This is a genomic window from Streptomyces sp. NPDC032161 (assembly GCF_040636995.1).
In the GTDB taxonomy this organism is placed as follows: Bacteria; Actinomycetota; Actinomycetes; order Streptomycetales; family Streptomycetaceae; genus Streptomyces.
Genome location: NZ_JBEZVN010000024.1, coordinates 1 through 84,162, shown reverse-complemented (window position 1 = coordinate 84,162; position 84,162 = coordinate 1). Strand labels below are relative to the sequence as shown.

Annotated in this window: 68 protein-coding genes, 1 pseudogene and 1 riboswitch; of the genes and pseudogenes, 18 read left to right on the top strand and 51 right to left on the bottom strand. The window is 71.5% G+C overall.

Features of this window, described 5'->3' with window-relative positions:
• Positions 1 to 534: 534 nt before the first annotated feature.
• On the top strand, positions 535 to 1,623 hold the full coding sequence (locus AB0E67_RS27975) for a hypothetical protein (protein WP_362031687.1): 1,089 nt from the start codon (positions 535 to 537) through the stop codon (positions 1,621 to 1,623).
• A gap of 264 nt (positions 1,624 to 1,887) precedes the next feature.
• Here AB0E67_RS27975 and AB0E67_RS27970 read toward each other — a convergent pair whose 3' ends face one another.
• The 4 genes from AB0E67_RS27970 to AB0E67_RS27955 form a co-directional block, all read right to left on the bottom strand.
• A complete protein-coding gene (locus AB0E67_RS27970) occupies positions 1,888 to 3,216 on the bottom strand; it encodes a class I SAM-dependent RNA methyltransferase (RefSeq protein WP_362031685.1) in 1,329 nt (442 codons plus the stop codon).
• Positions 3,217 to 3,364: 148 nt separating this feature from the next.
• Positions 3,365 to 5,413, bottom strand: a complete 2,049-nt coding sequence (locus AB0E67_RS27965; protein WP_362031683.1) for an APC family permease — start codon at positions 5,411 to 5,413, stop codon at positions 3,365 to 3,367.
• Between the two features lie 237 nt (positions 5,414 to 5,650).
• The gene (locus tag AB0E67_RS27960) at positions 5,651 to 6,748 is read right to left on the bottom strand and encodes a 1-aminocyclopropane-1-carboxylate deaminase (protein ID WP_362031681.1); all 1,098 of its coding nucleotides are present in this window, start codon (positions 6,746 to 6,748) and stop codon (positions 5,651 to 5,653) included.
• A 290-nt stretch (positions 6,749 to 7,038) separates the two neighbouring features.
• Complete coding sequence (locus AB0E67_RS27955; RefSeq protein WP_362031695.1) at positions 7,039 to 7,707, bottom strand: GntR family transcriptional regulator; 669 nt, start codon at positions 7,705 to 7,707, stop codon at positions 7,039 to 7,041.
• Between the two features lie 512 nt (positions 7,708 to 8,219).
• Between AB0E67_RS27955 and AB0E67_RS27950 the strand changes: the two genes are divergently transcribed.
• On the top strand, positions 8,220 to 8,888 hold the full coding sequence (locus AB0E67_RS27950) for a TrkA family potassium uptake protein (protein ID WP_073789829.1): 669 nt from the start codon (positions 8,220 to 8,222) through the stop codon (positions 8,886 to 8,888).
• Positions 8,888 to 9,565 carry a TrkA family potassium uptake protein gene (locus tag AB0E67_RS27945; RefSeq protein WP_362031679.1) on the top strand — a complete coding sequence of 226 codons (678 nt, stop codon included), beginning with the start codon at positions 8,888 to 8,890 and terminating at the stop codon, positions 9,563 to 9,565. The genes AB0E67_RS27950 and AB0E67_RS27945 overlap by 1 nt, the downstream gene beginning before the upstream one ends.
• An 87-nt stretch (positions 9,566 to 9,652) precedes the next feature.
• Here AB0E67_RS27945 and AB0E67_RS27940 read toward each other — a convergent pair whose 3' ends face one another.
• The 4 genes from AB0E67_RS27940 to AB0E67_RS27925 form a co-directional block, all read right to left on the bottom strand.
• Entirely contained in the window at positions 9,653 to 10,432 is a 780-nt protein-coding gene (locus AB0E67_RS27940; RefSeq protein WP_362031677.1) for a DUF3159 domain-containing protein, read from the bottom strand.
• 3 nt (positions 10,433 to 10,435) lie between these two features.
• A complete protein-coding gene (locus AB0E67_RS27935; RefSeq protein WP_360110278.1) occupies positions 10,436 to 10,861 on the bottom strand; it encodes an OB-fold nucleic acid binding domain-containing protein in 426 nt (141 codons plus the stop codon).
• A 237-nt stretch (positions 10,862 to 11,098) separates the two neighbouring features.
• Positions 11,099 to 11,791 carry a response regulator gene (locus tag AB0E67_RS27930; protein WP_073789836.1) on the bottom strand — a complete coding sequence of 231 codons (693 nt, stop codon included), beginning with the start codon at positions 11,789 to 11,791 and terminating at the stop codon, positions 11,099 to 11,101.
• Positions 11,792 to 11,889: 98 nt separating this feature from the next.
• Positions 11,890 to 14,442 carry a sensor histidine kinase KdpD gene (locus AB0E67_RS27925; RefSeq protein ID WP_362031674.1) on the bottom strand — a complete coding sequence of 851 codons (2,553 nt, stop codon included), beginning with the start codon at positions 14,440 to 14,442 and terminating at the stop codon, positions 11,890 to 11,892.
• Between the two features lie 418 nt (positions 14,443 to 14,860).
• Here AB0E67_RS27925 and AB0E67_RS27920 point away from each other — a divergent pair, with 418 nt between their 5' ends.
• Together AB0E67_RS27920 and AB0E67_RS27915 are read left to right on the top strand one after the other, a co-directional pair.
• Positions 14,861 to 15,823 carry a M20/M25/M40 family metallo-hydrolase gene (locus tag AB0E67_RS27920; RefSeq protein ID WP_362031672.1) on the top strand — a complete coding sequence of 321 codons (963 nt, stop codon included), beginning with the start codon at positions 14,861 to 14,863 and terminating at the stop codon, positions 15,821 to 15,823.
• 153 nt (positions 15,824 to 15,976) lie between these two features.
• Entirely contained in the window at positions 15,977 to 17,410 is a 1,434-nt protein-coding gene (locus AB0E67_RS27915; RefSeq protein ID WP_362031670.1) for a M1 family metallopeptidase, read from the top strand.
• 91 nt (positions 17,411 to 17,501) lie between these two features.
• On the opposite strand, the gene AB0E67_RS27910 is transcribed toward AB0E67_RS27915, so the two are convergent.
• The 7 genes from AB0E67_RS27910 to AB0E67_RS27880 form a co-directional block, all read right to left on the bottom strand.
• Positions 17,502 to 18,170 carry a potassium-transporting ATPase subunit C gene (locus AB0E67_RS27910; protein WP_362031668.1) on the bottom strand — a complete coding sequence of 223 codons (669 nt, stop codon included), beginning with the start codon at positions 18,168 to 18,170 and terminating at the stop codon, positions 17,502 to 17,504.
• Positions 18,171 to 18,280: 110 nt separating this feature from the next.
• Positions 18,281 to 20,407 carry a potassium-transporting ATPase subunit KdpB gene (gene kdpB / locus AB0E67_RS27905; RefSeq protein ID WP_362031666.1) on the bottom strand — a complete coding sequence of 709 codons (2,127 nt, stop codon included), beginning with the start codon at positions 20,405 to 20,407 and terminating at the stop codon, positions 18,281 to 18,283.
• Entirely contained in the window at positions 20,404 to 22,068 is a 1,665-nt protein-coding gene (kdpA, locus tag AB0E67_RS27900; protein ID WP_362031664.1) for a potassium-transporting ATPase subunit KdpA, read from the bottom strand. The genes kdpB and kdpA overlap by 4 nt, the downstream gene beginning before the upstream one ends.
• Before the next feature lie 7 nt (positions 22,069 to 22,075).
• On the bottom strand, positions 22,076 to 22,165 hold the full coding sequence (kdpF, locus tag AB0E67_RS27895) for a K(+)-transporting ATPase subunit F (protein WP_037777601.1): 90 nt from the start codon (positions 22,163 to 22,165) through the stop codon (positions 22,076 to 22,078).
• Positions 22,166 to 22,596: 431 nt separating this feature from the next.
• Positions 22,597 to 23,370, bottom strand: coding sequence for a DUF3710 domain-containing protein (locus AB0E67_RS27890; protein ID WP_362031662.1), 774 nt, complete (start codon positions 23,368 to 23,370; stop codon positions 22,597 to 22,599).
• Position 23,371: 1 nt separating this feature from the next.
• Entirely contained in the window at positions 23,372 to 23,905 is a 534-nt protein-coding gene (gene dut, locus AB0E67_RS27885) for a dUTP diphosphatase (protein WP_362031660.1), read from the bottom strand.
• Positions 23,905 to 24,489: a PaaI family thioesterase gene (locus AB0E67_RS27880; RefSeq protein WP_362031658.1), complete on the bottom strand. Its 585-nt coding sequence runs from the start codon at positions 24,487 to 24,489 to the stop codon at positions 23,905 to 23,907. Before AB0E67_RS27880 ends, dut begins: the two co-directional genes overlap by 1 nt.
• A gap of 58 nt (positions 24,490 to 24,547) precedes the next feature.
• On the opposite strand from AB0E67_RS27880, the gene AB0E67_RS27875 reads away from it, so the two are divergent.
• Positions 24,548 to 25,003 carry a DUF3093 domain-containing protein gene (locus AB0E67_RS27875; RefSeq protein WP_351516338.1) on the top strand — a complete coding sequence of 152 codons (456 nt, stop codon included), beginning with the start codon at positions 24,548 to 24,550 and terminating at the stop codon, positions 25,001 to 25,003.
• 71 nt (positions 25,004 to 25,074) lie between these two features.
• On the opposite strand, the gene AB0E67_RS27870 is transcribed toward AB0E67_RS27875, so the two are convergent.
• The 4 genes from AB0E67_RS27870 to AB0E67_RS27855 form a co-directional block, all read right to left on the bottom strand.
• Positions 25,075 to 26,055, bottom strand: a complete 981-nt coding sequence (locus tag AB0E67_RS27870; RefSeq protein ID WP_362031656.1) for a hypothetical protein — start codon at positions 26,053 to 26,055, stop codon at positions 25,075 to 25,077.
• 12 nt (positions 26,056 to 26,067) lie between these two features.
• Entirely contained in the window at positions 26,068 to 26,364 is a 297-nt protein-coding gene (locus AB0E67_RS27865; protein WP_003965732.1) for a DUF4193 domain-containing protein, read from the bottom strand.
• 403 nt (positions 26,365 to 26,767) lie between these two features.
• Positions 26,768 to 27,997, bottom strand: a complete 1,230-nt coding sequence (locus tag AB0E67_RS27860) for an ATP-binding protein (RefSeq protein WP_351516334.1) — start codon at positions 27,995 to 27,997, stop codon at positions 26,768 to 26,770.
• A 6-nt stretch (positions 27,998 to 28,003) separates the two neighbouring features.
• Positions 28,004 to 28,657, bottom strand: coding sequence for a response regulator transcription factor (locus AB0E67_RS27855; protein ID WP_362031693.1), 654 nt, complete (start codon positions 28,655 to 28,657; stop codon positions 28,004 to 28,006).
• Positions 28,658 to 29,054: 397 nt separating this feature from the next.
• Here AB0E67_RS27855 and AB0E67_RS27850 point away from each other — a divergent pair, with 397 nt between their 5' ends.
• Complete coding sequence (locus tag AB0E67_RS27850; protein ID WP_199883344.1) at positions 29,055 to 29,228, top strand: hypothetical protein; 174 nt, start codon at positions 29,055 to 29,057, stop codon at positions 29,226 to 29,228.
• A 319-nt stretch (positions 29,229 to 29,547) separates the two neighbouring features.
• On the opposite strand, the gene AB0E67_RS27845 is transcribed toward AB0E67_RS27850, so the two are convergent.
• Complete coding sequence (locus tag AB0E67_RS27845; RefSeq protein ID WP_362031653.1) at positions 29,548 to 30,363, bottom strand: inositol monophosphatase family protein; 816 nt, start codon at positions 30,361 to 30,363, stop codon at positions 29,548 to 29,550.
• Positions 30,364 to 30,485: 122 nt separating this feature from the next.
• On the bottom strand, positions 30,486 to 31,613 hold the full coding sequence (locus AB0E67_RS27840) for a ferrochelatase (RefSeq protein WP_362031651.1): 1,128 nt from the start codon (positions 31,611 to 31,613) through the stop codon (positions 30,486 to 30,488).
• Between the two features lie 240 nt (positions 31,614 to 31,853).
• Between AB0E67_RS27840 and AB0E67_RS27835 the strand changes: the two genes are divergently transcribed.
• A complete protein-coding gene (locus tag AB0E67_RS27835; RefSeq protein WP_362031649.1) occupies positions 31,854 to 33,101 on the top strand; it encodes an MFS transporter in 1,248 nt (415 codons plus the stop codon).
• Positions 33,058 to 34,380: a D-arabinono-1,4-lactone oxidase gene (locus tag AB0E67_RS27830; RefSeq protein WP_362031647.1), complete on the top strand. Its 1,323-nt coding sequence runs from the start codon at positions 33,058 to 33,060 to the stop codon at positions 34,378 to 34,380. The genes AB0E67_RS27835 and AB0E67_RS27830 overlap by 44 nt, the downstream gene beginning before the upstream one ends.
• A gap of 78 nt (positions 34,381 to 34,458) precedes the next feature.
• On the opposite strand, the gene AB0E67_RS27825 is transcribed toward AB0E67_RS27830, so the two are convergent.
• Entirely contained in the window at positions 34,459 to 35,502 is a 1,044-nt protein-coding gene (locus AB0E67_RS27825) for a hypothetical protein (protein WP_362031645.1), read from the bottom strand.
• A 498-nt stretch (positions 35,503 to 36,000) separates the two neighbouring features.
• Here AB0E67_RS27825 and sepH point away from each other — a divergent pair, with 498 nt between their 5' ends.
• Positions 36,001 to 37,047 carry a septation protein SepH gene (sepH, locus tag AB0E67_RS27820; RefSeq protein WP_362031643.1) on the top strand — a complete coding sequence of 349 codons (1,047 nt, stop codon included), beginning with the start codon at positions 36,001 to 36,003 and terminating at the stop codon, positions 37,045 to 37,047.
• A 224-nt stretch (positions 37,048 to 37,271) separates the two neighbouring features.
• Here the strand turns inward: sepH and AB0E67_RS27815 are convergent, their stop codons facing one another.
• On the bottom strand, positions 37,272 to 38,099 hold the full coding sequence (locus AB0E67_RS27815; protein ID WP_362031641.1) for a sulfurtransferase: 828 nt from the start codon (positions 38,097 to 38,099) through the stop codon (positions 37,272 to 37,274).
• Between the two features lie 238 nt (positions 38,100 to 38,337).
• Here AB0E67_RS27815 and AB0E67_RS27810 point away from each other — a divergent pair, with 238 nt between their 5' ends.
• On the top strand, positions 38,338 to 39,117 hold the full coding sequence (locus tag AB0E67_RS27810; RefSeq protein WP_362031639.1) for a VOC family protein: 780 nt from the start codon (positions 38,338 to 38,340) through the stop codon (positions 39,115 to 39,117).
• Between the two features lie 24 nt (positions 39,118 to 39,141).
• Here the strand turns inward: AB0E67_RS27810 and AB0E67_RS27805 are convergent, their stop codons facing one another.
• From AB0E67_RS27805 to AB0E67_RS27785, 5 genes are all read right to left on the bottom strand, one after another.
• Positions 39,142 to 40,080, bottom strand: a complete 939-nt coding sequence (locus AB0E67_RS27805) for a PaaX family transcriptional regulator C-terminal domain-containing protein (protein WP_362031637.1) — start codon at positions 40,078 to 40,080, stop codon at positions 39,142 to 39,144.
• Between the two features lie 60 nt (positions 40,081 to 40,140).
• Entirely contained in the window at positions 40,141 to 40,791 is a 651-nt protein-coding gene (locus tag AB0E67_RS27800) for a thymidine kinase (protein ID WP_073789875.1), read from the bottom strand.
• Between the two features lie 236 nt (positions 40,792 to 41,027).
• Positions 41,028 to 42,215: a nucleotide pyrophosphatase/phosphodiesterase family protein gene (locus tag AB0E67_RS27795; RefSeq protein ID WP_362031635.1), complete on the bottom strand. Its 1,188-nt coding sequence runs from the start codon at positions 42,213 to 42,215 to the stop codon at positions 41,028 to 41,030.
• Positions 42,215 to 42,811, bottom strand: a complete 597-nt coding sequence (locus AB0E67_RS27790) for a DUF5998 family protein (RefSeq protein ID WP_362031633.1) — start codon at positions 42,809 to 42,811, stop codon at positions 42,215 to 42,217. Before AB0E67_RS27790 ends, AB0E67_RS27795 begins: the two co-directional genes overlap by 1 nt.
• Positions 42,812 to 43,005: 194 nt before the next feature.
• Entirely contained in the window at positions 43,006 to 45,993 is a 2,988-nt protein-coding gene (locus AB0E67_RS27785) for a GNAT family N-acetyltransferase (protein ID WP_362031631.1), read from the bottom strand.
• Between the two features lie 173 nt (positions 45,994 to 46,166).
• Here AB0E67_RS27785 and AB0E67_RS27780 point away from each other — a divergent pair, with 173 nt between their 5' ends.
• The gene (locus AB0E67_RS27780) at positions 46,167 to 46,448 is read left to right on the top strand and encodes an HPr family phosphocarrier protein (RefSeq protein WP_073789882.1); all 282 of its coding nucleotides are present in this window, start codon (positions 46,167 to 46,169) and stop codon (positions 46,446 to 46,448) included.
• Between the two features lie 273 nt (positions 46,449 to 46,721).
• On the opposite strand, the gene AB0E67_RS27775 is transcribed toward AB0E67_RS27780, so the two are convergent.
• The 3 genes from AB0E67_RS27775 to AB0E67_RS27765 all read right to left on the bottom strand — a co-directional run bounded on the left by AB0E67_RS27775 (position 46,722) and on the right by AB0E67_RS27765 (position 50,889).
• Complete coding sequence (locus AB0E67_RS27775) at positions 46,722 to 47,531, bottom strand: M23 family metallopeptidase (protein ID WP_362031629.1); 810 nt, start codon at positions 47,529 to 47,531, stop codon at positions 46,722 to 46,724.
• Between the two features lie 12 nt (positions 47,532 to 47,543).
• Positions 47,544 to 47,713: riboswitch (cyclic di-AMP (ydaO/yuaA leader) on the bottom strand.
• Positions 47,714 to 48,106: 393 nt separating this feature from the next.
• On the bottom strand, positions 48,107 to 49,489 hold the full coding sequence (locus tag AB0E67_RS27770; protein WP_362031691.1) for a pitrilysin family protein: 1,383 nt from the start codon (positions 49,487 to 49,489) through the stop codon (positions 48,107 to 48,109).
• Between the two features lie 26 nt (positions 49,490 to 49,515).
• Positions 49,516 to 50,889: a pitrilysin family protein gene (locus tag AB0E67_RS27765; protein WP_362031627.1), complete on the bottom strand. Its 1,374-nt coding sequence runs from the start codon at positions 50,887 to 50,889 to the stop codon at positions 49,516 to 49,518.
• 282 nt (positions 50,890 to 51,171) lie between these two features.
• On the opposite strand from AB0E67_RS27765, the gene AB0E67_RS27760 reads away from it, so the two are divergent.
• Positions 51,172 to 53,622: a DNA topoisomerase IV subunit A gene (locus AB0E67_RS27760; RefSeq protein ID WP_362031625.1), complete on the top strand. Its 2,451-nt coding sequence runs from the start codon at positions 51,172 to 51,174 to the stop codon at positions 53,620 to 53,622.
• A 54-nt stretch (positions 53,623 to 53,676) separates the two neighbouring features.
• On the opposite strand, the gene AB0E67_RS27755 is transcribed toward AB0E67_RS27760, so the two are convergent.
• Both AB0E67_RS27755 and AB0E67_RS27750 read right to left on the bottom strand, forming a co-directional pair.
• Positions 53,677 to 54,924, bottom strand: a complete 1,248-nt coding sequence (locus AB0E67_RS27755) for a GTP-binding protein (protein WP_362031623.1) — start codon at positions 54,922 to 54,924, stop codon at positions 53,677 to 53,679.
• 21 nt (positions 54,925 to 54,945) lie between these two features.
• The gene (locus AB0E67_RS27750; protein WP_362031621.1) at positions 54,946 to 56,106 is read right to left on the bottom strand and encodes a citrate synthase/methylcitrate synthase; all 1,161 of its coding nucleotides are present in this window, start codon (positions 56,104 to 56,106) and stop codon (positions 54,946 to 54,948) included.
• 108 nt (positions 56,107 to 56,214) lie between these two features.
• Between AB0E67_RS27750 and AB0E67_RS27745 the strand changes: the two genes are divergently transcribed.
• Complete coding sequence (locus AB0E67_RS27745; RefSeq protein ID WP_362031619.1) at positions 56,215 to 57,540, top strand: citrate synthase; 1,326 nt, start codon at positions 56,215 to 56,217, stop codon at positions 57,538 to 57,540.
• Positions 57,541 to 57,649: 109 nt separating this feature from the next.
• Here the strand turns inward: AB0E67_RS27745 and AB0E67_RS27740 are convergent, their stop codons facing one another.
• From AB0E67_RS27740 to AB0E67_RS27715, 6 genes and pseudogenes are all read right to left on the bottom strand, one after another.
• A complete protein-coding gene (locus tag AB0E67_RS27740; protein WP_362031617.1) occupies positions 57,650 to 59,242 on the bottom strand; it encodes a cation acetate symporter in 1,593 nt (530 codons plus the stop codon).
• Positions 59,239 to 59,682, bottom strand: a pseudogene (locus AB0E67_RS27735) (DUF485 domain-containing protein). Before AB0E67_RS27735 ends, AB0E67_RS27740 begins: the two are co-directional and overlap by 4 nt.
• A 131-nt stretch (positions 59,683 to 59,813) precedes the next feature.
• Positions 59,814 to 60,491 (bottom strand): response regulator transcription factor, encoded by a 678-nt coding sequence (locus AB0E67_RS27730; protein WP_362031615.1) that lies wholly within the window; start codon positions 60,489 to 60,491, stop codon positions 59,814 to 59,816.
• Entirely contained in the window at positions 60,488 to 61,660 is a 1,173-nt protein-coding gene (locus AB0E67_RS27725) for a histidine kinase (RefSeq protein WP_362031613.1), read from the bottom strand. Before AB0E67_RS27725 ends, AB0E67_RS27730 begins: the two co-directional genes overlap by 4 nt.
• Complete coding sequence (locus tag AB0E67_RS27720) at positions 61,657 to 62,172, bottom strand: DUF1453 domain-containing protein (protein WP_362031611.1); 516 nt, start codon at positions 62,170 to 62,172, stop codon at positions 61,657 to 61,659. The genes AB0E67_RS27725 and AB0E67_RS27720 overlap by 4 nt, the downstream gene beginning before the upstream one ends.
• Before the next feature lie 173 nt (positions 62,173 to 62,345).
• Positions 62,346 to 64,466 (bottom strand): DNA topoisomerase IV subunit B, encoded by a 2,121-nt coding sequence (locus tag AB0E67_RS27715; protein ID WP_362031609.1) that lies wholly within the window; start codon positions 64,464 to 64,466, stop codon positions 62,346 to 62,348.
• A gap of 439 nt (positions 64,467 to 64,905) precedes the next feature.
• Between AB0E67_RS27715 and AB0E67_RS27710 the strand changes: the two genes are divergently transcribed.
• Entirely contained in the window at positions 64,906 to 65,139 is a 234-nt protein-coding gene (locus tag AB0E67_RS27710) for a hypothetical protein (RefSeq protein ID WP_351516300.1), read from the top strand.
• Positions 65,140 to 65,238: 99 nt separating this feature from the next.
• On the opposite strand, the gene AB0E67_RS27705 is transcribed toward AB0E67_RS27710, so the two are convergent.
• From AB0E67_RS27705 to AB0E67_RS27680, 6 genes are all read right to left on the bottom strand, one after another.
• A complete protein-coding gene (locus tag AB0E67_RS27705; RefSeq protein ID WP_362031608.1) occupies positions 65,239 to 66,069 on the bottom strand; it encodes a serine protease in 831 nt (276 codons plus the stop codon).
• Between the two features lie 140 nt (positions 66,070 to 66,209).
• Positions 66,210 to 67,757 carry an RNA polymerase sigma factor gene (locus tag AB0E67_RS27700; RefSeq protein ID WP_362031606.1) on the bottom strand — a complete coding sequence of 516 codons (1,548 nt, stop codon included), beginning with the start codon at positions 67,755 to 67,757 and terminating at the stop codon, positions 66,210 to 66,212.
• Between the two features lie 323 nt (positions 67,758 to 68,080).
• Positions 68,081 to 68,968, bottom strand: coding sequence for a FadR/GntR family transcriptional regulator (locus tag AB0E67_RS27695; protein ID WP_362031604.1), 888 nt, complete (start codon positions 68,966 to 68,968; stop codon positions 68,081 to 68,083).
• Positions 68,969 to 69,126: 158 nt separating this feature from the next.
• Positions 69,127 to 70,887: an ABC transporter ATP-binding protein gene (locus tag AB0E67_RS27690; RefSeq protein ID WP_362031602.1), complete on the bottom strand. Its 1,761-nt coding sequence runs from the start codon at positions 70,885 to 70,887 to the stop codon at positions 69,127 to 69,129.
• A 111-nt stretch (positions 70,888 to 70,998) separates the two neighbouring features.
• The gene (locus AB0E67_RS27685) at positions 70,999 to 71,763 is read right to left on the bottom strand and encodes an NUDIX domain-containing protein (protein WP_073789912.1); all 765 of its coding nucleotides are present in this window, start codon (positions 71,761 to 71,763) and stop codon (positions 70,999 to 71,001) included.
• A 178-nt stretch (positions 71,764 to 71,941) separates the two neighbouring features.
• On the bottom strand, positions 71,942 to 73,249 hold the full coding sequence (locus AB0E67_RS27680; RefSeq protein ID WP_362031600.1) for a DUF4192 domain-containing protein: 1,308 nt from the start codon (positions 73,247 to 73,249) through the stop codon (positions 71,942 to 71,944).
• A gap of 108 nt (positions 73,250 to 73,357) precedes the next feature.
• Here AB0E67_RS27680 and AB0E67_RS27675 point away from each other — a divergent pair, with 108 nt between their 5' ends.
• Entirely contained in the window at positions 73,358 to 73,498 is a 141-nt protein-coding gene (locus AB0E67_RS27675) for a hypothetical protein (protein WP_362031598.1), read from the top strand.
• A gap of 867 nt (positions 73,499 to 74,365) precedes the next feature.
• A complete protein-coding gene (locus AB0E67_RS27670; RefSeq protein ID WP_362031596.1) occupies positions 74,366 to 74,743 on the top strand; it encodes an asparagine synthase-related protein in 378 nt (125 codons plus the stop codon).
• A 268-nt stretch (positions 74,744 to 75,011) separates the two neighbouring features.
• On the opposite strand, the gene AB0E67_RS27665 is transcribed toward AB0E67_RS27670, so the two are convergent.
• Entirely contained in the window at positions 75,012 to 77,171 is a 2,160-nt protein-coding gene (locus tag AB0E67_RS27665; RefSeq protein ID WP_362031594.1) for a RecQ family ATP-dependent DNA helicase, read from the bottom strand.
• Positions 77,172 to 77,576: 405 nt separating this feature from the next.
• On the opposite strand from AB0E67_RS27665, the gene AB0E67_RS27660 reads away from it, so the two are divergent.
• Positions 77,577 to 78,215, top strand: coding sequence for a hypothetical protein (locus AB0E67_RS27660; RefSeq protein WP_362031592.1), 639 nt, complete (start codon positions 77,577 to 77,579; stop codon positions 78,213 to 78,215).
• A 156-nt stretch (positions 78,216 to 78,371) separates the two neighbouring features.
• On the opposite strand, the gene AB0E67_RS27655 is transcribed toward AB0E67_RS27660, so the two are convergent.
• The 5 genes from AB0E67_RS27655 to AB0E67_RS27635 all read right to left on the bottom strand — a co-directional run bounded on the left by AB0E67_RS27655 (position 78,372) and on the right by AB0E67_RS27635 (position 83,865).
• Positions 78,372 to 78,992 (bottom strand): hypothetical protein, encoded by a 621-nt coding sequence (locus tag AB0E67_RS27655; protein ID WP_362031590.1) that lies wholly within the window; start codon positions 78,990 to 78,992, stop codon positions 78,372 to 78,374.
• A 60-nt stretch (positions 78,993 to 79,052) separates the two neighbouring features.
• Complete coding sequence (locus AB0E67_RS27650; RefSeq protein WP_351516288.1) at positions 79,053 to 79,763, bottom strand: ribonuclease HII; 711 nt, start codon at positions 79,761 to 79,763, stop codon at positions 79,053 to 79,055.
• A gap of 374 nt (positions 79,764 to 80,137) precedes the next feature.
• Positions 80,138 to 81,706, bottom strand: coding sequence for a DUF4173 domain-containing protein (locus AB0E67_RS27645; RefSeq protein ID WP_362031689.1), 1,569 nt, complete (start codon positions 81,704 to 81,706; stop codon positions 80,138 to 80,140).
• Between the two features lie 585 nt (positions 81,707 to 82,291).
• A complete protein-coding gene (locus tag AB0E67_RS27640) occupies positions 82,292 to 83,194 on the bottom strand; it encodes an ADP-ribosylglycohydrolase family protein (protein WP_362031588.1) in 903 nt (300 codons plus the stop codon).
• Positions 83,195 to 83,205: 11 nt separating this feature from the next.
• Positions 83,206 to 83,865 (bottom strand): histidine phosphatase family protein, encoded by a 660-nt coding sequence (locus tag AB0E67_RS27635; RefSeq protein ID WP_362031586.1) that lies wholly within the window; start codon positions 83,863 to 83,865, stop codon positions 83,206 to 83,208.
• Between the last annotated feature and the right edge of the window lie 297 nt (positions 83,866 to 84,162).

The window sequence follows — 84,162 nt, the reverse complement described above, 5'->3', positions numbered from 1 at the left end:
GATCTCGTGCTGCTTCAGCCAGTTCCGCAGCGTCTCGCGGGAACCGATGCCGAGCTTGTCGGTGACCGCCTGCAGAGCGGCCGTCTCGTTCGGGTAGTCGCCGCGCACCTCGGCAACCATGCGCACCGCACGACGGCGGAGCTCAAGCGGGTAACGGGAAGGTCGTGCCATGACTCGATCCTTTCATGAAATCGAGTCTCCATTCGAATCGGGGCGGTTCAGGTCAATGAGCGGCAACTCTCGGTGCTGCAGTGGGTGCAAGACGGGTGCCCTGCCGGCGTTTGGGAGACCAGCTCCTACAAGAGCACCTGTCAGGCACTGCAGAACCGGGGCCTGGTCACGGTTTCCCGGAAGGCCGGGCAGTGGAGCGTAACCCTGACGAGTGCTGGCCAGCACTACCTGGCGCACGGCGCGTACCCTCCCCGCGGGCCACGCCCGCCGAAGACCCAGGCCGCCGCTCCACGACCCCAGTCCACCCGAGCACAGGAATCTCCGGCCGCCGAGCGGAGGCCAAGCCCTCCATCACAGCCTCGGGTGACGTTCACGGAGCAGCTGCTGCAAGAGCTCGCGGAGGCCGGCTGCAGAATCGTCAAGAGCGGCAGCGGTCCGGACTTGGAGAAGTGGCCATCCCGCGTCGCCGCGGCACGCCGGTCCGGAAGGGTCCCGGAGACGAAGGAGCTGTACGGGGGTTGGTGCCAGGGAGGGTACGAGATCAAGCTCGTCGACATCTCCGCCTGGCGCCTCGCCGTCCTCGAACCCGTCCCCGTTCCCTCCCGGCTCACGCGGCCGCACACCGTGGTCCGGGCCATGCAGAACGAACAACAGCCACTGGGCCTCACGAAGCCCGTCCAAGGACGTGCCCTCCGGCTCGTCCAGGCGCTGATCACCGCTGCCGAGGCCGAAGGACATTCCAGCTCGGCAGGACAGACCGGCTTCGGGCCCCCGCCTCATCGCCGTCGTAGGGCATCTCCCCACTTCACCATCACCGCACAGGGCCAGACTGTGGGGTTCCTTGTCCTCCAGGAGCAAGACCGGACCGAGCACGTCGCCACCGAGAAGGAACTCACCGCGGCCAAGAAGGACTCCTGGGTCAGGATCCCCCGCTTCGACTACACCCCGTCCGAGCGTCTCCGCTTCGTCCTCAGCGGCGGCCAACCGCATCGGGCCAGCGAATGGTCCGATACCCCCGGCCACCCCCTGGAAGACCAGCTCGCCGAGATCGCCCAGGAGGTCACCCTCCGCGGCGAAGCCGCCGAACGCAGACGCCTAGACGAGATCGAAGTAGCACGCCAGAAGCGCATCCGCTGGGAAGCCGCCATGGAAGAAGCCCGAATCCGGTACGCCGAGGCGTACCGCGTCAGGCACTTCGAGGCACAGGAAGCGACATGGCGCCACGCCACCCGACTGACGGAGTACGTGAACGCTGTACGCACCCGGGTCGAGACCATGCCCCCAGGCCAGACCCGGACCGAAGCCGAAGCCTGGATCGACTGGGCAGCAGCCCGCGTGGAGCGCCTCGACCCACTGAACACACCGCCCCGGCTGCCCGACATTCCCGAGCCACGCCCCGACGACCTGAAGCCCTTCCTCGGGCACTGGAGCCCCTACGGCCCCACTTACTGACGCACGCTCCGCCACACGTCCGGCCCGCCGAAGTCGGCAGCAGCGCGCCTGCCACCGCAACCAGCGGCGGGCGCCGTAACCCGGCGGAATCTTCTTCAAGTTCCCGCAAAACCAGCCTACGGGAGCGCGCCTCCCAGCGAACGTGACCTGCACGATCGGCCATGTGGCGTACCGTCAGAACGAGCGTCACGAGCGTCATTTCAGCGTCAAGATATCGTCCGCAACGCCCACACCGCACATAATGCGCACGGGAGAAACCGCAGGTCAGGAGCCCTTCGCGGCCGGTTCGAGGATGGCGACACACTCTACGTGGTGCGTCATCGGAAACAGGTCGAACGCCCGCAGCGTCCGCACCCGGTATCCCCCCTCGCGGAAGTACGCCAGGTCGCGGGCCAGGGCCGCCGGGTCGCAGGCGACGTAGGCGATGCGGCGGGCGCCCAGGCCCGACAGGTGCTCGATCGTGGCCCTGCCCGCACCCGCGCGCGGCGGGTCGAGGACGATGAGGTCGGTCTCGGTGATGCCGGTGCGCGGGAGGATCTGGTCGACCTTGCCGTGCTCGATGCGGACGCGGTCCAGGTCCTTGAGGTTGTGACGGGCGTCCTCGACGGCGCGCTTGCCGGACTCGATGCCGAGGACCGCGCCCTTCTCGCCGACGCGCTGACCGATGGCGCCGGCGAACAGGCCGACGCCGCAGTAGAGGTCGAGGGCGGTGTCGCCCTTGCGGGGAAGGAGGCCCTGCATGACGGCGCGGACGAGGGTGTCGGCGGCCTGGGGGTGGACCTGCCAGAAGCCGCCGGAGCCGACGCGGTAGGTGCGGTCGTCGGCGCGTTCGCGGACGAAGGCGCGGCCGTGCACCCGGTGGACGCCGCCGTCGCGTTCGTCGACGCGCATCACCGAGACGGGCTTGTCGAGTGCGACGAGGGGCAGCCGGGCGCCGGGCCTCGGGGTGAGGATGACCTGACGGTCGTGGGAGCCGGTGGCGGCGATGGCCTCCACCGAGGCCATGCCGGGCCATTCCCGCTTCTCGATGCCGAGTTCGGTGACGCCGGGGGCGGCGATCAGGCAGCGCTCGACGGGCTCCACGTCGTGGGAGCGGTGCTTGCGCAGGCCGGCGCGTCCGTCCTCGTCGATGGCGTACTGGACCCGGGTGCGCCAGGCCGGCACCTGGCCCGCCGGAAGCTTGTCGCCCTCGGCCGGGATGACGGTGCCGTCCCAGCCCGCCTCCTCGGGGGTGAGGCCGGCCAGGCGCCGGAGCTGTTCGGCGATCACCTCGCCCTTGAGCCGGCGCTGCGCGCCGGGCTTGGCGTGCTGCCAGTCGCAGCCGCCGCACTTGCCGGGGCCCGCGTACGGGCAGGGCGCCTCGACACGGTCCTTGGACGGTTCGAGGATGCGTACGGCGTCGGCGCGCAGGAAACGGGAGTCGCTCGCGCCCTCGGTGACTCGGGCGACGACCTTCTCGCCGGGGAGCGTGTGGCGTACGAAGAGGACCCGGCCCTCTTCGGTGCGGGCGATGCAGTGGCCGCCGTGCGCGACGGGGCCGACCTCGACCTCGTACTCCTCCCCGACCAGCGACGACGTGGGTTCGTTCTGCATGACGGGGTGACTCCAGGTTTCGGGGCGGGACAGCCGGACGACGACCTGCGGCTCGGCCGGACGACGACCCACGAGTCTACGTCGGTGTCGTCCGGCCGTTCACCACGTACGGGCCGGGGAGCCGGCGGGGCCCCGGCCCGGGGTCCTGTCAGTCCTTGTTCGCGGGCTCCTTGGGCCTGCGTTCCACGGGCCCGCGGCGCACCGCGCCCGGCGCGTTCCACTCGGCGCGCTTCCTGGCCCGCAGCTTCGCCGCCTCGGAGGACTCCAGCTGGTACGGCACCGAGGTCACCATCACGCCCGGGGTGAACAGCAGCCGTCCCTTGAGACGCAGGGCGCTCTGGTTGTGGAGGAAGTGCTCGTACCAGTGGCCGACCACGTACTCGGGGATGTACACACTGACCACGTCGCGCGGGCTCTCCCGGCGCAGGTTCTTCACGTAGTCGATCACCGGGCGGGTCACCTCGCGGTACGGGGAGTCGAGGATCTTCAGCGGGATGTCGATGCCGCGTCGCTCCCAGTCCTCCCTGAGGGCCTTGGTCTCGGCGGGATCGACGCTGATGGAGAGCGCCTCCAGCTTGCCCGAGCGGATCAGCTTGGCGTAGGCGAGGGCGCGCAGGGTGGGCCGGTGCAGCTTGGAAACCAGGACGATCGAGTGGACCCGGGAGGGCCGCATCTTCTCGTCGGCCGGGGTCTCGTCGGCCGCGATCTCCTCGGCCACGCGGTCGTAGTGCCTGCGGATGGCGGTCATCGTCGCGTAGAAGATCACCATGCCGAGCAGGGCGACCCAGGCGCCGTGGGTGAACTTGGTGGCGAGCACGACGACGAGCACCGTGCCGGTCAGGAAGGCACCGAAGGTGTTGATCGCGCGGGAGCGCATCATGTGGCGGCGCTTGGCCCGGTCCTTCTCCGTCGCCAGGTGGCGGTTCCAGTGCCTGACCATGCCGATCTGGCTGAGGGTGAAGGAGACGAACACACCGACGATGTAGAGCTGGATCAGCCGGGTCGAGTCCGCGCCGTAGACCCAGGTCAGCAGGATCGCCGCGCCCGCGAGCAGCACGATGCCGTTGGAGAAGGCGAGCCGGTCGCCGCGGGTGTGGAGCTGGCGGGGCAGGTAGCGGTCCTGGGCGAGGATCGAGCCGAGCACCGGGAAGCCGTTGAACGCGGTGTTGGCGGCCAGGAAGAGCACGAGCGCGGTGGCCGCGGCCAGGACGACGAAGAAGAACGTGCCGTCGCCGAAGACGGCCGCCGCGACCTGCGAGATCACCGGGTCCTGGACGTAGTCGGCGCCGGCCGGGACTCCGTTGTGGATCAGGTCCCGGGCCGGATTCTCGGCCATCTTCACGTCGGTGGCCATGGCCAGGCCGATGATGCCGCAGAACATCGTGACGGCCAGCAGGCCCATCATCGCGAGCGTCGTCGCGGCGTTCCGGCTCTTCGGCTTGCGGAAGGCGGGCACGCCGTTGCTGATCGCCTCGACACCGGTGAGCGCGGCACAGCCGGAGGAGAAGGCCCGCAACAACAGGAAGACCAGCGCGAAACCGGCCAGTCCCTCGTGCTCGGCCCTGATCTCGAAATCGGAGGTCGGGGCGTGCATGGTGTCCCCGAGGGCCAGGCCCCGGAACGCACCCCAGATGATCATGATGAAGACGCCCGCCACGAAGAGGTACGTGGGGATGGCGAAGAGCTTGCCCGACTCCTTGACGCCGCGCAGGTTCATCAGTGTGAGCAGCACGATGGCCGTGATCGCGGCCGCCGTCTTGTGCTCGACGACGAACGGGATCGCGGACCCCAGGTTCTCCACCCCGGAGGCGATCGACACGGCGACGGTCAGCACGTAGTCGACGAGCAGTGCGCTGGCCACGGTGAGCCCCGCCTTGGGCCCGAGGTTGGTGGTGGCGACCTCGTAGTCGCCACCACCGCTCGGGTAGGCGTGCACGTTCTGCCGGTACGACGCCACGACCGTGAACATCAGGACGACGACGGCGAGCGCGATCCAGGGGCTGAAGTGATAGGCCGACACGCCCGCGATGGACAGCACCAGCAGGACTTCGCCGGGTGCGTACGCCACCGAGGACAGCGGGTCGGATGCGAAGACAGGCAGTGCGATGCGCTTGGGGAGGAGCGTTTCTCCCAGCTTGTCGCTGCGCAGCGCCCGTCCGATCAGAATCCGTTTGGGCAGGTCGGTCAGTTTGGACACGCAGAGGATCGTAAGCGTTCCATATGGAAGGTGCAGAACTGTGGGCGCCGTGGCCCGCCATTTCCCTGCGCTCAGCCGAAACCGCCACGAAATCCTTAACGAAATCCTTGCGCCCGCGCGTCGGAAACCGCGCCGGGGAACTACGCACAGAAACTGCGCACCGGCACTGCGCCGGGCCCCGAGGCGCTCCGTACGAGCGACCCGCAAGCCCCCGCGCAGGCGCCGGCGCACGTGTGCTCAGGCGTCCTGGAACAGAGCGCTGTAGCCATTGAGCGCGGGCTGACCTCCGAGATGTGCGTAAAGAACGGTGGAATCCCGCGGGATTTCGCCGCGTGACACGAGATCGATCGTTCCCGCCATCGATTTCCCCTCGTACACGGGGTCGGTGATCATTCCTTCGGTACGGGCGGCGAGCCGCATCGCGTCGAGCGTGGTGTCGTCGGGAATGCCGTACGTGCCCGCGTGGTAGCGCGCGTCCAGTTCGATGTCGTCCGCGGTGATCTCCCGGCGCACCCCGATGAGCCGTGCGGTGGCCGCGGCGATCCGGGCGATCTGCTCCCGGGTGCGCGTGGGGTCGGCGGAGGCGTCGATGCCGAGCACGCGTCGTGGCCGGCCGCCCGCCTCTTCGAGCGCGGCGAATCCCGCGACCATGCCGGCCTGGGTGGAACCGGTCACCGAGCAGACGACCACCGTGTCGAAGAAGACGCCGAGCGCGCGTTCCTGCTCGGCGACCTCGTACGCCCAGTTCGCGAAGCCGAGTCCGCCGAGCGGGTGGTCCGAGGCTCCGGCGGGGATGGCGTACGGCCTGCCGCCGTCCTCCTCGACCTCGCGCAGCGCCCACTCCCAGCTCTCCTTGACGCCGATGCCGAAACCGGCGCGCACCAGGCGCACGTCGGCCCCGGCCAGGCGGCTGATCAGGATGTTGCCGACCTTGTCGTAGACGGCGTCGGGCCAGTCGACCCAGCTCTCCTGGACGAGTACGCACTTGAGGCCGGTGCGGGCGGCGACCGCCGCGACCTGGCGAGTGTGGTTGGACTGGACGCCGCCGATGGAGACGAGGGTGTCGCAGCCCCGCGCGAGGGCGTCGGCCACGAGGTATTCGAGCTTGCGGGTCTTGTTGCCGCCGTAGGCGATGCCGGAGTTGCAGTCCTCCCGCTTGGCCCAGACGGCGGCGCCGCCGAGGTGGTCGGTGAGCCGGTCGAGGCGGTGTATGGGCGAGGGGCCGAAGAGGAGGGGGTGACGATCGTACGAGGAGAGCGAGGCGGGAGGGGCGGACGGGGACGGGTGAGCGACGGTCGGCAACGGGGACGAAGAGGACTGGGGTGCTGCGGGCATCACGGAGGCTCCCTCGGTCGGGGCGGGTCGGGGCTGTGCTCGGAGCGGGGTTGCGATCGGCTTGCCGAAGTGGTTGTCGGCTCGCCGGGGGCGAGGCAGGGGGCGACCGGCTGTCGGCGTCGGGGACGATGATCGGACGCCCTACTGCGGCGTACGGGCATTGGCTCGTACCGGTACTGGCACTGAGGCGTGCGGGTACTGACACGTACTGGCACCGGGGCGTACGGGTCTCGCGGGCGCCGGTGCTGCGTGCTGCGTGCTGCGTGCTGCGTGCTGCGTGCTGGGAACGCCTACGCCGAGTGCTCCTCGGCAGGGTCGTCGGCGAGTTCTTCGAGTGCCCGCCAGATCTCGGCCGTGATCCGGACCGCCGCGTCGGTGTCGCGCGCCGCGCACGCCTCGATCAGCCGGTCGTGCAGTTCCGCGGAACCGTGCGCCGCGCTCGCCGTGCCGAACCGCCTCCACTCCAACCGCCGGATCAGAGGCGTGTAGCGCTCGACGGTGGCGGCCACGGCACGGTTGTCGCAGGCGATGACGAGCACGTCGTGGAGCCGGTCGTCGGCGCGCAGCGCCTCCGCCACGTCGCCTCGGCGGGCCGCGTCCCGGAACGCGTCGTTCGCCTCGCGCATCGCGGCGAGGCCCGCGTCCGTGAGACGGGGCACGGCGGTCCGGGCGGCCAGTTCGTGCATGGCCCGTACGACGGCCGCCGCGTCCCGGACGTCGCGCGGGACCAGGCGGGTCACCCGCGTGTAGCTCTGCGGCTTGGACTCCACGAGCCCCTCGCCGGAGAGCCGGGACAGCGCCTCGCGGACCGGCGCCCGGGACAGCCCGAGACGTTCGGCGAGGTCCGCGTCCCGTACGGGGGTGCCGGGCGGGATCTCGCCATGCACGATCGCGTCACGGATCGCCTCGTACGCCGTTTCCCGCAACAACGTCCGTCGGACAGGACGCAGGGTCCGCAAGGTCTCCATGAACTGACATGTTAGATGTCTGTCCTGGTCGAGCTCAAGGGTCGCGAGAAGGCCGACCCCGAGGGACCCGCATCCGCGAGCGACGAGGGCCGCAGGAAGCCCGAGCAGCCGGTGCGTGCATGACGTCGTGGCGCCGCCACGGTGCGTGCGCCCGCTCCCCCGGGAACGCGCCCGCCCCGTCCGAACGCGCCCGCCTCGTGCGAATGCCCCTGCCCACGGGTGCACCGTCCTCACGGACGGGCTCCCGGCATGGCAGGGTGGCCGGAACCGACCGCTCCGTCGACACGGTGCGATGGCCGGAACCGGGCGCACTGCCCGGCCTCCGTCGCGGACGCGTCGAAAGCGCGGTCGGATGGGGCTTCGCGCTTCCCGCCGCATAAGCTCATCCTGGGCAACGGGACGGACCGTTGCCCCGTTGTTTTGCCCGGCAAACTGAGGAAGAAGTGTGAGCAGGGTGTTTTCGCAGGTCAGCCGGATGACCAGGACTGCGAGGTAGGCACAAGGTGCACATCGTCATCATGGGCTGCGGGCGAGTGGGAGCCGCTCTCGCGCAGACCCTGGAGCAGCAGGGGCACACGGTCGCCGTCGTCGATCGGGACCCCACGGCGTTCCGGCGTCTCGGGTCGGGCTTCGGTGGGCGGCGCGTCACCGGTGTGGGCTTCGATCAGGACACCCTCCGTGAGGCCGGGATCGAGGAAGCCGGCGCGTTCGCCGCGGTGAGCAGCGGTGACAACTCGAACATCATCGCGGCCCGGGTGGCCCGCGAGATGTTCGGCATCGAGAACGTCGCGGCGCGGATCTACGACCCTCGGCGCGCCGAGGTCTACCAGCGTCTGGGCATCCCCACGGTCGCCACCGTGCGCTGGACCGCGGACCAGATGCTGCGGCGGTTGCTGCCGTCGGGCGCCGAGCCGCTGTGGCGCGACCCGAGCGGTGGCGTACAGCTGGCGGAGGTGCACACCACCCCGTCCTGGATCGGCCACAAGATCAGCACCCTTCAGGAGGAGACGGGCGTCCGCGTGGCCTTCCTCACCCGTCTGGGCGAAGCCATACTGCCCAGCTCGCAGACGGTGCTGCAGGAGGGCGATCTCGTCCACGTGATGATGCGTACGGACGAGATCGCGAAGGTCGAGGCGGCCTTCGCCGAAGGGCCCGAGGAGGGCGGTCACTGATGCGTGTCGCGATTGCCGGTGCCGGCGCGGTGGGCCGTTCCATCGCCGGCGAACTGCTGGAGAACGGGCACGAGGTGCTGCTCATCGACAAGGCGCCGACGGCCATCTCGGTGGAGCGGGTGCCGATGGCGGAGTGGCTGCTGGCCGACGCCTGCGAGATCACCTCGCTCGACGAGGCGGCCCTCCAACGCTGCAACGTCGTGATCGCCGCGACCGGCGACGACAAGGTGAACCTCGTCGTCTCGCTGCTCGCGAAGACCGAGTACGGCGTGCCGAGGGTCGTCGCCCGGGTCAACAACCCCAAGAACGAATGGCTGTTCAACGAGGCGTGGGGGGTCGACGTGGCGGTCTCCACGCCCCGTCTGATGTCGGCCCTGGTCGAGGAGGCGGTGAGCGTCGGTGATCTGGTACGGCTGCTGCGCTTCAGCCACGGCGACGCCAACCTGGTCGAGCTGACGCTGCCTCCGGAGTCGGCACTGGCCGGCACCCAGGTCGGCGATGTGGCCTGGCCCGAGGACACCTCGCTGGTCACCATCATCCGCGGGCAGCGGGTGCTGACGCCGAGCACGGAGGAGACGCTGGAGGCCGGTGACGAGCTGCTGTTCGTGGCCGCGCAGGCCCGCGAGGAGCAGTTGGAGGATCTGCTGTCGGTGCGTCGGGGCGACTCGGAGGGCTGACGCGGCGCGCACACGGGCGGTACGCCGAGGGCCCGGAACCTGTTCCATGGTTCCGGGCCCTCGTGTCCGCCGATGCCGTCGACGCGTTCAGAAATCCTGGGAACGGGTCGCCGCCCCCGCCTCGGCCGCCGCACGGGCCTCCGCCTTGCGGGCCTTCTCGGCCTGTTCCTCCGCCTCCATCTCGGCGAAGACGTCGATGGGCGGCGGCGCCTTGGCGAGGAAGACCCAGGTCAGGTACACCGCGAGAAGGAACGGCGGGATCTTCAGGGCGACCAGGACCCAGCCGAGCTGGGTGGTGTCGGCCCACCAGTACAGCGGGAAGAGGATCGCGCACTTGGCGAGCAGGATCAGGCCCCAGGCGTAGCTGGCCTTGGCGTACGCCTTCTTGCGGCCGGGGTTCCTGGTGCGCCAGGAGAGGTTCTCCTTGAAGACCGGGCCGAGGATCAGACCGATCAGCGGCACCCCGGCGAGGGTGGTGACCAGGTAGGCGAGGGCCAGGCCGAGCGTGTAGAGCATGCCCGGCAGGTAGAAGTCCTTGGCATTGCCGGTCATCATCGCGAAGACGACACCGAAGGCGACGCCGAAGACACCGCTGAAGGCGTGCTTGACGGTGTCCTTGAGGACCAGCCGTACGGCCACGAGGACCAGCGACACCACCAGGGCCGCGATGGCCGAGACGTGCAGGTCCTTGTTGATCGTGAAGATCGTGACGAAGAGCAGCCCGGGAACGACTGTCTCCACCATCCCCCGGACCCCGCCGAACGCCTCGAAGAGCGCGGCCTCCGTGACCGCCTTCGCTTCGGCCTCCTGGGGGTCGGTGCGGGTGATGCGGTCCGTGTCGGACGTCGGCTTGTCGTGAGACGTCACCGGCTACTCCTTGCCGAGCGGTCGGAGTTCGTATTTGGGGTTGAACAGCACCCGGCGTCCGTGACTCATGGCGATCCGGCCCGAGGCGATGAGCTTGCGGCCCGGTTCTATGCCGACGATGGAGCGCCGGCCCAGCCAGACCACGTCCAGCGGCGCGGTGCCGTCGAACAGCTCCGCCTCCAGGGCGGGTACTCCGGCGCGCGGTCGCAGGGTGACGGTCCGCAACGTACCGGTCACTTTCACGATCTGCCGGTCGGTGCATTCGGAGATCCGCGTACAGCCCGAAGCCTGCGAGTCCTCCTGCAGCTCCTCGGACTCCAGGTCCTCCTGGGAGCTGGACAGTCGGTCGAGCATCCGCCGGAAGCGGCCGGAAGGCTTCTCCGCCTTACCGGACCTTCCGGGCTTCTCGAATCGAGGAACAGCACTCATACCCGAAGGGTACCGGTCCCCGGTCCGCCGAGTGGGTGTCCGGTCTCACTCGAACGGGTTCCCGAAATGGCCGCCGGGCCCCACCGTTGGCGACCCCACGCGCCGGCCGAATCGACCGCAGGCGCCTCCAGCCCCGGGCGCCCCCTGCGACACGCGTACCTACCCGACACGCGCGCCTGGCCGGGCGCACGTCCGCCGGGCACGCCTGCCCCGCACGCCCGCCCCCGCACACCCGTCTCAGCCGCGTTCGAAGCGGTAGCCCATCCCCGGTTCGGTGACGAAGTGCCGGGGGTGCGAGGGGTCGGCCTCCAGCTTGCGCCGCAGCTGTGCCATGTAGACCCGCAGGTAGTTGGTCTCGGTGCCGTACGAGGGCCCCCAGACCTCCTGGAGCAGCTGCTTCTGGCTGACCAGCCGGCCGCTGTTGCGGACCAGGACCTCCAGGAGGTGCCATTCCGTGGGGGTGAGCCGCACGTCGCGTCCCGCGCGCTGGACCTTCTTCGCCGCCAGATCGACGGTGAACTCCCCGGTCTCGACGATCACGACGTCGTCGGAGCCCTGCCCGCCGACCGGTTCGGCGCGGCGTACGGCGGCCCGCAGCCGGGCCAGCAGCTCGTCCATGCCGAACGGCTTGGTCACGTAGTCGTCGGCACCCGCGTCCAGCGCCTCGACCTTCTCGTCGGAGGTGTGACGGGCGGAGAGCACCAGGATCGGCACCCGGGTCCAGCCGCGGAGCCCCTTGATCACCTCGACGCCGTCCATGTCGGGCAGGCCGAGGTCGAGGACGACGACGTCGGGGTGGCGTGCGGCGGCGAGCTGGAGCGCGGTGGCGCCGTCGGGCGCGGCGTCCACCTCGTACTTGCGCGCCTTCAGGTTGATCACGAGGGCGCGTACGATCTGCGGCTCGTCGTCGACCACGAGCACCCGGGTCATGGGGGCCCTGCCTTTCTGCTGTAGGGCGACCGCCCGTGCGGCGGTCTGCGGTGCGGCGGCCTTCCGGGACCGCGGGAGGATCGGGGTGTCCCGCGCGGTCACGGGACGGCCCGCTCGGACAGGTCGCGGCCGATCGGGACGTGTCCGACGTGTCCCGGCGCGGCCTTCAGCGTGAGCACCATGGTGAGCCCTCCGCCGGGGGTGTCCTCGGCGCCCAGTGTGCCGCCCATGGACTCGACGAACCCGCGGGCGACGGCCAGCCCCAGTCCGACGCCCGCACCGCGCGGGGCGTCACCGTAGCGCTGGAACGGCTCGAAGATGCGGTCCTTGGCGTCGTCGGGGACGCCGGGTCCGCGATCGGCCACCCGCAGCTCGACGCGTTCGCCGAGCGCACTGGCGGCCACGGTGACGCGTTGCCCGTCCGGGCTGTACTTGACGGCGTTCTCGACGATGTTGGCGACGGCCCGTTCCAGCAGCCCGGGATCGACGTCGACCATCGGCAGGGTCTCCGGGATGTCCAGGTCCACACTGCCCTCGGGGACGCCGCCGAGCGCCATCGGGACCACCTCGTCGAGGTCGATCTCGCGGATCAGCGGGGTGACGGTGCCCGTCTGCAGCCGGGACATGTCGAGGAGGTTGCCGACGAGGTGGTCGAGCCGGTCGGCGCCGTTCTCGATGCCCTCCAGCAGTTCGGCCTCGTCCTCGTCGGACCAGGCGACGTCGTCGGAGCGCAGCGAGCTGACGGCCGCCTTGATGGCGGCCAGCGGGGTGCGCAGATCGTGGCTGACTGCGGCGAGGAGCGCCGTCCTGATCCGGTTCCCCTCGGCGAGCCGCCGCGCCTCCTCCGCCTCGTCGACCAGGCGCTGCCGTTCCAGTACGACGGCGGCCTGGGCGGCGAACGCGCCGAGCACCCGTCGGTCCTCGGCGGGCAGCACCCGGCCGGAGAGCGCGAGCGCCATGTGGTCGCCGACGGGCATGTCCACGTCGGCGTCCTCGGGCCGGGCCACCGGCCCCGGCCCGACGCTCCCGGCGCAGGTCCACGGGTCGACGTCGCTGCGCCGTTCCAGCAGCGCGACGGACTCCATGGCGAACGTCTCGCGCACCCGCTCCAGGAGCGCGTCCAGGCTGGTCTCGCCGCGCAGCACACTGCCGGCCAGGAAGGAGAGGATCTCCGACTCGGCGCGCAGCCGGGCCGCCTGATGGGTGCGGCGGGCCGCCAGATCGACGACCGAGGCGACCGAGACCGCGACCGCGAAGAAGATCACGATGGCGACGATGTTCTCCGGGTCCTGCACGGTCAGGGTGTGGGTGGGCGGCGTGAACCAGTAGTTCAGCAGCAGCGAGCCGACGGCGGCCGACGCGAGGGCGGGCCGGAGCCCGCCGAGCAGGGCCGCGAGGACCGTCATGAAGAGGAACAGCAGGACGTCGTTGGCCAGCCCGGGGCCGTTGCCCAGTTCGCGCAGCAGCAGGGTGAGCAGGACCGGGCCGCCCACGCCGACCAGCCAGCCCCAGATGCTGCGGACCCGGCCCAGCCGGGCGCCGCGGGCGAGGGGCAGCCCGCGGCCCTTGGCGACCTCGTCGTGGGTGACGATGTGGACGTCGAGGTCGGGGCCGGAATCGCGGGCGACGGTGGCGCCCACGCCCGGTCCGTAGATGTACTGCCACGTCTTGCGGCGGCTGGAGCCCAGGACGATCTGTGTGGCGTTCACCCCGCGGGCGAATTCGAGCAGTGCCGAGGGGATGTCGTCGCCGACGACGTGGTGGAAGGTGCCGCCGAGGTCCTCGACAAGGGTGCGCTGGACGGTCAGTTCCTTGGGCGAGGCGGAGGTCAGTCCGTCGCTGCGGGCGATGTAGACGGCGAGGATCTCGCTGCCGGAGCCCTTGGCCGCCATCCGGGACGCGCGGCGGATGAGCGTGCGGCCCTCGGGGCCGCCGGTGAGTCCGACGACGATGCGTTCGCGGGCCTGCCAGGTGGTGCGGATGTTGTGCTCGCCGCGGTACTGCTGGAGGTATTCGTCGACCCGGTCGGCGACCCAGAGGAGGGCCAGCTCGCGCAGGGCGGTCAGGTTGCCGGGGCGGAAGTAGTTGGACAGGGACGCGTCGATCCGGTCCGGCTTGTAGATGTTGCCGTGGGCCATCCGGCGGCGCAGGGCCTGGGGCGACATGTCGACGAGCTCGATCTGGTCGGCCCTGCGGACGACCTCGTCGGGAACGGTCTCGCGCTGCCGTACCCCGGTTATCGACTCGACGACGTCACCGAGCGACTCCAGGTGCTGGATGTTGACGGTGGAGATCACGTCTATGCCGGCCTTCAGGAGTTCCTCGACGTCCTGCCAGCGCTTGGCGTTGCGGGAGCCCGGCACGTTGGTGTGCGCCAGTTCGTCCACCAGGGCCACGGCTGGCGCGCGCTCCAGGACCGCGTCGACGTCCATCTCCGTGAAGAGGACGGAGCGGTACTCGATCCGGCGGCGCCGGACCTGCTCCAGACCGTGCAGCATCACCTCGGTGCGCGGGCGGTCGTGGTGCTCCACGAAGGCGACGACGCAGTCGGTGCCCCGCTCCACGCGGCGGTGTGCCTCGGAGAGCATCGCGTACGTCTTGCCGACGCCGGGTGCCGCGCCCAGGTAGATCCGAAGTTTGCCGCGTGCCATGGCCCCATTGTCTTCTCGAAAGCCGGCTGCGGCCGATGCGGCAGCCATCTCGAAAACTACCCCTCCGATTCCCGGCAAATAGGGCAGGGGGTGGGGGTGGGGACCGAATTGACAGGATTCTGACGCCCGGGACCGCGAGTCCGGCCCCCGACGGCGCCCTCACCCTCCCGAGACGCGCGGCGGGCAGTACCCACGCCGCGGCGCACGGCCGGCATCACCCCGCTCGGGACGCACGGCCGACAGCGCCACCCGCCCGGTGCGCGACCGGGGGTGCCCTCGTCGCGGCACCCCGCCGACGGCGCCCTGATCGCGGCACAACGGCTTCGCGACAACTTCCTGACATCGGCCGGACAGCCTTGGGCGGGTCAGCCGGTCCGCCGGTCCACCCGGGTCATTCCCTGTCCTCGAAAGCGTGTGCATGACGACACGAAGGAGCTTCACCGGGCCCGCCACCGGGGCCCTCACGGCGGCCCTCGCCGTGATCCTGTCCCTGTCATCGGCCCCGTACGCGGCCCCCGCCGACGCGCGGCCCCGTTCGACCGCCGCCGCCCCGCACTCCTCTGCGGTCCCCCGCTCCCCCGCCGTCCCGACCGTCACCGAGCAGCAGGTGATGCCGCATCTGCGCGCCCTGCAGCGCATCGCCGACCGCAACGGCGGCACCCGCGCACACGGCACGAAGGGGTACGCGGAGTCCGTGGCGTACGTGAAGCGCGCCCTGGACCGGGCCGGCTTCCGGACCCGGCTGGTCCCCTTCACGTACGCGGGCGCCACCGGCCACAACCTGATCGCCGACTGGCCCGGCGGCGACCCGGACCACGTGCTGCTGACCGGTGCCCACCTCGACAGCGTGCCGGAGGGGCCGGGAATCAACGACAACGGCTCCGGCTCGGCCACCGTCCTGGCCGCCGCCCTCCAGGTGGCCGAGTCCGGTCTCGCGCCGCGACGCCACCTCCGGTTCGCGTGGTGGGGCGCGGAGGAGCCGGGGCTGATCGGTTCGGCGGACTACGTCAAGAAGCTGTCCGCGGCCGATCGACGCAGGATCGACGTCTACCTCAACTTCGACCAGACCGGCAGCAGGAACACCGACAAGTGGCTCGTGGTCCACGACGACGAGCGCGGCGAGACCGAGGCCCAGCAGGCGTTCGAGGCATGGTTCGCCAAACGTGGCATCCCGACGTTCGACATCGGGGTCAGCGGCTCGGACCACGAGTCGTTCGGGGACGCGGGCATCCCGTCGTCCGGCTTCAGCACTGGCATCTCCGACTGCATCCACGAGGCGTGCGACGGCCTCGCCAATGTCGATCCGAAGACGGAGAAGACCAGCACCGACGCCGTCGTCGCCGTGCTGTGGAAGCTCGCCTCCACCGCTCCCCGACGCTGACCGCGGCCCCAAAAGGCCGAGAACGCGCGACACCGCGAGCCCGGCACCCACCGGCCCGTAAGCCGCGGGTCCAGATGTCACCAGTCCACACATCACCGGTCCGGAGATCACGAGTCCGGACCGTCAAGAACCCAGGACCGAGGCGATCGAGAGATGCGCAGACCGTCGAACCACCGCCGCAGGACCACCACCGCCCTCGTCGCCGTGATCGGCGGAATCACCCTGGCCGCCGTCCCCGCCTCGGCCGCCGTCGGGGGTTGGGGCGTCGGCGACCCGTACTTCCCCGACGACGGCAACTCCGGCTACGACGTCTCCCACTACGACGTGCGGATCGCCTACGACCCTGCGCGCACCGACCGCCTCGACGGCGACACCACGGTCACCGCCCGCGCCCTGACCGGCCTGGACCGGTTCAGCCTGGACCTCAAGGGCTTCACCGTGGCATCGGTCGCCGTGAACGGCACACCGGCGAGGAAGTTCTCCCGGGAAGGTGCCCACGAACTGGTCGTCACCCCGGCCCGCCCGGTCGCGAAGGGCTCGACGTTCACCGTGCGGGTGAAGTACGCCGGGAAGCCCGACGCCGAGGGCTGGCACACCCTGAAGAGCGGCGGCGCGTACGTGGCGGGCGAACCGCACTCCGCGACCTCCTGGTACCCCGCCAACGACCACCCGTCCGACAAGGCCACCTTCGCGCTCACCGCGACGGTGCCCGACGGCTGGACGGCGATCGGCAACGGGCTGCCCGGACCGGAGACCGTCGAGAACGGCCGCAGGACCTTCCGCTGGTCCGAGGACAGTCCGATGGCCACGTACCTCAGTACGGTCGCCATCGACCGGTTCACCGTCCACCGGGGGAAGACCGCCGCGGGGACGCCCGTCATCACGGCGTACAGCCCGGACGCCGAGATCGACCCGGAGGCCGAGGCCGAACAGACGGAGATCCTGAACTTCCTGACCACGAAGTTCGGCCCGTACCCCTTCTCGTCGGCGGGCGCCGTCGTCGTCGGCGCCACGAAGGAGCCCGTCGACGGCCCCATCGCCCTGGAGACGCAGAGCCGCCCCACGTACGGCGCGATGCTCTTCGACGCGTCGGTGGTCCATGAGAACGCCCACCAGTGGTTCGGCGACAGCGTCTCGTTCAAGGACTGGCGCGACGGCTGCGTCGCGGAGTGCTTCGCCCAGTACGCCGGGCAGTTGTGGGAGGAGCACAAGGGCGCCGACCTCGACACGGACTACTACCGGACCGAGGTGGAGGACAACCGCGACGACCCGTCGTTCTGGTCCGTCAGACTCTACGACCCGGGCCCGGGAAGGGAGTTGGACCCGGCGCTGTACTCCAAGGGCTCGCTGATGCTGCACGCCCTGCGCCGCACGGTGGGCGACGAGGCGTTCTTCCGCACGCTGCGGACCTGGACCCGCGACCACGCCTACGGCAACGCCTCGTTCCGGCAGTTCGAGGCGCTGGCGGCGAAGGTCTCGGGCCAGGACCTCCGGGGCTTCTTCTCGGCCTGGGTCGACGGCACCGTGATCCCTGCGGAGCGGTACCTCTACCCGGGCGGCCTCGCCGGACCGGCCGCACGGCGCTGAACCAGCGGCACGGCGCCGGACCGGCCCGGCACGCCCGGAGCGGGCGGGGGCCGCGTCGTCGGGGAGGAGACGACGTGCCCCCCTCTCCCCCTCAGCGGTCGTTCACCAACTGCCGTAGAGAGATGTTGAGTTGGAGGACGTTGACCGTCGGTTCCCCGGCGATGCCGAGGATCCTGCCCTCCGTGTTCCGCTCGACCAGCCTCTTCACCTCGGCGACGGGAAGGTGGTTCCGCTCGGCCACGCGCCGCGCCTGGAGCCGGGCGTACGCCGGGGAGATGGCCGGGTCGAGGCCGGAGCCCGAGGAGGTGACCGCGTCCGGCGGCACGTCGGCGGGGTCGACGGGGTGGCCGGGGACCGAGTTGTCCCTGACGACGTCGGCCTTGGCGGCCTTCACCTGGCCGACGAGCTTCTTGTTGTCGCCGGCCAGGTTGGTCGCGCCGGAGACGAGCAGCCGGTACTGGGTGTTGACGCTGTTGGTGCCGAGGCCCGCGGACGGGCGCGGCTGGAACCATCGCAGGTCCGGGGCCGCCGCGGCCTGGCCCTTCTTCAGCGGCAGGTCGTATCGCTGGCCGATGAGCTCGGAGCCGACGACCCTGCCGTTCTCGGTGATCTCGGATCCGTTGGCCTGATGGGGGAAGACGCCCTGGGCGATGCCCGTCACGGCGAGCGGATAGAGCACACCGCAGACGACGGTGAGGACCAGCAGGGCACGCAGCCCGGCCCAGAGCAGCCGGGCGGTGTTCGCTACGGATTCGTTCATGGCAGCTCAGCCGATTCCTGATTTCGGTTGGGTCCGGGAGAGGGAACCCGTCCCGGGGACGACGGCTCGGTCGGACCCGGACGAGGGCTCGGTGCAGCCCGGACGTGGGCTCAGTGCAGCCCGGGAATGAGGGAGATGATCATGTCGATGGCCTTGATGCCGAGGAACGGGGCGACCAGACCGCCGAGGCCGTAGATCCCGAGGTTGCGGCGGAGCATCGAGTCGGCGCTGTTGGGCCGGTAGCGCACGCCCCGCAGGGCGAGCGGGACCAGCGCGACGATGATCAACGCGTTGAAGACGACCGCCGAGAGGATCGCGGACTGCGGCGAGGACAGCTGCATGATGTTGAGCTTGTCCAGGCCCGGATAGACCGCCGCGAACATCGCCGGGATGATCGCGAAGTACTTCGCGACGTCGTTGGCGATGGAGAACGTCGTCAGCGCGCCGCGGGTGATGAGCAGCTGCTTGCCGATCTCCACGATCTCGATCAGCTTCGTCGGGTTGGAGTCCAGGTCCACCATGTTCCCGGCCTCCTTCGCGGCCGAGGTTCCGGTGTTCATGGCCACGCCGACGTCCGCCTGGGCCAGCGCCGGGGCGTCGTTCGTGCCGTCGCCGGTCATCGCGACGAGCTTGCCGCCGGACTGCTCCCGCCTGATGAGGGCCATCTTGTCCTCGGGCGTGGCCTCGGCGAGGAAGTCGTCGACGCCCGCCTCCTCGGCGATGGCCCGTGCGGTCAGCGGGTTGTCGCCGGTGATCATGACGGTGCGGATGCCCATCCGGCGCAGTTCGTCGAACCGTTCCCGCATGCCCTCCTTGACGACGTCCTTGAGGTGGATGACGCCCAGGACGCGGGCGCCCTGCTCGTCCTCCAGCGCCACCAGCAGCGGGGTGCCGCCGGCCTCGGAGATCCTGTCGGTGAGCTCCCGAGCGTCCGGCGAGACGGTGCCGCCGCGTGCCTCGACCCAGCCGACGACGGCACCGGTCGCGCCCTTGCGGACGCCGCGTCCGTCGATGTCCACGCCGGACATGCGGGTCTGGGCGGTGAACGGGACCCAGGTGGCCTGCCGCAGTTCGCCGTGGTGGCGCTCGCGCAAGCCGTACTTCTCCTTGGCGAGCACGACGATCGAGCGCCCCTCGGGCGTCTCGTCGGCCAGTGAGGACAGCTGGGCGGCGTCGGCCAGCTCGGCCGCCGTCGTGCCCTTGACGGGGACGAACTCGGACGCCTGCCGATTGCCGAGGGTGATCGTTCCGGTCTTGTCGAGCAGCAGGGTCGAGACGTCCCCGGCGGCCTCGACGGCACGTCCCGACATGGCGAGCACGTTGCGCTGCACGAGTCGGTCCATGCCTGCGATGCCGATCGCGGAGAGCAGCGCGCCGATGGTCGTCGGGATGAGGCAGACCAGCAGTGCGGTCAGCACGATGATCGACTGCTCACGGCCGGCGTGGGCCGCGAACGGCTGGAGGGTGACGACGGCGAGCAGGAAGACGACGGTGAGGGACGCGAGCAGGATGTTCAGCGCGATCTCATTGGGCGTCTTCTGTCGGGCGGCCCCCTCGACCAGGGCGATCATCCGGTCGATGAAGGTCTCGCCGGGCCTGGTGGTGATCTTGATGACGATGCGGTCGGAGAGCACCTTGGTGCCCCCGGTGACGGCGCTGCGGTCGCCGCCCGATTCCCGGATCACCGGCGCGGACTCGCCCGTGATGGCGGACTCGTCGACGCTCGCGACGCCCTCGACGACGTCACCGTCGCCGGGGATGATGTCGCCCGCCTCGCAGACCACCAGGTCGCCGATGTGCAGGTCCGTGCCCGGCACCCGTTCCTCTCCGCGGTCGGTGACGCGCCGGGCGACGGTGTCGGTCTTCGCCTTGCGCAGGGTGTCCGCCTGCGCCTTGCCGCGCCCCTCCGCGACCGCCTCCGCCAGATTGGCGAAGATCGTGGTCAGCCAGAGCCAGGCCGCGATCGCCCAGCCGAACCAGTCGCCCGGGTCCAGGCAGGCCAGCGCGGTGGTGAACACCGAACCGACCAGCACCACGAACATCACCGGGGACCTGGCCATCGACCGCGGGTCGAGCTTGCGTACGGCGTCCGGGAGCGAGGTGAGCAGCTGGCGGGGGTCGAACAGTCCCCCGCCGACGCGTCCTTCGCCCGTGCGGCCCGTGGGCGTGTCCCGGTGCGGTGCCCGGGCCGGAGTGACATGGGACATCGGGTCCTCTTGCTTCGTACGGGAGTTCATGACGCCAGCCCTTCGGCCAGCGGTCCCAGCGCCAGGGCCGGGAAGTAGGTCAGCGCGGTGACGATCAGGACCGTGCCGACCAGCAGACCGCTGAAGAGCGGCCGGTGCGTGACGAGGGTTCCCGCGGTCGCCGGTACGGGCCGCTGCCCGGCGAGGGAGCCGGCGAGCGCGAGGACGAAGACCATCGGCAGGAACCGGCCGAGCAGCATCGCGAGGCCGATCGTCGTGTTGAACCACTGCGTGTCCGCGTTCAGCCCGGCGAACGCCGAACCGTTGTTGTTGGCGCCCGAGGTGTACGCGTACAGCACCTCGGAGAACCCGTGCGCGCCGGGGTTCAGGATCGAGTGGGGCGGCGTGGGCAGGGCGACCGCCAGGGCGGTGAAGCAGAGCACCAGGGCCGGGGTGATCAGGATGTAGCAGGCGGCGAGCTTCATCTCGCGGGTGCCGATCTTCTTGCCGAGGTACTCCGGTGTGCGGCCGACCATCAGCCCCGCGATGAACACCGCGATGATCGCCATGATCAGCATGCCGTAGAGACCGGACCCGACACCGCCGGGCGCGACCTCGCCCAGCTGCATGCCCAGCAGCGTGATCCCGCCGCCGAAGCCGGTGTACGAGGAGTGGAAGGAGTTCACCGCGCCGGTGGACGTGAGCGTCGTGGCGACGGCGAAGATCGACGACCCGGCGATGCCGAACCTGGTCTCCTTGCCCTCCATCGCGCCGCCCGCGACGTCGAACGCGGGCCCGTGGTGGGCGAATTCGGTCCACATCATCAAGGCGGTGAAGCCCAGCCAGATGGCGCCCATCGCCCCCAGGATCGCGTAGCCCTGCTTGGGCGAACCGACCATCCGGCCGAACGTCCGGGTCAGCGCGAACGGGATGACGAGTATCAGGAAGATCTCGAAAAGGTTGGACAGTCCGTTGGGATTCTCGAACGGATGGGCCGAGTTGGCGTTGAAGTAGCCGCCGCCGTTCGTGCCCAGTTCCTTGATGACCTCCTGCGAGGCCACCGCGCCACCGCGCCACTGCTGCGAGCCGCCCAGGAACTGGCCGACCTCGTGGACGCCGGAGAAGTTCTGCACGGCACCGCAGGCGACCAGCACCAGCGCCCCGACCACGGAGACCGGCAGCAGGACGCGCACGGTGCCGCGCACCAGGTCGGCCCAGAAGTTGCCGAGTTCACCGGTGCGGGACCTGGCGAAGCCGCGAACCAGGGCGATCGCGACGGCGATGCCGACGGCCGCCGAGACGAAGTTCTGCACCGCGAGGCCGCCGGTCTGGACGACGTGGCCCATGGCCTGTTCGCCCGCGTACGACTGCCAGTTGGTGTTCGCCACGAACGACGCGGCGGTGTTGAACGCCTGGTCGGGGTCGATCGAGGCGAAGCCCAGCGATCCGGGCAGACTGCCCTGGAGCCGCTGGAGGAGGTAGAGGAAGAGGACACTCACCGCGGAGAAGGCGAGCACACCGCGCAGATAGGCGGGCCAGCGCATCTCGGTGTCCGGGTTGGCGCCGATGGCCTTGTAGATCCACTTCTCGACCCGGAGGTGCTTCCGGGAGGAGTAGACGCGGGCCATGTGGTCGCCCAGGGGGCGGTACACCAGGCCCAGCGCCACGACGAGCGCGAGGACCTGGAGCGCTCCGGCGAGGACGGGGCTCATATCGGGCTCAGAACCTCTCCGGGTACAGCAGGGCGAGGACGAGATAGCCCAGCAGGGCGACGGCCACGACGAGGCCGACGACGTTCTCGGCGGTCACAGCCTGGCCACCCCCTTGGCGACGAGGGCCACCAGCGCGAACACCGCGATCGTGGTGACGACGAAGGCCGGATCAGCCATCGTGTGCTCCTGGATGAGGTACGGGATTCTCTGACCCCTTGAGCAAACCCCGCGTCGATGCCGTTCCGACGTGCGTTGATGGCTTCCTTACGGCGTTCGGGTGGCCTTTGACGGAGCACATACGTGCCCCATACGCGCCCCCTACGCGCGCCTCTCGCGCGCCTCTGGGCCCGGCCCGCTCCCCGCCTCACACGTGTCCCGCCGCCTCACACGTCCCGCTCCCGGCTCGCTCCCGAACGCGAAAAGACCGGTGGGCCGTACCCCCTCCGCAAAGGGGGTACGGCCCACCGGCCTCGGATCGATTCGGCACGGGCCGCGGCCCGTGCCGCCGTGCCCTGCCGCCGAGTCCGCTCAGCGCACCTCGGTGATCTCCGGGCCGCGCTGGAGCTGGCCCATGCCGCCGGAGAACCGGGAGCTCTCCTGGTCCTCCTGCTGGACGCCCTCGGGCACCATCTGGGCATCGTTGGGAAGCTTGAGGACGATCGGGTCGCGGGGCGCCATCGGGCCGTCGCCGCGGACGACCACGGTGTCCCGGAAGATCGTCTCCAGCAGCCCGGCGGCCTCCGGCTGCACGGCACCCTGACCGGAGATCACTCCGCGCAGGAACCAGCGCGGGCCGTCGACACCGACGAAGCGCACCAGCTGCGCGCCGCTCGTGCCGTCCGGGAGCTGTACGGGGACCTGGGCGCGCAGTTCCCAGCCCAGCGGACCCTCGACCTCGTCGATGATCCCGCCCTGCTGGGTGATGCCCGTGGCGATCTCCTCGCGGACCTCGCCCCAGATGCCCTCCTTCTTGGGGGCGGCGAACGCCTGGAGCTGGACGGCGCTGTCGCGCAGCACCACCGTCGCGGCGACGATCGCGTCGCCGGCCACCTCGACGCGCAGCTCCATGCCCTCGACGCCGGGCACGAACATGCCGCCCAGATCGACCCGGCCCTCACCGGGCTGGGAGACCTCGGTGATGTCCCACGGCCCGTCCGGCCGCGGCGCCGGCGGGAGATTCACCCGGCGCGGGCCGCCGTCGGCCGCGTCGGTGCCATCGTGCTCGTCGACGACCTGCTCGGCCTCGCGCGCTTCGTCCGCCACGTCCTCGGCGGAACCACTCTTCTTGCGACGTCCGAACACGTCACTGTCCTTCCCGGTCGGGTACGACCGAAGCGTAGCTGTTCCCGCCCTGGATGATCCCGTCCCCGACACCATCGGCTCCGGCGGAGGCGTGGCCTCCGGTGGATCCGAAGCCTCCCTCGCCGCGGGCCGAACCCGGAAGCTCGGCCACCTCGTGGAAGCGCACCTTCTCGACCTGCTGCACGACCAGCTGGGCAATCCGGTCGAAACGCTCGAACCGCACGGGCTCGCGGGGGTCGAGATTGATGACGATCACCTTGATCTCTCCACGGTACCCGGCATCGACCGTCCCCGGGGCATTCACGAGGGCGACTCCGCAGCGCGCGGCGAGGCCGGAGCGCGGGTGCACGAACGCGGCGTATCCGTCGGGCAACGCGATCGACACCCCGGTGGGCAGCACCGCCCGCTCGCCCGGGGCGAGTTCGGCGGACTCGGTGGTCACCAGGTCGACCCCGGCGTCCCCAGGGTGTCCGTAGGCCGGAACCGGCACCTCCGGGTCGAGGCGGCGGATCAGGACGTCCACGGGCCGTCGCATCAGGGGTTCACCTCGAAGGCACGGGCACGCCGGACCTGGTCCGGGTCGGCCATGGCGGCGCGGATCTCGGCCGGACGGCCGTTCTCGATGAAGTGGTCGACCTTCACCTCGATGAAGAGGGCCTCGGCGCGGACCGCGACCGGTCCGCCCGGGCCGCCTATCCGTCCGGTCGCCCGCGAGTAGATCTTCCGGCCGTGCACCGCGGTGACCTCGGCGTCGAGGTGCAGCACGGTGTCCACCGGCACCGGGCGCACGAAGTCGGTCTCCAGCCGCCCGGTCACCGCGATCACCCGCAGCAGCCAGTTCAGCGAGCCCAGCGTCTCGTCCAGCGCGGTGGTCAGGACACCTCCGTGCGCCAGCCCCGGGGCGCCCTGGTGAGCGGCCTGCACGGTGAACTCGGCGGTGACGCTCACGCCCTCGCCGGCCCGCGCCTGGAGGTGCAGCCCGTGCGGCTGTGCCCCACCGCAGCCGAAACAGTGTTCGTAGTGCGCGCCGAGGAGTTCGCCGGGGGCCGGGGCCTCGGGGTGCCGTACCGGTTCCACCGCGTCGGCGGGGGGATTCAGAGCCGCAGATGTTCCACTCACAGGCGCAGACCTTACCCGCGCGGCCGATGCCGGGGCGCACCGTGCCAAGCTTGGACGCATGCAGCCTTCCGCCCCGCCTTTCGACGAACGCCTCACCGCGCCCCGCTCGTGGTGGCTCATCGCCTTCCTGGTCGGCATCGCCTGCGCGCTGATGCTGCTGCCGCTCGGCACCGTGCCCCTGCTGGCCGGTCTGGCGGGCGGTAGCGCGCTGTCGGCGATCGCCGTGAGTTCGTACGGCTCGGCCAGGATCCGGGTGGTGGCCGGCGCTCTGGTGGCCGGGGACGCGCGGATCCCGGTCTCGGCGCTGGGCGAGGCCGAGGTGCTGGACGGCGAGGAGGCGCGCGCGTGGCGCTCGTACAAGGCCGACACCCGTGCCTTCATGCTGCTGCGCAGCTACATCCCCACGGCGGTCCGGGTGGAGGTCACCGACCCGCAGGACCCGACTCCGTACGTCTACCTCTCGACCCGGGAACCGCAGGCGCTGGTCGCCGCCCTCGGCTCGGCGCGTTCCTGACCGGAGGATCCCGCGCCGGCCGGCCCTCGCGGGGTGGTGTCCGGGGCTTCGACGTTCCCCGGGCCCGCGGATCAGTTCTCCGGTTCCTTCCGCGGCCCCTTGCGCGGGCCGCGCGCCCGTTCCAGGGGCGGCAGCTCCGGCAGCCGGTCCCAGGGGACCTGGCGCTCGCGCAGATCCTTCCTGATCTTGTCGGCGAGCTTCCGGGTGTCGCGCCGGTTCATCATCGCGCCGACGGCGGCGCCGACCAGGAACGGGATCAGGTTCGGCAGATCGCGCGTCATGCGCTTCGTGATCTGCTGGCGCAGTTCGCGCTTCATCCGGCCGCCCAGCGCCGCGTTGATCGTCGTGGGTTGGGCGACGTCGATGCCGCGCTCCTCCGTCCAGGACGTGAGGTAGGCGGTGGACCGCTGGGTGAGTCCGCCCGGCGGGCGCAGCCCGTAGACCTCGTAGAGTTCCGCGACGAGCTTCAGCTCGATCGCGGCCACGCCGGTGATCTCCGCCGTCAGTTCGGTGAGCATCGCGGGCGGCACCGGCAGCATGGCCGCCGCGCCGATACCGGCGCCGACGGTGGCGCTCGCCCTGCTCGCGCCCGCGACGAGCTTGTCGGCGAGGTCCTCGGGCCCGAGGCCCTTGAATTGCTTGCGCAGCGTCGCGAGGTCGCGCACGGGGACGCGGGGGGCGGACTCGATGATCAGGTCGGCGATATGACCGATCGCGACCCTGGCGCCCTCCCCACCCTTGCGCACGCCCCGTTTCACCGAGCTCAGACGGCCCCCTGCGGTCCGGGGCCCCGTTCTGTCGAGCTGTCCGGCCCCGTGGGCCGGGCCGGCTCCTTCATGTCCCCCCTGCGCGGTCACCGCTTCGAGTGCCGAGGCTGCTTCGAGCGAGGCCGACCGGCCTCGCTCGTCGTACCGCTCGCCTGGGGAGGGCGACAGGGCGGACCGCCCGGCAGGCGTCACCACGCCTTTCGCCGGGCCTGTTCCGCCCTGGTCCGCCTCCGACGACTTCTTGCGCCGCAGGCGCCGCCTCCGGAACGGTTTGTCGCCTGTCACGGCCGACTCGACCTAGTCGCAGTCGCGGCAGATCGGCTGACCGTTCTTCTCCCGTGCCAGCTGGCTCCTGTGGTGCACGAGGAAGCAGCTCATGCACGTGAACTCGTCGGCCTGCTTCGGCAGGACCCGGACGGCCAGCTCCTCGTTGGACAGGTCCGCGCCGGGCAGCTCCAGGCCCTCGGCGGCGTCGAACTCGTCGACGTCGACGGCGGAGGCCGTCTTGTCGCTGCGGCGCGCCTTGAGCTCTTCGAGGCTGTCCTGATCGACGTCGTCGTCGGTCTTGCGTGGAGTGTCGTAATCGGTTGCCATGTCGCTCTCCCCCTCTGGGTGTCTGCGGTGTCTCAGCGCACGTAACGCGTGAGAGGCCGGACTTGTGCCCGACCCGAGGCGGAGATTTTGCCTCACATCAAGGTCTGTTACTCAATCGACACCCAAAAGGACCGCTCGGGAGTGATCGGTCTGGGTGGCGATGGGGACCGTACACGGCCCTCGCGTCGCGCTTCACGGGCGCCACCCCGTGTACTTCCCGTGATATCGGGCCCCGAAAACCCCGGCTTTGCGGGATTTCCGGCGTGGGCGCCCATCACGGAGCGTTGACGTATAGAAATTCGTTTCTGTGATCGATCACACATGGACGCCTTGGTCACAGGTCACGAAAATTCCGCCCAAAGCGAACAAAGCACTTCGGGTACGATTCGCCGCGTCGGCGCGGTCAGACGGGCAGTGAGACGCGCATCACAAGGCCCCCTCCCTCACGGGGTTCCGCGACGATACGGCCGCCGTGGGCGCGCGCCACGGACCGCGCGATCGACAGGCCGAGCCCGACCCCCTTGTCGCTCCCCGTCCGCTCCGTACGCAGCCGTCTGAAGGGCTCGAAGAGGTTGTCGATCTCGTAGGCGGGCACCACCGGCCCCGTGTTCGAGACCACCAGCACGGCGTGGCCGGACTGCAGTGTGGTGGTGACCTCCACCCAGCCGTTCTCCGGCACGTTGTAGCGCACGGCGTTCTGCACGAGGTTCAGCGCGATCCGTTCCAGCAGGACGCCGTTGCCCTGGATGACGGCCGGGGACCGCTCGCCGCGGATCTCCACACCCCGCTCCTCGGCCTCGGCGCGCGTCTGGTCGATGGCGCGCGAGGCGACCTCGGCCAGGTCGACCGGCTTGCGTTCGACGATCTGGTTGTCGCTGCGGGCGAGCAGCAGCAGGCCCTCCACCAGCTGCTCGCTGCGCTCGTTGGTGGCCAGCAGGGTCTTCCCCAGCTGTTTGAGCTCCGCCGGCGCCTGAGGGTCGGAGAGGTGCACCTCCAGCAGCGTGCGGTTGATCGCGAGCGGCGTGCGCAGTTCGTGCGACGCGTTCCCGACGAACCGCTGCTGGGCCGTGAAGGCGCGCTCCAGGCGGTCGAGCATCTCGTCGAAGGTGTCGGCGAGCTCCTTCAGCTCGTCGTCCGGTCCGTCCAGCTCGATCCGGCGGGACAGGTCCGTTCCGGCCACCCTGCGGGCGGTGCGGGTGATCCGGCCCAGCGGGGAGAGCACCCGGCCCGCCATGGCGTAGCCGAAGGCGAACGCGATGACGCTGAGGCCTACCAGGGCCAGCAGCGACCGGTTCAGCAGCGTGTCCAGCGCCTGCTGCCGCTGGTGGTTGACGCAGGAGTTCATCGCCGCGTTGATGGCGTCCGGCGTGGGGTTCGTGCCGAAGTTGCACACGTCGCTGACGATCCGGCCGCTCACGATCCTGAACGGCAGCTCACTGCCCACGTGGAGGGCCTGGGCGGCCAGCATGTAGATGATCGAGAGCAGCAGGATGCCCGCGATCAGGAACATGCCGCCGTAGAGCAGCGTGAGCCGTATGCGGATGGTCGGGCGCAGCCAGTACGGCGGCTCCGGCTGTTTGGGCTCCCAGGTGGGCTTCGGAGGCGCCGTCGGGGGCGCCGGGACGCTGGGCATCGGCGCTCAGATCCGGTAGCCGGAGCCGGGCACGGTGACGATCACCGGGGGCTCGCCGAGCTTGCGGCGCAACGTCATGACGGTGACCCGGACGACGTTGGTGAATGGGTCGGTGTTCTCGTCCCACGCCTTCTCCAGCAGCTGCTCGGCCGAGACGACCGCGCCCTCGCTGCGCATCAGTACCTCCAGCACGGCGAACTCCTTCGGCGCGAGCTGGATCTCGGTCTCGCCGCGGAACACCTCCCGCCGGTTGGGATCCAGCTTGATGCCGGCGCGTTCCAGGACGGGCGGCAGCGCCACCGTCGTGCGCCGGCCCAGGGCCCGCACGCGGGCGGTGAGCTCGCTGAACGCGAACGGCTTGGGCAGATAGTCGTCGGCGCCGAGCTCCAGCCCCTCCACCCGGTCGCTGACGTCCCCGGACGCCGTGAGCATGAGCACCCGCGTGGGGACGCCCAGCTCGACGACCCGGCGGCAGACGTCGTCACCGTGCACCAGGGGAAGGTCCCGGTCCAGCACCACGACGTCGTAGTCGTTGATCTCGATGCGCTCCACGGCCGCCGCGCCGTCGTACACGACATCGACGGCCATCGCCTCTCGGCGCAATCCGGTGGCCACCGCATCGGCGAGCAGCTGCTCGTCCTCCACGACGAGTACGCGCACGGCGCTGTCCTTCCTCAGAGATTTCACGTTTTCACGTTCAGGCTTCACCACGTCGAAAACGCAGAGCGTGCCGATGCGCACACGGTCCGTGAAGCGGACCGCTCATCTACACGGTCATGCGCTGCTCCATCCTGCCCGCAACGCGCATAAACCGGCGGTAAGACGGCGTTCACCGGCCCGGACCCCCCGGGAATTCACCGGATTTCCGGGCCAGTTGAGGTTTCTGTGAGGTTCGGGCCGGGGAGGACGCATTCACACCCGAGATCACGCCTCGAATGTGGCGTGCCACAGGCCACTCCGTCCCCGGAGAGTGCGTGATCACCGCCCTACCGCCACCGCGCGGAGGGAAACCCCGGGCACACCCCCGTGCCACCGACCCACGATGAGGGGGCGCATTATGGACGCTTTCACCGCTGGTCTGCTGCAGCGGATCAGGACGACCGAATCCGACCTCACAAGGGCTCGGGAGACGGGCGACGACTTCCTCGCGGATGTCGAGCAGGGCGAACTGGACGACCTGCACCGCCTCGCCGCCGAGCACGGCGTCAAGATCGGCACCACCGGCGTCTGAACCGTCGCGAGAGGGCCCCGGCCACCGTTCGTGGTGGTCGGGGCCCTTCTGCCGCTCCAGGGGCCCCTGACGGGCCTCTGCGGCCTCTCCCCGTCCCGTCCGCCGCGCGGGCCGGCCTCCGGTCGAACGACGGTGCGTCGACGACGGGCCCCGAGGGCTGTCCCGTGACGCGTGGTGGATCGGTGCGCCCCGGATGTGGCGCATCGCAGGACGGAGGGACGCCCGCATGCTGGACGTACGCGGGCTCCCCGACAGCGCGGCCAGCGCGGCGAGGTGCCGCAGCTGTCGATGTGCGCCGCCGGGGACCGCGGGACAGCCCTCAGTCGTGCCAGGCGCCGTATTCCTCCAGGAGGGCCTGAAGCGGTTCGAAGACGCCCGGCGTCGCGGCGACCGTCAGGTCCCCGTCGGCGGGCAGCCCGGGGCGGCCTCCGGTGCACGCCCCCGCCTCGCGGGCGATGAGGTCACCGGCCGCCAGGTCCCAGGGGTGGAGCCCGCGCTCGTAGTAGCCGTCGAGGCGGCCCGCCGCCACGTCGCACAGGTCCACGGCCGCGGAGCCGCCGCGCCGGATGTCGCGCAGCCGCGGGATCAGCCGCCGGGCCACGTCCGCCTGGTGCGCGCGGACGTGGGCGACGTAGTTGAAACCGGTCGAGACGAGCGCCTGGTCGAGCGGTGGCGCGGGCCGGCAGCGCAGAGCGGTGTTCTCGCCGTGCGCCCCGCGGGCGTACGCGCCGCCGCCGAGCACGGCCCAGTACGTCTCCCGGCGCATCGGAGCCTCCACCACGCCCACGATCCGCACGCCGTCCCGCTCCGCGGCGATGGAGACGGCCCAGGTGGGCAGGCCGTACAGGTAGTTCACCGTGCCGTCGAGCGGGTCGATGACCCAGCGGACACCGCTGCTGCCCGGCGTGCTGGCGCCCTCCTCGCCGAGGAAGCCGTCCTGGGGGCGGCGTTCGGCGAGGAGGCCGGTGATCAGCTTCTCGGCGGCGATGTCCATCTCGGTGACGACGTCGATCGGACTGGACTTGGTCGCGGCCACGCCCAGGTCGGCCGGGCGGCCGTCGCGCAGCAGCTCACCGGCGCGACGGGCGGCCTCCAGGGCGAGGTCGAGCAGTTCGGACGGGTTCGGGTCGGTCACGGCGCTCCAGGTGTCGGCGGACGACGGATGTCGGCGGACTACGGCGAGGCACGGGCGACGGAAGCCACGGCGGGCCCTCGGTCCCGGGCGGGGCGGCGGTGCCGCCGTACGCCCCGGGCGGATCAGGCGTAGGGACTGTCGGCGCCCGCGGCTGCGGGCCTGGGTGCCCGGGCCGGACAGCACCCGACCGGACACAGGTCGTGGCTCGGGCCGAGCGCGCCCAGGGCGCAGCGCTCCGGAGCGCACCCCCGCTCGGTCCCGGCCCGTTCCAGCACCAGTTCGCGCACGGCCGCCGCGAACCGGGGGTCGGTGCCCACGGTCGCGGACCTGCGGACCGGGAGTCCGAGTTCGGCCGCCTTCGCGGTGGCCTCGGTGTCGAGGTCGTACAGGACCTCCATGTGGTCCGAGACGAAACCGATGGGGGCCATGACCACGGCGGGGACGCCCTCGCCGTGCAGGCTCTCCAGGTGGTCGCAGATGTCGGGTTCAAGCCACGGGATGTGCGGGGCGCCGCTGCGGGACTGGTAGACGAGCCGCCAGGGGTGTTCGATGCCGGTCTCCTCGCGCACCGCGTCGACGATCAGACGGGCGATGTCGAGATGGGCCGCGACGTAGGCGCCGCCGTCGCCGTGTCCCTCGACGGGGCCGGAGGTGTCGGCGGCGGACACGGGGATGGAGTGCGTGGTGAAGGCGAGGTGCGCCCCGGCCCGTACGTCCTCGGGCAGGTCGGCCAGGGAGGCGAGGACGCCGTCCACCATGGGCCGCACGAACCCGGGGTGGTTGAAGTAGTGCCGCAGCTTGTCGACGCGGGGCACCGCCAGCCCCTCGGCCTCCAGGGCGGCCAGCGACTCCGCGAGGTTCTCGCGGTACTGCCGGCAGCCGGAGTAGGAGGCGTAGGCGCTGGTGGCGAGGACGGCGATGCGGCGACGGCCGTCCGCGACCATCTCGCGCAGGGTGTCGGTGAGGTAGGGCGCCCAGTTGCGGTTGCCCCAGTACACCGGCAGGTCCAGGCCGTGCTCCGCGAAGTCCTTGCGCAGGGCGTCCAGCAGCGCCCTGTTCTGGGCGTTGATCGGGCTGACGCCGCCGAACCGGAAGTAGTGCTTGCCGACCTCCTTCAGCCGCTCCTCGGGGATGCCCCGGCCGCGGGTCACGTTCGCCAGGAACGGGACCACGTCGTCCGGGCCTTCGGGGCCGCCGAAGGAGAGCAGCAGCAGGGCGTCGTAGGGAGCGGGATCACACAGATCGGACATGCCATCGATCCTGCCACTCGCCCCGGTCAGTGCTTCCACCGACATCCCCCGGCACCGCCTCCGCGCCCCGGCCGCCCGCGCCAGCCCCGGTCCGGGTGCCCGCCCCCGGCCTCCCGCGCGGAGCCCGGGGCCCGCCCCGCTCCCCTCCCGTCCCCCGCCCATAAGCTGTACCGGCCGCATCCAGGCGCAACAGACACGTTCGTCACAGGCACGTTCGATCGCATCGCCCCGGAGCCTTCCTTGCCCAGTCCCTACCGCGCGATCTTCGCCGCCCCCGGCACCAAGCGGTTCTCGGCGGCCGGATTCCTCGGCCGGATGCCGCTGTCCATGATGGGCATCGGCGTGGTGACCATGGTTTCCCAGCTCACCGGCCGCTACGGGCTCGCCGGGGCGCTCTCCGCGACGCTGGCGATGTCGGCGGCCGTGATCGGACCGCAGATCTCCCGGCTCGTGGACCGTCACGGTCAGTGCCGGGTGCTGCGGCCCGCCACGCTCGTCGCGCTCGCGGCGGTGGCCGGGCTCCTCGTCTGCGCGCAGCAGCGGCTGCCGGACTGGACGCTCTTCGTCTTCGCGGCGGGCGCCGGCGGCGTGCCCAGCGTGGGCTCGATGATCCGGGCCCGCTGGGCGGAGATCTACCGCGGTTCGCCGCAGCGGCTGCACACCGCGTACTCGTGGGAGTCGATCGTCGACGAGGTGTGCTTCATCTTCGGGCCGATCATCTCGATCGGCCTGTCCACGTCCTGGTTCCCGGAGGCGGGCCCGTTGCTCGCGGCGGTGTTCCTGCTGGTCGGCGTGGTCTGGCTGACCGCGCAGCGTGCCACCGAACCGGTCCCGCACCCGCGCGAGCAGCACACCGGCGGTTCCGCGATGCGTTCCCGGGGTCTGCGGGTGCTCGTGGTGACGTTCATGGCGACCGGGGCGATCTTCGGGGCGATCGACGTGGTGACGGTGGCCTTCGCCGAGGAGCAGGGGCACAAGGCGGCGGCGAGTCTCGTCCTGGCCGTGTACGCCCTGGGGTCCTGCGTGGCCGGGGCCGTCTTCGGCCTGCTGCGGCCGGGCGGGAAGCCGTCCACCCGGTGGCTGCTGGGTGTGTGCGCGATGGCCGTGAGTATGATCCCCCTCCAACTGGCCGGGAGCCTGCCGTTCCTGGCCGTGGCGCTCTTTGTCGCAGGCCTCGCCATCGCACCGACGATGGTCACCACCATGGCCCTCGTCGAGCAGCACGTACCGCGCACCGCACTGACCGAGGGCATGACCTGGACCAGCACCGGGCTCGCCGTCGGCGTGGCACTCGGCTCCTCGGCCGCCGGCTGGGTGGTCGACGCCTCCGGGGCCGAGGCGGGGTACGCGGTGCCCGCCGCAGCGGGAGCGCTCGCGGCCGCGGTGGCGTTCCTGGGGTACCGCCGGCTCAGCGGGCCGGCCGCTACGGGAGGGCGTGGGGAAGATGACCGGAACCGGCGCACGGACGACGACGAGCGCGTGGCGTAACTGGGCGGGGAACGTCACGGCACGTCCGGCGCGGGCCGTGACCCCCGGCTCCGCGCCCGAACTGGCCGAGGCGCTGCGCCGGGCCTCCGAGGACGGTCTGCGGGTGAAGCCGGTCGGCTCCGGGCACTCCTTCACGTCGGTGGCGGCCACCGACGGACTGCTGATCCGCCCCGACCTGCTCGCCGGCGTCCGGGAGATCGACCGCGAGGCGATGACGGTGACCGTCGGGGCCGGCACGACGCTGGAGCGGCTCAACACCGTCCTGGCGCGGGAGGGCCTCTCGCTCACCAACATGGGCGACATCATGAAGCAGACGGTCGCCGGTGCCACGTCGACCGGCACCCATGGCACCGGCCGCGACTCGGGGTCCATATCCGCGCAGATCCGCGCCCTCGAACTGGTCACCGCCGACGGGCGGGTGCTGACCTGCTCGGAGAAGGAGAACGCCGACGTCTTCGCCGTCGCCCGGATCGGGCTCGGCGCGCTGGGCGTCGTCACGGCGATCACCTTCGCCGTGGAGCCGGTCTTCCTGCTGACGGCCCGTGAGGAGCCGATGAGCTTCGACCGGGTCACGGCCGACTTCGACCAGATGGTCACGGAGAACGAGCACTTCGAGTTCTACTGGTTCCCGCACACCGGCAACTGCAACACCAAGCGCAACAACCGCAGCGCGGGACCGGCCGCGCCTCCCGGGAAGGTCAGCGGCTGGATCGAGGACGAACTCCTCTCCAACGGGGTCTTCCAGGCGGCCTGTGCGGTCGGCCGGGCGTTCCCCGCGACGATCCCGTCGATCGCCAGGGTCTCCAGCCGCGCGCTCTCGGCTCGTACGTACACCGACATTCCTTACAAGGTCTTCACCAGTCCGCGCCGGGTGCGCTTCGTGGAGATGGAGTACGCCGTGCCGCGCGAGGCCGCCCTGGAGGCGCTGCGGGAGGTCAGGGCGATGGTCGATCGTTCTCCGCTGCGGATCAGCTTCCCGGTGGAGGTGCGCACCGCACCCGCCGACGACATCGCGCTCTCCACGGCCTCGGGCCGGGACAGCGTGTACATCGCCGTCCACATGTACCGGGGCACGCCCTACCAGGCGTACTTCACGGCCGTCGAGCGGATCATGACCGCCCATGCCGGCCGCCCGCACTGGGGCAAGATCAACACCCGCGACGCGGAGTACTTCGCCGAGGTCTACCCGCGCTTCGGCGAGTTCACCGCCGTACGCGACCGGCTCGACCCGGACCGGCTGTTCGGCAACGCCTATCTGCGCCGGGTGCTGGGCGACTAGGGCGTGTTCCGAAAGTGGCGTCGTGTGGCCGGAGGCCGGGCCGAAGGGGCGGTGCTGGAGGGCGCCGCCCCTTCGGTCTCATCGGCCGGTGTCGGTGCCGGTGGTGGCCTGTCCGCCCTGCGCCGGGGCCTGCCCGGCATCCGTGGGCTGCGGGGCGACGCCGCCGTCGCCGGGGGCCGACGGGGCGGGTGTGGCCGCCGGGGACGGACCGGCCCCCTCACCGCTGTCGCCGGGCCGCGTGGGGCTGGGCGTCGGATCGGCCGGGGCGCGGCCGTCCTGACCGGAGTCGGGGTTCCGGCTCTGGCCGTCGCCCGGCGCCGTGCCGGGGGCCTCGCCGCTCTCCTGCCCCGGCGTCCGGTCCCGGTCCGGGCCGGTGCCGGTCGACGGCGCGGGGTCGTTCGTCCCGGTGTCCCGTTCGCCGCCGCGCACGACGGAGCCCACGGTGGTGCCCCGGCCACCGCTCAGGTCGTTCCCGGAGACCAGTTCGTACGTGGTGATTCCGGCCATGGCCACGGCGAAGACCACGGCTGCCCCGGCAGCGGAGCGCTTCCAGCCCCGGAACCGGGTGCCGTGCGTGGTGGCCTCGGAGAACTCCTCGTCGGGCGGACCGCCCCGGCCCGGGCGGACCGCCGCGAGCGGCCGGGTCGCGCCGAACGGCCCGGTCGGCAGGGGGGAGTCCTGATCGGTGTCCACGGCGCGCAGCACGGTCGTGGCGTCGACGGCGGGGAGCACGGTCGTCGCGTCCATGGCGGGGAGCGCCGTCGTGGCACCCTCGACCCCGCCGTGGCCCCGCTCCGGTGAGGACCGCCGTTCCCCCCGCGCGGCCCGCGCGTCGCCCGCCCCCCGGTTCCGCCCGGCCGCCTCGCGGCCCTGGTGCTTCGCCTGGACCGTGGCCTCGCGGATCTGCTCCCCCGTGCGACGGAAGAAGTGCTGGAAGACGGAACCGCCGCACGTGGCGACGACGCTCATCACCCCCGCGCCCAGGATCGTTCCGTAGACGCCCAACTGGGAGGCCGCCACCGCCGCGGCGACCGCCGCCACGGCGCTGCCCGCCACCTGCGGCAGGCTCAGATCTATTCGCTTTTCCTTGGGATCCGTGTCACTTTCCGGCTTCTGCACCATTTCCAGCCCTTGATTGACATCTCTCCCACCATGCAACAGATAGGGACATCTGAGCGAAGTGATTAGTTCCGCTTCGGGAGATTCTGTGAAGCAGGACACGCGCGAGGGGCATACGACCCCCGACTGGGTAGCTCAACTGCCGCACCCGACGACAACTTCGACGGCGCGGCGGTCCACTCACATGGCCCGAATGGAGTACTGTGACGAGCCCTGAGCCGGATTCCCGCACGGGTGTCCGGGATCTTCGGGAAGGGGGCCGCAAGGAGGCGCTCGAACCGGCGGCGCCGCGGCATCGCACGGGGATCGGCTACATGATGTGACCAGAAGTCGCTTCATGTTGCACAATGGGTCACCGTGTCATACCGGCGGTCAAGGGCTCACGCTCGACACACCGGGCAACACGGCAATGTTGTGGCAGGCTGCACCCGGGCAGGCCACACTCGACTAGCGGAAGCAGCGACGCACGTGACGTCGGCAGGCACCACCCGGGAGGTCCCCATGCCCGAACTGCGTGTCGTGGCCGTCTCCAACGACGGCACACGACTGGTGCTCAAGGCTGCGGACAACACGGAGTACACGCTTCCGATCGACGAGCGGCTGCGAGCCGCCGTGCGCAACGACCGTGCGCGGCTGGGCCAGATCGAGATCGAGGTGGAGAGCCACCTCCGCCCGCGCGACATCCAGGCGCGGATACGGGCGGGCGCCTCCGCCGAGGAGGTCGCCCAGTTCGCCGGGATCCCGGTCGACCGTGTCCGTCGCTTCGAGGGCCCTGTCCTCGCGGAACGCGCCTTCATGGCCGAGCGCGCCCGCAAGACCCCCGTACGCCGTCCCGGCGAGAACACCGGTCCCCTGCTCGGCGAGGCGGTCAAGGAGCGGCTGCTGCTGCGCGGCGCCGACAAGGAGACCGTCCAGTGGGACTCGTGGCGCCGCGACGACGGCACCTGGGAGGTCCTGCTCGTCTACCGGGTGGCGGGCGAACCCCACTCGGCGAGCTGGACGTACGACGCGCCGCGTCGGCTGGTCCAAGCCATGGACGACGAGGCGCGTTCGCTGATCGGCGAGACCGACGAGGTCGCCGCGCCCGAGCCGACCTTCCCCTTCGTGCCCCGGATCGCCCGGCTGCCCCGCGACCGGCCGCTGGACCGCTCCCTGGACCGCCCGTCGCTCCCGGCCCCCGTGCCCGACCCCGAGGAGCACGTGGGCGGCATCTCGTCCGGTGAACGCGATTCGCTGACCAGCCTGCTGGAAGCGGTTCCGAGCTTCCGCGGCGACATGGTCGTCCCGGAACGGCCCGATCCCCCTGTCCCGGACCCGGTCGCGGAGGAGCCGGAGGCCGACGAGCCGCCCGCGGCGGCCGCCTCCGCAGGTGCCGGTTCCGCCTACGCGGATGTGCTGATGCCGCGGGCGGTGGCCGGACACCGCGACCGGCTGATCGGGACCACGGACCGTCAGGCCGAGGCCGACGGCGTACGCCCGGGCCGCCGGGCCGCGGTGCCGAGCTGGGACGAGATCGTCTTCGGCACCCGCCGAAAAAAACAGGACTGAACGGGCCGACCGCAGCATGACGAGGGTCCGTACGCCGTGGCGTACGGACCCTCGTGCCGTGTCCTGCGCGCGCGGCACGGGAAAGACATGTGCCCCGGGAGCGACGCACCGCACGCAAGCGGCGCACGGTCCGGAAGAAGCGCGTGGCACGGAAGGAGCGGCCGGAGAAGCGCGACCGGACCGCGTCCCGGCCGCGCGCCGCGCCCAGTCCGGCACGCCTCGCGTCAGCGGGGGTCGGGGCCCGTGGCGACCGGGCGGGTCCCGTCGGCGGTCCACTCGGACCAGGAGCCCGCGTAGAGCGCCGCCGGAATCCCGGCGACGGCCAGGGCCAGCACCTCATGGGCACCCGAGACGCCCGAGCCGCAGTAGACACCGACCTCGGACGCCCGGTCGGCGCCGAGCTCACCGAAGCGGGCCGCCAGCGAGGAGGCGGGCAGAAACCGGCCGTCCTCCTCCACGTTCTCGGTGGTCGGGGCCGAGACGGCGCCCGGGATGTGGCCGGCCACCCGGTCGATCGGTTCCACCTCGCCCCGGTAGCGTGCGGCGGCCCGCGCGTCGAGCAGCAGGCCCGACCGGGCCAGCGCCGCCGCCCCGTCGGCGTCCAGCAGCGGCACGGCGCCGGGCACCGGCCGGAAGTCGCCCTCGTCCGGCGTGGGGATCTCCGTGTCGAGCTTCTCCTCCCAGGCCGCGAGGCCGCCGTCCAGCACCCGGACGTTCTCGTGCCCGGTCCAGCGCAGCAGCCACCAGGCGCGGGCCGCCGCCCAGCCCTGGCCGCCGTCGTACACGACCACCGGGGTGTCCGCGCGGACACCGGCCCTGCGCATGGTCGCGCCGAACTCCTCGGGGTCGGGCAGGGGGTGGCGTCCACCACTGCCCGCCGGACCGGCGAGGTCCGCGTCCAGATCGACGAAGACCGCGCCCGGGATGTGTCCGGCCTCGTAGTCCGGGCGGCCGTGCGGGCCGCCCTGCTGCCAACGTACGTCCAGGAGCACCGGCGGACGTGGCCCCGCCAGCTCGCTCGCGCATTCGGGCGCGGTGATGATCGGCTTCATGGGAACCATCCTCGCGCAGGAGCGGTCCCACCCGTAACGCCGTCACACCACCGAACCGGATGTACCGCATGTTTCCGGCCTCTCTGTCGAGATCCCGGCCGATGCGGCGCGGCCGGGCCGCATGGAGCGCCGGGTGGTGCGAGCATCTGCACGGGGCGCGCACCACCCGTGCCGCACCACGGCACACGGCCCCGTTCCCCCCGTACGGCCACCACGATGGTCCGAGGAGAGAGTGACGATGACCGAGGCTCCCGCCCGGCGCACACCCGGAACACCTTGCTGGGTGAGTCTGATCGTGCACGGCTTGAGCACCACAGAGGATTTCTACGCCGGTCTGTTCGGCTGGGAGTTCGCGCCCGGACCGGACCAACTGGGTCCGTACGTCCGCGCGTCGATCGGCGGGAAGGTGGTCGCGGGCATCGGACAGCTGCCGTCCGACCGCCTCCTTCCCGTGGCCTGGACGACGTATCTGGCCACCGACGACGCCGATGCCACGGCGGAGCTGATCCGCTCCTGCGGCGGCACGGTCGCCGTGGGGCCGCTCGACGCGGGCGAGGCGGGACGGCTCGCCGTCGCCGCCGATCCCGGGGGCGCGGTCTTCGGGATCTGGCAGGCCGCCGCGCATCTCGGCACGGCGCTCTCCGGCACCCACGGCACCCCGGTCTGGAACGAGCTGCTGACCCGTGAGACCTCGACGGTCTGCAAGTTCTACCAGACGGTGTTCGGCTACGAGGCGGAGGCGGTCTCAGCGGCCGACTTCGACTACCAGACGCTGCGTCTGCGCGGTCGTCCGGTCGCCTCGCTGCACGGCGTGGGTCATGCCCTCCCCCGCGACCGCGGGCCGCACTGGATGACGTACTTCGAGGTCGACGACACCGACGCGACCGCGCGTCGTGTGGTGGACCTGGGTGGGTACGTCCTCCAGCCGCCCCGCGACGGCTCCTTCGGCCGGATCGCGACCGTGGCCGACCCGGAGGGCGCCGTGTTCACGATCGTGCGGTCACTCGACAGGCTCTGAACCTATGGGCTCCGGGCCGGGGCGTCAGCCGGCCCGGAGCCGTTCGACATGGCGGCGGGCGGGGCCGGACAGCCGGGCGTGGAGCTCGTCGAAGAGGTCGGACGCCTCGGTTCCGCTCCATTCGGCCGGCAGCAGCTCCCGGGCGACACCGGGGTCGAGGTAGACCAGCCGGCGCCAGTCGGTGATGACCCTGATGTACGTCGTGAACGCCTCGTCGTCGGTGACCCGGCCCCCGCCCGCGATGCGCTCGGCGACCGGCCGGTACGCCGCGAGGAACTCGGCGTAGAGCCGCTGGAGCCGGACGGTGTCCCACCAGGTGCGCACCTTCGCGGCCAGTTCCGCGCGGCCCGCCCGGCCCTTGCCCGGCCCGCACTCGCCCTCGGAGGCGTTCCCGACCGGGATCCCGGTCTCCGTCCTCCCGGCCGCGGGGAGGTGGTCGGCCCGGAAGAGGTCGGCGTAGGAGCGCAGCCCGTGCCGGGCCAGCATGTCCTCCGCCTCCTCGTACACGTGGCCCGGTGCGATCCACACCCCGGCGGACACGGATCCGAAGCCGAGCCTGGTCAGCTGGGTGCGCAGCGTGTGCCGCCTGGCGCGCTCGGACTCGGGCACGGAGAAGACGACGAGCACCCAGCCCTCGTCGACGGTGGCGCGCCGCGCCGCGAAGATGCGCGGATCGCCGTCGCGCAGGACGCGTTCGGTGTCCGGCGAGATCCGGTATCCGGCCGCTCCGGACACCGTTTCCGCTTCGAGGATTCCGGCGCGCTTCAGCCGGGAGACGGAGGACCGCACGGTCGGCCCCTCGATGCCCAGGTCGGCGAGCAGCCGGATCAGCGAGGCCACGGACATCCAGCCGCCGGTGTCGCGCGCGTACAGCCCGTAGACCGTCACGATCAGCTGCCTCGGCTGCGCCTTGCCCGGGGATCCCGGTCCGGGCGCGGACTCTTCCCCGCTCGCCGTGTTCACGGCGTCATCCTAAGCACCCGCGCCGCGGGCCCCGGGAGGACGGGGCTGCCCGACAGGAGGTCAGCCCGAGGTGACCGGCAGCACGTCGGGCGACAGGGCGGCCGCGCGCGCCGTCGCGCTCGTCATCCGCCTGCGATGGTGACGACGGCACAGGACCTCGTACCCGACGGTCTCGGCGGCCACGCCCACGTCGCCCACCACGACCTGCTCGCCGTCGACGACCATCTCGCCGCCCACCGTGCGAGCGTTGTGGGTGGCCCGCGCTCCGCACCAGCACATCGCCTCGACCTGGAGCGTCTCGACCCGGTCCGCCAGCTCGATCAGCCGCTGCGAGCCCGGGAAGAGCTTGGTGCGGAAGTCCGTGGTGATGCCGAACGCGAAGACGTCCAGGTCCAGGTCGTCCACGATCCGGGCCAGTTGGTCGATCTGCTCGGGGGCGAGGAACTGCGCCTCGTCCACGATGACGTAGTCGGCCTTTCCCCCCTTCGACATCTGGGCCACGAGGTAGGCGTACAGGTCCATGTGCGGTGCGGCCTCGACCGCTTCCGTCACCAGTCCGAGACGGGAGGAGAGCTTCCCCTCGCCCGCGCGGTCGTCCCGGGTGAAGATCACGCCCCGCAGCCCCCTGGCGGACCGGTTGTGCCCGATCTGCAGCGCCAGCGTGCTCTTTCCGCAGTCCATGGTGCCGGAGAAGAAAACCAGTTCGGACATCAGTGGAGCACAATCTTCCGGATCGAGGGGGAGCGCCGGAGGGACCCGCTGACCGGCCGGTACCGGCGCGGCGCGACCCGTTCGCGGGGCGACGGATGCCCGAGCACGACGGCGCGCCCTGCGCGGTCCGTCGCACCGGAGGAGAACACGGGCTCGGGCATGGGGAACTGAGGGCCTTTCGGACGCTGTGGGGCGGTCGGGCGGATCGAGAGGGAGACGTGCCTGCGCGGGAGCGGCTACGAGCGTACTTCGAGCAGGGGCACGAGCTGCTCGGTGGGGGTCATCGAGCCGTGCATGCCGACCATCGCGGACTCGTGCGGTTCGTTGACCGAGGCGGTGATCACCACGTCGTCGTGGGCCGCGGCGACGACGTCGCCGATCCTGCCGTGGACACGTTCGTCGATCGTCGGGCCGAACCATCCGGCCTCGATCGCCTCGTCCCGGCTCGCCACCCAGAACTGCTCGCCGAGCACTTCGCGCCAGACGGCCAGGACGTCGTTCTCGGCGCCCGGGACGGCGTACACGTGCCGGGCCCGGCCCTCGCCGCCGAGCAGCGCGACGCCCGCGCGCAGTTCCCAGTCCTCGTCGAAGTCGATGCGCGACCGCTCGTCGAAGGGAATGTCGATCATGCCGTGGTCGGCGGTGATGTACAGCGCCGAGCGGGGCGGGAGCTGTTCGGCCAGGCGCCGGGCCAGACCGTCCACGTGCATGAGCTGTCCGCGCCAGGAGTCGGAGCCGACACCGAAGCGGTGGCCGTTGGCGTCGACCTCGCTGTAGTACGTGTAGACGAGCGACCGGTCGCCCGCGGCGAGGCGTTCGGCGGCGACGTCCATCCGTTCCTCGCCGGTCAGCCGGCCGAGGAACGTGCCGCCGCTGAGCGCGACCTGGGTGAGCGGGGTCCGCTCGAAGGCCGGTGCGGAGACCTGGGCGGTGCGCACCCCCGCGGCGTCGGCGAGCGCGAAGACGGTGGGATGCGGCTGCCAGACGGCGGGCGGGGTCCACGGCTGCCAGCGGAGCTGGTTCATCAGCTCGCCGGTGTCCGGATCGCGCACGGTGTAGCCGGGCAGGCCGTGCTCCCCCGGCGGGCGTCCGGTGCCGACCGAGGCCAGTGACGTCGCCGTGGTGGCCGGGAAGCCCGCCGTGACCGGGCGGCCGGTGCCGCCGCGCGAGGTGGGGAGCAGCGAGTGCAGGAAGGGCGCCTCGTCGGGGTGCGCCTTGATCTGTTCCCAGCCGAGGCCGTCGATCAGGAAGACGCAGTTCCGGTCCGCCGGGGCGAGTTCGGGGATCGTGGCGGTGAAACCGGGCACGCCCTGCCCGGCGACGAGCGTGGGCAGCAGATCGGCGAGGGAGCCGCTGCCGTACTCGGGGACGGGAGCGGTGTCGACGTCGAGCAGAACGGGGTCCTGCCAGGCCGGCTGAGCCATCAGCGGCTGGTCGCCGCGGTCGCGGCCGTGGCCTCGGAGAGGGACTGCGCGAAGGCGAGGGTCTGGCGCACGGTGTCCGGGCCGTCCCCGGCCTCGCTCACCCGCAGGCTCAGGTCGTCGGCCGTCGAGTTGCCTGTGTAGCCGTGGTCGGCCTCGCAGTTGGGGTCGCCGCAGGCCGCCGGTTCGAGATCGATGCGGGAGACCGCACCCCAGCCGATGGTGAGGACGACTTCGCGGGGCAGCGTGCCCGGCACGTACTTCTCGGGGTCGGACACGACCCGGCTGACCACGACCGACGAGATGCGGTCGAGCTTGACCGATTCCGTCGAGGTGGTGGCGTACGGCGACGGGGAGGTGGTGTCCGCGTTCTGCTCGTCGGTGTGGCTGACGATGAAACGGGTGCCCGTGAGGACCAGGACCGTGACGTGACGGCGCACCTCGTTGGAGTCGAAGGTGGTCTCCTGGTGGACCAGGTACGAGGCGACGGGCTCACCGCCCACGGCGGCTTCCACCGCCTCGGCCACGAGGGCCGGGTAGTAGCCACTGCGCTCGATCGCCGCGCGCAGCCCCTGGGTCGTCGTACCGGTCTTAGCCATGGGAACCATCCTACGGGGGGCGGATGACTGCCGGGGACGTCGTACGGCGGCGCGGACCGGGGACACGGTGGTCCGCGCTCTCGTGGGAGCGGGGCGGTGAGGACGGGAACGTCCCGGCCCTGTCGGCGGCGGGAACGTCCCGGCCCGGTCCCGGCCCTTTCGGCGACGGGAACGTCCCGGCAGCGGCCGTCCGGTCAGTAGTTGGGGAGGCGGCGGGGGCCGAGGTCGGTGCGGGGCGGCGGCGGGGAGAGCCGGACGCTCGCGCCGAGGACGGCCAGCCCGTGGGTGGCGACCACGACCGGTTCCAGGGCGACGGAGACCACCTCGGGGTGGTCGTCGACCAGCCGGGACACCCGCAGCAGCAGTTCTTCGAGCGCCGCGGTGTCCACGGGGGCCGCACCCCGCCAGCCGAACAGCACCGGGGCCGCCCGGATGGACCGGATCAGCTCGGCGGCGTCGCGGTCGGTGGCCGGAACCAGACGGTGGGCGGTGTCGCCGAGGAGCTCGGAGGGCGCGCCCGCGAGCCCGAACGAGAGAACGGCGCCCGCCGCCGGGTCGATCGAGGCCCGTACGACGGTGTCGACCCCGCGCGGCGCCATGGCCTGGACGACGGGCTGGAGTTCGGCGGGCCTGCCGAGCAGTTCGGTCAGCTCGCCGTACGCGCGGCGCAGCGCGTCCTCCCCCGCGAGGTCCAGCCGCACACCGCCGAGATCGGCCCGGTGACGCAGATGGGGCGCGGTGGTCTTGAGCGCGACGGGATAACCGATCCGTGCCGCGGCGGCGACGGCGGCATCCGGGTCGGGGGCGGGCAGTGTCGGCCGTACGGCGATGCCGTAGCGGCCGAGGAGCTCGCACGCCTCGTCGGGCGTGAGCTGTCTGCCGCGCGGGGCGGGGTCCGGGCCGAGAAGGGTGTCGATCAGCTCGGCGGTACCCGGCTCGTCGATGGTGTCGTCGAGGAACTCGGGCACCTTGCCGGGTACGGCGGCCTGCCGCCGCCACTGCGCGTACCGCACCGACTCGGCCAGGGCGCGTACGGCCCGTTCGGCGGCGGGGTAGGCGGGGATCCGGCCCGCGCGGCCGTCCGGTCCGTTGCCGTCCGTTCCCGGGCCGGCCGGGGTGGGCCGGGCGCCCTGGCCGTTCCGGCCGTCCTGGCCGTTCGGCGCTTCCCGGGTGCCCGGGGCTCCGGCGGGCGCGGTACGGGCGTGCGCGGAGGCGGACACGGACGGAGTGGTCGCGGGCCGTGCGGTCCCGGGCCGGGCGTCCGCGGGCTCGCTGGCCGTGGAGGACGGCTTCGCCGGGCGCGGCGCGGCCGTGCCGCTGGCCACGGACAGGGCCTCCGCCAGCCCGCCGATCTCCACGTGGACGACGGCCACGGGCTTGGCGGGACCGGTGGCCGCCGCCGCGCGGAGCGCGGTCGCCAGGACCTCCCCGCCGCCGTTCTCCGCCTCGCCGTCCTCGCCCACCCAGGGGATCGCCGTGACGATCACCGAGTCGCAGTCGTCGTCGGCGAGGGCCTCGGTCAGGGCGTCCCGGAAGTCCTGCGGCGTCGCGGCGGTGGTGAGGTCGAGGGGCGGCCGCGGACGCAGACCCTCGGTCAGGCAGGCGTCGTAGGTGAGCAGGCCGAGCGACTCGGAGTTGCCGAGGATCGCGACCCGGGGGCCCGCCGGGAGCGGCTGGTCCGCGAGGAGGAGACCCACGTCGACCACCTCCGTCACCGTGTCGACGCGGATCACGCCCGCCTGCCGCATGAGGGCGGAGACCGTCGCGTCCGGGATCCGGCTGACGGGTACGGCGTGGCCGGGCGGGGTGGCGCCGGTGTGCCGGGCCCCCTTCACCACGACCACGGGCTTCACGGCCGCGGTGCGCCGGGCGAGCCGCATGAACTTGCGCGGATTGCCGAACGATTCGAGGTAGAGCAGGGCGACGTCGGTGTCCGGGTCCTCGTACCAGTACTGCAGGAAGTCGTTGCCCGAGATGTCGGCCCGGTTGCCCGCGGAGATGAAGGTGGAGAGCCCCGCACCCTGCCGGTAGAGCCGGGAGAGCAGGGCGATGCCGATCGCCCCGGACTGGGTGAACAGACCGATACGGCCCCGCTCGGGCGGCTCGGGGGCGAGGGAGGCGTTCAGCCGGACGGCCTCGGCGTTGTTGATGACGCCGAAGGCGTTCGGACCGATGATCCGCATCCCGTACGAGCGTGCCTGGCGGACGAGTTCGCGCTGCCGGTCCCTGCCCTCGGCACCCCACTCGGCGTATCCGGCGGAGAGGACGACGAGACCCTGGACGCCGTGCTCGCCGCAGTCGGCCACGGCCTCCGGTACCCGCTCGGCGGGGACGGCGACGACCGCGAGGTCCACCGGTTCGCCGATCTCGCCGACGCGGCGGTGGGCGGGGACGCCGTCGATGGTGTCCCGGTCGGCGGCGAAGGAACGATTCACGGCATACGTACGGCCGGTGAATCCGGCCGCGAGGAGGTTGCGCAGGACCGTGCGGCCGACACCGCCGGGCGTCCGGCCGACCCCGATGACGGCCACGGACCCGGGGGCGAGCAACCGTTGTACGGAGCGCGCCTCGGCCCGCTGCTCACGGCCGCGCTGGACGGCGAGGGACTCGGCCGTCGGTTCGAGGTCCAGGGTGAGGTGGACGGAGCCTTCCTCGAAGCTCCGCCGCTGGGTGTAGCCGGCGTCCCGGAACACCTTGATCATTTTGGTGTTGGCGGGGAGCACCTCGGCGACGAAGCGGCGGATGCCGCGCTCGCGGGCCACCGCGGCGATGTGCTCCAGCAGTGCCGACGCCACTCCCCGGCCCTGGTGCGCGTCCTGGACCAGGAAGGCGACCTCCGCCTCGTCCGCGGGCGCGGAGGCTGGCCTGCCCCGTCCGTCGATCCGGTCGTAACGGACGGTCGCGATGAACTCGCCGCCGACCGTGACCGCGAGCCCCACCCGGTCGACGTAATCGTGATGGGTGAAGCGGTGCACGTCCCTGGCGGACAGCCGGGGGTACGGGGCGAAGAAGCGGTAGTACTTCGACTCGTCGGAGACCTGCTCGTAGAAACTGACCAGGCGTTCGGCGTCGTCCGTGGTGATGGGCCTGATCCGCGCGGTGCCTCCGTCACGGAGGACCACGTCCGCTTCCCAGTGGTCGGGATAGACGTGACGCGGACTCTGCTCCGTCGAGGACTGCATGGGCACAGACTACGGCTCGTCCACCACTCGCGTAGCCGCCGGGGCCGGGGCAGTCTGAGGGGGGCCGAACGGCGTTGCGGCACCGCTCGTGGGTGTGGCGCGGGTCGGCCGGAGCACCGCGCACCACATGAGAGAGTGGTCTAGACAACTATTGATTCATGAAGGGCAGAACCATGGCTGAGCGCCGCGTCAACGTCGGCTGGGCCGAGGGCCTGCACGCCCGCCCCGCTTCCATATTCGTCCGCGCCGCCACGGCGTCCGGCATCCCCGTGACGATCTCCAAGGCCGACGGCACCCCGGTGAACGCCGCCTCCATGCTCGCGGTGCTCGGGCTCGGCGCGCAGGGCGGCGAGGAGATCGTGCTCGCGTCCGAGGCGGACGACGCCGAGGCCGCCCTGGACCGCCTGGCGAAGCTGGTCGCGGAGGGGCTCGACGAACTCCCGGAGACCGTCTGAGCCACGTTCCGGATCTCCGGGATTCCCGCTCCCGGGACTTCCGGGGTCCGGCACGGGACCGATTCCCGCCGGCGGAGCCGCGGTGCCGCCCACCGGCACCGCGGCTCCTTCGTCTTCCGGCCCCGGGATTCCTTCCCGGATCCCGGGCGCCTCTTCCCGGGATCCGGGACGGTCGCGCAAGGGGCGGGTCCTGCTGACGGGGCGACCCGGACATGCCGAAGGCCCCGGGGTACGCCGGGGCCTTCGGGAGGCGGTTCGCGGGTCGGCTGTCGGTCAGAGGGAGACGCCGTGGGCACGCAGATAGGCGACGGGGTCCATGTCGGATCCGTAGGAGGGCGTGGTCCGGGCCTCGAAGTGGAGGTGCGGTCCGGTGGAGTTGCCGGTCGAGCCGGAGAGGCCGATCTGCTGGCCCCCGCCGACGCTCTGGCCGACACGGACACCGATCGACGAGAGGTGCCCGTACTGCGTGTACGTGCCGTCCGTCATGCGCAGCACGATGTTGTTGCCGTACGCACCGCCCCAGCCGGCCTCGACGACCGTACCGGCGCCGACGGCGACGACGGAGCTGCCCGACGCGGCGTGGAAGTCGATGCCCGAGTGGCTGCCGGAGGACCAGAGCGAACCGCTGGACTTGTAGCCGGTGGTGACGTAGGAACCGGCGACCGGGAGCTGGAAGAGGCCCAGCCGGGTGCGCTCGGCGGAGCGGGCGGCACGCGCCTTCTCGGCCCGCGCCTCGGCGGCACGCTTCGCCTCGGCCCTGGCCTTCGCCTCGGCCCGGGCGCGCTTCTCGGCCTCGGCCTTCCGCTGGGCCGCCTCCTTCGCCTCGGCGATGAGGTCGGCCCGGTGCTGCTGCGCGTCGGCCTGGGCGTCGATCCGGTCGGCGATGACGTCCTGGATGGCGATGACCTGGTTCAGGCCGGTCTCGCCGACCGCGGAGGTCTCGGCGTCCGCGGCGAGGGCCGGGGAGGCGGCGCCTCCGATGACGCCGGTGGTGGCCAGCGCCGCGACGCCGGCGATCCTCGCGCTGCCGCGCGTCAGTCGGCCGGGGGCACGATGCTTCCCGGTGGCACGGGTGAACGCCATGAAGTGGCTGATCCTTTCCTTCCCTCTCGCCTACCGGGTTAGCTGACGGGTTCGGAGCAGGAAGGTCTCCTACGGAGGCCCCGGCCTCACCGAGGCTCAGGCTTCCGATTCACCCCAGGGACTTCATTGGGTCCCCGGCTCCCCAGGGCTCACGCCCGGCGGGGACTCGGCGATGGCTGTCCGGTGCGTCGCGGTCGCGACATACGAGTGGCCGGCAGCCCGGTCGACGCTAAGCGCGAGCACGTTCGTTCGCCAAACGGACAAGCCGTTTTGTAGCGCATGCCACAGGACGTACGGGCAACCCGGCGACCGGAACCCACCATGGGGAAGACCCCGGCGAGACATCGCTCACAGGGGCCTTCCACGCCCACGCGCCCGGCCGTCGGACCGACCGGGCCGCACCCGTTCGGCACCCAAAACGGCCCGGCCCGCGGCTGTCCTCCGGCACCTGCCCCGTACGGGAACAGGGCATCGGACGCCCGGCCGTCGGACCGGCGGGCGGGGACGTCAGGGGTCCGGGACGGTCCCCGGCGTCTCCGCCCGGGAAGGCCGCCGGGACCGTGACGGCGTACCGCTCAGCCGGCGACCACCGACACCTCACCGATGCCCAGCGCCCGGACCGGCTCCTCGATCCGGGACGCGTCGCCGACGAGGATCGTCACCAGACGGTCGCCCGGGAAGGCGCTGACCACGGCCGCGGTCGCCTCGACCGTGCCGGCCGCCGCGAGCCGGGCGTACAGGTGGGCCTGGAAGTCGTCCGGGAGGTGCTGCTCGACCTGGTCGGCCAGCGTGCCCGCCACGGAGGCAGCCGTCTCGAACTTCAACGGCGCGACACCCACGAGATTCTGCACCGCGGTCTCGCGCTCCTCGTCGGTGAGCCCCTCGGCCGCCAGCGTCCGCAGCACCGTCCACAGGTCCTCCAGCGCCGGTCCGGTCGACTCCGTGTCCACCGATCCGCTGATCGCGAGCATGGCGGCGCCGGTCGCGCCCGTGACCGAGTCCGGGGCCGACGACCGCAGCACCTGGGCGAAGGCGCGGACACCGTAGGTGTAGCCCTTCTCCTCGCGCAGCACCCGGTCCAGCCGGGAGGTGAGCGTGCCGCCCAGGCAGTACGTGCCGAGCACCTGGGCGGGCCACACGCTGTCGTGCCGGTCCGGTCCGATCCGGCCGATCAGCAGCTGCGTCTGCACCGCGCCCGGACGGTCCACGATGACCACGCGACCGGTGTCGTCGGCGGTGATCGGCGGGGCGGGGCGCGGCTCGACGGTGTCGCCCGACCAGTCGCCGAGCGTCTCGGCGAGCAGGGCCTCCAGGTCGATGCCGGTCAGGTCGCCGACGACCACGGCGGTCGCCGCGGACGGCCGGACATGGGCCTCGAAGAAGGCGCGCACCGCCCCCGCGTCGATCCGCTCCACCGTCTCCTCGGTGCCCTGGCGCGGCCGGGACATCCGCGACGCGGCCGGGAAGAGCTCCTTGGAGAGCTGCTTGGCGGCGCGGCGCGCCGGGTTGGCCTGCTCGTGCGGGATCTCGTCGAGCCGGTTGCGCACCAGCCGTTCGATCTCGCTCTCGGCGAAGGCGGGGGCCCGCAGTGCCTCGGCGACCAGTCCGAGCGCCTTGGCCAGCCGGGAGGCCGGGACCTCCAGGGAGACCCGCAGGCCAGGGTGGTCGGCGTGCGCGTCGAGCGTGGCACCGCAGCGCTCCAGCTCGGCGGCGAACTCCTCGGCGGTGTGCTTGTCGGTGCCCTCGGACAGGGCCCGCGCCATGATCGTGGCCACGCCGTCCAGGCCCTCCGGCTCGGCGTCCAGCGGGGCGTCGAGGACGATCTCGACCGCCACCACCTGCTGGCCGGGGCGGTGGCAGCGCAGCACCGTCAGGCCGTTGGGCAGCGAACCGCGCTCCGGCGCGGGGAAAGCCCAAGGGCGTGCGACCCCGGGGGCCGGCTGGGGGTGGAACTGCATCGAAACTCCAGTCGCGGCGGCGTCGGTCACTTGTCCGCTCCTTCGTGCGCGTCGGCGTCGGTCTCGTCGGTGTCCGCGGCGTCCGCGGAATCGGCCGGTTCGACCGGTTCGTAGACCAGCACCGCCCGGTTGTCGGGCCGCAACCGGGCCTTGGCGACCGCCTGGACCTCCTCCGCCGTCACGTCCAGAACCCGCTGCACCGCGGTCAGGGCGAGCTGGGGGTCGTCGAACAGCACGGCGAACCGGCACAGTTCGTCGGCGCGGCCCGCGACCGTACCGAGCCGGTCCAGCCACTCGCGCTCCAACTGGGCCTGGGCGCGCTCCATTTCCTCGGGCGTCGGACCCTCTGCGGCGAACCGGGCCAGCTCCTCGTCGACCGCCGCCTCGATCCGCGGCACCTCGACACCACCGGAGGTCTTGACGTCCAGCCAGCCGAGCGACGGGGCGCCCGCCAGCCGCAGCAGCCCGAATCCGGCCGCCACGGCCGTCCGGTCACGGCGGACCAGGCGATTGTGCAGCCGCGACGACTCCCCGCCACCGAGCACGGTCAGCGCGAGGTCCGCCGCGTCGCACTCGCGGGTGCCGTCGTGCGGGAGCCGGTAGGCGGCCATCAGCGCCCGCGCCGGGACCTCCTCGCGCACCTCCTCGCGCAGCTGCTCGCCGATGACGTCGGGCAGCGTGCCGTCGCGCGGGGGCCGCTTCCCGTCGTGGGCGGGGATGGAGCCGAAGTACTTCTCGATCCAGGCGAGCGTCTGCTCGGGGTCGATGTCGCCGACGACCGACAGCACCGCGTTGTTCGGCGCGTAGTACGTACGGAAGAAGGTGCGCGCGTCCTCCAGCGTCGCGGCGTCCAGGTCCGCCATCGAGCCGATCGGGGTGTGGTGGTACGGGTGTCCCTCGGGGTAGGCGAGCGCCGTCAGCCGCTCGAACGCCGTGCCGTAGGGGACGTTGTCGTAGCGCTGGCGGCGCTCGTTCTTGACGACGTCGCGCTGGTTCTCCATCGACTCCTCGTCGAGCGCGGCGAGGAGCGAGCCCATCCGGTCCGCCTCCAGCCAGAGGGCCAGCTCCAGCTGGTGCGCGGGCATCGTCTCGAAGTAGTTGGTGCGCTCGAAGCTGGTGGTGCCGTTGAGCGAACCGCCGGCGCCCTGCACCAGCTCGAAGTGTCCGTTCCCCTTCACCTGACCTGAGCCCTGGAACATCAGGTGCTCGAAGAGGTGAGCCAGACCGGTGCGTCCCTCGACCTCGTGGCGCGATCCGACGTCGTACCAGAGGCAGACCGCGGCGACCGGGGTCAGATGGTCCTCGGAGAGCACCACGCGCAGGCCGTTGGCCAGGCGGTGCTCGGTCGCTGTCAAGCCGCCGGAACCGGCCTGGGCTGTGGCCGTGTGACCCATGGGCATGTACGTCCCTTCGATCGCGTTACTGGTTTTTCTGCGTGACCTGCCACTGTAAGCAAGCGCAACGACACCTGGCGAAGTTCCCATACCGCGGAAGTTCGCGTGAAAGAGGGGCGCACCACCCGGCGCACGCGCCCCTTTCATCGCTCCGGGGCCCTTCCCGGCGGAGTCGGGAGGGCCGGTTGGGACGGGTCGAGGTCCGCGTTGTCGGTGCGGAGGTCCACAATGGTCGGCGTCAGAACCTGAGGTTGCCCGAACAGAATCCGTGAAGGAGTCGCAGCAGCGATGGCCCGCCGCAGCACGAAGACCCCGCCGCCGGACGACTTCGAGGAGAACATCCTCGACATCGACGTCGTCGACGAAATGCAGGGCTCCTTCCTCGAGTACGCGTACTCGGTGATCTACTCACGGGCCCTGCCCGACGCCCGTGACGGTCTGAAGCCGGTGCACCGACGCATCGTGTACCAGATGAACGAGATGGGCCTGCGCCCCGACCGCGGCTTCGTGAAGTGCGCGCGGGTCGTGGGCGAGGTCATGGGCAAGCTGCACCCGCACGGCGACGCGTCGATCTACGACGCGCTGGTCCGGCTGGCGCAGCCGTTCTCCATGCGTCTCCCCCTGGTCGACGGACACGGCAACTTCGGTTCGCTCGGGAACGACGACCCGCCGGCCGCCATGCGGTACACCGAGTGCCGGATGGCCGACGCGACGTCGCTGATGACGGAGTCGATCGACGAGGAGACCGTCGACTTCCAGGCGAACTACGACGGCCAGGAGCAGGAGCCCTCCGTCCTCCCGGCCGCGTACCCGAACCTCCTGGTCAACGGGGCGTCCGGGATCGCGGTCGGCATGGCGACCAACATGCCTCCGCACAACCTGGGCGAGGTCGTCGCCGCCGCCCGCCACCTCATCAAGCATCCGGGCGCGGACCTGGAGACGCTGATGCGGTTCATCCCCGGTCCCGACCTGCCGACCGGCGGCCGGATCGTGGGCCTGGGCGGCATCAAGGACGCGTACGCCGGCGGGCGCGGGACGTTCAAGATCCGTGCGACGGTGTCCGTGGAGAACGTGACGCCGCGCCGCAAGGGCCTCGTCGTCACCGAACTGCCCTTCGCGGTCGGCCCGGAGAAGGTGATCGCCAAGATCAAGGACCTGGTCTCGGCGAAGAAGCTCCAGGGCATCGCGGACGTGAAGGACCTGACCGACCGCGAGCACGGTCTGCGCCTGGTCATCGAGGTGAAGAACGGCTTCGTGCCCGAGGCGGTGCTGGAGCAGCTCTACAAGCTGACCCCGATGGAGGACTCCTTCGGGATCAACAACGTGGCGCTGGTCGACGGGCAGCCGCTCACGCTCGGCCTGAAGGAGTTGCTGGAGGTCTACCTCGACCACCGCTTCGACGTGGTGCGCCGGCGCAGCGAGTTCCGGCGCGGCAAGCGCCGCGACCGTCTCCACCTGGTCGAGGGCCTGCTCGTCGCGCTGCTCGACATCGACGAGGTCATCCGTCTCATCCGGTCGAGCGACAATTCGGCGCAGGCCAAGGAACGGCTCATCGAGCGCTTCTCGCTGAGCGAGATCCAGACGCAGTACATCCTGGACACACCGTTGCGCCGACTGACCAAGTTCGACCGGATCGAGCTGGAGAGCGAGCGGGACCGGCTCAACAAGGAGATCGACGAGCTGACCACGATCCTCGAGTCGGACGCCGCGTTGCGCAAGCTCGTCTCGTCGGAACTGGCCGCGGTCGCCAAGAAGTTCGGTACCGAGCGGCGCACGGTGCTGCTGGAGTCGGCCGGTACGCAGGTCGCCTCGGTGCCGCTGCAGGTCGCGGACGACCCGTGCCGGGTGCTGCTGTCGTCGACCGGCCTGCTGGCGCGTACCGCCAACGACGACCCGATCGTCTTCGCCGAGGACGCCAAGCGGGCCAAGCACGACGTGATCGTGTCCGCGGTGCCCGCGACCGCCCGGGGCGACATCGGGGTGGTGACATCGACGGGACGGCTGCTGCGGCTCTCGGTCATCGATCTGCCGCAGCTGCCGGACACGCATGCGGCGCCCAGTCTTTCGGGCGGGGCGATGGTCTCGGAGTTCCTCACGCTGGGGAGCGACGAGGAGGTCGTCTGTCTGACCACGCTGGACGAGACGTCCCCCGGTCTGGCGCTCGGCACCCTGCAGGGCATCGTCAAGCGGGTGGTGCCGGACTACCCGGCCAACAAGGACGAGCTGGAGGTCATCGCCCTCAAGGACGGTGACCGGATCGTCGGCGCGGCCGAACTGCGCACGGGCGAGGAGGACCTGGTCTTCATCACATCCGACGCGCAGTTGCTGCGCTACCAGGCGGCGCAGGTGCGACCGCAGGGCAGGCCCGCAGGCGGCATGGCGGGCATCAAGCTCGCGGCGGGCGTCTCGGTGATCTCGTTCACGGCGGTGGATCCGGCCGCGGACGCGATGGTGTTCACGGTGGCGGGTTCGCAGGGCATGCTGGACGACTCGCTGCTGACGTGCAAGCTCACCCCGTTCGACCAGTACCCGCGCAAGGGCCGGGCCACCGGCGGGGTGCGCTGTCAGCGGTTCCTCAAGGGGGAGGACGCCCTGGTCTTCGCCTGGGCGGGCCCCGCGCCCGCGAGGGCCGCACAGAAGAACGGCGCGCCCGCCGAGCTGCCGGCGCCGGACCCCCGGCGCGACGGTTCGGGTGCACCGCTGGCCAAGCCGGTCGCCTCGGTCGCGGGACCGGTGTAGCTCCTCGTCTGGCCCGGCGACGGCGGTGCGACGACGGGGCTCGTGCCCCTTCCGTCACCAGCCGTCCTCGTCGGGCCGTCGCACGTACCGCAGGACGCCCCACATGCTTCGGTCATGTGCGGCGTCCTGCGCCGTGTCCGGGCCCGGCGCGTCGGGGTCCGGCACGTCAGGGATCGAGGTGCCCGGAATCGAGGTGCCGGAGTCCAGCGTGCCGGGCAGCGGTGTGTCCCGGGGCGGCGTGTCCGTCTCGCGGCAGTCGGTCAGCTCCTTGTGCAGGGCCTCCGCGTCGATGCCCGAGCCGATCAGCACGAGTCGGGTGAGGCGTGGTTCGTCGCGTGCCCACGGCTGCGGCTCGAACCGCAGGAACCGCCCGACCGCGTGCAGCACGTACTTGTTGGCGCGATCGCCCGCGCCGAAGTCGACGAATCCCTTGATCCGGTAGAGCCCCTGCGGCCGGGAGTCGAGGAAGTCCATCAGCCTGCGCGGGTTCATGGGCACGTCCGCGGTGAAGGACACGCTCTCGTACGCGGCATGCAGATGGTGCCCGTGCCCGGCGTCGGCCTCCGCCTCGGTCCGCTCCGCCAGCAGCAGGTCCTCGAAGGTGAGCTGGCGCGCCTTCTCCTCGCCGTCCGGGCGCAAAGAGGGGTCGAAGAGCAACTCGGGATCGACGCGTCCGTACGTGGCGCAGATGACGGCACCCGCGCCGCCACCCGGGGACCCGCCGGTGCCCGCTGCGGATCCGTCGGTGCCCGGGGCGCCGGCCGTAACGACGGCCTCACGGATGCGGGCCAGTTCGTCGTCCCCGACCCGGTCGGTCTTGTTGAGGACGACGAGATCGGCGACGGCGAGATGGCGGTCGATCTCCGGATGGCGGCGCCGGGTGGCGGCGAATTCCGCCGCATCCACGACCTCCACCAGACCGCCGTACATGACGCGCGGATTCTCGCTGGCCAGGAGCATGCGGACGAGTTCCTGCGGCTCCGCCAGTCCGCTGGCCTCGATGACGATCACGTCGAGCCGGGCCGAGGGCCGGGTCAGCGTCTCCAGAAAGGAGTCGAGCTCGCTCGCGTCCACCGCGCAGCACAGGCAGCCGTTGCCGAGCGAGACCGTCGAACCGACCTGTCCCGAAACCGTCATGGCGTCGATCTCGATCGAACCGAAGTCGTTGACGATCACGCCGATCCGGTTACCCGCACGGTTGCGCAGGAGGTGGTTGAGCAGTGTCGTCTTGCCCGACCCCAGGAACCCCGCGAGGACGATGACCGGAATCTGCTGCGTGCGGGGCGGGGACGGGGGGTTCAACGGGGACCTTCCTCCGGGTCGTCAGGGCGCCGGGACCGGCTGCGGCGGCGGTGTGCCGGCGTAACGGGCCGCCGGGCGGATGATCTTCGTGTCCTCCGCCTGCTCCAGGATATTGGCGCTCCAGCCGATCACCCGAGCCGCACAGAACGTCGGGGTGAACATCTCGCGCGGCAGCCCGCACAGCTCCATGACGACCCCGGCGTAGAACTCCACGTTGGTGTGGAGCTCGCGGCCCGGCTTGAGCTCGGCGAGGATCGCCTCGACCTGCCGCTCGACCTCGACGGCGAGATCGACGAGCGGGCCGCCGAAGCTCTGGGCGATGGCACGGAGCATGCGGGAACGGGGGTCCTCGGTGCGGTAGACGGGGTGGCCGAAGCCCATGATCCGCTCCCCCGCGAGCACTCGTTCGCGGATCCAGCCGTCGATGCGGTCGGGGGTCCCGATGGCGTCCAGGGTGTCCAGGGCGCGGCTGGGTGCCCCGCCGTGCAGCGGCCCGGAGAGCGCGCCGACGGCCGCCACCAGGCAGGCGGCGACATCGGCGCCGGTGGAGGCGACGACCCGGCCAGTGAAGGTGGAGGCGTTGAAGCCGTGGTCGATCGTGGAGATCAGGTACTGCTCCACGGCCCTGACGCGTGCGGCGTCCGGCACGGAACCGTCGAGCATGTACAGGTAGTTGGCCGCGTACGACAGATCGTCGCGGGGCTCGACCGGTTCGAGGTCCCGGCCGAGCCGGTGCAGGGCGGTGAGCACGGTCGGAACGGCGGCGCAGGCGGCCAGGGCGTCGTCGCGACGCCGGTCGGCGTCGATGTCGTACACCGGCCGGAAGTGCGCCGAGGCGCCGAGGAGGGACAGGGCGGTGCGCAGACCGGCCAGCGGGCCGGATACGGATCCCGCCCGGGCTATGGCGGGCAGGGCCTCGCGCACCTCCGCGGGCAGTCGTCGCAGCGCGGCGGTCCGGGCGGTGAAACCGTCCCGGGCCGCGGCATCGGGCAGTTCGCCCTCGAACATCAGGTGCCAGACGTCCTCGAAGCCGCGGGTGCGCGCCAGCTCGATCGCCGAGTACTGCCGGTAGTGGTAGAAGCCCTCGCCGCCCCGGACATCGCCAAGAGCCGTGTCCGTGACGACGACACCCGCGAGGCCCCGGGGTACGTCGAGCGGCCTTCCGCCGGTCGTGGTCTGCATCGTTTCCTCCATGGGCGTACCGCCGAACCATCGATATTGATTCGACCATTCATGATTGACTTCAATCCTGTCAATGTTGATTGAATCAATATGGATACGGTTGACGGCATGAAGGATCAGGCAGTTCGGGAAGACGCCCCGGACGCGACGGCAGCACGGCGGCTCAGCACGAAGGAGACGGCCGACCGTCTCGGGGTGAAGCCCGAGACGGTGTACGCGTACGTCAGCCGGGGCCAGCTGAGCAGCAGACGTGCCCCCGGCGGACGCGGCAGCACGTTCGACGCCGCGGAGGTGGACGCCCTGGCCCGGCGCTCGGGCCGCCGCGAGTCCTCCGTGGCCGGCACCGGTGACCTGGTGTTCCGCACCGGCATCACGCTGATCGAGAGCGGCCGCTACTACTTCCGTGGCGTCGACGCCACCGAACTGGCGCTGCGGCACTCCTACGAAGAGGTCGCCGAGTGGCTCTGGACCGGTGTCCTGCGGCCCGGGATCCGTTTCGCGGCGCCCGCCGAGGCACTGGCGGCGGCGCGCCGGGCGGTCGGCGCGCTGCCCGCCCACAGCGGTTCGACGGACCGGTTGCGGGTGGCCGTCGTCGCCGCGGCGACGGCCGATCCGCTCCGCTTCGACCTCTCGCGCGAGGCGGTGATCGCCGGTGCGCGGAGCCTGATCCCGACGCTGGTCCGCGCCTTGCCCGCGGTGTCCGGCGGTCCTCCGACCGCCGACAACCGGGAACGGACCTCCGGCGAGGAGGAACGGACATCGGGCAAGGAGGGCGGGCTCGCCCGGCTGTTGTGGCCGAAACTCACCGCGCGCCCGGCGGACGGGCCGTCGGTCGCCGTGCTGGACACCGCGCTCGCCCTGCTGATCGACCACGATCTCGCGGCCTCGACGCTGGCCGCCAGGATGGCCGCGTCCGCCCACGCCCATCCGTACGCGGTGGTCTCCGCGGGCCTCGGGGTGCTGGAGGGCCCCCTGCACGGGGCGGCGAGCGGTCTGGCGCACCGGATGCTGACGGAGGTCCTGGAACGGGGCAGCGCCGTCCCGGTGGTCGCGGACCAGCTGCGCACCGGCCGCGGAGTGCCGGGACTCGGTCATCGGCTCTACGCCTCCGAGGACCCGCGGGCACGGACGCTGTTCGCCCTGCTCGCGGACGTGCCCGAGGCCGCGTCCGCGCTCGCCGCCGCGCACGACGTGGTCGCCACGGCCGCCCGCCACGCACCCCTGCACGCCAACGTCGACCTGGCACTGGCCGTGCTCTCGGTCTCCTGCGGCATGTCCGCGGAGGCGGGCGAGACGGCGTTCGCCGTGTCGCGCACGGCGGGCTGGATCGCGCACGCGCTGGAGGAGTACGGGGAACGGCCGTTGCGCATACGGCCCAGCGGGCAGTACGACGGCCCGCGTCCCCCGCAGCCGCTCCCCTCCGCCGAGCGCTGACCGGTCGACCGGCGATCGGCCGCCGTGCTGAACGACGGCCGACCGGGGTGGACGACGGCCGGCCCTCCACGGGTCGCGCGGGGCCGGAGGCCCGCGATGTGGCCGACGGCTACACCGCTCCGGCGCCGGTGAGCGCGCGGACCTCGGTCTCCGCGTGCTTGGCGGCATCGGGCGGCTCGGCGGAGGTCACCGTTCCGGCCCAACCGGCCAGGAATCCCAGTGGGATGGAGACCAGACCGGGGTTCTCCAGGGGGAAGAAGTGGAAGTCGACCCCGGGGAAGAACGAGGCCGGGCTACCGGAGACGACCGGTGAGAACACCACGAGGAGTACTGCGGGAATCAGCCCTCCGTAGATCGACCAGACCGCTCCCCTCGTGGTGAAACGCCGCCAGAACAGGGAGTAGAGCAACGCCGGGAGGTTGGCCGAGGCAGCCGCGGCGAAGGCCGGCCCGACCAGGAACGCCACATTCAGGTTCTGCGCGACCAGACCGAGCGCGATGGCCGCCGGCCCGATCCCGGCCGCGACGACCCGGGCCACGGTGACCTCGCTGTACTGCTTGGAACCGGGACTCCTGAGCGAGGCGTAGAGGTCGTGGGCGACGGAGGCGGAGGACGTGAGGGTGATCCCCGCGACGACGGCGAGGATGGTCGCGAAGGCGACGGCCGCCACCACGGCGAACAGGATCGTTCCCGCGGTGGAACCCTCGCCGCCGCCGAGAACCAGGGCCGGCAGCGGCACCGCCGTGTTCCCCGCGGCGTTCGACGCCCGCACGTCGGCCGGGCCGACCAGTGCCGCGGCCCCGAAGCCGAGCGCGATGGTCATCAAGTAGAAGCCGCCGATGAGCCCGATCGACCAGACGACCGACCTCTTGGCCGCGCGGGCGGTGGGCACGGTGTAGAACCGCGACAGGATGTGCGGCAGGCCCGCCGTACCGAGCACCAGAGCCAGGCCCAGGCTGATGAAGTCGACGCGCGCCGTCCAGGTTCCGCCGTACAGGAGACCGGGCGAGAGGAAACTGCTTCCGTGTCCGCTGCGCCGGGCCGCGGAGTCGAGCAGTGCGTTGACGTCGCCGTGGAAGCGGACCAGGACGAGAACGGTGAGTACGACCGCTCCCGCCATCAGCAGCACGGCCTTGACGATCTGGATCCACGTGGTGGCACGCATTCCGCCGAAGGAAACGTAGATCACCATGAGCGCTCCGACACCGATGACGGTCCAGGACCGGGCGGCACCGCTCGTACCTCCGAGGAGCAGGGCGACGAGGCTGCCCGCGCCGACCATCTGAGCCACCAGATAGAGCAGGGAGACGGTGACGGACGACGTGCCCGCGGCGATCCGCACCGGGCGCTCCGCCATGCGCGCCGCCACCACGTCGGCGAGCGTGAACCGGCCGCAGTTGCGGACCAGTTCGGCGATCAGCAGCAGAACCACGAGCCAGGCGACGAAGAACCCGACCGAGTAGAGCATGCCGTCGTAACCGAAGAGGGCGATCAGACCGGAGATGCCGAGGAAGGACGCCGCCGACATGTAGTCGCCCGCGATGGCGAAACCGTTCTCCATCGAGGAGAACAGCCGGCCGCCCGCGTAGAACTCCTCGGCCGAGCCGTGCCGGTTGCGGCTCACCCACGTGGTGATGGCGAGCGTCACCACGATGAAGGCGCTGAAGAGCACGAGCGCCAGCGTCTGATGGTTCCCGCTCAACGACCCGCCTCCCGTGTCATCTCCTGTGTCTCCCAGCGCAGTTCGAGCGCGGCGCGGTCCCTGCACAGCCGTGCGTGTCGTACGTACGCTCAGGTGAGGAGGAACGTCGTCAGAAACTGCCCGAGACCCGCGACCATCGCGACATTGACCGCCCCGGCCACCGGACGGGACATCAGCCCGGGCTCGTTGATCGCGACCAGGACATAGGCGAGGTACCAGGTGAGGAAGGCGAGTGTCGCGGGGAGGACGAAGCGCCTGTACCGGCGGCGCACCTCCTGGAAGGCTCCACTGCGCTGCACCTCCAGATAGATCTCGGCCGCGCTGTTGCCGCGGTGCGGGGCAGCAGAACCGGGTGGCCCCGCGGGTGCGAGCCCCCCTGCCCCGTCCAGCTCGCCCCAGCCGGAGGCTGGCGTGTCGTACCACGGGTCGTCGAGCCGCACCGCCGAGGCGTCACGCCCTGCTTCCTTCTCCACCGAACAACTCCCCTTGTCCACAGACCACTTCGGCCACGTACCCAAGAATGGGCGGATTGGGAAGACCTCGGGCAGTTCATTCGCCGGTGTTCACCTGATCAGGTGAACACCGACCCGGGTGGCGGTGCGAAGCCCCGAACGTACGCATAGCGAACGGCCTGTGCACGGTCGCGCACCCCGGCCTTGGCGAAGAGGTTGTTGATGTGACTCTTCACCGTGGCCTGCGAGATGTGCAGTCTGCGTGCGATCTCCGGGTTGGACAGCCCATCGGCGATCAGGACCAGCACCTCCACCTCGCGCGGTGTCAGGCCGTCGGGCAGTTGCGGATCGGGAGACGCCTCGGGCGGAGGTGGCTGTGTGGTGACGTGTTCCAGCAGCCGCCGCTGCACGGACGGCGAGAGTCCGGCCTCTCCCGACAGCACCGCCTGGATGGCCCGCACGATCTCCTCGCCCCCGGCGTCCTTGGTGAGATAGCCCCGGGCCCCCGCCCGCAGCGCGGGGAAGAGCGAGTCGTCGTCCGCGAACGTCGTGAGTACCACCACCTGTGTCCCCGGATGGTCCCTGCGGATCCGCCGCGTTGCCTCCGCCCCGTCGCAACGGGGCATGCGCAGGTCCATCAGGACCACGTCCGGGGCCAACTCGGCCACGAGCGCGACCGCTTCCTCACCGTCCTTCGCCGAACCGACCACCTCGATCCCGGGCAGCAGTCCCAACAGCATCACGATGCCTTCACGCACCACCGACTGGTCGTCGGCGACCACGACCCGCGCGTTCACGCGGGCACCCTCAGACTCACCACGAACCCCTCCTCGTACGAACCCGCCTCCAGCGTCCCGCCCAGCAGCTCGGCCCGTTCCCTCATTCCCGGCAGACCGTATCCGGAGCCGCTGCCGGCGAGCCCGCTCCCGGGCTCTCGTCCACCCGAATCCCTGACCTCCAGGGCGACTTCGTCCGGCAGATACTCCAGGCGCACGACGACTCTGGCACCCGGAGCGTGCTTGCGCACATTGGTCAGCGCCTCCTGCGCCACCCGGCGAACCGCCTGGGACGCCTCGGCACTCAGGGCCCGCCGCTCACCCGTCACGCTGACCTCCGCCGGCTCCGCGGCCACCAGCTTGCGCAAGAAGTCCTCCACCGGGGACACCTCCCCCCTGAGCGCCGAGAGCGCCTGCCTGGTCTCCGCGAGCCCCTCACGTGCCATGGAACGTGCTGCCACGACCCGCTCCAGCACCCGGTCCCGGAACTCCCCCGTCGGCTCGCGCTCGATCAGCAGCCGCGCCGCCTCCAGATGGACCAGCTGCGCCGAGAGGCTGTGGGCGAGCACGTCGTGGATCTCCCGGGCGATCCTCGCCCGCTCGTCCAGGGCCGCCGTCTCGGCCTCCGCAGCACGCGCCGCGCGCTCCTGCGCGAGGAGTCTCTGCGTGTTTCCACGTGCCTCGGCGTCCAGCCGGAGCACGTAGCCCGTAAGGGCCAGACCCACCGTGGTCAGGGCTGTGTTCAGCCAACCGTCGGTGTGGACCGCGGCGTACGCGCCGAGAGCGACGGCGGTGGCAGGAAGGCCCGCCACCAACGGGAGTCTCTCCATGGAGACGACGGCACAACCGCCCCAGAGGACCGTGGCGGCCAGACCGGCGCCGACCTGCTGTGCCCCGAACGCCGCCGCCGACAACAGCGCCAGAAGCCCCAGCGAAGGCCACATCCGGTGGTCCAGGCTGGTCCGGAAGAAGGCCCGCGCGGCGACCCCACAGCCCAGGACGCCCATCAGTCCGAGTGCGGTCTGCCACGGCCCGAACCGTCCGCCGGCGAAGGTGCCCCAGAGCAGGGCGGCGAGCAGGCCGAACCGGACGGACCAGGCGAGCACCGCCCGTGGCCGCGTGCGGGCCGCCGCGGAAAGCGCCTCTCTGGAAGGCCAGCTCGTCCAGGTCGTCCAGATCGTGTGAGTCATGCCCGGCCCCTCCCCACGATGCGTGACGGCGCCTCATGATCCGGTCCGCCTTGCACCGCGCCCAGCCGCCCGGCCCGCCACATCAGCACACCGCCGCGCGCCGCCAGAGTCACGGAGAGAGCCAACAGCAGTACGGAACTGTTCTGCTGTATGCCCACCAGCGTGGCGGCCCCGTACAGGGACGCCCTCAGCGCCAGTCCGCATGCCCAGACGAGGACGGTCGCCCTGCCGCCCTTGGCCCACGACGAGCCGTCCGCCTCGCGCCACAGGCGGCAAGTCCAGCCCCAGGCGACACCGGTCATCAGCGCCACCGCCAGTTCCGCGCACAGGAACACCACGGTCGGCACCACGTGATGCGCATCAACGAGTCCGGGCTCCCGCAGCGATACGACGAGGAGGATGCCCGGCAGGACCCACCAGCGCCCGTCGTCGGAGATCCGCTGTGCCGAGAGCTGACGGACCACGACGGCGACGACGACAATGGTCACCAGGACATCGGCGAACCCCGGCATGACTGCCTCCGTGGTGCGAGAAGATCGGACGCCTTCGACGCTACGGAATCGACCGGGTCGCGGGATCGGCTCAGGGGTTGATCACGGGTGGAGATGCCGCCTCCACCCACGGGTGGAGAGCCCGGGCGGTGGAGAGCCCGGGCGGTGGAGGCCCCGGGTGGAGACGGCAGTGCTCAGACGTCGATGCGCGAGCGGTCGAGGGTGGCCGCCGAGCTGGTGATGAACTCCTTGCGCGGAGCCACTTCGTTCCCCATCAGCAGATCGAAGACCTGCTCGGCCGCTTCCAGATCGCCGATGTTGATCCGCCGCAGCGTGCGGTGGCGGGGGTCCATCGTGGTCTCCGCCAGCTGGTCGGCGTCCATCTCGCCCAGACCCTTGTAGCGCTGGATCGAGTCCTTGTACCGGACGTTCTTCCGTTGCAGCTCCAGCAGCCGCTGGCGGAGTTCGTTGTCGGAGTACGTGTAGATGTACTTGTCCTGGCCCTTCTTGGGCTGGACGAGTTCGATCCGGTGCAGCGGTGGCACGGCGGCGAAGACCCGGCCGGCCTCGACCATGGGCCGCATGTAGCGCTGGAACAGCGTCAGCAGCAGGATGCGGATGTGCGCGCCGTCGACATCGGCGTCCACCAGCAGGACGATCTTCCCGTAGCGGGCGGCGTCGATGTCGAAGGTCCTTCCGGACCCGGCTCCTATGACCTGGATGATCGCGCCGCACTCGGCGTTCTTCAGCATGTCCGAGACGGACGCCTTCTGCACATTGAGGATCTTGCCCCGGATCGGCAGCAGTGCCTGGAACTCGCTGTTCCGGGCGAGCTTGGCCGTACCGAGCGCGGAGTCGCCCTCGACGATGAAGAGTTCGCTGCGGTCGACGTCGTCACTGCGGCAGTCGGCGAGCTTCGCAGGCAGCGAGGAGGACTCCAGTGCCGTCTTCCGGCGCTGGGCGTCCTTGTGCTGACGCGCGGCGATGCGGGTGCGTGCGGCCGCCACCGCCTTGTCCAGAACCGCCCTGGCCTGTGCCTTCGCGTCGCGCTTCGTCGAGGTGAGGAACGCTTTGAGCTCCTTGGCCACGACGTTGGCGACGATCCGGTTGGCCGCCGAGGTGCCGAGCACCTCCTTGGTCTGGCCCTCGAACTGCGGTTCCGCCAGCCGCACGGTCACGACCGCGGTGAGCCCCTCCAGCGCATCGTCCTTGACGATGTCGTCCTCGGCCACACGGAGCAGCTTGGCGGACCGCAGCGCCTCGTTGATGGTCTTGGTCACGGAGCGTTCGAACCCGGTGACGTGCGTGCCACCCTTGGGAGTGGCGATGATGTTGACGAAGGACTTGACGGTGGTGTCGTATCCGGTGCCCCAGCGCATGGCGATGTCGACCCCGAGTTCACGAGTGACCTCGGTCGCCGTCATGTGCCCGCGCTCGTCCAGGACCGGCACGGTCTCCTTGAACGTGCCCTGCCCGGACAGGCGGAGCACGTCGCAGACCGCCTTGTCCTGGGCGAGGTACTCGCAGAATTCGCTGATTCCGCCGTCGAAATGGAAGGTCTCCTCCGACTTCCCCTCGCCGTCGAGACCACGCTCGTCGCGCACGACGATCGTGAGGCCGGGCACGAGGAAGGCCGTCTGCCGCGCCCTCTGGTGAAGCGTCTCCAGGCTGAGCTTGGCGTCCTTGAGGAAGATCTGCCGGTCGGCCCAGTAGCGCACCCTCGTGCCGGTGCGGGCCTTCGGCACCCGCTTGCCCTTGATCAGACCGTTGGCCGGGTCGAACGGGCTGTCCGGCCCCTGCTCGGTGAAGATCCCGGGCACTCCCCGCCGGAAGCTGATCGAGTGGGTCGCGCTGTTGCGGTCGACCTCGACGTCGAGCCGGGCGGAGAGGGCGTTGACCACGGAGGCACCCACGCCGTGCAGGCCGCCCGACGCGGCGTACGAACCGCCGCCGAACTTTCCGCCGGCGTGCAGCTTCGTCATCACGACCTCGACGCCGGACAGGCCCGTCTTCGGCTCGACGTCGACCGGGATCCCTCGGCCGTTGTCCCTGACCTCGACGGAGTTGTCGTCGTGGAGGACGACCTCGATGCGGTCGCAGTAGCCACCCAGGGCCTCGTCGACGGAATTGTCGATGATCTCCCAGAGGCAGTGCATGAGACCACGGCTGTCCGTGGACCCGATGTACATGCCAGGACGCTTGCGAACCGCTTCGAGCCCTTCGAGTACGAGGAGATGCCGCGCGGTGTAGTTGGAACCGTCTCGGTCTGCTCCGGTCAGCAGCGCAGTGGACGGCACGGACGTATCGGCGGTCACGCGGTTCGCTCCTCGCTGAATTTCTTTTTGGGGCCCAGTGGGTAAGGGGTTCGGCTTCGGTCGCCGCTGAGAGGGTACCGAGGCCTGGTAGAGCGGTTGTCACGCCACCCTCCGAGAACCCTCACACTAGTCCAGCCTCGCATACACGTTCGATCCCTCGGAGGAGTGACGCGCACATCACGTTCCCTTCCAGGCATGAACCATTTAGGCTCCGGGCACGTCCTCATGAACAAACCGGCGAGCCGGCCGGGAGGACCGAACCACCAAGACAAGCAACGCGAAACCGTAGCGCTACGCAATACGGCACATTCGCCGCCAACCGGCAACAGACAGCCATCTTGAGAAGAAGTTTCAAAGAAAAGCCACGAGCGGGAACGTTTTCGGCCTGGTTGGATGTTGACCCTGGTACGACAGCTCGTCGAGCTAGAGAAGAGGCGACGTGACTACTGTTCTGACCCCCGCGAGCCCGCTGACCGCAGCAGACCGCTGTGACCGCTGCGGCGCCCAGGCATATCTGCGCGTCGTCCTGATCAGCGGCGGTGAGCTGCTCTTCTGCGCCCACCATGGTCGCAAGTTCGAGCCGGAACTCAAGAAGATCGCCGCGGAGATACAGGATGAGACGGACAGGCTGACGGCCGTGCCGGAGCACGCCGTCGAAGAGGAACGGCACTGACACCTCGCATCCACGACGAGCCAGGGCCAGGTTGCGACCTGGCGACGGGCGGCTTCCGTACGGAAGCCGCCCGTTCTCGTCGTCACGGTCCGGCGCCGTTCAGACACCCTCCGGCATCCAGTCGATGGCGGCGGAGACGCGGGTGTACACACCGGGGCTGCCCGCCCGGCCGCACCCGTCCCCCCAGGACACCAGCCCGATGAGCCGCCCGCGGGCCACCAGCGGCCCTCCGCTGTCCCCCTGGCAGGCGTCATACCCGCCCTGCGGTTCGCCCGCGCAGAGCATCGCCGAGGCGTCGTACGTGCCGTTTCTGCCCCCGGGGTAGGCCCGCTCGCACGCGCTGTCCGACAGCACGCTCACTTTCGCGGCGCGAAGTGACGGGGCGTAGTCGCTGTTGCCGGTCGTGTCACCCCACCCGTAGACCATCGCGCTCGTACCCGGCCGGTACGCCGTGTCGCCGGATTCGGCCATGGGGATCACGTTCTTCGCGGGGAGCGCATCGGCCAGGGTGAGCACCGCCAGGTCCCCGGCGTTCGTCAAGGGGTCGAACCTCGGGTTGCTCCACGCCGCCTGCACAGGAATCTCCTGGCCATCGGTTCCGCGTAGGCTGTCCCGGCCCACGATCACCTTCAGGTCACGCACCCGGCCGACATCGACACCGAGCGCTGCCCGGCTCAGGCAGTGCGCGACGGTGAGCACTTTCCTCGGCGCCACGACGACGCCTCCGCAGAACTGACCGGCGCGCGTCTCCCCGAAACGCTCCCGGCTGGACAGGGCCACGACCCAGGGGCTGTCCTTGACGTGTGCGGGCTGACCACCGATGACGATGCTGTCCGCGGCGGCGGGAGCGGAGAGTCCGAACGGTAACGCGACCGTTGCGGCGACCAGGGCGAGCGCCCCTGACATGGCGTGAAAGACGGTACGGGACATGCGCGCTCCTGACTCTGTGGTGAACACCTCCTACCCAGAGTCGTCGCAGCCGACCCCGGGCGCACGCGCAGATACGCCGAGAGCCCGGCTCCCCATGGGATCCGGGCCCTCGGTGCGAGAACTCCGACGAGGCCTCCGGCCTAGTCGAGGTAGTCGCGCAGCACCTGCGAACGCGACGGGTGGCGCAGCTTCGACATGGTCTTGGACTCGATCTGCCGGATGCGCTCACGCGTCACGCCGTAGACCTTGCCGATCTCGTCCAGCGTCTTCGGCTGGCCGTCGGTGAGTCCGAAACGCATAGAGACGACGCCCGCCTCGCGCTCGGAGAGGGTGTCGAGCACCGAGTGCAGCTGCTCCTGGAGGAGCGTGAAGCTGACCGCGTCGGCCGGGACGACTGCCTCGGAGTCCTCGATCAGATCACCGAACTCGCTGTCTCCGTCCTCGCCCAGCGGGGTGTGGAGGGAGATCGGCTCGCGGCCGTACTTCTGGACCTCGATGACCTTCTCGGGCGTCATGTCGAGTTCCTTGGCCAGCTCCTCCGGCGTGGGCTCACGGCCCAGGTCCTGGAGCATCTGGCGCTGCACACGGGCGAGCTTGTTGATGACCTCGACCATGTGCACCGGGATGCGGATGGTGCGGGCCTGGTCGGCCATGGCGCGGGTGATCGCCTGACGGATCCACCAGGTGGCGTACGTGGAGAACTTGTAGCCCTTGGTGTAGTCGAACTTCTCGACCGCGCGGATCAGACCGAGGTTGCCCTCCTGGATCAGGTCCAGGAAGAGCATGCCTCGGCCGGTGTAGCGCTTGGCCAGCGACACCACGAGACGGAGGTTGGCCTCCAGCAGGTGGTTCTTGGCGCGGCGACCGTCCTCGGCGATGATCTCCAGCTCGCGCTTGAGCTTCGGCGCGAGCTTGTCGGAGTTCGCCAGCTTGTCCTCCGCGAACAAACCGGCCTCGATGCGCTTGGCGAGCTCGACCTCCTGCTCCGCGTTGAGGAGGGGGACCTTCCCGATCTGCTTCAGGTAGTCCTTGACCGGGTCGGCGGTGGCACCGGCGACGGCGACCTGCTGCGCGGGCGCGTCGTCCTCGTCGTCGTCGGAAAGGACGAAGCCCTTGTTCTCGCCCTCGCCCTCCTCGTCCTCGCCCTTGCCGACCTTCACGTCCTCGACCAGGTCGTCGCCGTCGAGGAGGTCGTCGTCCTGCTTCCCGGCCTTCTTCGTAGCTGTCTTCTTCGCCGCCGTCTTCTTCGCGGCGGTCTTCTTGGCTGCCGTCTTCTTGGCTGCCGCCTTCTTCGCGGGTCCGGCCGCGGCGGCGTCGCCGGCCGCCGTGCCCACGGCCTCTGCCGACGGGGCGGCAGCGGCCGCGACGGTCCTGGTCACGGTCGTCTTGGCCGCGACGGTCTTGGTGGCGGTGCGCTTGACCGGGCTCTTTGCTGCGACGCTCTTACGGGCACGTTTGGACGGCTCCGCGGCACTGACCATCAGCGTCACACCCTCTTCCTCGAGGATCTGATTGAGGCTGCGCAGAACATTCTTCCACTGGGTTGGCGGAATCTGGTCAGCCTCGAAGGCCCGACGCACGTCATCGCCGGCGATCTGCCCATCAGCCTTTCCCCGCTCGATGAGCGCCATCACAGACTCGGACTCGGCGATCTCCGGCGGGAGCGTACGGGATGTGCTGGCCGACACGAACAACCTCTCGGAACGATGGAAACGGCTTCCGGCCCGGCCCTGGAGAGGACCGGAGCCGACGACCGCCGGGCTGGGAATGTACCGACGGCGCGGGTTTGGCCTCAGAACTGCACAGCGCACTGAACGGCTGCTGTATTCCTTCCGTGGCGGTCACCTCTTAGGTCATCGCACTGCTTCGAGGAGTGTTACGCCCAATCCGCGTGGCCCGAGTCACACCTCATTTGCGACGAAAGTGATCAGGGGTGCCATCTCGCCACAATTATGTCGCCGGACCGCAGAGGTCCGGCGACACACGGTTCACACACCTGACCGTGCTGTGTTCAATGCTCGCGGGGCGCGGGCACCACCCGTTCCACCTCGGGGTGGACGACGAGCAGTTGACGCATGGCCGCCTCGGCGCCCGACGCGTCCCCCGAAGCGAGGGCGTCGACGATCCGGGCGTGGTGGGCGAGGGACGCTTCGGTGGGGCGGTCGCAGCTCGTGGCGGGACCGCCCGAGACCTGCAGCGCCGCCGCGACGATTCCGGACAGGTGCTCCAGCATGCGGTTGCCCGCGGCCTGGATGAGCAGGGAGTGGAACTCCGCGTCGGCCCGCGAGCCGGTGATCACGTCGCCCTGCCCGAGAGCGTGCCCCATGATCTCGACCATGTCGCCGAGGCGCTGCTGGATGTCCTCGCGGCCGTGGCCCGCCGCGAGACGGGCCGCGAGCGGCTCGATGGTCCACCGGAGCTCCCCCAGCTCGCGCCGCTGGTCCTCGCGCTGCGGGCCGAAGGCGCGCCATTCGATGATGTCGGGGTCGAGCAGATTCCAGTCGCTGACGGGACGGACCCGGGTGCCCACGTTGGGCCGGGCGCTGACCAGGCCCTTCGCCTCGAGGACGCGCAGTGATTCACGGACGACGGTGCGGGAGACCTCGAAGCGCTGGCCGATCTCCTCCGGCACGAGGGGGCGGTCGGCACCCAGGTCTCCGGAGACGATCATCTGACCCAGCTGCTGAACGAGTTGGCCGTGCAGGCCGCGCCCCCGGCTGGCCGAGCCCCGGCGACCGGCCCGGCCGAGCTCGGCATCGGCCCCTTCCCAGGAACGCAGAGCGGCGCGCTCGCCGGCCGGCGCCTCCGCATACGAGTAGCGGTCGAGTTCACCCGGGCCGGCGAGACCGGAATCGGCGGAGCGGGCGGCGGTCATCATGGTGTGCGCAAGGGTACTCACGCATCCTTTGTCGGCGCGGCTCCTCCGCCCCTTGAGGTCTTTGGTGAAAAGCACACGAAAGGGTGATCGGCACCCGCCCGCCAATTGACGCCTTATCTCCTCAAAACAGGCATTTTCAAGGGAGTTGTGATCCCGAAACGACTCGCCGTCGCCCTCGGTCACCAACGAACCCTGGCGCGAAGGCCGGTGAGCACGTAGGCGCAGACCAGAGTCGACAGCGAGAGCGACAAGGCGGCCCCCACCGGTTGGTCCACCACGCGCAGGGCGGCCGCCAGCCACCGCTCCGTCTCATGCGGCCAGTGCGGCCACACCAGTTCGCGGAGCCTGCCAGGCAGCCCGACGGCCGGGCGGGAGCCCGATCCCGTCGACACCGCCCGGAGCAGCGGAACGACGAGTACGGGCACGGCGAGCACGGCGGCGACACCGGCCGCCGTCGCCCTGAAGACTCCGGCACCCAGCAGGCCCGCCCAGGCGCAGCCGACGGTCAGCCCCGCCCAACTCACGCCCAAGGTCGGAGAATTATGGATGATTAAGGCCAAATCGGCTCCGCTTAGGAGGTGGTAGGTCCCTGCGGAGGTCAGTACGACGGCCGCGGCGATCACCAGGGCCGCTCCCGCCGACACCACCAGCTTGGCAAGGAGCAGCCCGAGGGGGCGCGGGACAGTGCCGTACCCCGCCGCGAGGGCGGGGTGGCGGAATTCGTCGCCGAACGAGAGCGCGCCGAGCAGCCCGGCCCCGATCGCCGCGGGCGGCAGCGGCAGTGGCGATGGCCAGGCCACCAGCACCCTGTGCAGCGGGGCATGCCCGGAGAGTGCGAGGAACGCGGAGATTCCGAGCGAGACGGCAAGGACGGCGGCGGTGACCAGAGTTGTCGTACCCGTGCCGAGGAGGCGACGCAGTTCGTAGCGCAGCGGCTGGAGGGGGCCACGAGCGGGCCGGCGCCTGATCGGCGGCGCGGGTCGCACGCCGTTCGCCCGTGCGGCCGGGCGCGGTTCGGCTTCCCCGGACCCGGCGGCGACGGCCGGTGGGTCGACGACGTGCGAGGGTCGGACGTCGGCGATCTCGTCGGCGAGTCCGTGCACCGGGAGACCGTGCCGGAAGGCCGTGTCGCCGATCTCGGCACAGGTGGCCCCGTACACGGAGAGCCGGCCCCCCGTCCCGGCCACCACCTCGACGGGGCGTCTCGCCGCCCGGGCTTCGCGCCCGACGACGGCGGCGAGGCGGGCGGCATACGGACTGCGCACCGCGACCCGGGGACGGAGGCGGGCCCGGGAGAAGTCGCCCGCACTCTGGTCGGCGACGAGCCGTCCCGCGTCGACGGTGACCACTCGGTCGGCGGTCCGCAGGGCCTCCTTGGCGTCGGTCGTGGTGCACAGAACCGTTCCGCCGCGGGCCGCCCGGTCCCGGATCAGCCGGTGCACCCGGTTCGCCTCCTGCGGCGGGAGCCCTTCGGCGGGATCGTCCAGGACGAGCGTGTGCGGGTCTCCCAGCAGGGCCGACGCGAATGCGAGCATGCGGTCCATGCCGAGCGACAGGGCGTCGATGCGCTGGTCCCTCAGCCCGGCGAGATCGACGAGCTCCAGCACCTCCTCGGCCCTGGAGACCGGTACGCCCACGGCGGCGCAGAGCATGCGCAGGTGCCCCTGGACCGTACGGGCGGGGTGCCCCGGTGCGTGGCCGAGGAGCACCCCCACCTCGTGCGCGGGGTGCTCGATCCGGTGCAGTGGCCTGCCCCGGAAATACGTGACCCCCCGCCCCGGGTCGAGTTCGAGCATCAGGCGGAGGGCCGCGGTCTTGCCCGATCCGGGCGCGCCCAGAAGTGTGGTGACGTGACCGGGCCGGGCTTCGAAGGTGAGATCGTCCACGACGGCCGGATGGCCGCGTCGGGGTGCGCTGGTGAGTCCGATGGCCTGGAGCATCGCTTCTCTCGCGGAGGATGAGACCGCTCGGCGGCAGGGCGGGTACCGCAGCACGATAACGCGACGTATCCGACTTTTCGCGCAGGGTCGACCCGCGGGTGTTCCGCGGGGTCAGACCTCCGGTCTCAGCATCGGCGGGTTGAGCACCGTCGCCGCGCCGGCCCGGAAGAGCTGGGCGGGGCGGCCGCCCTGCCGGGTGGTCGTCCCCCCGGAGGGCACCAGGAAGCCCGGGGTGCCCGTCACCTTGCGGTGGAAGTTCCGGGGGTCCAGAACCACGCCCCACACCGCCTCGTACACCCGCCGCAGCTCACCGACCGTGAACTCCGGCGGGCAGAAGGCGGTGGCCAGGGAGGAGTACTCGATCTTGGAGCGCGCCCGTTCGACGCCGTCGGCGAGGATCTGCGCGTGGTCGAAGGCGAGCGCGGCCTGGTTCTCGCCCTCGCGGCCGTCCTTGGCCTCGGCTGCGAGCAGGTCCTCGACAGGCGCCCAACGGGCGTAGTTCGCGTCACCGCCCGCCCGGGGCGCGGGCAGGTCCGGGGCCAGCACCAGATGGGCGACACTGACGACCCTCATCCTGGGATCGCGGCCGGGGGCGCCGTACGTGGCCAGCTGCTCCAGATGCGCGCCGTTGCCGACCGCCGGTGCCGCCGGGTCCTGGGCGCACAGGCCGGTCTCCTCGGCCAGTTCGCGCGCCGCGGCGGCGCCGAGGTCCTCGTCGGCCCTGACGAAGCCCCCGGGCAGTGCCCATCTGCCCTGGAAGGGCGGTTCACCCCGGCGTACGACCAGTGCGCAGAGCGCGTGACGGCGCACCGTGAGCACAACCAGGTCGACGGTGACTGCGAAGGGCGGGAAGGTCGACGGGTCGTAGGGCGGCATGCCGTGATCATAGTCGTCTTCCTGACGATAAACACTCCCTTCGCCGTGCTCCCGGGCCCGACTGTCGCTCTCGCGCAGTTCGTTGCGTCCGTTGCCTCGCCCGTCGTCCCGTATGGACCGGATTGCGGGCGAGACACTGCGGCCGCTCCCCCGCCCGTCCGTGCCGTGCGGCATGTCGTCATCGACCGCTCCTGGAGCCGCGGCGGTTCGGAGGTGTCTGCCCCGAACGGCGTCGGGAGGACGTCGGCCCCGGGCGGACGGGTCCCCGTGGGGCCTTCGTGCGCCGGCCGGCGGCCGGGCGAACCGTCCGGTGTCGTGCGCGGCGTTCCTCTCGGGGACGCCCGGTCCGCTCGGCCGCCCGCGCGCCGCGCTCGCCGCGAAGGCAACGGCGCAGGGTTTCCGGGTCCAACCCCTGATTGCACGCCTCGTGGAGGAGCTGGGCGAACGTGTAGTGCGGGTCCGCACGCAGGGCGAGGCCGAGTGCGACCCGCGCACCGGGTTCGTCGCCGGTGGACCAGGAGACCCACCCGGCGAGCGTCAGCGGGGCGGCCGCGTGCTCCTCGTACGGTGTGACGCAGCGCCGTGCGAGTGCGCGCCAGAGTCGCAGCGCGGAACCGGCTTCGGGCCCCTCCATCCATTCCGCGGCCCTGTCGCGCGTTTCCCGGTCCTGCAGGCCGAGGATCACCGCGGCGGCCTCGTCGTGCGTGATCAACCGGTCGTCGTCGGTGTCCGACGCCGAGGGTGTCGACATCGGCGCCTCCTTGAGGCGCTTCATGAGCCGCCGGACGAGATCGAGGGTCTCTCGGGCCACGTCCCCGCGCCCCGCCTCGTCGAGGATCTTCGGGATCAGCTCGGCGCCGGCCGCGTCGAGCGCGCGCTGCTGTTCCGCGACCACCGCCGAGGCGTCCAACGGTGCGAGCCGCGCCTCCATCTCCCGCAACGTGCCGCGCACTTGAATGCCCGCGTACGCCGCGGCGGCCGCCATCACCGAGGTACCGGGCATCGCCATCCGGTTTCCCTCGGCCGGGCAACAGCGCTCGTCGGGGCAGCAGTACGACCAGTAACGGCCGCCGGAAATGCAGAGTGCTTCGAGCACCGGCACGTCGAGCTCGCCGCAGGCGGTGCGCAGGTTCTGGGCGAGGGGGCGCAGCCGCTCCATCACCTGGTTGCCGTTCTCGCCCTCGGCGGGTTCCTGGCAGAGGAAGACGACGATCGCGTCGGGCCGTCCGCCGCGTCGCTCACTCCCCTTGATCAGGCATTCGGCGAGCTGCTCGGCGACGGACGGCCATTCGCGGGACGCCTGGGGAATGCCGAGCCGCAGCCGCCCGCCGAAGCGGCCGCGGCCGCCGTGCAGGGCGACCATGACCACGCTGTCGCTCGGGTGGAACCCCATCAGATACGGGAGGGCGTCGGCGAGTTCGGCAGGGCCTCGCAGGGTGATCTGCTGCTCGTCGACCGGGCCGGTGGATTCGTGGTGCTGGTTCATGGCACGACCGTCCCGCGAACGGCCGATTCCCGCGACCCCTGTGGATAACGTTATCCACAGGTGCCGGGGGCACTCGCCTTTCGTCGCGCTGTCGGCTTGCATGGGGGGATGACCACGCAGACCACGCAGAGCCCGGAGCCCGGGGCTTCGGCCGATCCCGTGCACGCCTGTCCGTTCGGGAAATCCTCCAGCTCCGCGCGCGGCATAGCGGTGGGCCGGGCCGTGATGGTCGACCACCGCCGGAGCTGACGTGCGACCAGTCGCGGCCCCTGTCAGACCCTGTGCCCGTGCGCGGAGTTCGTCGCGCGGACGTGAAGGGCCCTGGCCGAAGGGCATAGCCCTCCGACGACAACGGCGTAGGGCCGGCGGTCAGCGCCTCGGCCGACCGGGATGCCCGGTGGAGGCGGACGTGCCGGTCGGCGGACCGGTCCCCCGCCACCCCGGGAGGACAGCGCACAACTGGTGCCCAGGGAAACGCCGCACCAGTTCTCCGGTCCCGACGGCGGAGCCGATGGCATCGATGATGACGGTGTCGACGGCATGGGTGGGTGTGACCGGCGTGCGGCGGGCCGTTCCCGTTTCGTATCCGGCTCCGGGCTCTTCGGCCGATAAACGTCCTGCCGATCGGAGTGGGCGGAGTCCTCGCCGCCAGGAAGCCGAGTGCCCCGGAATTCCGATGGCTTCCCTCGGCGCTCCCCACAGGATCCGGATGGCGGCCCGGCCGCACGGGCCGCAACCGGTTCCGCGGTGCTGTCTCATTCGACGGACGCCCCCTTGAGGGAGGGGCGCGGCACGCTCCGGGGGAGCGCGGATCCCCGGGCCGCTCGGAGCGCCCGCTCAGCGCGGTGACGACGGCGGCGACGAGCACGAAGCCGGCGGCTACCGCGGTGAGGTGCGCGGGGGCCGGGGAGCCGAGGACATCTGCGCCGATCACACGGGACAGCGAATGGCCAGGTACATCACGGCGGCGTTCAGCGAGACCCCCAGTGGCTCCGCCCCGGGCCGGCGAAGCCGTGATGCGCTGCTGCGGTGCCGTGACCGACCACGAGGCGGTGCCGCCCGGCGCCACCAGGACGATCGCCACCGGATACGACGTGTGGCTCACCATCATGACGTGTGGCTCACCATCATGAGGAGGAACACCGCGGCGAGCAGGAGGGTGGCGGCGACCACCTTCCGCGGTCCCCTGCGGTCGGGGAGACGGCCCGCGACGAGGTTCCCCGCCGTACTGGCAAGAGCCTCCTGCGGCACGCCGCCAAGGACCTCCTGTCCGCCTCCATCGTCCAGCGCCGCAAGACTCCCCACCCCTCGACCCAGGACCTGGGATGCGACCGGGCCGTCAACCGGGTGCTGACCCGGATCGCCGCCGACCCCGGCGCCCCGGCCCTGCCGCTGCTCAACCTCGTTGCAGTCCGCCCCCACCTCGCCCAACGGGTCGACTCGCCCTACTCCATGACGCAGCGCTCGGTCTGCGCGGAGACCCGGTCCGGCTGACCGCCTGGCTGGAACTCCACCAGGTCGACGTGAGCAGCCTGCTGGTCCGACGGGCACGCGGGCTGCCGGAGCGACGACGTCGACGCGGGCGGGCGCCGGTCCGGGGCCCGGCATACGTGGACCGCACAGGCCCGAGACCGACCGCGTCGACGTGAGTGGGCCTGTCGGGCGGGCGTCCCGGGGTCCGGCGTCCCGTGCGGCATCGCCCGCGCGGGGAGCCGGGGACCGCCGCGCGGGCGGCGCCGCGTCTCCGCCTTCCCGAGGAGGCTCAGCCCGTCGCGGCGAGGACCAGCGGAAGCACCTGTTCGCCGCCGGCCCGGCGCAGCAGGCGGGCGGCGACCGCGAGGGTCCAGCCGGAGTCGGTGTAGTCGTCCACGAGCAGGACGGGTCCGGGAGCGTCGGCCAGCGCACCCGCCAGCTCCTCGGGGACGGTGAAAACGTCGGACAGCGCCCGGAGGCGTTGGGCGGAGTTGCTGCGACGTACCGCGTGCGCTCCGTTCGGTCCGGTGTGCACCAGGGTGCCCAGGAAGGGCAGGCGTCCGATGGCCGCGATTTCCCGGGCGAGGGAGCCGACCAGCCGAGGACGGGCCAGCGACGGCACGGCGACGACTCCGACCGGGCGGGCGGAGGCGTCCGGGGCGTTCGACGCCCAGCCGCCGGGAGAGCGCGCCCAGTCGGCGAGGACCGCCACCGCGGCCCGCAGGACGTCGTCGGGGACCGGACCGTCGGGCGCGTTCTCCGCGAGCAGCGGGCGCAGGCGGTTGCCCCAGCCGATGTCCGAGAGCCGGCCCAGGGCGCGCCCGGTGGAGCACTGCTCGCCGACGGGGATGCGGCCCTTGAGGTCGATGCCGAGGGCGGGCATACCGGTCGGCCACATCCGGCGCGGCTCGATCTCCACGCCCGGGCGGTCCAGTTCCTTCGTGGCCCCCGTCAGCGCCTCCGCGGAGACGGAGGTATCGGCCCAGGCCCCGGCGCAGTTGTCGCACCGGCCGCACGGTACCGCCCCTTCGTCGTCCAGCTGCCGGCGCAGGAACTCCATCCGGCACTGCGTCGTGCTCACGTAATCGCGCATGGCCTGTTGCTCGGCCGCCCGCTGCCGGGCGACCCAGGCGTAGCGCTCGGAGTCGTAGACCCACTGCTCGCCGGTGGAGACCCAGCCGCCCTTCACCCGCTTGACCGCCCCGTCCACGTCGAGCACCTTGAGCATGGTCTCCAGACGGGTGCGCCGGAGGTCCACCGCCGCCTCCAGGGCCGGAACGGACAGGGGCCGCTCCGCACCGGCGAGGGCCGAGAGGGTCTGACGCACCTGTGCCTCGGGCGGGAAGGCGGTGTCGGCGAAGTAGCGCCAGATGGCCTCGTCCTCCTTGCCCGGCAGCAGCAGCACATCGGCGTGGGCCACACCGCGGCCCGCACGCCCCACCTGCTGGTAGTAGGCGATCGGCGAGGACGGCGAGCCGAGATGGACCACGAATCCCAGGTCCGGCTTGTCGAAGCCCATGCCCAGCGCCGAGGTCGCGATCAGTGCCTTGACCCGGTTGTCCAGCAGGTCGGCCTCGGCCTGCAGCCGGTCGGCGTTCTCGGTGCGGCCCGTGTAGGAGGCCACCTGGAAGCCGCGCTGCCGCAGGTAGGCGGTGGCCTCCTCGGCCGCGGCGACGGTGAGGGCGTAGACGATCCCGGAACCCGGCAGCTGGTCCAGGTGCTCGGCGAGCCAGGCCAGGCGGTGGGCCGCGTCGGGCAGCCGGATGACGCCGAGCCGCAGGCTCTCCCGTTCCAGCGAGCCGCGCAGCACCAGGGCCTCACCGGCGCCGGTACCCAGTTGCTCGGCCACGTCGGCCGTCACCCGCGCGTTGGCGGTCGCGGTGGTCGCCAGTACCGGCACGCCGGGTGCGAGGTCCCCGAGCATGGCCCGCAACCGGCGGTAGTCGGGGCGGAAGTCGTGGCCCCAGTCGGAGATGCAGTGCGCCTCGTCGACCACCAGCAGGCCGGTCGTGGCCGCGAGCCCGGGCAGCACCTGCTCCCTGAAATCCACGGAGTTGAGGCGTTCCGGACTCACCAGGAGAACGTCGGTCGCGCCACGCTCGACCTCCTCGTATATGGTGTCCCACTCCTCCGGATTGGCCGAGTTGATGGTGCGCGCCCGGATGCCGGCCCGTTCCGCCGCCTCGACCTGGTTCCGCATCAGCGCCAGCAGCGGCGAGACGATCACCGTCGGGCCGGCTCCGCGACGACGCAGCAGGGCGGTGGCGACGAAGTACACCGCCGACTTGCCCCAGCCCGTGCGCTGCACCACCAGGGCGCGTCGGCGCTCCCGCACCAGAGCGGCCACCGCCTGCCACTGGTCCTCCCGCAACCGTGCCGAGCCCTCGGGGGCACCGACGAGTTCGGCGAGGACGGCGTCGGCTTCGGCGCGGAGTTCGGGTTCGCTCATGCCCCCATGCAACCCGATGGCGGGCACGGACAGCCAGTTCACGCGGCGTGACGAGCGACTCATGCACGATCCGCGGGTCGCGTACCGCTCTCGGACGGCCGGACCCGGGTGCTCGGCGAGGAGCCGGCCCGAATCGCTGACGACGACCCGATCTGGACGTTTCCGCCGGTCCCCGCCGTTCGAGCGCGACCGGGGGCGTCGTCCGGGTACGGCCCGGGCGGGACATCAGGGTCATACCCCCGCATTCCCGACGGTCGCGCCGATTGCTCGTTGTCGCCGGTCGAAACGCCAGGAAGAATTGGACTCGCTCCCCGCACGGGCGTTCGCCATCCCGGAACAGCTGTGCCCCAGTGCGCCCTCACTCGTCCCTGCCCGCCATGTGGGCGCGCACGCGAAGGGAGGATCGTGACCTTCGAATTCGCCCCGTCCGAGGCCGCTTCGATACCGGCGCCGTCCGCGGCCGCCGATTCCACCAACCGCCTTGCCAGGATGCTCGAACCGGCCGAGTGGGCCGAGGCCGGCATACCGTTGCTGCGCAGCCCCCGCGAGGTCGTCGGCGGTCTGCACGCCCGGCACCGGCCCGCTCCGGGAACCGCCGTCGTCGCGGTCCTGGACCATGAGGAACGCCTCGTGGCCAGCGCCTCGTTCGCCCGCCGTGCCACGGCCACGGACGGCTGGGAGTTCCGCAACGCGCTGCTGGCGCATCTGCGCCGGGTCGTTCCGCACGATCTGCGCCGCCGCACCCCCGTACGCACCGCCGTACTGCTCTACTGCCGTGAGGGCGACGAGCGTTGGACGGAGGAGGACGGGGCTTGGATGTGGGGGCTGCGGGACGCCTGCACCCTGCACGGTCTGCGGTGCGGCGCGTACATCACCCTGACCCGCGGTGGCTGGCGGGTGCTCGGCGAGGGGCGCGGCGGCCGTCGGCCCAGCGCCACGTCGCGACCGTCGCCCCTCGCCGGAACGACGCTCGACGCCGCCCCGCAGCCGATGCGGGCCGGCGGCGGGGCGTCCCGGGCGCTGCGTCGCACCGCGGCACGCTGACCGGCGGTCGCGGACCCGGCCACCCTCTCGGGCGACCGGGCCACCACGTTCACGACGACGGACGACACCGGCGGCGTCGCACCACGACCGCGTACACGACGTCCGCACCACGACGGCGTACGCGCCGTCGCGTCACGACCGGGTGCGCGCCGTCGCTCAGACCCCTGCGCCGAGCACCGCGTCCACCCGTCGCGGGTCCCCGCACACGATCAGCAGGGCACCCGCCCGTGCGCGGGCACCGGACAGCACGTCGGCGATGTCGTCACCACCGGCGTCGTTGACGGCGACGACCACCACGGGACGGGGCTTCAGCCGTCCGGCGGCATCGGAGCGCGCGAAGAAGACGTCCTCGCCGGCGTCGTGCTGGGCCCAGTAGGCGGCCTCGCCGAAGGAGAGTTCGTGCGCGGCCCACGGGTGCTGCTCACCGGTGGTGACCACCAGGATGTCGCCCGGTGCGCGCCCGGAGTCGAGCAGCAGGTCCACCGCCTCGTCGGCGGCGTCGACCGCGGCGGCGGCCGCGGCGGGGATCAGCTGGATCTGCGGTGCGGAACGATTCTCCGGACGAGCCGTCTGCGACGTTCCGGAGGCGGGGTGCGGGCGCGGCGCCGACGGCGCGGGCCTCGCGGGGCCGGGGCCCGGGCGACCGGGACGCGGCGTGGCCGCTGAACGCGGACCGGGTACGGGACGGGGGGTCGACGCGGCGCGGCCTGAGGCCGGAGTGGCGCGGGGACCCTGGGCGCTCTCGTGAATCTGAGGCTCCTCGGGGATGAGAGGCATGGGTGGTTGTCTATCAAACGCCGACATGTGGGACGTCGGCGGGTGGGTGTTCGTGCGCGGTCAGAAGTCGAAGCCGAGCTGGCCCCCGCTTTCCAGTGCGGCCGCCTCGGCGGAGAAACGGACCTTCTTGAGGTGCTGCCACCTGGGCAGCGCGTCGAGGTAGGACCACGAGAGGCGGTGGTGGGGCGTGGGACCCCACTCCTCCAGAGCGGCCCTGTGCACGGGCGACGGATAACCGGCGTTGGCACCGAAGTCGAATGCGGCGTACTCGCCGGAATCCGCGCCCAGTTCAGCCATCATCGCGTCCCGTCGGACCTTCGCGATCACCGAGGCCGCCGCGACGGCGACGCAGGACTGGTCGCCCTTGATCACCGTACGGACCTTCCAAGGCTGTCCCAGGTAGTCGTGCTTGCCGTCGAGTATCACCGCGTCGGGACGCACCGGCAGACCCTCCAGAGCTCGCACGGCGGCGAGGCGCAGTGCCGCCGTCATCCCCAGGTCGTCGATCTCCTGCGGGGAGGCGTCCCCCACGGCGAACGCGGTGACCCACCGTTCCAGCTGCGGGGCCAGCTCCGCGCGGCGTCTGGGGGTGATCAGCTTGGAGTCGGTCAGTCCGACGGGAGGTCTGCGAAGGCCGGTGACGGCCGCACACACGGTGACCGGCCCCGCCCACGCTCCGCGTCCGACCTCGTCGACACCGGCGACGATCCTGGCGCCGGTGGTGGCGCGCAACGAGCGCTCGACAGTGTGCGTGGGTGGTTCGTACGGCATGGCGCCTGTCAGCGTACGCCGACGGAAACGCGGGCAACACCCCGGGGGCGCCCGACGACCGGGCCGGACGCGGGCCGTGTCGGAGGGACGAACTGCCGCCCGGGCGCGGATCCTCGTGCCGGTTTGCTGCGGTACACGGATCAGTGGGCCTGGCACGGCCGGTGTGGTCCGCGAGCGGTCGCGGCGACGTCGGGGGAATCCCTCGGCGGATCACCACCCGAAGCGCTCGTGGGGGCCCGCGTCACATTCGTGAAGCCCGTAACACGGTACGGAGCGGTACGGCGACCGGCAGCGCCCCGGCGCGCGAGTCACCGGCGCAACAGGGAAGGCCGACACACCGCCGCGGGTGCGGACCGCACCCGCGGCGGCTCGGGTCAGCGCGGGTCGCCCACGTCGCTCGTGTCGCTCGTGTCGCTCGTGTCGCTCGAAACGTAACGGCCGTCCTCGTAGCCGCGATCGCCATTCGTCCCTCCTCGTTCTCCTCCTCCGACGCCCCCGCGCGCGAGGGAACAGGGGCCCTCCGACTCGTCCGTACCGCGCTCGCGCAGGATCTCCCGGGCTCGCGCCTCACCCAGGCTCGTGGCGTACCAGGGCGTGTCCGAGGACCGCAGCGAACGCTCGATGTCCCACAGGGCGCAGGAGCGCAGCGGCTCGGGCAGGGTGTCGAGAGCGGGAACGGCGTCGGCCGAGAGGTCACGGAGGTAGGCGATGTCGATCGAGCGGCCGTCGCGGTACCGCTGGACGTTCTGTTCCGCGATCAGGCCGTCGGGCGAGACCAGACCGAACGCGAGCACGGCGGCGGCCGCGCTCGCGGCGACGGCGCGCGGGAGCAGGCGCGGCCGGAGCGCGCCGAAGACCATGATCAGGACGAGGACGACACCCAGCCAGAGTTCCATCGCCGCCACCGAGATGCGCAGCCTGGTCAGGCCGTAGGTGTCGACGTACAGGTCCATGCGCCTGAGCGCGGACGCCACGACGACGAGGGTGAGCACGCAGAGCGTGCCGAGCACGCCCCGTACGAGAGTGCGGTCCCCGTCCCGTCCGCGCGGGGCCAGGCGAAGGGCGACGGCGATGACCAGCAGGGTGAGGAAGGTGGCCCAGAGAAGCTGCCAGAAGCCCTGACGCGCGTACTGGGCATAGCTGAGGTGGGTCTCCGCCATCACCTTGGCGTATCCGCCGAGCAGCACGGTCAGCTGGACGGCGATGAAGACGGCGAACAGCAGGTTCAGCACGACGAGCGGCAGCGCCCATTCCATCCGCCCGCGTGCCTTTCCCGGCCGGAGGGCGAAGCCGTCCCAGCGCACCGGGGCGGCGGCGGTGTACGCGGCGGCGAGGGAGCCCACCAGACCGAGCGCGAAGAGGAGAAGTCTCCAGGGGCCGTCCCCCAGCGACACGTCGGGAACCAGTCCGCCGAGCACATCGGCGAAGGCGGCGTCGGCGCTCGCGAAGAGTGTGCCGAACACGACGAGCAGGACGGCCGCCACCGCGGTGGTGCGGAGTGCGGCGCCCCACCTTCTCCGGGACCCCGCCACGCGATCGCGCACGCCCCGCCAGCCCCAGACCGTCCCCTCGACGAGCGAACAGAACAGGCCCAGCGAACCGAGGAACACCCCGATCCAGCTGCGGGCACCGTGCAGCGCGAGCGAACCCAGTGCCACGGCCGACACGACGGCGAGAAAGCTGGGCCACCCGGCGTCCCGCACGGCCGGGACGACGAGCAGTGCCAGGCCGCCGACCGCCCAGACGGCCGTCCACGGGCGGAGGCGGCGTCCGGCCGCTCGCGCGGCGAAGAAGGCCGCGAGCGCCGCGGGAATCGCGACGATCAGCAGGTTCGCCCCGAGACCGTCACCGAGCAGCGACGCGCTCAGGACCGCGGTGGCGAGGACGGAGCAGAGGGTCGCTCCCCGGACGGCGGCCGGCTCGGCGACCCGCAGTAGCGCGATCGACGGCGGAGGGCCGGTGCGCCGCCCGTGACCGGACAGGGGCTGTGGTGCGCCGCCCCGCGAGGCGTGGGCCCGTGCCTGCGGCGGCCGGAACGTGATGTCGTGGGACGGCTGCGGCGCCGACTTCGGTGACGCGCTCGTCCCCGGCTCCGTGCCATGGTCCGACGGCCCAAATCGCTCGGACACGTCCTGCGGCCGGGGGTTGTCTGGTACGTGATCGGACAATGGGACCCCTCCCCCACCGGGGTCCGCGCGCACCGCCGCCGGGCAGCACGGGGACACCCCGGCGTCTCATTCGGTGCACGCCCGTCCGGTTGATCACCGGGGGCGACGTGGCCGAAAGAGTAACTTCCCCTTCCCCCGGGCACGCGTTCGAGGGAAGGCTGTGGCAGGACCGTGACAGTACCGGTCGGACGCCCGCCACGGCCGGGGAAACCATCGCGTTCGACGCGAGAGCCGTGCGGCTCCGGGAGACGCCGTCCGCCCTCGTCGCCCGTCCGGTTCGGGATCACCATCCGGCTCGCGGGGGACGTGCTGTGGGCGGGTGCCGTCCGGCTCAGGGGCGTGCCGTTCGCCCGGGTCGCGCTATCGCGGCAGCCAGCCCGGCAGTTCCTCCGTCTGTGCCGCCCAGTCGGCGGGCGGTGCGCCTGCCCCGCTCGCCGCGACGATGCCGCCGACGATCGCGCAGGTGGTGTCGACGTCGCCGCCCGCCCGGGCCGTGCCCCAGAAGGCCTGCTCGAAGTCGCCGAGGTGCCGCGCCGCGGACCAGAGGGCGAACGGGACGGTGTCGTGGGCGCTGGTGCGCCGTCCGTTGCCGAGCACCGCGGCGACCGTACCCGCGTCGTCGTAGTCGAGCATGTCGCGCGCCCGGCGCAGTCCGGCACCGACCGCGCTGCGCGGCACGAGGTCGATCACGCCGTCGAGGAACTCCGTCGGGGCGGGCGGCCCCGCGCTCGCCGCGGCCAGCGCCGCGGCCGCCGCGACGGCCATCGCGCCCGCGACCGCCTCGCGGTGCTGGTGCGTGATGTACGAGGAGATCTCGGCCTGGTGCGTGGCCTGCTCCGGGTCGTCGGCGTACCAGGCCCCGAGCGGGGCGATGCGCATCGAGGAGCCGTTGCCCCAGGAACCCTGCCCCTGGAACAGCGCGGACGCCAGCTCACGCCAGTCGCCGCCCTCCCGCACCAGCCTGAGCAGCCGGTTCACGGCGGGGCCGTATCCGCGGTCGAAGTCATGGTGCTCGGCGAAGGACCGGGCCAGCGCGTCCTGGTCGATCCGCCCGTGTGCCACCAGCACGGCCACCACCGAGGCGGCCATCTCGGTGTCGTCTGTCCACTGCCAGGGGCCGGGAGGCAGCCCTCCCTGCTTCAGCAGCGGGTAGTTCACCGGCACGAAGAACTGGGACCCCAGCGCGTCCCCCACGGCCAGTCCGCGGAGGCTGGCCAGGGCACGTTCGAATCGTTGGTCGGAGGCAGAGGAGGCGGTCGTCATCGCCTTCCACTCTATCCGGTGATTCCGTACGGCTCAGGGGTGCGCCAGCGCTCGAACGGCCGGTCCAGGGTGTACCGCCCGTCCTCGCCGAGTATCAGCATCCTGGTCTCCCCGTTGCCTGGATTGGACAGGGACTCGAACTCGGCCACCGACCAGTGGAACCACCGCATGCAGAACAGACGCATGGTCAGCCCGTGCGTGACCAGCAGGACGTTCGGCGGGTGGTCGGGGGCGTCGAAACTCCGGTGCAGACTCTCCAGGAAGGCATCGACCCGGTCGTACACATCGGCCCCGGACTCGCCCTGCGCGAAGCGGTAGAAGAAGTGCCCGTAGGCGTCCCGGTACTCCTTCTGGAGCCGCACGTCCTCCCGGTCCTGCCAGTTCCCCCAGTCCTGCTCCCTCAGCCTCGGCTCCTCCCTCACCCTCACCCGAGCCAGGTCCAGGTCCAGGGCCCTGAAGGTCTCGTGCGTACGGCGGTAGGGCGAGACGTACACGCTGACCCGTTCGGTGCCGAACAGCTCGCGCAGCCGCGCGCCGGTCTCCCTGGCCTGCCGGAGCCCCCTGGGGGTGAGCCTCAGCGCGTGGTCCGGCACGCGCTCGTACACCGAGTCGTCTGCGTTACCCTCGGACTCCCCGTGCCGGACGAGGACGATGCGTTGCGGTCGTGCCATGGTTCGACCCTAAGCGCTGTGCCCCGGCCCCCGGCGGGCTCCGGACGACAGTCGTACCGGGGCTGAGGCGGGAGAAGGGCCGGAAGCCCGTGCGCGGCGGGGCCGCGCGGGCTCGTGACCGACGCGGCGAGCGCGCCCGCCCGGCGGCAGGACGAGGGGGCGGCCGCTCCCGGGGAAGCACTGGACCGCTACCGGGAAAGCACTAGTAGTGCTTGGTCAGGTTGGCCGTGGTGCGTGTCTTTCGGGTTCGATATCGCGTTGAGTGAGTGTGACTCCGGACGAGATGACTGCGGTGCG

Bases quoted from the DNA above. Each gene is read 5' to 3' on its own strand.
- AB0E67_RS27825 (WP_362031645.1), bottom strand. From the start codon at position 35,502: ATGGTGCAGAAGCCGGAAAGTGACACGGATCCCAAGGAAAAGCGAATA.
- AB0E67_RS27925 (WP_362031674.1), bottom strand. From the start codon at position 14,442: ATGGCACGCGGCAAACTTCGGATCTACCTGGGCGCGGCACCCGGCGTC.
- AB0E67_RS27745 (WP_362031619.1), top strand. From the start codon at position 56,215: ATGAAGGATCAGGCAGTTCGGGAAGACGCCCCGGACGCGACGGCAGCA.
- AB0E67_RS27810 (WP_362031639.1), top strand. From the start codon at position 38,338: ATGACCGAGGCTCCCGCCCGGCGCACACCCGGAACACCTTGCTGGGTG.
- dut (WP_362031660.1), bottom strand. From the start codon at position 23,905: ATGCGACGGCCCGTGGACGTCCTGATCCGCCGCCTCGACCCGGAGGTG.
- AB0E67_RS27930 (WP_073789836.1), bottom strand. From the start codon at position 11,791: ATGACCCGGGTGCTCGTGGTCGACGACGAGCCGCAGATCGTACGCGCC.
- AB0E67_RS27655 (WP_362031590.1), bottom strand. From the start codon at position 78,992: ATGCCTCTCATCCCCGAGGAGCCTCAGATTCACGAGAGCGCCCAGGGT.
- AB0E67_RS27650 (WP_351516288.1), bottom strand. From the start codon at position 79,763: ATGCCGTACGAACCACCCACGCACACTGTCGAGCGCTCGTTGCGCGCC.
- AB0E67_RS27640 (WP_362031588.1), bottom strand. From the start codon at position 83,194: ATGACGACCGCCTCCTCTGCCTCCGACCAACGATTCGAACGTGCCCTG.
- kdpB (WP_362031666.1), bottom strand. From the start codon at position 20,407: ATGAACTCCCGTACGAAGCAAGAGGACCCGATGTCCCATGTCACTCCG.
- AB0E67_RS27675 (WP_362031598.1), top strand. From the start codon at position 73,358: ATGACCACGCAGACCACGCAGAGCCCGGAGCCCGGGGCTTCGGCCGAT.
- AB0E67_RS27800 (WP_073789875.1), bottom strand. From the start codon at position 40,791: ATGTCCGAACTGGTTTTCTTCTCCGGCACCATGGACTGCGGAAAGAGC.
- sepH (WP_362031643.1), top strand. From the start codon at position 36,001: ATGCCCGAACTGCGTGTCGTGGCCGTCTCCAACGACGGCACACGACTG.
- AB0E67_RS27760 (WP_362031625.1), top strand. From the start codon at position 51,172: ATGGCCCGCCGCAGCACGAAGACCCCGCCGCCGGACGACTTCGAGGAG.
- AB0E67_RS27665 (WP_362031594.1), bottom strand. From the start codon at position 77,171: ATGAGCGAACCCGAACTCCGCGCCGAAGCCGACGCCGTCCTCGCCGAA.
- AB0E67_RS27705 (WP_362031608.1), bottom strand. From the start codon at position 66,069: ATGTCCCGTACCGTCTTTCACGCCATGTCAGGGGCGCTCGCCCTGGTC.
- AB0E67_RS27840 (WP_362031651.1), bottom strand. From the start codon at position 31,613: ATGTCCGATCTGTGTGATCCCGCTCCCTACGACGCCCTGCTGCTGCTC.
- AB0E67_RS27945 (WP_362031679.1), top strand. From the start codon at position 8,888: ATGCGTGTCGCGATTGCCGGTGCCGGCGCGGTGGGCCGTTCCATCGCC.
- AB0E67_RS27685 (WP_073789912.1), bottom strand. From the start codon at position 71,763: ATGCCGCCCTACGACCCGTCGACCTTCCCGCCCTTCGCAGTCACCGTC.
- AB0E67_RS27765 (WP_362031627.1), bottom strand. From the start codon at position 50,889: ATGCCCATGGGTCACACGGCCACAGCCCAGGCCGGTTCCGGCGGCTTG.
- AB0E67_RS27750 (WP_362031621.1), bottom strand. From the start codon at position 56,106: ATGCAGACCACGACCGGCGGAAGGCCGCTCGACGTACCCCGGGGCCTC.
- AB0E67_RS27790 (WP_362031633.1), bottom strand. From the start codon at position 42,811: ATGGCTAAGACCGGTACGACGACCCAGGGGCTGCGCGCGGCGATCGAG.
- kdpA (WP_362031664.1), bottom strand. From the start codon at position 22,068: ATGAGCCCCGTCCTCGCCGGAGCGCTCCAGGTCCTCGCGCTCGTCGTG.
- AB0E67_RS27910 (WP_362031668.1), bottom strand. From the start codon at position 18,170: ATGAACGAATCCGTAGCGAACACCGCCCGGCTGCTCTGGGCCGGGCTG.
- AB0E67_RS27970 (WP_362031685.1), bottom strand. From the start codon at position 3,216: ATGCAGAACGAACCCACGTCGTCGCTGGTCGGGGAGGAGTACGAGGTC.
- AB0E67_RS27850 (WP_199883344.1), top strand. From the start codon at position 29,055: ATGGACGCTTTCACCGCTGGTCTGCTGCAGCGGATCAGGACGACCGAA.
- AB0E67_RS27680 (WP_362031600.1), bottom strand. From the start codon at position 73,249: ATGAACCAGCACCACGAATCCACCGGCCCGGTCGACGAGCAGCAGATC.
- AB0E67_RS27920 (WP_362031672.1), top strand. From the start codon at position 14,861: ATGACGACACGAAGGAGCTTCACCGGGCCCGCCACCGGGGCCCTCACG.
- AB0E67_RS27725 (WP_362031613.1), bottom strand. From the start codon at position 61,660: ATGACTCACACGATCTGGACGACCTGGACGAGCTGGCCTTCCAGAGAG.
- AB0E67_RS27780 (WP_073789882.1), top strand. From the start codon at position 46,167: ATGGCTGAGCGCCGCGTCAACGTCGGCTGGGCCGAGGGCCTGCACGCC.
- AB0E67_RS27915 (WP_362031670.1), top strand. From the start codon at position 15,977: ATGCGCAGACCGTCGAACCACCGCCGCAGGACCACCACCGCCCTCGTC.
- AB0E67_RS27785 (WP_362031631.1), bottom strand. From the start codon at position 45,993: ATGCAGTCCTCGACGGAGCAGAGTCCGCGTCACGTCTATCCCGACCAC.
- AB0E67_RS27960 (WP_362031681.1), bottom strand. From the start codon at position 6,748: ATGCCCGCAGCACCCCAGTCCTCTTCGTCCCCGTTGCCGACCGTCGCT.
- AB0E67_RS27720 (WP_362031611.1), bottom strand. From the start codon at position 62,172: ATGCCGGGGTTCGCCGATGTCCTGGTGACCATTGTCGTCGTCGCCGTC.
- AB0E67_RS27860 (WP_351516334.1), bottom strand. From the start codon at position 27,997: ATGCCCAGCGTCCCGGCGCCCCCGACGGCGCCTCCGAAGCCCACCTGG.
- AB0E67_RS27935 (WP_360110278.1), bottom strand. From the start codon at position 10,861: ATGAGTGCTGTTCCTCGATTCGAGAAGCCCGGAAGGTCCGGTAAGGCG.
- AB0E67_RS27865 (WP_003965732.1), bottom strand. From the start codon at position 26,364: ATGGCAACCGATTACGACACTCCACGCAAGACCGACGACGACGTCGAT.
- AB0E67_RS27775 (WP_362031629.1), bottom strand. From the start codon at position 47,531: ATGGCGTTCACCCGTGCCACCGGGAAGCATCGTGCCCCCGGCCGACTG.
- AB0E67_RS27830 (WP_362031647.1), top strand. From the start codon at position 33,058: ATGACCGGAACCGGCGCACGGACGACGACGAGCGCGTGGCGTAACTGG.
- AB0E67_RS27635 (WP_362031586.1), bottom strand. From the start codon at position 83,865: ATGGCACGACCGCAACGCATCGTCCTCGTCCGGCACGGGGAGTCCGAG.
- AB0E67_RS27875 (WP_351516338.1), top strand. From the start codon at position 24,548: ATGCAGCCTTCCGCCCCGCCTTTCGACGAACGCCTCACCGCGCCCCGC.
- AB0E67_RS27770 (WP_362031691.1), bottom strand. From the start codon at position 49,489: ATGCAGTTCCACCCCCAGCCGGCCCCCGGGGTCGCACGCCCTTGGGCT.
- AB0E67_RS27690 (WP_362031602.1), bottom strand. From the start codon at position 70,887: ATGCTCCAGGCCATCGGACTCACCAGCGCACCCCGACGCGGCCATCCG.
- AB0E67_RS27795 (WP_362031635.1), bottom strand. From the start codon at position 42,215: ATGGCTCAGCCGGCCTGGCAGGACCCCGTTCTGCTCGACGTCGACACC.
- AB0E67_RS27815 (WP_362031641.1), bottom strand. From the start codon at position 38,099: ATGAAGCCGATCATCACCGCGCCCGAATGCGCGAGCGAGCTGGCGGGG.